Source organism: Streptomyces sp. NPDC030021, assembly GCF_055574035.1.
The window spans coordinates 438,634-552,496 of sequence record NZ_JBVIAH010000002.1 but is presented as its reverse complement, the minus strand read 5'-3'; the positions used below and the strand labels follow the sequence as shown (position 1 = coordinate 552,496).

General features: G+C 71.8%; 100 protein-coding genes, 2 tRNA genes and 2 pseudogenes (1 of these 104 cut by a window edge). 34 read left to right on the top strand and 70 right to left on the bottom strand.

Annotated elements, in window-relative coordinates:
* Both ACZ4YL_RS05600 and ACZ4YL_RS05595 read left to right on the top strand, forming a co-directional pair.
* Positions 1–588, top strand: the 3' portion of a protein-coding gene (locus tag ACZ4YL_RS05600; protein ID WP_468113956.1) for an ABC transporter ATP-binding protein. 1,335 nt of this gene lie to the left of the window's left edge; 588 of the gene's 1,923 nt are visible here — the last part of the coding sequence; its start codon lies beyond the left edge, outside the window; it ends in the stop codon at positions 586–588.
* Positions 589–885: 297 nt separating this feature from the next.
* Positions 886–1,407, top strand: coding sequence for a GNAT family N-acetyltransferase (locus ACZ4YL_RS05595; RefSeq protein ID WP_468113954.1), 522 nt, complete (start codon positions 886–888; stop codon positions 1,405–1,407).
* Between the two features lie 58 nt (positions 1,408–1,465).
* Here ACZ4YL_RS05595 and ACZ4YL_RS05590 read toward each other — a convergent pair whose 3' ends face one another.
* The 6 genes from ACZ4YL_RS05590 to ACZ4YL_RS05565 all read right to left on the bottom strand — a co-directional run bounded on the left by ACZ4YL_RS05590 (position 1,466) and on the right by ACZ4YL_RS05565 (position 6,970).
* The gene (locus ACZ4YL_RS05590) at positions 1,466–2,578 is read right to left on the bottom strand and encodes an RNA polymerase sigma factor (RefSeq protein WP_468113953.1); all 1,113 of its coding nucleotides are present in this window, start codon (positions 2,576–2,578) and stop codon (positions 1,466–1,468) included.
* Positions 2,579–2,634: 56 nt separating this feature from the next.
* Positions 2,635–2,853 (bottom strand): hypothetical protein, encoded by a 219-nt coding sequence (locus tag ACZ4YL_RS05585; RefSeq protein WP_468113951.1) that lies wholly within the window; start codon positions 2,851–2,853, stop codon positions 2,635–2,637.
* 146 nt (positions 2,854–2,999) lie between these two features.
* Positions 3,000–5,093, bottom strand: coding sequence for a molybdopterin oxidoreductase family protein (locus ACZ4YL_RS05580; RefSeq protein ID WP_468113949.1), 2,094 nt, complete (start codon positions 5,091–5,093; stop codon positions 3,000–3,002).
* Positions 5,094–5,139: 46 nt separating this feature from the next.
* On the bottom strand, positions 5,140–5,385 hold the full coding sequence (locus ACZ4YL_RS05575) for a hypothetical protein (protein WP_468113947.1): 246 nt from the start codon (positions 5,383–5,385) through the stop codon (positions 5,140–5,142).
* Positions 5,386–5,424: 39 nt separating this feature from the next.
* Positions 5,425–6,234, bottom strand: coding sequence for a glucose 1-dehydrogenase (locus ACZ4YL_RS05570; protein WP_468113945.1), 810 nt, complete (start codon positions 6,232–6,234; stop codon positions 5,425–5,427).
* A 28-nt stretch (positions 6,235–6,262) separates the two neighbouring features.
* Complete coding sequence (locus ACZ4YL_RS05565; protein ID WP_468114098.1) at positions 6,263–6,970, bottom strand: SanA/YdcF family protein; 708 nt, start codon at positions 6,968–6,970, stop codon at positions 6,263–6,265.
* A gap of 206 nt (positions 6,971–7,176) precedes the next feature.
* Here ACZ4YL_RS05565 and ACZ4YL_RS05560 point away from each other — a divergent pair.
* The 4 genes and pseudogenes from ACZ4YL_RS05560 to dnaG all read left to right on the top strand — a co-directional run bounded on the left by ACZ4YL_RS05560 (position 7,177) and on the right by dnaG (position 12,729).
* Positions 7,177–8,039, top strand: a pseudogene (locus ACZ4YL_RS05560) (sirohydrochlorin chelatase).
* Positions 8,040–8,075: 36 nt separating this feature from the next.
* Positions 8,076–9,401 (top strand): deoxyguanosinetriphosphate triphosphohydrolase, encoded by a 1,326-nt coding sequence (locus ACZ4YL_RS05555; protein ID WP_468113943.1) that lies wholly within the window; start codon positions 8,076–8,078, stop codon positions 9,399–9,401.
* 93 nt (positions 9,402–9,494) lie between these two features.
* On the top strand, positions 9,495–10,769 hold the full coding sequence (locus ACZ4YL_RS05550) for an NAD(P)/FAD-dependent oxidoreductase (RefSeq protein WP_468113942.1): 1,275 nt from the start codon (positions 9,495–9,497) through the stop codon (positions 10,767–10,769).
* A gap of 34 nt (positions 10,770–10,803) precedes the next feature.
* Positions 10,804–12,729, top strand: a complete 1,926-nt coding sequence (dnaG, locus tag ACZ4YL_RS05545) for a DNA primase (protein ID WP_468113940.1) — start codon at positions 10,804–10,806, stop codon at positions 12,727–12,729.
* A gap of 7 nt (positions 12,730–12,736) precedes the next feature.
* On the opposite strand, the gene ACZ4YL_RS05540 is transcribed toward dnaG, so the two are convergent.
* The gene (locus tag ACZ4YL_RS05540) at positions 12,737–13,183 is read right to left on the bottom strand and encodes a gamma-glutamylcyclotransferase family protein (RefSeq protein WP_468113938.1); all 447 of its coding nucleotides are present in this window, start codon (positions 13,181–13,183) and stop codon (positions 12,737–12,739) included.
* Between the two features lie 282 nt (positions 13,184–13,465).
* On the opposite strand from ACZ4YL_RS05540, the gene ACZ4YL_RS05535 reads away from it, so the two are divergent.
* Together ACZ4YL_RS05535 and ACZ4YL_RS05530 are read left to right on the top strand one after the other, a co-directional pair.
* Complete coding sequence (locus ACZ4YL_RS05535) at positions 13,466–14,008, top strand: hypothetical protein (protein WP_468113936.1); 543 nt, start codon at positions 13,466–13,468, stop codon at positions 14,006–14,008.
* A 129-nt stretch (positions 14,009–14,137) separates the two neighbouring features.
* The gene (locus ACZ4YL_RS05530) at positions 14,138–14,866 is read left to right on the top strand and encodes a class F sortase (RefSeq protein ID WP_468113934.1); all 729 of its coding nucleotides are present in this window, start codon (positions 14,138–14,140) and stop codon (positions 14,864–14,866) included.
* A gap of 125 nt (positions 14,867–14,991) precedes the next feature.
* Here the strand turns inward: ACZ4YL_RS05530 and ACZ4YL_RS05525 are convergent, their stop codons facing one another.
* From ACZ4YL_RS05525 to ACZ4YL_RS05515, 3 genes are read right to left on the bottom strand one after another with little or no spacing between them, the layout of a single operon-like run.
* On the bottom strand, positions 14,992–15,768 hold the full coding sequence (locus ACZ4YL_RS05525; protein WP_468113932.1) for a sulfite exporter TauE/SafE family protein: 777 nt from the start codon (positions 15,766–15,768) through the stop codon (positions 14,992–14,994).
* A gap of 36 nt (positions 15,769–15,804) precedes the next feature.
* Positions 15,805–16,089, bottom strand: coding sequence for a hypothetical protein (locus tag ACZ4YL_RS05520; protein ID WP_468113930.1), 285 nt, complete (start codon positions 16,087–16,089; stop codon positions 15,805–15,807).
* A 52-nt stretch (positions 16,090–16,141) separates the two neighbouring features.
* The gene (locus ACZ4YL_RS05515; protein WP_468113928.1) at positions 16,142–17,437 is read right to left on the bottom strand and encodes a ferredoxin reductase family protein; all 1,296 of its coding nucleotides are present in this window, start codon (positions 17,435–17,437) and stop codon (positions 16,142–16,144) included.
* Between the two features lie 157 nt (positions 17,438–17,594).
* On the opposite strand from ACZ4YL_RS05515, the gene ACZ4YL_RS05510 reads away from it, so the two are divergent.
* From ACZ4YL_RS05510 to nirD, 3 genes are read left to right on the top strand one after another with little or no spacing between them, the layout of a single operon-like run.
* On the top strand, positions 17,595–18,986 hold the full coding sequence (locus ACZ4YL_RS05510; RefSeq protein WP_468113926.1) for an NAD(P)/FAD-dependent oxidoreductase: 1,392 nt from the start codon (positions 17,595–17,597) through the stop codon (positions 18,984–18,986).
* Between the two features lies 1 nt (position 18,987).
* Positions 18,988–21,513: a nitrite reductase large subunit NirB gene (gene nirB, locus ACZ4YL_RS05505; protein ID WP_468113924.1), complete on the top strand. Its 2,526-nt coding sequence runs from the start codon at positions 18,988–18,990 to the stop codon at positions 21,511–21,513.
* Positions 21,510–21,842, top strand: coding sequence for a nitrite reductase small subunit NirD (nirD, locus tag ACZ4YL_RS05500; protein WP_351149440.1), 333 nt, complete (start codon positions 21,510–21,512; stop codon positions 21,840–21,842). Before nirB ends, nirD begins: the two co-directional genes overlap by 4 nt.
* An 18-nt stretch (positions 21,843–21,860) precedes the next feature.
* On the opposite strand, the gene ACZ4YL_RS05495 is transcribed toward nirD, so the two are convergent.
* Positions 21,861–22,268 (bottom strand): VOC family protein, encoded by a 408-nt coding sequence (locus ACZ4YL_RS05495; protein ID WP_468113922.1) that lies wholly within the window; start codon positions 22,266–22,268, stop codon positions 21,861–21,863.
* Positions 22,269–22,407: 139 nt separating this feature from the next.
* Positions 22,408–22,872, bottom strand: coding sequence for a group III truncated hemoglobin (locus ACZ4YL_RS05490; RefSeq protein ID WP_468113920.1), 465 nt, complete (start codon positions 22,870–22,872; stop codon positions 22,408–22,410).
* A gap of 211 nt (positions 22,873–23,083) precedes the next feature.
* Here ACZ4YL_RS05490 and ACZ4YL_RS05485 point away from each other — a divergent pair, with 211 nt between their 5' ends.
* On the top strand, positions 23,084–24,244 hold the full coding sequence (locus tag ACZ4YL_RS05485) for an alkaline phosphatase PhoX (protein ID WP_468113919.1): 1,161 nt from the start codon (positions 23,084–23,086) through the stop codon (positions 24,242–24,244).
* 175 nt (positions 24,245–24,419) lie between these two features.
* On the opposite strand, the gene ACZ4YL_RS05480 is transcribed toward ACZ4YL_RS05485, so the two are convergent.
* The 3 genes from ACZ4YL_RS05480 to dusB form a co-directional block, all read right to left on the bottom strand.
* Positions 24,420–25,418 carry an ArsR/SmtB family transcription factor gene (locus tag ACZ4YL_RS05480; RefSeq protein WP_468113917.1) on the bottom strand — a complete coding sequence of 333 codons (999 nt, stop codon included), beginning with the start codon at positions 25,416–25,418 and terminating at the stop codon, positions 24,420–24,422.
* Positions 25,419–25,802: 384 nt separating this feature from the next.
* Positions 25,803–28,511, bottom strand: coding sequence for a pyruvate, phosphate dikinase (gene ppdK / locus ACZ4YL_RS05475; RefSeq protein WP_468113915.1), 2,709 nt, complete (start codon positions 28,509–28,511; stop codon positions 25,803–25,805).
* A gap of 364 nt (positions 28,512–28,875) precedes the next feature.
* Positions 28,876–30,036: a tRNA dihydrouridine synthase DusB gene (gene dusB, locus ACZ4YL_RS05470; RefSeq protein WP_301374717.1), complete on the bottom strand. Its 1,161-nt coding sequence runs from the start codon at positions 30,034–30,036 to the stop codon at positions 28,876–28,878.
* 33 nt (positions 30,037–30,069) lie between these two features.
* On the opposite strand from dusB, the gene ACZ4YL_RS05465 reads away from it, so the two are divergent.
* Entirely contained in the window at positions 30,070–31,521 is a 1,452-nt protein-coding gene (locus tag ACZ4YL_RS05465) for an MFS transporter (RefSeq protein ID WP_468113913.1), read from the top strand.
* 18 nt (positions 31,522–31,539) lie between these two features.
* Here ACZ4YL_RS05465 and ACZ4YL_RS05460 read toward each other — a convergent pair whose 3' ends face one another.
* The gene (locus tag ACZ4YL_RS05460) at positions 31,540–31,995 is read right to left on the bottom strand and encodes a MarR family winged helix-turn-helix transcriptional regulator (protein ID WP_351149453.1); all 456 of its coding nucleotides are present in this window, start codon (positions 31,993–31,995) and stop codon (positions 31,540–31,542) included.
* Positions 31,996–32,086: 91 nt separating this feature from the next.
* On the opposite strand from ACZ4YL_RS05460, the gene ACZ4YL_RS05455 reads away from it, so the two are divergent.
* From ACZ4YL_RS05455 to ACZ4YL_RS05440, 4 genes are all read left to right on the top strand, one after another.
* Positions 32,087–32,431, top strand: coding sequence for a DoxX family protein (locus tag ACZ4YL_RS05455; RefSeq protein WP_468113911.1), 345 nt, complete (start codon positions 32,087–32,089; stop codon positions 32,429–32,431).
* Positions 32,432–32,485: 54 nt separating this feature from the next.
* On the top strand, positions 32,486–33,544 hold the full coding sequence (locus ACZ4YL_RS05450; protein WP_468113909.1) for an aldo/keto reductase: 1,059 nt from the start codon (positions 32,486–32,488) through the stop codon (positions 33,542–33,544).
* Positions 33,545–33,565: 21 nt separating this feature from the next.
* Entirely contained in the window at positions 33,566–34,159 is a 594-nt protein-coding gene (locus tag ACZ4YL_RS05445; RefSeq protein ID WP_030008968.1) for a TetR/AcrR family transcriptional regulator, read from the top strand.
* A gap of 149 nt (positions 34,160–34,308) precedes the next feature.
* Complete coding sequence (locus ACZ4YL_RS05440) at positions 34,309–35,022, top strand: VC0807 family protein (protein ID WP_468113908.1); 714 nt, start codon at positions 34,309–34,311, stop codon at positions 35,020–35,022.
* A 79-nt stretch (positions 35,023–35,101) separates the two neighbouring features.
* Here ACZ4YL_RS05440 and ACZ4YL_RS05435 read toward each other — a convergent pair whose 3' ends face one another.
* Positions 35,102–36,484: a glycine--tRNA ligase gene (locus tag ACZ4YL_RS05435; RefSeq protein WP_314244875.1), complete on the bottom strand. Its 1,383-nt coding sequence runs from the start codon at positions 36,482–36,484 to the stop codon at positions 35,102–35,104.
* Between the two features lie 155 nt (positions 36,485–36,639).
* Here ACZ4YL_RS05435 and ACZ4YL_RS05430 point away from each other — a divergent pair, with 155 nt between their 5' ends.
* The 4 genes from ACZ4YL_RS05430 to ACZ4YL_RS05415 all read left to right on the top strand — a co-directional run bounded on the left by ACZ4YL_RS05430 (position 36,640) and on the right by ACZ4YL_RS05415 (position 39,806).
* The gene (locus ACZ4YL_RS05430) at positions 36,640–37,611 is read left to right on the top strand and encodes a metal ABC transporter substrate-binding protein (RefSeq protein WP_468113906.1); all 972 of its coding nucleotides are present in this window, start codon (positions 36,640–36,642) and stop codon (positions 37,609–37,611) included.
* A gap of 27 nt (positions 37,612–37,638) precedes the next feature.
* Positions 37,639–38,430: a metal ABC transporter ATP-binding protein gene (locus ACZ4YL_RS05425; RefSeq protein WP_468113904.1), complete on the top strand. Its 792-nt coding sequence runs from the start codon at positions 37,639–37,641 to the stop codon at positions 38,428–38,430.
* Positions 38,430–39,293 (top strand): metal ABC transporter permease, encoded by an 864-nt coding sequence (locus tag ACZ4YL_RS05420; protein ID WP_189736833.1) that lies wholly within the window; start codon positions 38,430–38,432, stop codon positions 39,291–39,293. Before ACZ4YL_RS05425 ends, ACZ4YL_RS05420 begins: the two co-directional genes overlap by 1 nt.
* A gap of 78 nt (positions 39,294–39,371) precedes the next feature.
* Positions 39,372–39,806, top strand: a complete 435-nt coding sequence (locus tag ACZ4YL_RS05415; protein WP_373046343.1) for a Fur family transcriptional regulator — start codon at positions 39,372–39,374, stop codon at positions 39,804–39,806.
* A gap of 46 nt (positions 39,807–39,852) precedes the next feature.
* On the opposite strand, the gene ACZ4YL_RS05410 is transcribed toward ACZ4YL_RS05415, so the two are convergent.
* From ACZ4YL_RS05410 to ACZ4YL_RS05390, 5 genes are all read right to left on the bottom strand, one after another.
* On the bottom strand, positions 39,853–40,419 hold the full coding sequence (locus ACZ4YL_RS05410) for a YcxB family protein (RefSeq protein ID WP_468113901.1): 567 nt from the start codon (positions 40,417–40,419) through the stop codon (positions 39,853–39,855).
* A gap of 22 nt (positions 40,420–40,441) precedes the next feature.
* The gene (locus ACZ4YL_RS05405; RefSeq protein ID WP_314244869.1) at positions 40,442–41,260 is read right to left on the bottom strand and encodes an isoprenyl transferase; all 819 of its coding nucleotides are present in this window, start codon (positions 41,258–41,260) and stop codon (positions 40,442–40,444) included.
* An 11-nt stretch (positions 41,261–41,271) separates the two neighbouring features.
* Positions 41,272–42,018, bottom strand: a complete 747-nt coding sequence (gene recO / locus ACZ4YL_RS05400) for a DNA repair protein RecO (RefSeq protein ID WP_030757462.1) — start codon at positions 42,016–42,018, stop codon at positions 41,272–41,274.
* Positions 42,019–42,127: 109 nt separating this feature from the next.
* Complete coding sequence (locus ACZ4YL_RS05395; protein ID WP_468113899.1) at positions 42,128–43,603, bottom strand: nucleobase:cation symporter-2 family protein; 1,476 nt, start codon at positions 43,601–43,603, stop codon at positions 42,128–42,130.
* A 636-nt stretch (positions 43,604–44,239) separates the two neighbouring features.
* Entirely contained in the window at positions 44,240–44,935 is a 696-nt protein-coding gene (locus ACZ4YL_RS05390) for a TerB family tellurite resistance protein (RefSeq protein WP_468113897.1), read from the bottom strand.
* 162 nt (positions 44,936–45,097) lie between these two features.
* Here ACZ4YL_RS05390 and ACZ4YL_RS05385 point away from each other — a divergent pair, with 162 nt between their 5' ends.
* Complete coding sequence (locus ACZ4YL_RS05385; protein ID WP_468113896.1) at positions 45,098–45,856, top strand: SDR family NAD(P)-dependent oxidoreductase; 759 nt, start codon at positions 45,098–45,100, stop codon at positions 45,854–45,856.
* 114 nt (positions 45,857–45,970) lie between these two features.
* Here the strand turns inward: ACZ4YL_RS05385 and leuA are convergent, their stop codons facing one another.
* Positions 45,971–47,740, bottom strand: coding sequence for a 2-isopropylmalate synthase (gene leuA / locus ACZ4YL_RS05380; protein ID WP_468113894.1), 1,770 nt, complete (start codon positions 47,738–47,740; stop codon positions 45,971–45,973).
* 366 nt (positions 47,741–48,106) lie between these two features.
* On the opposite strand from leuA, the gene ACZ4YL_RS05375 reads away from it, so the two are divergent.
* The 4 genes from ACZ4YL_RS05375 to ACZ4YL_RS05360 all read left to right on the top strand — a co-directional run bounded on the left by ACZ4YL_RS05375 (position 48,107) and on the right by ACZ4YL_RS05360 (position 51,124).
* Complete coding sequence (locus ACZ4YL_RS05375) at positions 48,107–49,183, top strand: M4 family metallopeptidase (protein ID WP_468113892.1); 1,077 nt, start codon at positions 48,107–48,109, stop codon at positions 49,181–49,183.
* A gap of 9 nt (positions 49,184–49,192) precedes the next feature.
* On the top strand, positions 49,193–49,462 hold the full coding sequence (locus ACZ4YL_RS05370; RefSeq protein ID WP_468113891.1) for a protealysin inhibitor emfourin: 270 nt from the start codon (positions 49,193–49,195) through the stop codon (positions 49,460–49,462).
* A 52-nt stretch (positions 49,463–49,514) separates the two neighbouring features.
* A complete protein-coding gene (locus ACZ4YL_RS05365) occupies positions 49,515–50,333 on the top strand; it encodes a GNAT family N-acetyltransferase (RefSeq protein ID WP_468113889.1) in 819 nt (272 codons plus the stop codon).
* Positions 50,334–50,452: 119 nt separating this feature from the next.
* Positions 50,453–51,124, top strand: a complete 672-nt coding sequence (locus ACZ4YL_RS05360) for a class I SAM-dependent methyltransferase (RefSeq protein ID WP_468113887.1) — start codon at positions 50,453–50,455, stop codon at positions 51,122–51,124.
* An 89-nt stretch (positions 51,125–51,213) separates the two neighbouring features.
* On the opposite strand, the gene era is transcribed toward ACZ4YL_RS05360, so the two are convergent.
* The 3 genes from era to ACZ4YL_RS05345 form a co-directional block, all read right to left on the bottom strand.
* Positions 51,214–52,164, bottom strand: coding sequence for a GTPase Era (gene era / locus ACZ4YL_RS05355; protein ID WP_030384631.1), 951 nt, complete (start codon positions 52,162–52,164; stop codon positions 51,214–51,216).
* A gap of 1,016 nt (positions 52,165–53,180) precedes the next feature.
* Entirely contained in the window at positions 53,181–54,482 is a 1,302-nt protein-coding gene (locus ACZ4YL_RS05350; RefSeq protein ID WP_468114096.1) for a WxL domain-containing protein, read from the bottom strand.
* A gap of 118 nt (positions 54,483–54,600) precedes the next feature.
* Positions 54,601–55,638, bottom strand: a complete 1,038-nt coding sequence (locus ACZ4YL_RS05345; protein ID WP_468113886.1) for a GlxA family transcriptional regulator — start codon at positions 55,636–55,638, stop codon at positions 54,601–54,603.
* Positions 55,639–55,709: 71 nt separating this feature from the next.
* On the opposite strand from ACZ4YL_RS05345, the gene ACZ4YL_RS05340 reads away from it, so the two are divergent.
* Entirely contained in the window at positions 55,710–57,011 is a 1,302-nt protein-coding gene (locus tag ACZ4YL_RS05340) for an MFS transporter (protein WP_468113884.1), read from the top strand.
* A gap of 443 nt (positions 57,012–57,454) precedes the next feature.
* Here ACZ4YL_RS05340 and ACZ4YL_RS05335 read toward each other — a convergent pair whose 3' ends face one another.
* The 12 genes from ACZ4YL_RS05335 to hrcA form a co-directional block, all read right to left on the bottom strand.
* Entirely contained in the window at positions 57,455–57,811 is a 357-nt protein-coding gene (locus ACZ4YL_RS05335; RefSeq protein ID WP_468113882.1) for a cytidine deaminase, read from the bottom strand.
* A 67-nt stretch (positions 57,812–57,878) separates the two neighbouring features.
* Positions 57,879–58,241: an MmcQ/YjbR family DNA-binding protein gene (locus tag ACZ4YL_RS05330; protein ID WP_402663157.1), complete on the bottom strand. Its 363-nt coding sequence runs from the start codon at positions 58,239–58,241 to the stop codon at positions 57,879–57,881.
* Positions 58,238–59,542 (bottom strand): hemolysin family protein, encoded by a 1,305-nt coding sequence (locus ACZ4YL_RS05325; RefSeq protein ID WP_468113880.1) that lies wholly within the window; start codon positions 59,540–59,542, stop codon positions 58,238–58,240. Before ACZ4YL_RS05325 ends, ACZ4YL_RS05330 begins: the two co-directional genes overlap by 4 nt.
* On the bottom strand, positions 59,539–60,036 hold the full coding sequence (gene ybeY, locus ACZ4YL_RS05320; protein ID WP_468113878.1) for an rRNA maturation RNase YbeY: 498 nt from the start codon (positions 60,034–60,036) through the stop codon (positions 59,539–59,541). The genes ACZ4YL_RS05325 and ybeY overlap by 4 nt, the downstream gene beginning before the upstream one ends.
* Positions 60,037–60,049: 13 nt before the next feature.
* Positions 60,050–62,182, bottom strand: coding sequence for a PhoH family protein (locus ACZ4YL_RS05315; RefSeq protein ID WP_468113876.1), 2,133 nt, complete (start codon positions 62,180–62,182; stop codon positions 60,050–60,052).
* Between the two features lie 161 nt (positions 62,183–62,343).
* Entirely contained in the window at positions 62,344–63,438 is a 1,095-nt protein-coding gene (locus tag ACZ4YL_RS05310; RefSeq protein ID WP_468113874.1) for a carbohydrate kinase family protein, read from the bottom strand.
* 194 nt (positions 63,439–63,632) lie between these two features.
* Positions 63,633–64,538, bottom strand: a complete 906-nt coding sequence (locus tag ACZ4YL_RS05305) for a ribonuclease Z (protein WP_468113872.1) — start codon at positions 64,536–64,538, stop codon at positions 63,633–63,635.
* Positions 64,539–64,541: 3 nt separating this feature from the next.
* Positions 64,542–64,901, bottom strand: a complete 360-nt coding sequence (locus ACZ4YL_RS05300; protein WP_030010177.1) for a histidine triad nucleotide-binding protein — start codon at positions 64,899–64,901, stop codon at positions 64,542–64,544.
* A 74-nt stretch (positions 64,902–64,975) separates the two neighbouring features.
* Positions 64,976–65,722: a 16S rRNA (uracil(1498)-N(3))-methyltransferase gene (locus ACZ4YL_RS05295; RefSeq protein WP_468113870.1), complete on the bottom strand. Its 747-nt coding sequence runs from the start codon at positions 65,720–65,722 to the stop codon at positions 64,976–64,978.
* Entirely contained in the window at positions 65,719–66,810 is a 1,092-nt protein-coding gene (locus tag ACZ4YL_RS05290) for a nitronate monooxygenase (RefSeq protein WP_389113969.1), read from the bottom strand. The genes ACZ4YL_RS05295 and ACZ4YL_RS05290 overlap by 4 nt, the downstream gene beginning before the upstream one ends.
* Positions 66,811–66,966: 156 nt before the next feature.
* On the bottom strand, positions 66,967–68,106 hold the full coding sequence (gene dnaJ, locus ACZ4YL_RS05285) for a molecular chaperone DnaJ (protein WP_030010180.1): 1,140 nt from the start codon (positions 68,104–68,106) through the stop codon (positions 66,967–66,969).
* Positions 68,107–69,123, bottom strand: a complete 1,017-nt coding sequence (gene hrcA, locus ACZ4YL_RS05280; RefSeq protein ID WP_030715666.1) for a heat-inducible transcriptional repressor HrcA — start codon at positions 69,121–69,123, stop codon at positions 68,107–68,109.
* Positions 69,124–69,279: 156 nt separating this feature from the next.
* Between hrcA and ACZ4YL_RS05275 the strand changes: the two genes are divergently transcribed.
* On the top strand, positions 69,280–70,005 hold the full coding sequence (locus tag ACZ4YL_RS05275; RefSeq protein WP_468113868.1) for an MBL fold metallo-hydrolase: 726 nt from the start codon (positions 69,280–69,282) through the stop codon (positions 70,003–70,005).
* Positions 70,006–70,033: 28 nt separating this feature from the next.
* Positions 70,034–70,831 carry a DUF3097 domain-containing protein gene (locus ACZ4YL_RS05270; protein ID WP_468113866.1) on the top strand — a complete coding sequence of 266 codons (798 nt, stop codon included), beginning with the start codon at positions 70,034–70,036 and terminating at the stop codon, positions 70,829–70,831.
* A 168-nt stretch (positions 70,832–70,999) separates the two neighbouring features.
* On the opposite strand, the gene hemW is transcribed toward ACZ4YL_RS05270, so the two are convergent.
* The 3 genes from hemW to lepA all read right to left on the bottom strand — a co-directional run bounded on the left by hemW (position 71,000) and on the right by lepA (position 76,418).
* On the bottom strand, positions 71,000–72,232 hold the full coding sequence (gene hemW / locus ACZ4YL_RS05265; RefSeq protein WP_468113864.1) for a radical SAM family heme chaperone HemW: 1,233 nt from the start codon (positions 72,230–72,232) through the stop codon (positions 71,000–71,002).
* Positions 72,233–72,424: 192 nt separating this feature from the next.
* Positions 72,425–74,317, bottom strand: a complete 1,893-nt coding sequence (locus ACZ4YL_RS05260) for an AMP-dependent synthetase/ligase (RefSeq protein ID WP_468113862.1) — start codon at positions 74,315–74,317, stop codon at positions 72,425–72,427.
* A 235-nt stretch (positions 74,318–74,552) separates the two neighbouring features.
* On the bottom strand, positions 74,553–76,418 hold the full coding sequence (gene lepA / locus ACZ4YL_RS05255) for a translation elongation factor 4 (RefSeq protein WP_382543731.1): 1,866 nt from the start codon (positions 76,416–76,418) through the stop codon (positions 74,553–74,555).
* A gap of 255 nt (positions 76,419–76,673) precedes the next feature.
* Between lepA and rpsT the strand changes: the two genes are divergently transcribed.
* On the top strand, positions 76,674–76,940 hold the full coding sequence (gene rpsT, locus ACZ4YL_RS05250) for a 30S ribosomal protein S20 (protein ID WP_030384651.1): 267 nt from the start codon (positions 76,674–76,676) through the stop codon (positions 76,938–76,940).
* A gap of 197 nt (positions 76,941–77,137) precedes the next feature.
* Here rpsT and ACZ4YL_RS05245 read toward each other — a convergent pair whose 3' ends face one another.
* Together ACZ4YL_RS05245 and holA are read right to left on the bottom strand one after the other, a co-directional pair.
* On the bottom strand, positions 77,138–77,530 hold the full coding sequence (locus ACZ4YL_RS05245; protein ID WP_468114106.1) for a hypothetical protein: 393 nt from the start codon (positions 77,528–77,530) through the stop codon (positions 77,138–77,140).
* Between the two features lie 11 nt (positions 77,531–77,541).
* Positions 77,542–78,534 carry a DNA polymerase III subunit delta gene (gene holA / locus ACZ4YL_RS05240; RefSeq protein WP_314244843.1) on the bottom strand — a complete coding sequence of 331 codons (993 nt, stop codon included), beginning with the start codon at positions 78,532–78,534 and terminating at the stop codon, positions 77,542–77,544.
* Between the two features lie 61 nt (positions 78,535–78,595).
* Here holA and ACZ4YL_RS05235 point away from each other — a divergent pair, with 61 nt between their 5' ends.
* Entirely contained in the window at positions 78,596–78,838 is a 243-nt protein-coding gene (locus ACZ4YL_RS05235; protein WP_468113859.1) for a hypothetical protein, read from the top strand.
* A gap of 11 nt (positions 78,839–78,849) precedes the next feature.
* Here the strand turns inward: ACZ4YL_RS05235 and ACZ4YL_RS05230 are convergent, their stop codons facing one another.
* From ACZ4YL_RS05230 to ACZ4YL_RS05165, 14 genes and pseudogenes are all read right to left on the bottom strand, one after another.
* Positions 78,850–79,731 carry a YceI family protein gene (locus ACZ4YL_RS05230; RefSeq protein WP_468113857.1) on the bottom strand — a complete coding sequence of 294 codons (882 nt, stop codon included), beginning with the start codon at positions 79,729–79,731 and terminating at the stop codon, positions 78,850–78,852.
* 136 nt (positions 79,732–79,867) lie between these two features.
* Positions 79,868–82,093 (bottom strand): annotated as a pseudogene (locus ACZ4YL_RS05225) (ComEC/Rec2 family competence protein); the annotation flags it as partial.
* A gap of 146 nt (positions 82,094–82,239) precedes the next feature.
* Entirely contained in the window at positions 82,240–83,256 is a 1,017-nt protein-coding gene (locus tag ACZ4YL_RS05220) for a ComEA family DNA-binding protein (RefSeq protein ID WP_468113856.1), read from the bottom strand.
* A gap of 98 nt (positions 83,257–83,354) precedes the next feature.
* A complete protein-coding gene (locus tag ACZ4YL_RS05215) occupies positions 83,355–84,200 on the bottom strand; it encodes a DegV family protein (protein ID WP_468113854.1) in 846 nt (281 codons plus the stop codon).
* A 137-nt stretch (positions 84,201–84,337) separates the two neighbouring features.
* On the bottom strand, positions 84,338–85,105 hold the full coding sequence (locus ACZ4YL_RS05210; RefSeq protein ID WP_468113852.1) for a hypothetical protein: 768 nt from the start codon (positions 85,103–85,105) through the stop codon (positions 84,338–84,340).
* Positions 85,106–85,235: 130 nt separating this feature from the next.
* Positions 85,236–88,106: a leucine--tRNA ligase gene (gene leuS / locus ACZ4YL_RS05205; protein WP_468113850.1), complete on the bottom strand. Its 2,871-nt coding sequence runs from the start codon at positions 88,104–88,106 to the stop codon at positions 85,236–85,238.
* A gap of 308 nt (positions 88,107–88,414) precedes the next feature.
* Positions 88,415–88,487 (bottom strand) — tRNA-Ala (locus ACZ4YL_RS05200).
* A 131-nt stretch (positions 88,488–88,618) separates the two neighbouring features.
* Positions 88,619–88,852: a hypothetical protein gene (locus tag ACZ4YL_RS05195; RefSeq protein ID WP_008738908.1), complete on the bottom strand. Its 234-nt coding sequence runs from the start codon at positions 88,850–88,852 to the stop codon at positions 88,619–88,621.
* Between the two features lie 144 nt (positions 88,853–88,996).
* Positions 88,997–89,069, bottom strand: a tRNA-Ala gene (locus tag ACZ4YL_RS05190).
* 123 nt (positions 89,070–89,192) lie between these two features.
* Complete coding sequence (locus ACZ4YL_RS05185) at positions 89,193–89,849, bottom strand: histidine phosphatase family protein (protein WP_468114094.1); 657 nt, start codon at positions 89,847–89,849, stop codon at positions 89,193–89,195.
* Positions 89,846–90,292, bottom strand: coding sequence for a ribosome silencing factor (gene rsfS, locus ACZ4YL_RS05180; RefSeq protein ID WP_030008628.1), 447 nt, complete (start codon positions 90,290–90,292; stop codon positions 89,846–89,848). Before rsfS ends, ACZ4YL_RS05185 begins: the two co-directional genes overlap by 4 nt.
* A 119-nt stretch (positions 90,293–90,411) precedes the next feature.
* Positions 90,412–92,142, bottom strand: coding sequence for an LCP family protein (locus tag ACZ4YL_RS05175; RefSeq protein ID WP_468113847.1), 1,731 nt, complete (start codon positions 92,140–92,142; stop codon positions 90,412–90,414).
* 24 nt (positions 92,143–92,166) lie between these two features.
* On the bottom strand, positions 92,167–92,784 hold the full coding sequence (gene nadD, locus ACZ4YL_RS05170; RefSeq protein WP_328790472.1) for a nicotinate-nucleotide adenylyltransferase: 618 nt from the start codon (positions 92,782–92,784) through the stop codon (positions 92,167–92,169).
* A gap of 46 nt (positions 92,785–92,830) precedes the next feature.
* On the bottom strand, positions 92,831–92,998 hold the full coding sequence (locus tag ACZ4YL_RS05165; RefSeq protein WP_202201594.1) for a hypothetical protein: 168 nt from the start codon (positions 92,996–92,998) through the stop codon (positions 92,831–92,833).
* Between the two features lie 140 nt (positions 92,999–93,138).
* Here ACZ4YL_RS05165 and ACZ4YL_RS05160 point away from each other — a divergent pair, with 140 nt between their 5' ends.
* Positions 93,139–94,209, top strand: a complete 1,071-nt coding sequence (locus ACZ4YL_RS05160; RefSeq protein WP_468113845.1) for a M48 family metallopeptidase — start codon at positions 93,139–93,141, stop codon at positions 94,207–94,209.
* Here the strand turns inward: ACZ4YL_RS05160 and ACZ4YL_RS05155 are convergent.
* The 7 genes from ACZ4YL_RS05155 to ACZ4YL_RS05125 form a co-directional block, all read right to left on the bottom strand.
* Positions 94,193–95,428: an SCO2583 family membrane protein gene (locus ACZ4YL_RS05155; protein WP_468113843.1), complete on the bottom strand. Its 1,236-nt coding sequence runs from the start codon at positions 95,426–95,428 to the stop codon at positions 94,193–94,195. The two genes, ACZ4YL_RS05160 and ACZ4YL_RS05155, sit on opposite strands and share 17 nt — an antisense overlap.
* Before the next feature lie 68 nt (positions 95,429–95,496).
* A complete protein-coding gene (locus ACZ4YL_RS05150; RefSeq protein ID WP_314244815.1) occupies positions 95,497–96,048 on the bottom strand; it encodes an SCO2584 family spore wall biosynthesis protein in 552 nt (183 codons plus the stop codon).
* Positions 96,049–96,125: 77 nt separating this feature from the next.
* Positions 96,126–97,421 carry a glutamate-5-semialdehyde dehydrogenase gene (locus tag ACZ4YL_RS05145; protein WP_468113841.1) on the bottom strand — a complete coding sequence of 432 codons (1,296 nt, stop codon included), beginning with the start codon at positions 97,419–97,421 and terminating at the stop codon, positions 96,126–96,128.
* 317 nt (positions 97,422–97,738) lie between these two features.
* Complete coding sequence (locus tag ACZ4YL_RS05140) at positions 97,739–98,206, bottom strand: hypothetical protein (RefSeq protein WP_030715718.1); 468 nt, start codon at positions 98,204–98,206, stop codon at positions 97,739–97,741.
* A 34-nt stretch (positions 98,207–98,240) separates the two neighbouring features.
* Entirely contained in the window at positions 98,241–99,368 is a 1,128-nt protein-coding gene (gene proB, locus ACZ4YL_RS05135) for a glutamate 5-kinase (RefSeq protein ID WP_468113839.1), read from the bottom strand.
* 91 nt (positions 99,369–99,459) lie between these two features.
* Complete coding sequence (locus ACZ4YL_RS05130) at positions 99,460–99,891, bottom strand: GtrA family protein (RefSeq protein WP_301371200.1); 432 nt, start codon at positions 99,889–99,891, stop codon at positions 99,460–99,462.
* The gene (locus ACZ4YL_RS05125) at positions 99,888–100,889 is read right to left on the bottom strand and encodes a glycosyltransferase family 2 protein (protein WP_468113836.1); all 1,002 of its coding nucleotides are present in this window, start codon (positions 100,887–100,889) and stop codon (positions 99,888–99,890) included. The genes ACZ4YL_RS05130 and ACZ4YL_RS05125 overlap by 4 nt, the downstream gene beginning before the upstream one ends.
* 183 nt (positions 100,890–101,072) lie before the next feature.
* Between ACZ4YL_RS05125 and ACZ4YL_RS05120 the strand changes: the two genes are divergently transcribed.
* Positions 101,073–103,952 (top strand): bifunctional glycosyltransferase/CDP-glycerol:glycerophosphate glycerophosphotransferase, encoded by a 2,880-nt coding sequence (locus ACZ4YL_RS05120; protein ID WP_468113835.1) that lies wholly within the window; start codon positions 101,073–101,075, stop codon positions 103,950–103,952.
* Entirely contained in the window at positions 103,949–105,121 is a 1,173-nt protein-coding gene (locus ACZ4YL_RS05115; RefSeq protein ID WP_468113834.1) for a glycosyltransferase, read from the top strand. The genes ACZ4YL_RS05120 and ACZ4YL_RS05115 overlap by 4 nt, the downstream gene beginning before the upstream one ends.
* A gap of 96 nt (positions 105,122–105,217) precedes the next feature.
* On the opposite strand, the gene galE is transcribed toward ACZ4YL_RS05115, so the two are convergent.
* The 6 genes from galE to ACZ4YL_RS05085 all read right to left on the bottom strand — a co-directional run.
* Positions 105,218–106,231: a UDP-glucose 4-epimerase GalE gene (galE, locus tag ACZ4YL_RS05110; RefSeq protein ID WP_468113832.1), complete on the bottom strand. Its 1,014-nt coding sequence runs from the start codon at positions 106,229–106,231 to the stop codon at positions 105,218–105,220.
* 83 nt (positions 106,232–106,314) lie between these two features.
* Entirely contained in the window at positions 106,315–107,931 is a 1,617-nt protein-coding gene (locus tag ACZ4YL_RS05105) for a glycosyltransferase family 2 protein (protein WP_468113831.1), read from the bottom strand.
* A 70-nt stretch (positions 107,932–108,001) separates the two neighbouring features.
* Positions 108,002–109,447, bottom strand: a complete 1,446-nt coding sequence (gene obgE / locus ACZ4YL_RS05100) for a GTPase ObgE (RefSeq protein ID WP_468113829.1) — start codon at positions 109,445–109,447, stop codon at positions 108,002–108,004.
* A gap of 169 nt (positions 109,448–109,616) precedes the next feature.
* A complete protein-coding gene (rpmA, locus tag ACZ4YL_RS05095) occupies positions 109,617–109,871 on the bottom strand; it encodes a 50S ribosomal protein L27 (RefSeq protein ID WP_112446573.1) in 255 nt (84 codons plus the stop codon).
* Between the two features lie 13 nt (positions 109,872–109,884).
* Positions 109,885–110,205, bottom strand: coding sequence for a 50S ribosomal protein L21 (rplU, locus tag ACZ4YL_RS05090; protein ID WP_030013082.1), 321 nt, complete (start codon positions 110,203–110,205; stop codon positions 109,885–109,887).
* A 283-nt stretch (positions 110,206–110,488) separates the two neighbouring features.
* Positions 110,489–113,863 (bottom strand): Rne/Rng family ribonuclease (locus tag ACZ4YL_RS05085; protein WP_468113827.1); only part of this gene is annotated, 3,375 nt, incomplete at its 5' end.

Here is a 113,863-nt window from a genome sequence, read left to right as displayed (position 1 = left end):
GAGGTCACGGGCGGGGAGATCGCCCTCGACGGGGTGGACATCGCGAAGATGACCCGCGAGGAACTGCGCGGCGGCATCGGCATGGTGCTCCAGGACACCTGGCTGTTCGGCGGCACCATCGCGGAGAACATCGCCTACGGTGCTTCGCGCGAGGTCACCCGCGCCGAGATAGAGGAGGCGGCGCGGGCCGCCCACGCGGACCGGTTCATCCGCACCCTGCCGGACGGCTACGACACCGTGCTGGACGACGAGGGCGCGGGGGTCAGCGCGGGCGAGAAGCAGCTGATCACGATCGCCCGGGCGTTCCTGTCGGAGCCGGTGATCCTGGTGCTCGACGAGGCGACGAGCTCGGTGGACACCCGTACCGAGGTGCTGATCCAGAAGGCGATGGCGCGCCTCGCGCGCGGCCGTACGTCCTTCGTGATCGCGCACCGGCTCTCCACGATCCGCGACGCGGACGTGATCCTGGTGATGGAGAGCGGATCGATCGTGGAGCAGGGCACGCACGAGGAGCTGCTGGCCTCGGGCGGCGCGTACGCGCGGCTGTACGCGGCGCAGTTCGCGCAGGCGGTGGCCGAGGTCGACTAGGCCGTCTCCTTCGCGGGCCGCACGGCGGAGGGGCACCCGGGGACGGGACGTACCCGGGTGCCCCTAGTGCTGTGACCGGCAAGGTTCACCGGGTTACGACGCCCGGCACGGCACCTCATCCCCCAGACTCCGTCCGGGGGGACCCCCAGGTTGTCGGACCGCGCACGTACGTCCAGTACGAGCCGCGGCCCTCCGTCTTGCGATGCTTCCCCTAGGCCCTGCGGGCCTGGGGAGACCCCATGCACCGGACGCCGCAACCCGGCAAACCTTTCCGGCCACAGCACTAGCATGACGGGCATGGCATTGGACGTGGTGATTCGCCCTGCTCGGGCGGAGGACGAACGCGAGATACTGGAGCTGTTCCGCTCGACATGGTCGCGCGTGAGCAAACCCGGGCCCGAACGCCCGGCCGACGCAGCCGTCTTCGACGAGCGGCACCCCGTGGAGAACTACCTCGTCGCGGAACGCGGGCAGAGGATCGTCGGGTACATCGCCCACGCCCCGGCCAGCCCCCTCGAAACCAATCGGCACGTGCGGCACATCCAGGGACTGGCAGTCCTCGAATCCGCCCGTGGCAGCGGGGTCGGGCAGGCCCTCGTCGAGGCTGTCTGCGCCGCCGCGCGGGCCGGTGGTGCCCGCCGCATGAACCTGCGCGTGCTCGGCCACAACGAGCCGGCGCAGCAGCTCTACAGGCGGTGCGGCTTCGCGGTGGTCGGCGTCCTGCCCGAGGAGTTCCTGCTGGACGGGGCCTATGTCGACGACGTCTGGATGAGCCGGAGCCTGTCCGACCCGCACGATCCCGCGCAGCGGCAGCCGTAGCCGTAGGCGAGCGACGGGTGGGGGCGCCTGGCGGGGCGCCCCCTATTCCGTCGGTCCGTCAGTCCAGGTAGCCGCGGAGCTGGTCGGCGAAGGCGTGGTCGCGAAGCTTGTTGAGGGTCTTGGACTCGATCTGGCGGATCCGCTCGCGCGTCACGCCGAAGATCCGCCCGATCTCCTCCAGGGTGCGGGGCCGCCCGTCGGCGAGGCCGTACCGCAGCTGCACGACCTTGCGTTCGCGCTCGCCGAGGGTCGACAGGACGGCTTCGAGGTGTTCCCGCAGCAGGAAGAAGGCGGCCGACTCCACGGGCGAGGCGGCGTCCCCGTCCTCGATGAGGTCGCCGAGCGCGACGTCGTCCTCCTCGCCCACGGGGGCGTGCAGGGAGACCGGCTCCTGGGCGAGGCGGAGCACCTCCAGGACCCGCTCGGGGGTCAACTCCAGGTGGACGGCCACCTCTTCGGCCGTGGGCTCGTACCCGCGCTCCTGGAGCATCCGGCGCTGCACGCGGACGACCCGGTTGATCAGTTCGACGACGTGGACGGGCACGCGGATGGTCCGGGCCTGGTCGGCGAGGGCCCGGGACATCGCCTGCCGGATCCACCAGGTGGCGTAGGTGGAGAACTTGTACCCGCGGGCGTAGTCGAACTTCTCGACGGCCCGGATCAGCCCGAGGTTCCCCTCCTGCACGAGGTCGAGCATGGTGAGTCCGCGGCCCACGTACCGCTTGGCGACGGAGACGACGAGCCGCAGGTTCGACTCGATGAGCCGGCGTTTGGCCATCCGCCCCATGACGACGAGCTTGTCGAGGTCGAGGGCGAGCTGGGAGTCGAGGTCGGGGGTGCTGCCGAGCTTCTCCTCGGCGAACAGGCCGGCTTCGACGCGTCGCGCGAGGTCCACCTCCTCGGCGGCGGTGAGCAGCGGGATCCTGCCTATCTCGCGGAGGTACTGCCGGAACAGGTCGGCGGACGGTCCCGCTCCGCCTCCGTTGTCGGTGCTGCTGCGCCTGCGCTGCACGGGCACCGGCTCGATCAGCTCCGGTACCTCGGGCTCTTCGTCCACGGCCTTGGCCTCCGAGGACTCGCTCACGTTCACGGTCAGGGTCCGGGTCTGCACGGGGGCGACCTCCAGGGCTCCGAGGACGGGGGCACCGCACCTCAGTGTGGGGTACGACACATCGCGGCCACGAGGGGCGTGCGAGCACTTTCTGAGTCCGGTGCGTGACCGGATGGTTACCCGCCGGCGGGAACCCCGATGCGGATCGGACACATGTCCGAGATGATCGACTCCATGTCGGAGTACGAGACCCACGTGACGTTGCGCTGCGCGGACGCGGCCGAGCCGGCGCGCCTCGACGCCTGGGCCGGGGCACGGGAGTTGAAGGTCACGCACATCCTGCTGGCCCGCGGCCGGATGGTGTCCCAGCCGATGCCGACCCTGCCGGACCGCACGGGCCACGAGCTCCTGGTGAAATCCGTTCGCAGGAGCGGGAGTTCGCGCTGTACGGCAGCGGCCTGTCGGCGGACGACGGGTGGATCGAGGACTAGGTCCTGTCGTCAAAGTAGCGTCGGGCCCGCGGCTACTTTGACGACAGGACCTAGGCCGGCTCGACGCGGACCGCGCAGACTTTGAACTCCGGCATGCGGGACGTGGGGTCCAGGGCCGGGTTGGTCAGGGTGTTGGCGCGGCCCTCGCCCGGCCAGTGGAAGGGCATGAAGACCGTGTCCGCCCGGATGGTGTCGGTGATGCGGGCCGGGGCGACGGCCCGGCCGCGACGGGAGGTCACGGCGAGGGGGCTGCCGTCGACCGCGCCGATCCGGGCGGCCAGCCGGGGGTGGAGTTCCACGAAGGGGCCGGGGGCGGCCGCGTTGAGCTCGTCCACCCGGCGGGTCTGGGCCCCGGACTGGTACTGGGCGACCACCCGGCCGGTGGTGAGCAGCAGCGGGTAGTCCGCGTCGGGCACCTCGGCGGCGTCGCGGTGGGAGACGGGGGCGAAGCGGGCCCGGCCGTCGTCGGTGGCGAAGCGGTCCAGGAAGAGCCGCTCGGTGCCCGGGGGGTCTTCGGTGCCTTCAGGGCCTGCCGGGCAGGGCCAGAAGACGCCCTGTTCGGCCTCGATCCGGGCGTAGGTGATGCCCGAGTAGTCCGCGGGGCCGCCGGCCGAGGCGCGGCGCAGTTCCTCGAAGACCTCCTCCGGCTCGGTGGGGAAGCCCTTCTCGACGCCCAGGCGGGCGGCGAGTCCGTGCAGGACGTCCAGGTCGCTGCGGACCCCCGGCGGCGGGGTCAGCGCCCGGCGGCGCAGCAGGACGCGGCCCTCCAGGTTGGTGGTGGTGCCGCTCTCCTCCGCCCACTGGGTGACCGGGAGGACCACGTCCGCGAGGGCCGCGGTCTCGGAGAGGACGACGTCGGCCACGGCGAGGAAGTCCAGGGAGCGGATGCGGTCCTCGACGTGTCCGGCGCGGGGGGCGGACACCACCGGGTTGGAGCCCATCAGTAGCAGTGCCTTCACGTCCGTACCGAGGGCGTCGAGGAGTTCGTAGGCGCTGCGGCCCGGGCCGGGGAGGCTGTCGGGGTCGACGCCCCAGACCCCGGCGACGTGGGCGCGGGCCGCCGGGTCGGTGAGCTTGCGGTAGCCGGGGAGCTGGTCGGCCTTCTGGCCGTGCTCGCGGCCGCCCTGGCCGTTGCCCTGCCCGGTGAGGCAGCCGTAGCCGGACAGCGGGCGGCCGGCCCGGCCGGTGGCCAGGCACAGGTTGATCCAGGCGCCGACGGTGTCGGTGCCCTTGGACTGCTGCTCGGGGCCCCGGGCGGTGAGGATCATGGCGGATTCCGGGGCGCAGAACATCGCCACGGCCTCGCGGAGCCTGGGGACCGGTATCCCGGTGATGCGCTCCACCAGCTCCGGCCAGTGGGCCATCGCGGCGGCCCGGGTCTCCTCCCAGCCGGTGGTGCGGGCGGCGATGAACTCCTCGTCGGTCCGGCCTTCCGCGACGATCAGGTGCAGCAGGCCGAGCGCGAGGGCCAGGTCGGTGCCGGGGCGCGGGGCGAGGTGCAGGTCGGCCTGTTCGGCGGTGCGGGTGCGGCGCGGGTCGATGACGATCAGGGTGCCGCCGTTGGCCCGCAGCTCCGTGAGGTAGCGCAGGGCGGGCGGCATGGTCTCGGCCAGGTTCGAGCCGACGAGGATCACGCAGCCGGTGCGCGGGATGTCCGCCAGCGGGAAGGGCAGCCCGCGGTCGAGCCCGAAGGCCCGCTGGTGGGCGGCGGCGGCGGAGGACATGCAGAAGCGGCCGTTGTAGTCGATCTGCGAGGTGCGCAGGGCGACGCGGGCGAACTTGCCGAGCGCGTAGGCCTTCTCGTTGGTGAGCCCGCCGCCGCCGAAGACCCCGACGGCGTCGGGGCCGTACGTGCGGCCGGTGCGGGCGAGCCCCTCGGCGACGGCGTCGAGGGCCTCCTCCCAGGTGGCCGGCTCCAGCAGCCCGGCGTGGGTGCGGACGAGCGGCCGGGTCAGGCGCACCCGGGAGGAGAGCACGGCGGGGGCGGTGCGGCCCTTGCCGCACAGCGCGCCCCGGTTGACGGGGAAGTCGGCCCGCTCCTCCACCGCCACGGTGGCGCCGCCCGGTTCGGGGCGCAGCCTCATCCCGCACTGCAGGGCGCAGTAGGGGCAGTGCGTGTCGGTGACGGAGTCGGAGGTGTGCATACGGTCCAGCGTGGGTCGGCGGTGTTACGCCGGCCGCCGCTGCGCGTTACAAGTCCGGGTGCTCCGCCTCAGCGCCGCCGGACGGCTGCGGTGAGGCCCGGCGCAGCGGCGGGCGGTCGACGGGTTCGACGTACACGATCCGGCCGTCGACGACGTCGAGGTTCAGGAACCCGTTGCCCGGGTCGAGGGCGACCATGCGGTGACCGGGACCGTACGGCGTGCCGGGCGGATGCCGGTGGGTGTGGAAGCTCTGGCAGAAGTCGTCGCGGCAGTCGCACGCCGCCGGCGGCACGCGAATGTGCAGCCGTCCCGCCGGGGGCGCAGGGGTGGGTCACTGTCCGGTCAGGTACTTCACCGTCAGGCCGGCGGTCCAGCCGCCGTCGACGGCGAGTTCGGCGCCCGTCATGTAGCCGGCGGCGTCGGAGAGCAGGAAGGCGATCGCCGCGGCGATCTCCTCGGGGACGCCGACGCGGCCGAGCGGGGCGCCGGGGTAGTTGCCCTCGCCCGCCCGGATGCCGATCGGGGCGGTCATCGGGGTCAGGGTCATGCCGGGGTGGACGGAGTTGACGCGGATCCCCGCCTCGGCGAGTTCCACCGCGCCGATCTTCGACAGGCCGCGCACGCCCCACTTGGAGGCCCCGTACCCGGCGGTGAGCGCGAGGCCGGTCAGGCCGGCGGCGGAGGAGATGTTGACGACGGACCCGCCGCCGTTCGCGCGCAGCAGCGGGATCGCGGTCTTGATGCCGATGAACACGCCGACCAGGTTGATCTCGATGACCTGGCGGAAGTGCTCGACGCTCTCGTGCTCCAGGAACTGGCCGGTGGAGATGCCCGCGTTGTTCACCAGGCCGTCGATGCGGCCGAACTCGGCGACCGCGTGGTCCAGTGCCGCCTGCCAGTCCGCCTCGCTGGTCACGTCGTGCCGCAGGAATCGCGCCGCGCCGCCGAGCTTCGCGGCCGTCTCGGCGCCCTCCGCCTCCAGCACGTCGGTGATCAGCACCCGGCCGCCGCCGTCCACGACGGCCTGCGCGGCCGCGGCGCCGAGGCCCCGGGCTCCACCGGTGATGACGACGACCTTGCCGCTCAGATCCACAACAGCCACGGTTCCACACCCCTGACGCTCGTACGGACTGACCGGCATATGACTAATCGGCATAACCGGCGCCGCGTCAGTCTGCCAGAGCGGCCAGGGCCTGCGACACCCCTTCCTCCTTCGGCCCCAGGAAGCGCGGGGCGGGCTTGAAGGCCGCGTCCAGCGCCGCCTTGCCCGCCGCGAAGACCTCGCGGGTCTCGCCGTAGTACCAGGTGGCGTCGTGCACGTCGGCGACCCCGACGCCGTACGACTCCAGGCCCGCCGCCTGGCACAGGGCGACGGCCCGGCGGATGTGGAAGCCCTGGGTGACCAGCACGGCCCGCTCCACGCCGAAGATCTCCTTGGCCCGCACGCAGGAGTCCCAGGTGTCGAAGCCCGCGTAGTCGCTGACGATCCGCCCGTCCGGCACCCCGTGCGCGGTGAGGTACGTGCGCATCGCGTCGGGTTCGTCGTACTCGGTGCGGCTGTTGTCCCCGGTGACCAGCACGACCTTGACCTTGCCGGTGCGGTACAGCTCGGCGGCGGCGTCGAGCCGGTCGGCGAGGTACGGGGTCGGCCGGCTCCCCAACAGGCCCGCGCCGAACACCACGGCCACCTCGGCGGCGGGCGCGTCGGCCGTGGTCCGCAGCCGGTCGGCGGCCACCGCGTGCATCCATGCCGAGGGCAGCAGCGCCAGCACGCAGCCCGCCATGACGGCCTGCACCGCCCGCCGCCGGGTCCGTACGCTGCGCAGCGCCGCCACCGCCCGGCTCCACTCGACTCTCGGCAGGCGCGGTCGGCGCATCATCCATCCCCTGGTGTCTCGGCTGCTCGTCCGCTGGTCAGGACGCGTACCGGGGCCGCGCGGTTCGCCCGGCCCCCGATCTCCGGCAGGTACGCCGCCGGCCGCGCCGGCTCCGAACAGCCGCGCCGGGCGCCCTGTGAGCACACGGCAAAGACCCGTCATCCCCGCGCAACGCGGCGGCAACCTCCGGCGCGGAGGATCGGTTCATGACGGAGCCGGTGCACCCTCCCGAGTTTCCCGCCCTCCCCTTCGACAGCACGGCCGAGCTGCTCGGCCGCATCACCCTCCAGCTGGGCACCCAGCTCAGCGGCCTGCGCCGACCCGGAGTCCGCCCATGCAGCCCACCCTCGTCGCAGTGGCCCACGGCAGCCGTGACCCGCGCGCCCTGCACACCGCCCTCGCCCTCCTCGAACGGGTCCGCGAACTCCGCCCCCGGCTCGACGTCCGGCTCGGCCACGTCGAGCTGAACGAGCCGCTGCTCGACGACACCCTGGACGGGCTGTCCGGCTCGGCCGTGCTCGTCCCGCTGCTGCTCGGCCGCGGATACCACGTCAAGCGTGATCTCCCGGCGGCCGCCGCCCGGGCCGGCCACCTTCTCACCCGTGTCGCCGCCCCGCTGGGCCCGCACCCGCTGCTCGTCGAGGCCCTGTACGAGCGGCTCCTGGAGACCGGCTGGACCCCGGCCCCCGGTTCGGCCGTCGTGCTGGCCGCCGCCGGTTCCCGCGACCCCGACTCGGCGGCCGACACCCGCCGCACCGCCGCCCAGCTCTCCGAACGCCTCGGCGGCGTCCCGGTGACCCCCGCCTACGCCTCCGCCGCCGCGCCGAGCGCGCCCGAGGCGGTCCGGGCCCTCGCCGCCCGCGGTCACCACCGGATCGCCGTGGCCTCGTACTTCGCCGCTCCCGGCCGGTTCGCCACCCAGACCGCCGCGGCGGCACCCGGCCCCGCCGCCGCACCGCTGGGCGATCACCCGGCCCTGGCCCGGCTGCTGCTGCACCGCTACGACGAGGCCCGCGCGCTGCCCGTAGGGGGTGTCCTGCCGATCGGGCCGGAACTCGTCTCCGCCTGATCCCGGTTTGTCAGTTGTTCCGGTTACCGTCTCTGCATGGAAGGCACCACGCACGCCCTCACCGACGACCACCGCGACCTCTACGGCGCGGCCGACACCGAGCGCTGGGCCGCCGAGCCCGACAAACGGCCCGGCCGGACCGCCTTCCAGCGCGACCGCGCCCGTGTGCTGCACTCGGCCGCGCTGCGCCGCCTCGCCGGGAAGACCCAGGTCGTCACCCCCGGCAGCCGTTCCTACGACTGGGACGCGAGTCCCCGTACCCGCCTCACCCACTCGCTGGAGTGCGCCCAGGTCGGGCGGGAGCTCGGTGCCGCGCTCGGCTGCGACCCCGACCTCGTCGAAGCCGCCTGCCTCTCCCACGACATGGGCCACCCGCCTTTCGGCCACAACGGCGAGGAGGCGCTCAACGAGTTCGCCAAGGACTGCGGCGGCTTCGAGGGCAACGCCCAGTCGCTGCGCCTGCTGACCCGCCTGGAGCCCAAGCGGTTCGTGCCCGATCCGGCGAGCGGGGAGCTCGTCAGCGTCGGCCTCAACCTCACCCGGGCCTGCCTGGACGCCGCCACCAAGTACCCGTGGGCCCGCGGGGACCACCCCACCGACCCCGGCTCGGTGAAGTTCGGCGCGTACGAGGACGACCTGCCGGTGTTCGCCTGGCTGCGCCGCGGCGCGCCCGCGGACCGCAAGTGCTTCGAGGCCCAGGTCATGGACTGGGCGGACGACGTCGCGTACTCCGTCCACGACTTCGAGGACGGCCTGCACGCCGGCCACCTCGACCCCAACATGCTCTACGCCGAACCCGAGCGCACGGCGATCTGGCAGGTGGCCATCGGCCGGTACGTCCCCGCCGACACCGCGCCGGAGGAGCTGCGGGCCGCCCTCGACCGTTTGATGGAGCAGGAGTGGTGGCCGCACGGGTACGACGGTTCGGCCGTCGCCCAGTCCCGGCTGAAGGACGCCACGAGCCAGCTGATCGGCCGGTTCTGCCTGGCCGCCGAGGGGGCCACCCGGGAGGCGTACGGCTCCGGCCGCCTCACCCGGTACGGTGCCGAACTGGTGATCCCGCGCGAGGCGCGCAACGAGTGCGCGGTGCTCAAGGCGGTCGCCGACCTGTACGTGATGCAGCGCGACGAGCAGGAACGGATCCGTGCCGACCAGCGCATCGTCCTGGCCGAACTCGCGGAGGCGCTGAGCGCCCGCGCGCCCGAGGGACTGGACCCGCAGTTCCGGGCGATCTTCGACGCGGCCCAGGACGACAAGGCGAGGAAAAGGGCGGTCATCGACCAGATCGCGTGCCTCACCGACGCATCCGCCCGTTCCCTTCACGCACGCCTCACCCGGCGCGGCCGACGCGCCGAAAGGTGAGCTGATCGAGCCACTCCCCCTTCACGCGGCAGGCTCGGTGCGGGACGCTCGCATGTGCTCGCATGTGGCGGAGAGGTTATGAGGAGGCATCAGGTGGTCGACGCACACCGGACATTCGTCATCGTCGGCGCAGGGCTCGCCGGGGCAAAGGCGGCCGAAACGCTGAGGTCCGAGGGGTTCACGGGGCGGGTGATCCTGATCGGCGACGAGCGCGACCATCCCTACGAACGCCCCCCGCTGTCCAAGGGCTACCTGACCGGCAAGGACGACCGGGAGAGCGTCTTCGTCCACGAGCCGTCCTGGTACGCGGCCGCCGACGTCGAGCTGCACCTCGGCCAGCCCGCCGTCCACCTCGACCGGGACGCCAAGAAGGTGGTCCTGGGCGACGGCACCGTCCTGTACTACGACAAGCTGCTGCTGGCCACGGGCGCCGAGCCGCGCCGCCTGGACATCCCCGGCACCGGCCTGGCCGGGGTGCACCACCTGCGGCGCCTGGCGCACGCCGAACGGCTGAAGGGCGTACTGGCCGGGCTCGGCCGGGACAACGGGCACCTGCTCATCGCGGGCGCCGGGTGGATCGGGCTGGAGGTGGCCGCCGCGGCCCGCGGCTACGGTGCCGAGGTCACCGTCGTCGAGCCGGAGGCCACGCCGCTGCACGCGGTCCTCGGCCCGGAGATCGGCCGGCTCTTCGCGGACCTGCACGCCGATCACGGGGTGCGGTTCCACTTCGGGGCGCGGCTGACCGAGATCGTGGGCCACGACGGCATGGTGCTGGCCGCCCGTACCGACGACGGGGAGGAGCACCCGGCGCACGCGGTGCTCTCCGCGATCGGGGCCGCCCCGCGGACCGCGCTCGCCGAGACCGCCGGGCTGGCGCTGGTCGACCGGGAGCACGGCGGCGGGATCGCGGTGGACTCCTCCCTGCGCACCAACGACCCGGACGTCTACGCGGTCGGGGACGTGGCCGCCGCCCACCACCCGGTGCTCGGGGCCCGGCTGCGGGTCGAGCACTGGGCCAACGCGCTGAACGGCGGCCCGGCCGCCGCGCGGGCCATGCTGGGCCAGGAGGTCCGCTACGACCGGGTGCCGTACTTCTTCTCGGACCAGTACGACGTGGGCCTGGAGTACGCGGGGTACGCGCCGGCGGGCGGCTACGACCAGGTGCTGATCCGCGGGGACGCGGGCAAGCGGGAGTTCATCGCTTTCTGGCTGTCGGAGGGGCGGGTCCTGGCCGGGATGAACGTGAATGTGTGGGATGTCACCGAGCACATCCAGGCCCTGATCAGGTCGAAGTCCCCGGTCAACCGCGAGGCGCTCGCGGACCCATCCGTTCCGCTTGACTCCCTGGTGCGGGCCGAGGGGGCCTGACCGGATTGCCGGCGCCCGGCCGTAGACTTCACGGGTGGCAGGACGGATCAACGACGACGACGTGAAGGCGGTACGGGACGCGGTCCCGATCGACGCCGTGGTCTCCGAGTACCTCCAGCTGCGCAACGCGGGCGGCGGCAACCTCAAGGGCCTGTGCCCCTTCCACGACGAGAAGTCCCCTTCCTTCCAGGTCAGCCCCAGCAAGGGGCTCTACCACTGCTTCGGCTGCCAGGCGGGCGGGGACACCCTCGACTTCGTCATGAAGATCGACCACCTCTCCTTCTCGGAGGCGGTCGAGCGCCTGGCCGGCCTGGCCGGCATCACCCTGCGGTACGAGGAGGGCGGCTACACCGCCGGCACCAGCGGCCGCGGTGACCGCATCCGCCTGGTCGAGGCGCACAAGGCCGCCGCCCAGTTCTACGTCGACCAGCTGGGCAGCCCCGAGGCGGAGATCGGCCGCAAGTTCCTGGCGGAGCGCGGCTTCGACCAGGCCGCGGCCGCCCACTTCAGCGTGGGCTACAGCCCGGCCGGGTGGGACCACCTGACCCGCTTCCTGCGCGGCAAGGGCTTCAGCGACAAGGAGCTGATCACCTCCGGGCTCGCCCAGGACAGCCGCAGCGGCAAGCCGATCGACCGCTTCCGCGGCCGGCTGATGTGGCCGATCCGCGACATCAGCGGCGAGGTGGTCGGCTTCGGCGCGCGCAAGCTGCGCGACGACGACAACGGCCCGAAGTACCTGAACACCCCCGAGACCGCGATCTACAAGAAGTCCCAGGTGCTGTACGGCATCGACCTGGCGAAGAAGGAGATCGCGAAGACCTCCCGGGCCGTGGTCGTCGAGGGCTACACGGACGTGATGGCCTGCCACATGGCCGGGGTCACCACCGCGATCGCGACCTGCGGCACCGCCTTCGGCGGGGACCACATCAAGATCCTGCGCCGACTGCTGATGGACAACGCCACCGCCGAGGTGATCTTCACCTTCGACGGCGACGCGGCGGGCCAGAAGGCCGCCCTGCGGGCCTTCGAGGACGACCAGAAGTTCGCCGCGGAGACCTCGATCACCATCGCCCCTGGCGGCATGGACCCCTGCGACCTGCGCCTGGCCCAGGGCGACGCGGCCGTGTCCGGCCTGGTGGAGGCCCGCACGCCGCTGTTCGAGTTCGCGCTGCGGCACATCGTCGCCCGGCACAACCTGGAGAACCCGGCGGGCCGGGCGGCCGCCCTGGACGAGGCCGCGCCCGTCGTCGCCAACATCAAGAACATCGCGATCCAGCACGAGTCGGCGGTCCAGCTGGCGGGCATGCTGGGCATCCGCGACGAGCAGTTCGTGGTCAAGCGGGTCGCGCAGCTGGCGCGCTGGGCCCGCGAGCGCGGCCAGGGCGAAGGCCCGCAGGGCGGCCGGCCCGGCGGAAAGCCGCAGCGGGGCCGCCCGTCCTACGACGACGTCCCCGCGCCCGCCGCGCAGCCGGCCGGGGGCCCCGCGCTGAACCTGCGCAGCCCGGCCCACCGCACCGAGCGCGAGCTGCTGAAGCTCGCCCTCCAGCGGCCCGCCCTGGTCTCCCCGGCCTTCGACGCGTACGGGATGGACGAGTTCACCGCCCCGCCCTACGCGGCGGTGCGCCAGGCGATCCTGGACGCGGGCGGTGCCTCGCTCGGCACGGAGGACTATCTGGCCCGCGTCCGCGAGGCCGCCCCGAACGACACCGTGCGCGCGCTCGTCACGGAGCTGGCGGTCGAGGCCATCCACGCGAAGACGGTGGACGAGATCTACGCGGGGGTCCAGCTGGTCCAGGTGCGGCTGCGCGCCGTCGACCGCCGGGTCCACGAGATCCAGGGCACGCTGTCGCGGCTGGGCCCGCAGGCTCCGCCGGAGCAACTGGCGGCCGTCCAGGAGGAGCTGTGGGTGCTCCAGCAGTACGGCCAGCGGCTGCGCAACCGCGGCGCCGAGGGTCTCTAGCCGCGGTTCAGCGGCGGGCGAACCAGTCGCCGCCGGGTATTTCGGTGCCCGATTCGCGTAGGTCGCGGGCGATCAGCGGGGCCGCCAGATAGACCCAGGCGCGGACCGTGGTGCCGTCGGGGCGCAGGGCCGGCCGGGCGATCCGGTCGTAGATGTTCCCCGGGCGGCCCGGGCCCTGGTACTCCTCCAGCTGGTCCAGCGCGGCGAGCAGCTTCCCGTACTCACCCGGCGCCGCCGTGATCAGCTCGCCGACGACCGCGGTGCCGGGGCGGTGGACCGCGTACGGATATCCGGGCCCGTCGTAGAGCGCCGCGTCCGGGAGGACGGCCGGTTCCTCCGAGGCCGTGCGGCCGCGCAGGAAGAGGTCGTGGTTGACCTCGCCCGGGCGCAGGGTCCCGTAGACGAAGAACGGGAGCGGATCGCTCGGGTCCGGTAGCCGTTCGACCGATGTCACGGGGCCCTCCCTCGGGTATGGCGCGGCGGTGCGCGGGCCGGGCCGAAAGTCCCGGCTTTCCCGCGCCACACCACCGTACGCACCGCTGTTACACAACCTCCCGGCAGCCGGAGTCACCCGGACGGCGCGGGGCGCTCCGATGGCCGCAGCACCCGCATTGACCTGCAAAGATGACCCTTAGGTGGGCCAGGGGAAGGCATACCTGACGGGACATCAGCAGGCGCGCGGCGGGCGGGCCGGGTTTCCTCGGAAACACGACCCCGTGTCTCCAGGAGAGTCCCCATGCGCCGACGTACCGCACACCTGCTGACCGCGACCGCGCTGACCGCCGCCGCGTTCACCGGGCCGGTCGCCGGGGCGGTGGCCGCCGCGGACCTCGGCGTGGTGGGCTTCGCACCCGGGGACTTCGCGCCGCTGGAGGTATGGCCTAAGTCCGCCGCCCCCGGCGCCACCGTCACCGTGAACACCACGGCCTGCGGCAGCGGCAGCCACGCGGACGGCGATGCGACCACGGTGGGCGGCGGCCGGTTCAAGCTGGTCCCGGGCACCCACAAGGAGGTGGTCGTGGGGCAGTTCCAAGTCGCCCACGGCACCCGCGGCGGCACCTACGGCATCGGCGCGACCTGCGCGAACGGCAAGTTCGCCACCGGCAACCTGATCGTCACCGAGCGCGGCCCTCAGGGCCACGTCAACACCGGGGTGGGCGGTGGCACGACCACCACCACCGACCCCGCCAAGAGCGCGGCGGGGGCGGCCGTACTGGCCGCTGCCGCCGTCGGCGGTACCTGGCTCCTGCGTCGCCGGGCGAGCGGCACGCGGAGCTGACGGACGCCCACCGCGGCTCCGGCCGCGGTCCGACCGGTACCGTCCCCCGTCGCCCGCCCCGCGAGGTCCCCCCGTTCGCGGGGCCGGGCGACGGCCAGTCACCCCGAAACGGAAGCCGAGGGGGTACGCATGGGTGGCGATTTCGGTGGCGCGCGGGGCCGCGGCCACCAGCCCCGGCCCACCGACGGCGACCGCCCCGGATCCGGAGCGCCCCCCGGGACAACGCCGGGCCGGGCCGTCCGCACCCCCACCGCCCGCCACGGCGGACTGGTCGCGCTCGCCGCCTGCGTCGGCATCTGGCTCGTGACCAGCGGTTCGCGTGAGCCCGTCGGACCGCCGCTGCCCTCCTCCGCCGAGTCACTGACCGCCGCCGGCGTGGTGGGTCCCGGGATCGCCCCGCTCCCCGGTTCCCCGCCGGCCCGGATCCGGATTCCCTCCATCCGGGTCGACGCCCCGCTGACCGGGCTCGGGCTGGATCCGCGCGGCAGCCTCGAAGTGCCGCCGCCGGACCGGCGCGACCTGGCCGGCTGGTACCGCGACGGCACCACCCCGGGCGCCACCGGCACCGCCGTCATCGCCGGGCACGTGGACGACGCGGCCGGGCCGGGGGTCTTCTACCACCTGGGCGCGCTGCGCCGCGGGGCCTCCATCGAGATCCCGCGCGCGGACGGCCGTACGGCGGTGTTCACGGTGCACGCGGTCGAGGTGTACGACGCCAAGGCCTTCCCCGACGCCCGCGTGTACGGGCCTTCGGCGCGCGCCGAGCTGCGGGTGATCACCTGCGGCGGCGGCTTCTCCCCGCGCACGGGCTACCGCGGCAACGTGGTGGTCTTCGCGCACCTCACCGGGACGTACTAGTTGCGGTGGACCTTGCCGGTCACAGCACTAGTAGGTCCTGTCGTCAAAGTCCCTCCCCCAGCCACCGCCGGGAGGTGCCCCCAGACGACGCTACTTTGACGACAGGACCCAGGTGCCGGTCCGCACTATCCCCACTGCTCGAAGCCGAGCTTGAGCACCAGCGCGCCCACCACCGTCAGCAGCACGCCGCGGACGAAGCCGCTGCCCTTCTTGAGCGCCATACCGGCTCCGATCATGCCGCCGGCCAGGTTGAACACCGCCATCAGTGCGGCCAGCTGCCACAGCACCATGCCCTGGTAGGCGAACATCGCGAGCGCTCCGGCATTGGTGCAGCAGTTCACGATCTTGGCGGTGGCGGAGGCGGTGACCAGGTCGAGGTGGAGCAGTGCCGTGAGCGCGAGCACCAGGAAGGTGCCGGTGCCGGGCCCGATGAGGCCGTCGTAGAAGCCGATGCCCAGGCCCGCGAGCCCGATGGCGAGCAGCACCCGCTGCCGGCTGACGGGTGCGGTCGACGGGGCGGTGCCGAAGCCCGGCTTGAAGATCACGACGCCCGCGACGATCACGAGTACCCCCATGATCAGCGGGCGGAGCGCGTCCTTGCTGATGCCGCCCGCGAGCGCCGCACCGCCCATCGAACCGGCGAGCGCGGCCAGGCCGATGCGGACGGCCAGCTTCACGTTCACCGGGGCCTTGCGGGCGTACGTCACGGCCGCCCCGGCGGTGCCGACGATGGCCACGGCCTTGTTGGTGCCGAGGACGGTGGCGGGGTGGGCGTTCGGCAGGCCGAGGAGGAGCGCGGGCAGGAGCAGCAGGCCGCCGCCGCCCACCACCGCGTCGATCCAGCCGGCCGCAGCCGCGGCCACGCACAGGACGATGATCATGGTCGTTGATATGTCAGGCACGGCTCGACCCTATGGAGGAGTTGGGTGCAGTGACCATCAATCCCCGGAAACTTGCGCAAAGGTTGAGCTTTGGCGGGCCGGCGCGCGGTCCGGGGCCACCGGAGCCGCCGGGTCCACGGCCGCCGTCAGCACGGTCGCGGCCAGCACACTGGCCGCCCCCAGCCCCGCCGCCAGCCGCCGTGCGGGCGGTACGCAGGCCAGCGCGGCCAGCGCGGCCCGTACCGGCGAGGGGCGGCGCGGCTTGCGGTGCCGGGCCACGGCCGCCGCAGGAGCCTCGGCGCCGACGGGTACGGAGAGGGCGACGTGCAGCGGGTGACGCATGGGGCGGTGACTCCTCGGGGAACGCGGGAAACGCGGGCAGGGGGTGCGCGGCTCAGAAGCTGAAGCACTCCGAATGGATACGGCCGGCCGGCACCCCGGCCCGCAGCAGCGCGCCCCGGGTCGCCTCGGCCATCCCCGGCGGCCCGCACAGGTACACGTCGTGCTCGGCCAGGTCCGGCACCAGCGCGGCCAGCGCCTGCGGGGCCAGCGGGTCGTAGGCCGCTCCGGACGGCCCGAGCAGATAGTGCAGACCGGCCTGCCGCTCGGCGGCGATGGCCTCCAGCTCGGCCCGCAGCACGAGGTGCTCCTCGGCCCCGGCCCGGTAGAGCAGGGTGAGGTCCCCGGGGCCCCCGGGCAGCGTCTCGAACAGGGCCCGCATCGGGGTGATCCCGACCCCGCCCGCGATCAGCAGCACCTTGGGCCGGGTCCGCCGGGCGGCGGTGAGCGCGCCGAACGGCCCGGTGGCCAGCACCCGCGTCCCGGGGCGCAGCCGGCGGATCCGGCGGGAGTGGCCGCCGAGCCCCTTCACGGTGATCCGCAGGGCGTTCCCGCGGACGGGCGCGGACAGCGAGAACGGCAGGGCGGTGTGCCACAGCCGCCGCTGGAGGAACCGCCAGCGCAGGAACTGGCCCGGCTCCGCATGCAGTTCCGCGAGGTGCTGTCCGCAGACGACGACGGAGACCACCCCGGGCCCCTCGACCCGGACGTCCGCCACCCGCAACGCGTGCCGCAGGGCCTGCCGTATGGGAACCACGCCGCGGTACCAGACCAGCAGGACGGCGACCACGGTGTGGGCGAGCGCCCAGAACCAGGCAGCCGCGGCCAGATCGGGCCCGGCGGGCTGGTGCCCGAAGGCGAGGGCGGCGGCGAGGTAGACCAGCAGGTGCACCCCGCGCCAGGTTTCGTGCGGCACCCGTCGGCGTACCGCCCGGGCGGAGGTCACGCCGACCGCGGCCAGGAGGACGGTCCCGGCCGCGGCGGCGGCGAGCGCGGGGTAACCGAGCAGCTGCCGGACGGCGGAGACCACGTCGATTCCCTCGTGCACGGCGTATCCGAGCAGGGCGAAGAGCCCGTGCCCGAAGACGAGCAGCAGGACGTACCGGCCGCCGAACGCGTGCCAGCGGGCGAGCCGGTCGGCGCCGACCCCGTGCTCGACGGCGGGTACCCGGGCCATCAGGAACAGCAGCACCAGCACCCCGTACCCGGCGAGCAGGCCGGACAGGTGCGCGGCGGTGGCGAACAGCGCGTCGGGCCGGGCCGAGGGCCGCACCTGCGCCGCCCAGAGCAGGGTCACCACCCCCGCACCGGCCAGCATCCCGCCCCTCACCCGCACCACCGCATTCCGCATACGGATCACGCTAAGGCCGCAGGTGGCGGGCCTGATGACCCTTAAGGCGGCCTTGAGGAAGGCCTCACCGGCCCTTAACCCGGGCGCTGAGGTCGGCGTTCCGTCCGGGTAACAGAGGCGATGCCGCGGGGAAACAGCGGCCGCGCACGCTCGTGGCATGACCTCGGAACAGCGTGTGGTGGTGATCGGCGGCGGCCTCGCGGGCCTGCGGCTCGCGCAGCGGCTCGGCCCGGCCGCGGCGGTGACCGTCCTCGGCGAGGAAACCCACGTGCCGTACAACCGGGTCCTGCTCGCCGAGGTCCTCGCGGGCCGGTACGCCCCGGAGGTGACGGCCCTCCCGGCGCCCGGCCCGGTGCTGCGGCGAGGGGTCCGGGCGGTGCGCGTGGACCGCGCGGAGCGGGCCGTGCGCTGCGACGACGGCACGGTGGCCCGGTACGACACGCTGGTACTGGCCACGGGTTCGAACGCGGTGCTCCCGCCGCTGCGCGGGCTGTTCGAACCCGAGGGGCGGGACCTCCCGGACGGGGTGCACGCCTTCCGCACGATGGACGACTGCCTGGCGCTCTCGGCGGCCGTGCGGCCCGGGGTCCGCGTGGTGGTGATCGGCGGGGGCCTGCTGGGCGTCTCGGCGGCCCGTGCGCTGGCCGCGCGGGGGGCGCAGGTCGTCCTGGCCCAGCAGGGCGAGCGGCTGATGGAGCGCCAGCTGGACGCGGACGCCTCCGCCCTGCTGCACGCGCACCTGACCTCACTCGGCGTGGAGATCCACACGGAATGCCGCGTCCGTGGCCTGATCACATCTGCGGCGCCGCTGCCGGGGGCTCTGCGCCCTGACCCCCGCGTCTCAAACGCCGGCGAGGCTGAAGTTGCCCTACCGGCAATCCAGCCGCGCCAGGCAGGCGAGGCCGCGCAAAATCCAGCCCCTGCGGCGTTTGAGGAGCGGGGTCTGGGGCGGAGCCCCAGCAGCGGCGCCGCGCAGGGTCATCGCAAGGTCACCGGGGTCGAGCTCGCCGACGGCTACCGGCTCGACGCCGATGCCGTCGTGCTCGCCTGCGGCGTACGCCCCCGCACGGGCCTCGCCCTGGCCGCCGGACTGGAGGTCCGCAAGGGCATCGTCGTCGACGACCACCTCCGCACCGGCGACCCCCGCATCCACGCCATCGGCGACTGCGCCGAGCACGCCGGCCAGGTGTACGGCCTCGCGGGCGCCGCCCTGGAGCAGGCCGACGCCCTGGCCGCGCTCCTCACCGGCGAGCCCACGCAGTACACCGGCACCCGCGCCCTCACCCGGCTCACCCTCACCACCGACGGGGACCGCTCCCTCGATCTCGCCGCCTTCGGCGAGACCACCCCCCTCCCCGGCGACGACGTGGTCCGCCTCGCCGACGCCACCCGCCGCACCTACCGCAAGGTCGTCCTGCGGGGCGACCGCCTCGTCGGCGGCGTGCTGCTCGGCGAGCTCTCCACCGTGGGGGCCCTCGCCCGCACCTGGGAGGGCGAGGAATCACCGCACGACCTGTTCCACCTGCTCACCGACGACGGAGGCCACTGAGATGACCGAGCCCCTGCCCACGATCGTGCTCATCGGGCACGGCATGGTCGGCCAGCGCTACCTCGAAGCACTCGCCGAGCGCGGGGTCACCGCCACGCACCGGATCACCGTGCTCTGCGAGGAGCCCCGGCCCGCCTACGACCGCGTGCACCTGACCTCGTACTTCTCCGGCAGCACCGCCGAGGACCTGTCCATGACGCCCGCCGGGTTCATGGAGGAGCACGGCATCGCCCTCCACCTCGACGACCCCGCCGAGCACATCGACCGGGCCGCCCGCACCGTCACCTCCCGGTCCGGGCAGGTGTTCCCGTACGACGTCCTGGTGCTGGCCACCGGCAGCTATCCCTTCGTGCCGCCGGTCCCGGGCAAGGACGCCCCCGGCTGCTTCGTCTACCGCACGATCGAGGACCTGCTCGCGATCGAGGAGTACGCGAAGAGCCGCGGCTCCGGCGCGGTCGTCGGCGGCGGTCTCCTCGGGCTGGAGGCCGCCGGCGCCCTCCAGGGGCTGGGCCTGGCCACCCGTATCGTCGAGTTCGCCCCGCGCCTGATGCCCGTACAGGTCGACGAGGGCGGCGGCGCGGCCCTGCTGCGCACCATCGAGTCCATGGGGCTGACCGTCCACACCGGCGTCGGCACCCAGGAGGTGGTGACCGGCGAGGACGGCCACGTCAGCGGAATGCGGCTCTCCGACGGCTCCGTCGTCGACACCGACCTCGTCGTCTTCTCCGCCGGCGTCCGCCCCCGCGACCAGCTGGCCCGCGACGCCGGACTGGACGTCGGCGAGCGCGGCGGTATCGCGGTCGACGCCCGCTGCCGCACCTCCGACGCGCACGTCTACGCCATCGGCGAGTGCGCCCTCGCCGTCGACGGCCGGGTCTACGGACTGGTCGCCCCCGGCTACGAGATGGCCGAGACGGCCGCCGACGATCTGCTGGGCCGCGAGAAGGAGTTCACCGGAGCCGACCTCTCCACCAAGCTCAAGCTCCTCGGCGTGGACGTCGCCTCCTTCGGCGACGCCCACGGCGCCACCCCGGACAGCCTCGACGTCGTCTGGTCCGACTCCCGCTCCGGGGTCTACAAGAAGCTGGTCGTCTCCCCCGACGGGGTCCTCCTCGGCGGCGTGCTGGTCGGCGACGCGGACTCCTACGGGCTGCTGCGCCCGCTCACCGGCAGCGTCCCGCCCGTGGCCCCCGAGCAGCTGGTACTGCCCGCCGGGGTCGGCGCCCCGGTCGCGCTCGGCCCGTCCGCGCTCCCCGACCACGCCGTGATCTGCTCCTGCCACAACGTCACCAAGAAGGCCATCGCCGCCTGCGCCACCCTCGCCGAGGTCAAGAAGTGCACCAAGGCGGGCACCGGCTGCGGCAGCTGCGTCAAGGTGATCGGCCAGCTGCTGCCCGCCGCCACCGACAAGGGGCTGTGCGGCTGCTTCCCCTTCACCCGGGCCGAGCTCTACGAGATCGTCCGCACCCGCCGGCTGACCTCGTACGAGGAGATCCTCGACGGCCACGGCCGCCCGGAGGCCCGCGGCGGCGACGGCTGCGAGGTCTGCAAGCCGACCGTCGGCTCGATCATCGCCTCGCTCGCCCCGACCCTCGGGGCGAGCGGCTACGTCCTGGACGGGGAGCAGGCCGCCCTCCAGGACACCAACGACCACTTCCTCGCGAACATGCAGCGCAACGGCTCCTACTCGGTCGTCCCGCGCATCCCCGGCGGTGAGATCACCCCCGACAAGCTGATCGTGATCGGCGAGGTGGCCCGCGACTTCGGCCTCTACACGAAGATCACCGGCGGCCAGCGGATCGACCTCTTCGGGGCGAGCGTGGACCAGCTCCCGCGGATCTGGGCACGGCTCGTCGACGCCGGGTTCGAGTCCGGGCACGCGTACGGGAAGGCCCTGCGCACGGTGAAGTCCTGCGTGGGGCAGACCTGGTGCCGCTACGGGGTCCAGGACAGCGTCCGGATGGCCATCGACCTGGAGCTTCGCTACCGGGGGCTGCGCGCCCCGCACAAGCTGAAGTCGGCGGTCTCCGGATGCGCCCGCGAGTGCGCGGAGGCGCAGAGCAAGGACTTCGGCGTCATCGCGACGGCGAGTGGCTGGAACCTGTACGTGGGCGGCAACGGCGGGGCCACCCCGCGCCACGCCGACCTGCTGGCGCAGGACCTGTCGGACGCGGAACTGGTCCGGCTGATCGACCGGTTCCTGATGTTCTACATCCGCACCGCCGACCGGCTGGAGCGGACCTCCACCTGGCTGGAGCGGCTGGAGGGGGGCCTGGCCCACCTGCGGGACGTGGTCGTGCACGACTCGCTCGGGCTGTGCGCGGAGCTGGAGGCCCTGATGGCCGACCACGTGGCGCACTACCGGGACGAATGGGCCGAGACGCTCCAGGATCCGGAGCGGCTGGGCCGGTTCGTGTCCTTCGTCAACGCGCCCGGCGCCCCCGACCCGACCGTGAAGTTCGTCCCCGAGCGCGACCAGGTCAAGCCCGACCTGGCCGTCCTGACCATAGGAGGAGCCGTCCGATGACCGTGGAACTGCAGGTTGCGCAGGGCTGGCTGACGGTGTGCGAGCTGTCCTCGCTCATCCCCGGGCGCGGGGTGGCGGCGCTGCTGCCCGACGGGAGCCAGGCCGCGGTGTTCGTCGACCGCGCGGGGCGCCCGTACGCCATCGGCAACCAGGACCCCTTCACCGGGGCGCACGTGCTCTCGCGCGGGCTGGTGGGGACGGCGGGGGGCCGGCCCTTCGTGGCTTCCCCGCTGCTGAAGCAGCGCTTCGACCTGGAGTCGGGGCGCTGCCTGGACGACGAGGAGACGGTGGTCCGGACCTACCCGGTGCGGACCGCCGCGACCTCGTGACCGCAGGCGGTGATGTCGTCAGCTCTGGACCATCGACGGGTCCATCCACATGATCTCCCAGGTGTGGCCGTCGAGGTCGTCGAAGGCACGGCCGTACATGACGCCGTGGTCCTGGGCGGGGCGGGGTTCGGTGGCGCCGGCCGCCAGGGCCCCGTCCACCAGCTCGTCGACCGCGGTGCGGCTCCCGGCGCTCAGACAGAGCAGCACCTCGGACGTCTTCGTGGCGTCCGCGATCTCCTTGTGGGTGAAGTCCTTGTAGCGGGCCTCGGTCAGGAGCATCGCGACGATGGTGTCGCTGATGACCATCGAAGCGCAGTTCTCGTCGGTGAACTGGGCGTTGAAGGAGTAGCCCAGCTTGCTCCAGAAGGCCTTGCTGGCGTCCAGGTCCTTGACCGGCAGGTTGACGAAGATCATGGTGGCGGACATCGAGGTCTCTCTTCTCTCGTGTGCGGTGCTCGGTGCGTGGTGCCCGGTGCTTTCGAGAGGTAGACCGCAGGTCCCCGGGAAACTCATCGCTCCCCGCGAAGTTTCTTCGAATTTTTTGCCTGACCTACGAAGCCGCAGGTCAGGCCATGGATACGAGGCTCAGCTCCAGCACCGCCAGCGGGATGAAGCCGGCCGCGTCCTCGCCCTGGAGCGAGGCCCCGGGCCCGGCGAGGCGCTGGTGGAGGGCCAGCGCGATCCGCTCCCCCTGCCCCTTGGCCCGCTCGGCGTTCGGCCCGCGGTGCAGTCCGTCGATCGCGGCCCTCCACAGCTGGACCCAGCGGCCGAAGTCGGCTGCGGTCAGCTCCCGCACCGCGTGCAGAGCGGCGTGCGGGGCGAAGGCGTCGCGCCGGTAGCCGGCGGTGCGGAAGAGGGCCCGCTCCCAGAAATCGGTGATCCGGGGCAGGTGGGACTCCAGGTCCGTGCCCGCGAGTTCGGTGAAGAAGGGCCCGATCCGCGGGTCGGCGAAGGCGGCCGTGTAGAAGCGGCGCAGCACGGCGTCGAGGTCGGCACGGCCTGAGATGTCGGCGGCGGCGAAGTGGTCCATTGCTGCACCATCCTCCCCCACCGGGAGCCTCCCCCGGGCGGAAAGTCCCGCGGTGCGCCCCGCCGGGGCGCGGTCCGGCGTATTGCACGTCGAGCGGTCGCTCGTGCGTCATGGGGAGTTGGCGCCACGGCAACTGGCGCCTCCTAGGTTCCTCGACGCGTGCGATCCCGCGTCCGACCGGCCGCGGGGCCTTCCTCCCACAGGAGTGACCGTGGAACGTCGTACCTTCCTGCGCGGCGCAGTGATCGGTTCGTCGGCCGCCGCCTTCGGCGGCACGTTGATGCACGGGGCCGCCTACGCCGCCCCCGCCCAGCCGGGTGCCGGACCCTACGGGGCGCTCGGCGCGGCCGACGCCAACGGCATCATGCTGCCCAGCGGCTTCACCAGCCGGGTCATCGCCCGCTCGGGCCAGACCGTCAGCGGCACCTCGTACAGCTGGCACAGCGCCCCCGACGGCGGTGCCTGTTTCGCGGACGGCTCGGGCTGGATCTACGTGTCGAACTCGGAGATCAACCCCTCCGGCGGCGCGAGCGCCGTCAAGTTCAACTCCTCCGGCACCATCACCGGCGCCTACCGCATCCTGTCCAGCACCCGGCAGAACTGCGCGGGCGGCAAGACCCCCTGGAACACCTGGCTGTCCTGCGAGGAGGTCGACCGCGGCTTCGTCTACGAGACCGACCCGTACGGGGTGAACGCGGCGGTGCAGCGCCCTGCGATGGGCCGGTTCAAGCACGAGGCGGCGGCCGCCGACCCGGTGCGCCAGGTGATCTACCTGACCGAGGACGAGACCAACGGCTGCTTCTACCGCTTCATCCCGGCCACCTGGGGCAACCTCTCCTCCGGCACCCTCCAGGTCCTGAAGGCCGGCACCGCCACCTCCGGCTCCTTCACCTGGCAGAACGTCCCGGACCCGGACGGCTCGCCGACCGTGACCCGCAGCCAGGTCTCGGGCTCGAAGAAGTTCAACGGCGGCGAGGGCTGCCACTACGCCAACGACACCGTCTGGTTCACCACCAAGGGCGACAACCGGGTCTGGCAGCTGAACCTCACGAACAGCACGTACGAGCTGGCCTACGACGACTCGCTCGTGCCCGGCGGCGCGGCCCCGCTGACCGGTGTCGACAACGTCACCGGGTCCTCGTACGGCGACCTGTACGTCGCCGAGGACGGCGGCAACATGGAGATCTGCGTGATCACCCCGGACGACGTGGTGGCGCCCTTCCTGCGGATCACCGGCCAGTCCTCCTCCGAGATCACCGGCCCGGCCTTCTCGCCCGCCGGCAACCGCCTCTACTTCTCCAGCCAGCGCGGTACGAGCGGCAGCTCGTCCGGCGGCATCACCTACGAGGTGACGGGCCCCTTCCGCGTCTAGCTCCACCGGCGCTCCCCTCCAGCCCCGCTCTTCCAGCCCCGCCAGGGGGCACCTCCCAGCGGTAGCTGGGGGAGTTTGAGGCGCGGGGGCCCGGGGGCAGCGCCCCCGCAACGGCGCCGCGCCCGCACGACCGGCCGCACCCCGACGGGTTCATCCCGCCGAGGTGCGGCCACCGTCATGAGGCCACGGCCCCACCCTTCAGCAGCGCAGCCCCCAGCGGGGTCACGGTGTGCAGCACCGCGTTCCCCCGCCGCAGCGTGGTCACCAGCCCCGCCTCCCGCATCACGCACGCGTGCTGGCTCGCGGAGGCCAGCGAGACCCCGGCCCGGCGGGCCAGCTCGCTGGTGGTCGCCCCGTCCCCTATGGCCCGCAGCACGACCGAGCGGGTGTGCCCGACCAGCTTGCCCAGGGTGCGCTGGCGCTGCTCCTCCACGGGCCGCGCCGCCTCACCCCCGGTCGGCGCCGAGGCCAGCTGCGCCGCGGCCGGGTAGACCAGCACGGGCGGCAGCTCCGGATCGTGCAGGGTCACCGCAGTGCGCCGGCAGAAGAAGGACGGCTGGAGCAGCAGCCCGCGCCCCCGCAGCCGTACGTCACGGTCCACGGGGTAGTCGCACTCCAGCACCGGGGCCCGCCAGCGCAGCATGGGCGGCAGGGAGTCCAGCAGCTCGTCCGCGCCGCCGTCCAGCAGGGCCCGGCCGCGCGCGGCGCGCTCGGCCTCGATCTGGGCCTGGATATGCGTCCAGTACGGCTCCACGGCGGCCCGGTGGTACGCGCGGAGCTCGCCCATGAGCCGCGGCAGCTGCTTGTCACCGCCGTCCATGAACTCCCGCAGCCGCGGCGTCATCGGCGCACCGGCGGCCAGCAGCTGCAGCTCGCGCCGCATGCGCTCGGGACGGATCCCGCGCAGCGCGTCGAGGCCCACGTCCCACCCGTACTGCCCCTCCACAGGGGTCAAAAAATCGGGGAAATAACCGCGACTCGGTATGAGCATACCGAGCGTGCGTGTTTCACTATTCAACCTGCTCCGGGTTTCCGTACGCCATTCACCGAACAACCGGGCATCACGCCGGTCTCTTAAGCGGTGAAAGCTCAGAATCGTTTCCCACAACGCATCGGGACGCCCTGCCATCCGTACGCGTGCCAGGTCCACTCCAGTGAAATGGATACGCAGCACCGAACCCCCACCTGTGCAACCGCAATCCCCCCGCTCCATGAGTATGCATGCCGTCACACGTTGTCACCACGCCCTTTCGGCCACAGTTGAAACCCCTTTCGGCGGGGGCGTGACAACCGAAATCCTGTACTCCGCCGGGCACACTCCGGTGCGACCGAAACGCTCCGCGAAGGCCGTGGGGGGCTTTGCGGGGCCTGGCGGTCGGTCGCACCGGGAAGCGCCGACGTGCCCGGCAGAATGACAGCGGCGGTGGACGGGTGGGGATCCGTCCACCGCCTGCTGGCGTAAAGACTTGTTGAACAACAAAAATAGGCGCGCCCGCCCCCGGGCAGTCAGGGAACCCGGGGACAGGCGCGGTCTATGGGGCCCTTGGCGGGCCAGGGGTCAGCGGCTGTCGCTGCCCTTCGCCTCGGCGGCGGCACGGCCGGCCTCCAGGCGCGCCACCGGAATCCGGAAGGGCGAGCAGGAGACGTAGTCGAGGCCGACCTCGTGGAAGAAGTGGACCGACTCGGGGTCGCCACCGTGCTCGCCGCAGACGCCGAGCTTGAGGTCGGGGCGGGTGGCCCGGCCCTGCTTGACCGCGTGGCGCACGAGGGAGCCGACGCCGTCCTTGTCGATGGTCTCGAAGGGCGAGACCCCGAAGATGCCCTTCTCCAGGTAGGCGGTGAAGAAGCTGGCCTCGACGTCGTCGCGGGAGAAGCCCCACACCGTCTGGGTCAGGTCGTTCGTGCCGAAGGAGAAGAACTGCGCGGCCTCGGCGATCTGGGCGGCCGTCAGGGCGGCGCGAGGCAGCTCGATCATCGTGCCGATGCTCAGCTTGAGGTTGGTGCCGGTGGCGGCCTCGACCTCGGCGATGACCTGGACGGCCTCGTCGCGGACGATCTCCAGCTCCTGGACGGTGCCGACGAGCGGGACCATGATCTCGGCACGCGGGTCGCCCTTGGCGTTCTTGCGCTCGGCGGCGGCCTCGGCGATCGCCCGGACCTGCATCTTGAACAGGCCGGGGATGACCAGGCCGAGACGGACACCGCGCAGACCCAGCATCGGGTTCTGCTCGTGCAGCTTGTGCACGGCCTGGAGCAGGCGCAGGTCGTTCTCGTTGGCGTCCTTGCGGGACTCGGCGAGGGCGACGCGGACCGACAGCTCGGTGATGTCGGGCAGGAACTCGTGCAGCGGCGGGTCCAGGAGGCGGACGGTGACGGGCAGGCCGTCCATCGCCTCGAACAGCTCGACGAAGTCCTTCTTCTGCAGCGGCAGGAGGGCACTGAGTGCCGCCTCGCGCTCTTCGTCGGTGTCCGCGAGGATCAGTCGCTCCACGAGTTCACGGCGCTCGCCGAGGAACATGTGCTCGGTGCGGCACAGGCCGATGCCCTGGGCGCCGAAGCGGCGGGCACGCAGCGCGTCCTCGGCGTTGTCGGCGTTGGCGCGCACCCGCAGGCGGCGGACGCGGTCCGCGTAGGCCATGATCCGGTGCACGGCGGCGACGAGCTCGTCGGCGTCGTCGGCGCCGGCGTGCATGCGGCCCTCGAAGTACTCGACGACCGGGGACGGTACGACGGGTACCTCACCGAGGTAGACCTTGCCGGTGGAGCCGTCGATGGAGACGACGTCGCCCTCTTCGATGACCGTGTCGCCGACCGTCATGCGGCGGCGCTTGGTGTCGACGTCGAGCTCCTCGGCGCCGCAGACACAGGTCTTGCCCATGCCGCGGGCGACGACGGCGGCATGCGAGGTCTTGCCGCCGCGCGAGGTCAGGATGCCCTCGGAGGCGATCATGCCGTCCAGGTCGTCCGGGTTGGTCTCGCGGCGGATCAGGATGACCTTCTCGCCAGAGCGGGACCACTTGACGGCCGTGTACGAGTCGAAGACGGCCTTGCCGACCGCCGCGCCCGGGGAGGCGGCGATGCCGCGGCCGAGCAGGGTGGTCTTGGCGCCCTCGTCGAAGCGCGGGAACATCAGCTGGGCCAGCTGGTGGCCGCTGACGCGCTGGAGGGCCTCGGCCTCGTCGATCAGGCCCTGGTCGACGAGCTGGGTGGCGATGCGGAAGGCGGCACCGGCGGTGCGCTTGCCGACGCGGGTCTGGAGCATCCACAGCTGGCCGCGCTCGATGGTGAACTCGATGTCGCAGAGATCCTTGTAGTGGGTCTCCAGCGTCGTCATGATCGTCATGAGCTGGTCGTACGAGGCCTTGTCGATGGCCTCCAGGTCCGCGAGGGGCACGGTGTTGCGGATACCCGCGACGACATCCTCGCCCTGGGCGTTCTGCAGGTAGTCGCCGTAGACGCCCGCGTGGCCGCTGGCGGGGTCGCGGGTGAAGGCGACGCCGGTGCCGGAGTCGGGGCCGAGGTTGCCGAAGACCATGGAGCAGATGTTGACCGCGGTGCCCAGGTCGCTCGGGATGCGCTCCTGGCGGCGGTAGAGCTTGGCGCGGTCGGTGTTCCACGAGTTGAAGACGGCCTCGACGGCGAGGTCGAGCTGCTCGCGGGCGTCCTGCGGGAACTCGCGGCCGGCCTGCTTGGCGACGATCTTCTTGAAGCGGGTGACCAGCTTCTTCAGGTCGGCGGCGTCGAGGTCGGTGTCGACGGTGACCTTCTTGGCGGCCTTGGCCTCGTCGAGGGCTTCCTCGAAGAGCTCGCCGTCGACGTCCAGCACAGTCTTGCCGAACATCTGGATGAGGCGGCGGTACGAGTCCCACGCGAAGCGCTCGTTACCGGCCTGGGAGGCAAGGCCGGTCACGGACTCGTCGGAGAGGCCGATGTTCAGGACGGTGTCCATCATGCCGGGCATCGAGAACTTCGCACCGGAGCGCACGGAGACCAGCAGCGGGTCGTCCGACTGTCCGAGCTTCTTGCCCATCTTCGCCTCGAGGGCGGCAAGGTGGGCGCTGACCTCTTCGCGCAGCGCGGCCGGGGCCGTACCGCTCTCGAGGTAGACCTTGCAGGCCTCGGTGGTGATGGTGAAGCCGGGAGGGACCGGCAGACCCAGGTTGGTCATCTCGGCGAGGTTGGCTCCCTTGCCGCCGAGAAGGTCCTTGAGGTCGCGGTTGCCCTCGGTGAAGTCGTAGACGAACTTCTGATCTTTGTTTTCCGACACGGGTCTCGACTCCTCGAGGCTCGGTGGCTGCCCTGACGGCCAGGAACATACCCAGATCGAAGGCTTCTGGGTACGTCCACTTGGTCGTCATACGGCTGTAACCACCCGTGCGCCAGCAGATCGAAAGTAACTCATGGGTAATCAGAAAGTACGAAGAGCCTTCACATCCCGAAGGGTGAGGGGGCTCCTGAGGCCTGATCACGCTCGGATGAGCGATCATCGATACATTTGCATTCAAGTCTTGAACGCACAAACGGTGGCACCCAGTGCCACCCTTTGAAAGTCTTACCCGTGACTTCTGTGCTCATCTGAGCGAAACCCTTCCCATGCGTGGCGTATATCACGCACCACGGAGGGCGATTTGTCAGCCTCCCGAGGTGTCCAGTTCAGCGTCCTCGCTCACACCCGCGCAGTCGTACGGGTCCTTCAGCCAGCCGTCCGGCAGGACAACTCGGTTGTTTCCGGACGTCCGACCGCGAGGTCCGTCCGCGCTCTCCGGCCATGCTTGATCCAGATCGAGCTCGCTCAGATGAGCGTCCAGCTCGGCCAGGGAAGAGGTGACCGCGAGCTTCTTGCGCATCTCGGAACCCACCGAGAAGCCCTTGAGGTACCAGGCCACGTGCTTACGGAAGTCGATCACCCCGCGCGCCTCGTCGCCGATCCACTCCCCCAGCAGCTGCGCGTGGCGGTGCATGGTGGTCGCCACCTCGCGCAGGGTGGGCTTGTGGAAGTCCTCGGGGCGCCCCTCGAAGGCCGCCACCAGGTCGTTGAACAGCCACGGCCGCCCCAGGCAGCCGCGTCCCACGACCACGCCGTCGCAGCCGGTCTCGCGGACCATGCGCAGCGCGTCCTCGGCGCACCAGATGTCGCCGTTGCCGAGCACCGGGATCTCCGGCACGTGCTCCTTGAGCCGCGCGATGGCGTCCCAGTCGGCGGTGCCGCCGTAGTGCTGGGCGGTGGTCCGGCCGTGCAGGGCTATCGCGGTGACCCCCTCCTCGACGGCGATCCGGCCGGCGTCGAGGTAGGTGAGGTGGTCGTCGTTGATGCCCTTGCGCATCTTCATGGTGACCGGCAGGTCGCCGGCGCCCGCGACGGCCTCGCGCAGGATCGCGCGCAGCAGGTTCCGCTTGTAGGGGAGGGCCGAGCCGCCGCCCTTGCGGGTCACCTTGGGGACCGGGCAGCCGAAATTGAGGTCGATGTGGTCGGCGCGGTCCTCTTCGACGATCATGCGGACCGCCTTGCCGACCGTGGCCGGGTCCACCCCGTACAGCTGAATCGAGCGAGGCTTCTCGGTCTCGTCGAAGTGGATCAGCTGCATGGTCTTCTCGTTGCGCTCGACCAGGGCGCGGGTCGTGATCATCTCGCTCACGAACAGCCCCTTGCCGCCCGAGAACTCCCGGCAGAGGGTACGGAACGGGGCATTGGTGATGCCGGCCATGGGTGCGAGCACCACCGGGGGCTGCACGGTGTGCGGGCCGATCGCGAGGGGCGGAGGGAGCGTGGTCATCCGCCCATTGTCCCGCATGCCGAGGGGGTGCGGGGGACGTAGCATCGGCGCATGATCGAGCCGAGTCCCCGGCAGCGCATGCTCGTCCTCGCGATCTGCTGCATGAGCCTGCTGATCGTCAGCCTCGACAACACCGTGCTCAACGTCGCCCTGCCCTCGATGCGCCGTGACCTGGACGCCTCGGTCGCGGGGCTGCAGTGGAGCATCGACGCCTACACCCTCGTGCTGGCCTCGCTGCTGATGCTCGCGGGCTCCACGGCCGACCGGATCGGGCGCCGGAAGGTGTTCGTGGCCGGTCTGGTGGCCTTCACCGGCGGCTCCCTGCTCTGCTCGCTCGCCCCCAGCCTCAACTGGCTCATCGTCTTCCGGATGGTGCAGGCGGTGGGCGGCGCGATGCTCAACCCGGTGGCGATGTCGATCATCACCAACACCTTCACCGATCCCGCCGAGCGGGCCCGGGCCATCGGTGTGTGGGGGGCGGTCGGGGGCATCTCCATGGCGGCGGGGCCCCTGATCGGCGGGGTGCTGGTGGACTCCGTGGGCTGGCGCTCGATCTTCCTGATCAACCTGCCGATCGGGCTGGCGGCGTTCGCGCTGACCCTGCGGCACATCCCCGAGTCCCGCGCGGCCCGGCCGCGCCGCGCGGACCCGCTGGGGCAGGTGCTGGTCATCGCCCTGCTGGGCAGTCTGACGTACGGGATCATCGAGGCGCCGGCCGCCGGCTGGCGCTCGCCGCTGATCGTGGGGTGCGCGGTGGTGGCCGTCGCCTCGTTCCTGGGGCTGCTGATCCACGAGCCCCGCTGCAAGGAGCCGCTGATCGATCTCCGGTTCTTCCGGAGCGCGCCCTTCAGCGGCTCGACCGTGATCGCGATCAGCGCCTTCGCCGGGCTCGCCGGCTTCCTCTTCCTGAACACGCTGTACCTCCAGGACGTGCGGGGGCTCAGCGCCCTGCACGCCGGGCTCTACATGCTGCCGATGGCCGGTCTCACCGTCCTGTTCGCCCCGCTGGCCGGGCGGCTGGTGGGCAGCCGCGGGCCGCGGATCTGCCTGCTGATCGCGGGGGCGTCGATGGTGGCGAGCGGGCTGCTGTTCGCCCTGTTCGAGGCCGAGACGTCCAACCCGCTGCTGTTCACCGGGTACATGCTGTTCGGGCTCGGCTTCGGCATGGTGAACGCGCCGATCACCAATACGGCGGTGTCCGGGATGCCGCGTTCCCAGGCCGGGGTCGCGGCCGCCATCGCCTCCACCAGCCGGCAGACCGGCGGCACCCTGGGCGTCGCGGTGATCGGCTCGGTGCTGGCGGCCGGGCTGGCGAACGGCGCGGACTTCTCGGCGGCGGCCCAGCCGGCCTGGTGGATCATCACGGTCTGCGGGCTGCTCGTCCTGGTCGTGGGCGCGGCGACCAGCGGCACCTGGGCCCGCGCGACGGCGGAACGGACCGCCCGCACCCTGGAGGACGCGGTCGGCACCACGGCGACGACGACGGGTTCGCCGCGCCGCTGAGGCGTCTCTTCCGGGCGGCTACTCGCCGCAGTTGAAGTCCTCGGCCGAGGTGTTGACCCGGTCGAGGAGGCCGCGCAGGAGGTCGCGCTCCGCGGCCGACAGGCCCGCGAAGATGCCGCTCTCGACCTCGTCGAGGGCGGTGTTCGTCTTGTGGAGGGCCGCTTCCCCGGCGTCGGTGATGGCCACGTTGTGGCGGCGGCGGTCTGCCGGGTCCCGGCGGCGTTCGGCCAGGCCCTCGCCCTCCAGGTCGTTCAGGATCCCGACGAGCACGCTCGGGTCCACCTCCAGCCGCTCGGCGAGCGCCCGCTGGCTCATGGGGCCGCCCTCCAGGTGCATCAGCGTCATCGCGTGCCGCGGGGTGAGCCCGGCCGCGCCGAGTGCCCGCTTCATCCGCGTCTGGGTGACCGATCCGTGCCAGGCCAGCAGCAGGCCCAGCCGCTGGGGAGGGTGCGGTCCGTCCTGATCTGCCGTCATGGTCCACATCGTAGCAACCGAGAAATGGTTGCATTGGAGATATCGTTGATGCTATTCAATGGTTTTACATCACCGACCGTTGGAGATCTTCATGTTCATCGCCTACGCCGTCGTCGGCGTCCTGCTCGCCCTCGCCCTCACCGCCTCGGCCACCTTCACCCTCCAGCGCAACGACCAGATCGTGGCGAGCATGCAGAAGGTCCAGGTCCCGGACTCGTGGCTGCCGCGCCTGGCCACGCTCAAGGCCGCGGGCGCGATCGGCCTGGTGGCCGGCCTGTGGGTGACTCCGCTCGGCGTGGCCGCGGCCGTCGGCGTGACCCTCTACTTCATCGGCGCGGTCATCAGCCACCTCCGGGTCAAGGACTACGAGCTGGCGCCGGCGGCCGTACTGACCCTGGTCTCGGCGGCCGCCCTGGCGCTGCGGATCCTCGCCTGACCCTGACGAGTGACAGATATTGAAATCTGTCACTCGTCATGTCATTCTCGTTCCATGACGAAGAACGAGAGCACCTACGTGACCGCCGACCGCCGCACTCTCGGCAGCACCGGCCCCACCGTCTTCCCGCTGGGGCTGGGCTGCATGGGGATGTCGGCCCTCTACGGGGAGGCGGACCGCGCCGAGTCCATCGCGACCATCCACGCCTATCTGGACGACACACCCGGCGGCACGCACACACTGCTGGACACCGGCGACTTCTACGGCATGGGGCACAACGAACTGCTGATCAACGAGGCCCTGCGCACGGCGCCCGCCGAGGCCCGCGAGCGGGCGCTGACCAGCGTCAAGTTCGGCGCGCTGCGCACGGTCGAGGGCGGCTTCACCGGCTACGACGGCCGGCCGGAGGCCGTCAAGAACTTCCTGGCCTACTCGCTCCAGCGGCTCGGCCGGGACCACATCGACATCTACCGGATCGCGCGCGTGGACCCGGACGTGCCGATCGAGGAGACCGTCGGGGCCATCGCCGAGGCGGTCGAGGCCGGGCACGTGCGCCACATCGGCCTCTCGGAGGTCGGCGCGGACACCCTGCGCCGGGCCGCCGCCGTGGCCCCGATCTCCGACCTCCAGATCGAGTACTCGCTGATCTCCCGCGGCATCGAGGCCGAGATCCTGCCGACCGCCCGCGAGCTCGGCATAGGAATCACGGCGTACGGGGTGCTGTCCCGCGGCCTGATCAGCGGCCACTTCACCCGCGACCGCGCACTGGCCCCGGGCGACTTCCGCGGCATGAGCCCCCGCTTCCAGGGCGACAACCTCAACCGGAACCTCGACCTGGTGGAGGCGCTGCGCAAGGTGGCCGAGGGCAACGGTGTGAGCGTCGCCCAGACCGCGATCGCCTGGGTGCTCGCGCAGGGGCCGCGGCACGGGGTCGACATCGTGCCGCTGGTGGGCGCCCGGCGCCGGGACCGGCTCGCCGAGGCACTGGGTGCCATGAACGTCTCCCTCGACGCCGCCGACCTGGCCGCCGTCGAAGAGGCCGTCCCTGCGGGCGCCGCGGCCGGCGAGCGGTACCCGGCGGCCCAGATGGCCCACCTCGACAGTGAGCACTGAGCTGACGGTACGGTCGTACCCATGCCTCCCGCTGCTGCCGAGCCCCTGACTCCCGAGCGCATCCTCGCGACCACCGAGGAGGTGCTGCGCCGCTTCGGTCCCACCAAGGCGACCGTGGTGGACGTGGCCCGCGCCCTGGGCGTCAGCCACGGCAGCGTGTACCGGCACTTCCCGTCGAAGGCGGCGCTGCGCGAGGCCGTCACGGACCGCTGGCTCGCCAGGAGCGTGGTCATGCTGGAGGAGATCGCCTCGGCCCCCACCGGGAGCGCCCCCTCCAAGCTGGAGGCATGGCTGGAGGCCCTCTTCGAGGCCAAGCGCCACAAGGCGGGCGACGACCCGGAACTGTTCGCCACCTACACCGTGCTGCTCGCCGAGAACAGCGGTGTGGTGGACGCGCACCTGACCGAGCTGATCGACCAGCTGGGCCGGATCATCGCCGAGGGCGTCGCAGCGGGCTCGCTCGCCGCCGACGATGTGCCGGCGGCGGCCCGCGCGGTGTTCGACGCCACCGGCCGCTTCCACGACCCGCAGTACGCGGCCGACTGGCTCTCACCGACGATCATCACCGAGTTCGAGGCGGTCACCGCCCTCGTGATCCGGGGCCTGCGCGCCTGACGCGGGGCCGCCACCAGCCGGAATCCGTCCGGAATCAGTCAGTCCGGACAACCTGATGATCCTTTTGGCCGCGTTTTGGTTGTTCGCGTCCCGTCAATGTCCTTACGGTCCTCCTACCGCACTTCATCAGGCACGCTCCAGGGGGAACCTTGTCCACTCCGGCAACTCACGACGCGCGACCGGCTCCTCCGAAGCGCTCGGGCGGCGCCGCCGCCCTCGGCTGGATCCTGACCATCGGGCTCAACGTGGTCGCGCCGATCATCACGTACAACGCGCTCACCAAGGACCACGGCTGGAGCGAGTTCTCCGCGCTGATGCTCAGCAGTGCCTGGCCGGTGCTCGAAAGCGTCATCAGCCTGGCCTGGCGGCGCAAGCTCGACGAGTTCGCCGTCGTCACCCTGGTGTTCCTGGTGATCACGGCTGTCGTCTCGCTCGTCGGCGCGCACTCGGCCCGCGCCCTGCTCATCAAGGACTCGGGGGTCACCGGGCTCTTCGGGCTGCTCTGTCTGGGGACGCTGCTCGCGCCGCGCCCGCTGATGTTCTACTTCAGCCGCAAGTTCGCCACCGACGGCACCCCGGAGAGCACCGCCTGGTGGAACGGCCTGTGGCAGTACGAGGGCTTCCGCACCACCCTGAACCGGATGACGCTGGTGTGGGGCGTCACGTACGTCGCCGAGGCGCTCGTCCGCGTCTTCCTCGCCTACACGCTGGACACCAAGACCATGGTGGTGCTCAGCCCGATCATGATCTACGCAGTGCTGGCCGCACTCGGCGTATGGACGGCCCTGTACGGGAAACGGTCCCAGGCCGAGGGCGAGCGCCGCGCGGCCGAAGCGGCGGCCCAGGCGGCAGCGGCCTCCTGATCCGGGCCCGCCCCGCGAAAAGACCGGTGGCCCGGTGCGCTGCGAGCGCACCGGGCCACCGGTCTTCGTGCGGCAGGACCTAGCAGCCGAGCAGGCGGCTGCCGAGGTAGGTCTGGATCTGGTCCAGGGAGACGCGCTCCTGCTTCATGGTGTCGCGCTCGCGCACGGTCACCGCGTTGTCGTCCAGGGTGTCGAAGTCGACGGTGACGCAGAACGGCGTACCGATCTCGTCCTGGCGGCGGTAGCGGCGGCCGATGGCGCCCGCGTCGTCGAACTCGATGTTCCAGAACTTGCGCAGGTCGGCGGCGAGGCCCTTGGCCTTCGGCGACAGCTGCGCGTTACGGGACAGCGGCAGGACGGCGACCTTGACCGGGGCCAGGCGCGGGTCGAAGCGCATCACGGTGCGCTTCTCCATGACGCCCTTGGCGTTGGGGGCCTCGTCCTCGTTGAACGCGTCGAGCATGAAGGCGAGCATCGCGCGGTTCACACCGGCCGCCGGCTCGATGACGTACGGGGTGTACTTCTCCTTCGTCTCCTGGTCGAAGTAGACGAGCTCCTGGCCGGAGGCCGCGGAGTGCGCCTTCAGGTCGAAGTCGGTGCGGTTGGCGACGCCCTCCAGCTCGGAGAACTCGTTGCCGCCGAAGTTGAAGCGGTACTCGATGTCGGCGGTGCGCTTCGAGTAGTGGGACAGCTTCTCCTTCGGGTGGTCGTACCAGCGGATGTTCTCCTCGCGGATGCCGAGGTCGCGGTACCAGTTCCACCGCTCCTGCATCCAGTACTCCTGCCACTGCTCGTCCTCGCCCGGCTTGACGAAGAACTCCATCTCCATCTGCTCGAACTCGCGCGTGCGGAAGATGAAGTTGCCCGGAGTGATCTCGTTGCGGAAGGACTTGCCCATCTGCGCGATGCCGAACGGGGGCTTCTTGCGCGAGGTGGTCTGCACGTGGGCGAAGTTGGTGAAGATGCCCTGGGCGGTCTCGGGGCGCAGGTACGCCTTCGAGCCGGTGTCCTGGGTCGGACCGAGGTGGGTCTCCAGCATGCCGGAGAACTGCTTCGGCTCGGTGAACTGGCCCTTCACACCACAGTTGGGGCAGTTGATGTCGGCGAGACCATTGGCGGGCAGACGGCCGTGCTTGGCCTCGTACGCCTCTTCAAGGTGGTCCGCGCGGTGGCGCTTGTGGCAGGAGGTGCACTCGGTCAGCGGGTCCGAGAAAGTGGCGACGTGGCCGGAGGCCACCCAGACCTCGGGGGCCAGGATCACGGAAGAGTCGAGGCCGACGATGTCCTCGCGCCCGGTGACCATGGCCTTCCACCACTGGCGCTTGATGTTCTCCTTGAGCTCGACACCGAGCGGACCGTAGTCCCAGGCGGCCTTGGAGCCGCCGTAGATGTCACTGCACGGGAAAACGAAGCCACGGCGCTTGCTCAGGCTGACGATGGTTTCGATCTTGTCGGCGGCCACGGTGCTCTCTTCATTACGAGGACGAACGGCGAAGTCTTTAGATTACCGGCGCCCGCACCCCCCCTTTCAAATCGGTTCCCCTTCCACGCCCGCCCGCCCAGGCCTCCCACCTGGGTTTTTGACAATCGTTTCCATCTTTGATGAAAATGGATGTCATGAACGTACGACGCCTCATACCCACCGCCGCCCTCGCCGGCGCCGTCGCCCTCGGCGCCACGGCCCTGACCGCCTGCTCCGGAGCCGGCGCCACCGGCAGCAAGGACGGCAAGGTCGGCGTGACGGCTTCGTTCTACCCGCTGCAGTTCCTGGCCGAGCAGATCGGCAAGGACCACGTGAAGGTCGACGGCCTGACCAAGCCCGGCGTCGAACCGCACGACCTGGAGATCACCCCCAAGCAGACCGCGCAGCTCGGCGAGGCCGACGTGGTCCTCTACCTCAAGAGCCTGCAGCCCGCCGTCGACAAGGCCGTGGCCCAGTCCGGCGTGAAGAACATCGTCGACGCCGCGACCCTCACCGAGCTGGAGGTCCACGGCTCCGGCCACGACCACGGCGCCGAAGAGGCCCACGCCGAGGGCGAGGGCCACGACCACAGCCACGGAGAGGGCGGCAAGGACCCGCACGTCTGGCTCGACCCCGTCAAGTACGCGGAGATCGCCAAGGGCGTCGGCGCCGCCCTGGAGAAGGCCGACCCCGGCCACGCTGCGGACTACAAGCAGAACACCGACGAGCTCGTCGGCAAACTGACCGCGCTGGACACGGAGTTCAAGGACGGCCTGAAGAACACCGCCTCCAGGACCTTCATCACCACCCACTCCGCCTTCGGCTACCTCGCCGAGCGCTACGGCCTCGACCAGGAGGGCATCTCCGGCGTCGACCCCGAGTCCGAGCCGAGCCCGGCCCGGATGAAGGATCTTCAGACCGTCGCGAAGAAGGACAATGTCTCCACCGTGTTCTTCGAGACCCTGGCCAGCGACAAGACGGCCAAGACCCTCGCGACGGACACCGGCCTGACGACCGATGTCCTGGACCCGCTCGAAGGAATCACCGGCACGTCCCAGGGCGCTGACTACTTCGAGGTCATGCGGTCCAACCTGAAGAACCTCCAGAAGGCGCTCGGAGCCAAGTAGATGACAGCAGCAACGGAGGCGCGAGCCATGCAGTCGACGCCGGCACAGGCAGCGGACCAGCCCGTCATATCCCTGCGCGGGGCCACGGCCTCGCTCGGCTCGCGCCCCGTGCTGCGCGGGATCGACCTCACCGTCCACCGCGGTGAGGTCGTCGCGCTGCTCGGTGCCAACGGCTCCGGCAAGTCCACGGCCGTGCGCGCCGTGGTCGGGCAGGTCCCGCTGACCGACGGAACCCTCAGCCTCTTCGGCACGGACTTCAAGCGCTTCCGCGACTGGTCGCGCATCGGGTACGTCCCCCAGCGCACCACCGCCGCCGGCGGCGTGCCGGCCACCGTCCGCGAGGTCGTCTCCTCCGGCCGGCTCGCCCGCTCCCGCTTCGGCCTCCTGCGCAAGGCCGACCGGGCCGCCATAGAGCACGCCCTGGCCCTGGTCGACATGGACTCGTACGCCGACGCCTCGGTGGACGCCCTCTCCGGCGGCCAGCACCAGCGCGTGCTCATAGCCCGGGCGCTCGCCGTCGAACCCGAGCTGCTGATCATGGACGAGCCGATGGCGGGCGTGGACCTCGCCAACCAGGAGGTCCTGGCGAGCGCCCTGCGCGCGCAGGTCGCCGCCGGCTCCACCGTCCTGCTCGTCCTGCACGAGCTGGGCCCGCTGGAGCCCCTGATCGACCGCGCCGTCGTCCTGCGCGACGGCTGCGTCGTCCACGACGGCCCGCCCCCGGAGGCCGTGGGGCAGCACGCCCTGCCCGGCCACGACCACGTACACCCCCACGCGGCGCACGACGCCGGGCCCCTGCGGACGGGACTGCTGAGCTGATGGACATCCTCGACTACGCCTTCATGCAGCGCGCACTGATCGCGGCGGCCCTGGTCGGCATCACGGCGCCCGCCATCGGCACGTACCTCGTCCAGCGCCGCCAGGCGCTCATGGGCGACGGCCTCGGCCACGTCGCCATGACCGGTGTCGCGCTCGGCTTCGTGCTCCAGACCAGCCCGGTCTGGATGGCGACGCTCGTCGCCGTCGTCGGCGCCGTCGGCATGGAACTGATCCGGGCCCGCGGCAGGACCAGCGGGGACGTCGCCCTCGCCATGCTCTTCTACGGCGGCCTCGCGGGCGGCGTCATGATCATCAACCTCGGGGGCGGGCAGACGGCCAGCCTCCTCGGCTCCATGTTCGGCTCGATCACCACGGTCGCCGCCGAGGACGTGACCGCGATGGCGATCCTCGCCGCCTTCGTCCTCGCCGTGGCCATCGGCCTGCGCAGGCAGCTCTTCGCCGTCTGCCAGGACGAGGAGTTCGCCAGGGTCACCGGCCTGCCCGTGCGCGCCCTGAACCTGCTGATCGCGGTCACCGCCGCCGTCACCGTCACCGTCGCGATGCGCATCGTCGGCCTGCTGCTGGTCAGCGCGATGCTGGTGATCCCGGTCGCGGCCGCCCAGCGCCTCACCCGCAGCTTCGCGGCCACGCTGGGCCTGGCCATGGCCATCAGCGTGACCGTCTCGCTGACCGGCACGGCGGCCACCTACTACATCAACGTGCCCTCGGGCGCGACGATCGTGCTGCTCGCGATCGGCGTCTTCATGGTGATGACCGCCCTCTCCGCCCCCCTGGCCCGGCGCCGGGCCAGGGCCGCACTCGCGGCCGAAGAGGTCTGCACGCGCGACGATGTGAAGGTCTAGGCCGGGGCCCGGCGAGATCCGGAAGAGACGGCCTGGCGGGCTGGCACAATGGCCGCAGGCCTATACGAGGAGGAACCGGTGGCGACTGCGCCTGGCGAGATGAATACCGCGCCAGTACGAGGACGATCCACCCGGCAGCGGGCCGCGGTCGCGGCGGCGCTGGACGAGGTGGACGAGTTCCGCAGCGCCCAGGAACTCCACGACATGCTCAAGCACCGTGGCGACTCCGTGGGCCTGACCACCGTCTACCGCACCCTCCAGTCCCTCGCGGACGCCGGCGAGGTCGACGTGCTGCGCACCAGCGACGGCGAGTCCGTCTACCGCCGGTGCTCCACCGGGGACCACCACCATCACCTGGTCTGCCGCAAGTGCGGCAAGGCCGTCGAGGTCGAGGGTCCGGCCGTGGAGAAGTGGGCGGAGTCCATCGCGGCCGAGCACGGCTACGTGAACGTGGCGCACACGGTGGAGATCTTCGGCACCTGCGCCGACTGCGCGGCGACCGCCCAGCCGTAGCGGGGGCCGCCTGCGGCCGGCTCCGGCCCGACCGGCAAGACAGCCCCTAGATCCGCTCCAGCTTCCCGTCCAGCAGCGCCCTCAACGCGTCCTGCTCCCCCGGGTCCGCGAGGCCCCGCTTAGGGAGCAGGACCCCGCCGAGTATCAGCTTGCCGCCGGAGAAGACCATGAAGGTCGCGGGGGTCTCCGCGTAGCCCGACAGCGCGCTCCAGCGCAGGTGGGTGGAGCCCTGCGCGCTGTCGACGGTGACGCCCTCCCCGTCGACGACCGCCCGGCACTCCCCCGCCGCCGCCAGCAGTCCCCGGGTCGACCGGGCCATGAACCGGTGGCCGAACAGCGCGAAGACCCAGCCGAAGAGGCCCACCACGGCCAGCGCCACGGCGGACCCGGCCGACCCGCCGTCCTGCGCGACGAGGACCGCGGCGTACCCGGGCCCCACCAGGCCGATGAGGAAGAACGGCAGGCGCTGGCGACGGCCCGCCTTCGACCGGCCGTGGGCCCGCAGGCCCTCCGCCATGTCGGCGACGGTCGGCGTGTAGCGGAGCTCGACCGCCTGCCCTCCCGACGCCGCCTCGTGTATCCGGTACAGCTGATCCCCGCCCATGTCGTCCATGAGCGGGGATCTTAGTGCCGGGTCAGGCCGAGCCCTCGGCCTGGTTCGGGACGGCGCCGCCGAAGCGGCGGTCGCGCTGGGCGTACTCCAGGCAGGCCGCCCAGAGGTTGCGGCGGTCGAAGTCCGGCCACAGCACGTCCTGGAAGACCATCTCGGCGTACGCGCTCTGCCAGAGCAGGTAGTTGGAGGTGCGCTGCTCGCCGCTGGGGCGCAGGAAGAGGTCCACGTCCGGCATGTCCGGGTAGTACATGTACTTCGCGAAGGTCTTCTCATTCACCTTCGACGGGTCCAGCCTGCCGGCCGCCACGTCACGGGCGATGGCCTGCGCCGCGTCCGCGATCTCCGCGCGGCCGCCGTAGTTGACGCAGAAGTACAGGGTCATGGCGTCGTTGTCGACGGTCTGCTCCTGCGCGACCTGGAGCTCCTGGACGACGGACTTCCACATCTTCGGCATGCGGCCGACCCAGCGGATGCGGATGCCCAGCTCGTTCATCTCGTCGCGGCGGCGCCGGATGACATCGCGGTTGAAGTTCATCAGGAAGCGGACCTCGTCGGGCGAGCGCTTCCAGTTCTCCGTCGAGAAGGCGTACAGGGAGAGGTTCTTGACGCCCATCTCCAGGCAGCCCTTGAGCACGTCGAGCACGACGCCCTCGCCGACCTTGTGGCCCTCGGTACGCGGCAGACCGCGCTCCTTGGCCCAGCGGCCGTTGCCGTCCATGACGACCGCGACGTGGTTCGGGACCAGCTCGCCGGGGATCTTCGGCGGGACCGCGCCGGACGGGTGCGGCTCGGGAACCTTGTACTCGCGGCGAGAGCGCCCCAGAATCCCGCGTCGTGCCATGTGTCCAGCTCCTATTTCTCGACGTATCGCAGGGAGCGTAGCCCGCGCTCCAGATGCCAGTGCAAATAGGCGGAGACCAGCCCGCTGCCCTCCCGCACGTGACGCGCCTCGCACGCGTCGGCATGCCCCCAGTCGCCCGTCAGCAGGGCGCTGAGCAGGGCGATGGCCTCCGATGAGGGTACGACGCTGCCGGGCACCCGGCAGTCCCCGCATATGACTCCGCCCGCGGCGACGGAGAAGTGCCGGTTGGGTCCGTGGATGCCGCACTTCGCGCAGTCCTCGAAGCTGGGCGCGTAGCCGTTGACGGCGAGGGAGCGCAGCAGGAAGGCGTCGAGGATGAGGTGGGGCTCGTGCTCGCCGCGCGAGAGGGTGCGCAGGGCTCCGACGAGCAGCAGGTACTGCTGCACGGCGGGCTCGCCCTCGTTCTCGGTGAACCGCTCGGCGGTCTCCAGCATGGCGGTGCCGGCGGTGTAGCGGGCGTAGTCGGTGACGATGCCGTTGCCGTACGGCGCGATGATCTCGGTCTGGGTGCAGAGCGGGAGGCTGCGGCCGATCAGTTCGCTGCCCCGGGCGAAGAACTGCACGTCGGCGTGGGAGAAAGGTTCCAGCCGGGCGCCGAATTTGGACTTCGTACGCCGGACCCCGCGGGCGACGGCCCGCACCCGGCCGTGGCCGCGGGTCAGCAGCGTGATGATGCGGTCCGCCTCACCCAGCTTCTGGGTGCGCAGCACGATGCCGTCGTCGCGGAACAGACTCATGCGCCCATTGTCCCGTACGGCGACGGAACCACGGGCAGCGTGTCCCCGCCGTGGACGGCAGCGGCCCCGGCCGGGCGCGGGGCCCGGCCGGGGTCACCCCTTGGGAGGGTCAGGAGGCCGGCGTCCGGGCTTCTTCGCCCTCACCCGACGGGACCGGTTCGGCTGCTGCGGACTCCTCGGCCGCCGTCGGCTGGGCGGGCAGTTCGACCTTGGGGGCGTCGTGGGCGCCTTCCTTGCCCAGGCCGTTGAAGACCAGGTTGAGGACGATGGCGGCCGTGGCACCGAGCGTCACACCGCTGTTGAGCAGCGAGGACAGGTCCGGGTCCATGTGCTTGCTGAAGAGGACCGGGACGGTGGCGGGGAGCAGTGCGAAGGCGAGGGAGACGCCGACGATCAGCGCGTTCTTCTCCTCCTTCAGGTCCACCTTGGCCAGGGTCTGGATACCGGCCAGGGCGACCATGGCGAACATGACGGTCGCGGCGCCGCCGAGGACTCCGTGCGGGACTGCGGCGACGATCGCGGCGGCCTTGGGCAGCAGACCCAGGACGATCATGAAGACACCCGCGGCGACCACCACGAACCGGCTCTTCACCTTCGTCATCCGCACCAGGCCGACGTTCTCGGCGAAGGCCACGTACGGGAAGGAGTTGAGGACACCGCCGAGTGCGGTCGCGGCGCCGTCCGCACGCAGGGCGCGGGCCACGGTCTCGCTGTCGACCTCCTTGCCGACGATGTCACCGACGGCGTAGGTGTCACCGGTCGTCTCGACCATGGTGATCAGCATGACGATGAGCATCAGGACGATCGGGAACCACTCGAACTTCGGGGCGCCGAAGTGGAAGGGGGTGGTGATCCCGATCCACTCGGAGTTGCTCACGTCGCCGAACTTCGCGTCGCCGAGCAGGAAGGCGACGGTGGTGCCGACGACCAGGCCGAGGAGGATCGAGATGCTGGAGAGGAACGGCTTGCCGATCTTCATCAGGATGAGGATGAAGAGCATCGTGCCGCCGGCGTAGGCGAAGTTCTTCGGGTCTCCGAAGTCGGGGCTGCCGAGGCCGCCGGCCGCGTCGTTGAGACCGACCGGGATCAGGACGATGCCCAGCACGGTGATCACCGTGCCGGTGACGACCGGCGGGAACAGCCGCATCACCGTCCGGAACGCCTTGGCCGGGAGCCAGGCGAAGGCGAAGGTGGCGATACCGGCGGTGATCACCGCGCCGTAGATGACCAGCAGGGCGGCGGTACCGCCGCCGGCGCCGAGACCGATGGCGATCATCGGGGAGACCGCGGTGAAGGTCACGCCCTGGATCAGCGGCAGGCGCGCACCGATCCGGCCGATGCCCCAGGCCTGGATGATCGAGGCGATACCGCAGGTGAAGAGGTCCGCGTTGATCAGGTAGACCAGCTGTTCAGGGCTCAGCTTCAGCGCGTTGCCGACGATGATCGGAACGATCACCGCGCCGGCGTAGAAGGCGAGTACGTGCTGGAAGCCGTACAGCGCGAGCTTGGGGAGCGGGAGCACCTCGTCGACCGGGTGCGTGCTCTGCTCTCCGTCGGTGGAAAGCCGGGCGGCGACACGTGCCATCTCAGCCTTGCCCTTCAAGGTAGGTAAGTGAGAGGAGATCTGGTTATCCCTGGGCGTAGTGGGTCGCTAACCCGTTGGTACGCCAGGGTTGTCAGTGCATTCACGTTGAAGTGAATCGAAGCCGCGCTGTGTTAACGGCGCCGTCTTGTCGTGTGACCGGAATTGAACGCCTGTGGGTGGCCTCACACATATCGTCGACTTCGACAAACTGTTGACGCTCAGGGCTGCCCGATCTGTAGGTTTCTCCAGTGGTGCGGAGTCCTCGGCAGGGGTATGCACACAGCGGCGCGGAGCCGGACGTTCCCGCCGCGCACCCGTGCAGCACCTGCCCCATGACGTGCGGATATGGAGTTCGCAGCCCTGAGGAGGGGCAAACTCGAAGGCATTGCTCCGGCCGTCCGACTGGTGGACACATCGGGCTCGGAACGCGCGCCCGCCCTCTTCATGCGGCGTTCACACGTCCCGAAATGGGCCCTGCGAGGCCGGATCGTTACGTCGCGGAAGGCCGTTTCGGACGGAACGGGCCCGTCCGGAGTCCACGGATCGGACACGAGCGGCCCTGCGCGATGAAATCGCACAGGGCCGCTCGGGGTCGGATCCGTTTTCGGATCGGCGCCGGATCCGTGGAACACCCCGTCAGGGAGCGCGTACCGCCGACAGCAGTCGGGTCACCTCGTCCGTGTCGATCCGCAGCGCCGCGCCGACCGTCGCGAGCACCTCGCGCTCGGCCGGGGTGTACGGGCCGTCCGCGAGTGCGATGCGGGCCCCCTGGAGCAGGATCGATTCACGGCCCGGGCCGGCCAGGTGCGGGGCCAGCGGTTCCAGGGCCTCGTGGAGCTCTATCGACAGCGCGGCCCCGCAGCACTCCGGAACGTCGTACAGGCCCAGCCGGCCCTCGTCCGTGGACAGCGCCTCCACGAGGGACTCCAGCTGCTCCTCGGTGCAGTCCCGGAAGCCCGCGGCCCGTACGGCGCCCACCGCGGCCTCCAGCGCGCTGCGCGAGGCCGTTCCGCCCGCGGTGAGCACGGCCAGCGCCACGGTGTGCACGGCGTCGCGCAGGAGGGCCGTGAAGCGGGTCGTGGTGAGGTGGTCCAGGACGTCGGTGGCGAAGCGCGCGCGGCAGCCCTGGCACTCGATGACGGGCCCGGCCTGCCCGCGGGGCAGCAGCGGCACCCCGAGGACGGTGAACCGGCGCCGTCCGGTCCTCCTGCGGTAATTGCGGTCCCCACCGCAGGCGGGGCAGAAGAACTCCCCGTCCCCCACGGTGCTCCAGGTGGTACGGGTGCCCCAGACCGTCAGCTTCCGGCCGTCCCCACCCCGAACTGGCAGCACGTCGCACCTCCGTAACCTTCCGGCAACATCGCCGGGTGGGCGTGATGTTAGCCACATCGGTGAGGATGCGTCAGTCGTGTGACAAGACAACATGTCCCGGGCCCCGGACTTGGCCGGTCTGCGTCCCCGGCGTCCCCCCGCCCACCCCCTAGGGTTCGCCGCATGAACGAGAAGTCCTGTCTGGTCACCGGTGCCGCGAGCGGGATCGGCCGGGCCAGCGCCGTGCTGCTGGCCCGCTCCGGGGCCCGGGTGACCGCGGCCGACATCAACGGCCCCGGGGTCGAGGCCCTGCGTACGGAACTGGCCGACGAAGGGTACGCGATCACCGCGGTCGCCGGTGACGTCGCCGATCCGGAGGCCAATCGCGCGATGGTCGCGGCCGCCGTCGGGGCCTACGGGCGCCTGGACGTCGCCGTGGCGAACGCCGGGCTGCTCCCCCTCTCCGACGTACGGGAGACCAGTCCCGAGGACTGGGACCGCGTCATGGCGGTCGACGGCCGCGGAATGTTCCTGACCTGCAAGTACGCCATCGAGGCGATGACCGCGCAGCAGCGCCCCGGCGGGGCTCTGGTCTGCGTGTCCTCGATCTCGGGAGTGGCCGGGCAGGCCCGCCAGGCCGCGTACGGACCCGCGAAGTTCGTGGCGTCGGGGCTGACCAAGCACCTCGCGGTGGAGTGGGCCGCGCACGGGATCCGGGTCAACGCGGTGGCACCGGGAACCATCCGTACGGAGCGGGTGATCGCGCTGCAGGACGAGCCGGGCGGGCCGGAGTACCTGTCGGAGATCACGGGGGCGCACCCGATGGGCCGGCTCGGGGAGCCCGAGGAGGTGGCCCGTGTCATCGCCTTCCTGGCCTCGGACGCGGCCTCGTTCGTGACGGGCGTGATCCTGCCAGTGGACGGCGGCTACCTGGCCCGCTGAGCCCGCCCGGCGGCGCGGCCGACGGGCCGGCCGACCGGCCGCCGGGCCGACGTGGGAACGACGGAACCCCGCCCCCTCCGGAATGAGGAGGGGGCGGGGTTCACGTACGAGGGATCAGCGGCCCGCGCGGTTGACGGCGGAGATGACCGCCTTCAGGGAGGCGCGGGTGGTGTTCGCGTCGATGCCGATGCCCCACAGGACACGGCCGTCGATCGCGCACTCGATGTACGAGGCGGCCACGGCGGAGGCGCCCTCGCTCATGGTGTGCTCGGTGTAGTCCAGCAGGCGGGCGTCGATCCCGATGCCGGCCAGTGCGTCGAAGAAGGCCGAGATCGGGCCGTTGCCGGTGCCGTCCAGGACCGTCTCCACACCGTCCACGACCGCCTCGACGGTCAGCGTGTCCGTGCCGTCCTTGTCGGTGGCCGTCGAACCGGAGCGCAGCTGGATGCGGCCCCACGGGTTCTCGGGGTTGGGCAGGTACTCGTCCTCGAAGACCGACCAGATCGCCTTCGGCGTGACCTCTCCGCCCTCGGAGTCGGTCTTGGCCTGGATGATCCGGGAGAACTCGATCTGCATGCGGCGCGGCAGGTCCAGCTTGTGGTCGTTCTTCAGGACGTACGCGATGCCGCCCTTGCCGGACTGCGAGTTGACCCGGATGACCGCCTCGTAGGAGCGGCCGACGTCCTTCGGGTCGATCGGCAGGTACGGAACGGCCCACTCGATGTCGTCGACGGTGACGCCAGGCCCCTGGGCGGCCGCGTCGGCCTCCATCGCGTCGAAGCCCTTCTTGATGGCGTCCTGGTGGGAGCCGGAGAAGGCGGTGTAGACCAGGTCGCCCGCGTAGGGGTGGCGCGGGTGGACCTCCATCTGGTTGCAGTACTCGCTGGTGCGACGGATCTCGTCGATCTGCGAGAAGTCGATCTGCGGGTCGATGCCCTGGGAGAACAGGTTCATGCCCAGGGTGATCAGGTCGACGTTGCCGGTGCGCTCGCCCTGCCCGAACAGGCAGCCCTCGATGCGGTCGGCGCCGGCCATCAGGGCCAGCTCGGCGGCGGCGACGGCGGTGCCGCGGTCGTTGTGCGGGTGCACGGAGATGCAGATGTGCTCGCGGCGGGTCAGGTTGCGGGCCATCCACTCGAAGCGGTCCGCGTGCGTGGACGGCGTCGAGCGCTCCACGGTGGCGGGCAGGTTCAGGATGATCTCGCGGCCCTCGGCCGGCTGCCAGACGTCACAGACGGCCTCGCAGACCTCCAGGGCGAAGTCCAGCTCGGTGTCGGTGAAGATCTCCGGGCTGTACTGGTAGCCGAAGGTGGTCTCGGGACCCAGCAGCTTGTCGGCGTACTCCATGACCAGGCGGGTGCCGTCGACGGCGATCTGCTTGATCTGTTCCTTGGAGCCGCGGAAGACGACCCGGCGGAAGGTCGGGGCGGTCGCGTTGTACAGGTGGACGGTGGCGCGCTTGGCGCCGACCAGGGACTCCACGGTCCGCTCGATCAGGTCCTCGCGGGCCTGGGTCAGTACGGAGATGGTGACGTCGTCCGGGACCGCGCCCTCTTCGATGATGGAGCGCACGAAGGCGAAGTCGGTCTCGCCGGAGGAGGGGAAGCCGACCTCGATCTCCTTGTAGCCCATGCGCACCAGCAGGTCGAACATCTCGCGCTTGCGGGCGGGGGTCATCGGGTCGATCAGCGACTGGTTGCCGTCGCGCAGGTCGGTGGAGAGCCAGCGGGGGGCCTTGGTGACGCGGGCGTCCGGCCAGGTGCGGTCGGGGATGTCCACCTGCTCGTACGAGCCGTACTTGTGGATCGGCATCCCGGAGGTCTTCTGGGTGTGGGTCGCGTTCGTGATGGGCGTGGGGCGACCGACAAAAGGCTGCTGGCTCATGGCGTTGGGCTCCTCGCGTGTCCGCGTGTAGTTCGCTGGGACGGCCGACGGCGGTAGTGAAAACCGCAACACCAAACTCCGCGGGGAGGGGGTCGGCCTACGACTACAGACCCTCGCCGCGGCAGCTAAGGAGAAGCAGCCCGAAACGCATGATGGGCCGAGCCTAGCCGAGCCGCGCCGTGACGCGAGGACCTGTTTCAGTATGCAAGACCCGAGGGTCCGATTTGCACCAAATGTGAGCCAAGCCTCCTTTGCTCCGGCCGGGTCCGGCTGTTCCGTCAATCCAGCGCCACCACTTTCAGACAAGTGAATGAATCATGGTCGCAGGTAGTGACACCGCCATGACCCACTGCCACATTGCCGGGCATGAATGCCTCCCACGCGCGCCACCATCACCCCGTCTTCTGCACGGTCGTACCGCCGCACCTCCTCGACAAGGCCGCCCTGTCCGAGGACTCCCGCCGCGCCGACCTCGCCCAGCGCACCCTGGAGCGAGACTCCCTGCTGCGCACCCGGCGCAGGGTCACCGCCGTCCGGGGAATCGTCCCCACCCTCGCCGCGCCTGCCTCCGACGACCCGGAGCGGACGATCTACGACGCCCAGCACCGCACCCGGCTGCCCGGGACGAAGGTCCGGGGGGAGGGCGACCCGCTGAGCAAGGACGCCACCGTCAACCGCGCCTACGCGGGACTCGGGGCGACGTACGAACTCTTCCTGAAGGGCTTCGGCCGGCGCTCGATCGACGACTCCGGACTCCCTCTGGACGCGACCGTCCACTACGGCGAGGACTACAACAACGCCTTCTGGGACGGCCAGCAGATGGTCTTCGGCGACGGCGACGGGGACCTCTTCCTCGACTTCACCGTGTCGGTGGACGTCATCGGCCACGAGCTGACCCACGGGGTCACCCAGTACACGGCGAACCTGACCTACCGCGGCCAGTCGGGCGCCCTGAACGAGTCGATGTCGGACGTCTTCGGCTCGCTGATCAAGCAGTACTCGCTGGAGCAGACGGCCGAGGAGGCCGACTGGCTGATCGGGGCCGGGCTGCTCGGCCCGAACGTCACCGGGGTCGCGCTGCGCTCGATGAAGGCCCCGGGCACCGCGTACGACGACGACGAGCTCGGCAAGGACCCGCAGCCGGCCACGATGGACGGTTACGTGAACACCCACAGCGACAACGGCGGCGTCCACATCAACTCCGGCATCCCCAACCACGCCTTCTACATCGTGGCGACCGAGCTGGGCGGCAAGGCCTGGGAGCGGGCCGGGCAGATCTGGTACGACACCCTGACCGGCGGCGACCTCACCCCCAGGGCGGACTTCGCGGACTTCGCCCGGCTCTCGACCGCGGCGGCCGTGACCCGGTACGGGGACGGCGGCGCGGAGCACCAGGCGCTCCAGAAGGCGTGGTCCGCGGTGGGTGTCCCGCTCGCGGGGTAGAGGGCTCCCATGCGCATTCAGGTGATACGGACGGGCGGCTTCGCGGGCATCGAGCGCCGGGCCGAGGTGGACACCGCGGGCCGGCCGGACGAGAACGAGTGGAAGGCCCTGGCCCAGCTCGCGCTGCGGCCCGGTCCGCCGGGCGACCCGGCGGACCGGGTACGGGACGGCTTCGCGTACCGGATCACGGTGGACGGGCGGACGGTGGCCTGCGCGGAGCCCAACCTGTCGGACGCCCAGCGGGCGCTGATCTCGCGCGTGCTGAAGGAGGGCGCCTGAGCGGGTCCGGAAAGGAGGTGACCGCGCGGCGCCGCTTTGTTTGGATGGCCGGATGACCGACCACATGATCGATTCGACGCTGTCCGAGCTGGAGCTGTACTACGACACGGTGCCGCGGGTGGGCGGGGCCCGCGCCGAGGACTTCGGCCCGCTGACCCTGTTCGTCCAGGAGGGCGCGGGCTGGCCGTACTACGCGCGGCCCGCGCTCGGCGGCTCCGGAGCGACCCGGGCCGACGTGGAACGGGTCTGGGAGCGCCAGCGGGAGCTGAAGGTTCCCGAGGCCTTCGAGTGGGTGGCCGAAACCAGCCCCTCGCTACGCGCCGCGGTGGAGGCGGCGGGACTCCATGTCCACGCGCACCCGCTGATGGTCCTGGACCCCTCGGCCGAAGCCCTTCCCCCGCACCCGGAAGTCCGTCTGTTCGACGCCGACGACCCGCTGCTCGCCGCCGCGGTGACGGTCCCGGCGCTGGCCTTCGCGGCCCCGGGAACGGCGGTCGGCGAGGCGGGCCCCGCCGAACTGGCGGCGGCGCTGACGGATCCGGCGGCCGAGGCGGGCCGGTCCCGGGTGTCCGGGAAGCTGGCGGCTGGCAGCACGGTCCTGGCCGCGGCCGTACGGGACGGCGTGGTGCTCTGCGCGGGCCAGTACAACCCGGTCGGGGACGTCGTGGAGGTGGTGGGCGTGGGTACCCTGCCGTCGGCCCGCCGCCAGGGCCTGGCCCTCGGGGTCACGGCCGCCCTGGTCGCAGAGGCACGGGCCCGCGGGGCCCGCACCGTCTTCCTGTCGGCGGGCGACGAGGACGTGGCCCGCGTCTACGCCCGCATCGGCTTCCGCCGGGTGGCCACGGCCCTGATCGCAGAGCCGCGGGTGTGACGCGCCCGCTCGGGCAGCGGGCCGCATTCCTCTTTGCCGGGTCGGCAACAAAGTTTGCCGTAGGTCCTCGGGCGGGCGGAGCATCGGCCCTACCGGCACCCGTACTGGAAGAGGAAGCCATGACCGAGCACGCGCACACCCACACGCACACCCACCACCACCCCGAGTCCGGGACGGCGGCGGGCGAGGAGTTCTGGGACGGCCGGTACGGGGAGAACCACCGCATCTGGAGCGGCGAGGCCAACGCCATGCTGGTGCACGAGGTGTCCGCCCTCGCCCCGGGCCGGGCCCTGGACCTGGGGTGCGGGGAGGGCGCCGACGCCGTATGGCTGGCCCGCCGCGGGTGGACGGTCACCGGGACCGACATCTCCGGGGTCGCCCTCGGCCGGGCGGCCGAGCACGCGGCGGAGGCCGGGGTCACAGACCGCGTCTCCTTCGCACGGCACGATCTGACGGAGTCCTTCCCGCAGGGGGAGTTCGATCTCGTCGCCGCGTGCTTCCTGCACAACTACGGGGACTTCCCCCGTGACGCGGTCCTGCGCACGGCCGCCGCGGCCGTGGCCCCCGGCGGCACCCTGCTGGTGGTCGGCCACGCGGGCTGGGCGCCGTGGCAGGAGGAGCGGGAGGAGTCGCACTTCCCCACGCCCGAGGAGGTCCTCGCGCAGCTGGAGCCCGTCACGGCGGGCTGGGAGGTGCTGCGGGCCGAGGAGACCGAGCGGGTCCAGAACCAGCCCGACGGAACGCCCGGGACCCGCACGGACAACGTGGTCCGAGTGCGCCGGCCCGCGTAGCCGGACCGAACGACGAACGGACGCCGGCCCCCGCACGGGGGCCGGCGTCCGTTCGTCGTCGTGTCGTCGCTCGGTGCGCGGTTCGCGCCTCAGAAGCCGAGCTTGCGCAGCTGCTTGGGGTCCCGCTGCCAGTCCTTGGCGACCTTCACGTGCAGGTCGAGGAAGACCGGGGTGCCGAGCAGCGCCTCGATGTGCTTGCGCGACTTCATCCCGACCTCCTTCAGGCGGGAGCCCTTCGGGCCGATGATGATGCCCTTCTGGCTCGGCCGCTCGATGTAGACGTTGGCGTGGATGTCGAGCAGCGGGCGGTCCGCCGGACGGTTCTCGCGCGGGATCATCTCCTCGACGACCACGGCGATGGAGTGCGGGAGCTCGTCCCGTACGCCCTCCAGCGCGGCCTCGCGGATCAGCTCCGCGACCATGACCATCTCGGGCTCGTCGGTGAGGTCGCCCTCGGGGTACAGCGGCGGGCTCTCCGGCAGCAGCGGCGCGATCAGGTCGGCCAGCAGCTGGACCTGGGTGTCGCCGACGGCCGAGACGGGGACGATCTCGGCCCACTCGAAGCCGAGCTCGGCGCCGAGCTGGTGCACGGCGAGGAGCTGCTCGGCCAGCTGCTTGGACTCGACCAGGTCGGTCTTGGTGATGATGGCGATCTTGGGGGTCTTCTTGATCCCCGCCAGCTCCTTGGCGATGAACTTGTCGCCGGGGCCGAGCTTCTGGTCGGCCGGCAGGCAGAAGCCGATGACATCGACCTCGGCCCAGGTGGTCCGTACGACGTCGTTGAGGCGCTCGCCGAGCAGGGTGCGCGGCTTGTGCAGGCCGGGCGTGTCCACGAGGACGAGCTGGGCGTCGGGGCGGTGCACGATGCCGCGAACGGTGTGGCGGGTGGTCTGCGGCCGGTTGGAGGTGATCGCGACCTTGGTGCCCACGAGTGCGTTGGTGAGGGTCGACTTCCCCGCATTGGGGCGGCCGACGAAACAGGCGAACCCCGCACGGTGCGGGGCGGTGGACTCGGGGGAACGATCGCTCATACGGGCCATTCTCCCCGATGCGGCTCCCAGCGCCGACCAGATCACGGCGGCAAGGGCCGGTACGGCCGTGAGCGAGGGGTACTCGGCGAGGTCCGCACGGCCCTGAGCTGTGGTTCCGTCGGCCCGGGCGTGCACCGTGACCTCGGCCCATTCCGCTCTGGGCGCGCCCTCCCAACGGGCGCCGAGCCGTACTTCCTGACCCGGCAGCAGTTCGGCGGGCCGCCCGCCGAGCTCGCGGGCGAGGAGCGGGCGGCCGAGGACGCCGGTGGCGGTGAGGGTGGCCCGCGGGCGGAGGGTGACATTGCCGATGTTGTGGAGCGTGTACGAGATGTCCGCGCCGGAGCCGCGCCGGTTCACGGTGACCCCCCGGACGGTGAGCGCGGGGGCGGTGGGGCCGGTCACCCGCAGGTACAGCCGGGCGGCGACGGCCTGCTGTACGCCGATCCCCCGGCCGGTGTCGGCCCCGGCGGCCGGCCGTTCCTCCAGGGCCACGACGGCGCCGGGGTGGTCCCCCGGTTCCGCCCGGTCGGGGACGGTGAGGGTGAAGCGGACGGAGACCGACGAGCGGGCCGCCACGGTGACCCGCTCCCGGTCGAGCTTCGCCCACGCGGCGGTGGCCAGCCGCGGCTCGTCGGGTCCGCGCAGGGCGAAGCCGCCGTCGCGGGCGGTGTTGTAGGCGTCGGCGGCGTACAGCCGGAAGGTGCGGGGCCGGTCGGTGCGGTTGGTGAGGGTGACGGCGTCGGCGACGGACTGGCCGGGCGCGGCGGCGAGGTAGAAGCAGGGCCGTTGCCCGACGGTGTTCGCGACGGGCAGCACGGACCACTGCCCGTTGTCCGCGGACTCGGCCGGCGCGGCGGGGACGAGGGCGAGCAGGACGGCGGCAAGAACAGCCCCGCCAGGGGGCACCGCCCAGCGGTAGCTGGGGGAGATTGAGGCGCGGGGTCCGGGGCGGAGCCCCGGGAAACGGAGAAAGGGCGGGGCGGGGAGAGCCCCGCGCAGCGGCAGCCGCAGCCGCAGGCGCCCGGTCACGACAGGGTCAGCGTCAGGACCGCCGTGTACGCACCCGGCGGGGTGTACGGCGGCACCCGCAGGGTGACCGTGGCGTCGATCGTGAAGGTGCCGCCGACCAGCGGGGCGTCGGGGGTGGAGGCCAGGAGGGCCCCCTCCGGGCCGACCGCGCCCGCGCTGCCCGGCGTACAGGTGCTGCGGCTGCCCGCGGCCGCCACGCACCTCGGGGTCCAGGACAGGGAGGCACCCGGGATGCGGATTCCGCCGGGACCGGTGAAGTCGGTGACCTTGCCGATCAGGGACCAGCCGGCCGGGCCGCCGCGGGCGTCGGTGACGGTCACCGTCCCGATCCGGCCGGGGGCGGCGCCGCCGTCGCCGTACGGGACGGCGCCCAAGGTGATGTCCTCGCCGGTCTGGGTCATGCCCAGGACCCCCGGCTCGACGGTGGCCGTGGCCGTGACCTTCCGGGTGGCGGAGGACGGCGGCGGAGCCGCGTCGATGACCGTGTACGCGGCCGGGCCCGAGCCCTGGCGCGCCGACCAGGCGCCGCCCTCGTAGGCGATCACCGCGGTGGTGGCCTTGTCCGTGACCGGCAGCTCGACCAGGGCCGTGCCCAGTTCGTCGGCGGTGGCGCTCACCCGGTCGGCGGTCTCGGCGGCGCCGGCCCGGCCGGCCACCGTGACGGCCGCGCCCGGCGGGAAGCCCGCGGCGGTGACCTTGACCTTGGCGCCCGGCCGGCCCTGGGCCGCGCCGAGGAAGACGCTGCGCAGGTTCGCCGTCGGCAGCTCGGTCGCGGTCAGGCGGGCGGAGACGGGGGCGGCGGACGCGGCATCAGCGGTGCAGGTGGTGTCGAGGTCCAGCAGGTGGCTGGTGTGCAGGGTGTAGCCGCCCGGGGCGAGCGTGGTCTCGCCGGGCGCGGTGACCGTGAACGTGCCGGTCATCGTGACGGCGGGGAGGGCCGCGCCCGCCGGGACGGGGTCGTTGCGCTTGGCCCCGACCACGGTGACCTCGCCGCTCTGGGCGCCCGCCAGCAGGATCCGGCCGGCCGGGGTCAGCACGTCGGCGGGGAGTTCGCCGCCGACCGGGTTGAGGGCGGGGGTCCGGACCACCTGGTAGGTCACGGTGACGGTGTCGCCGACCTGCGGGGCCGGGTTGTCGACGGTGATCCGCGCGGTGGTCGGCCCGTCCGCGGGCGGGAGTCCGGCCTCCTGGGGTGCCGGGCAGTGGGTCGGGAAGTCCACCTGGCCCGGGGGTGTCTCCCCCTCGGCCGCGGCGGGTGCGCTCAGCGCGCCCCCGGTCGTGGCCGCCAGCACGGCCATGCCCACGGCCGCCGGCCATCTCCGCTTCCGCGCCCCTGTTCGCACTGCCCGCCCCCGTAAGTTCCCGCGCGCCCGAGCCCGGCGCAGGGGGCCATTCACGAGCGGGGGGCGGGAGAAGTCAATGCGCGGGTCCGGCAATAACTGATGGCCCATCAGGAGATGGCAGGTTGCCCGTCTCACCTGCCGCACGGAACGTGCGCCGGTAGGCCGTCGGGCTCACCCCCAGCGCCGCCTGTACGTGCTTGCGCAGCGACTGGGCCGTACCGAAGCCGCTGTCCCGCGCCACCTGCTCCATCGGCAGCTCCGTCTGCTCCAGCAGCTGCCGGGCCCGCTCCACCCGCCGGCCGACGATCCACTGGCCGGGGCTGACCCCCGACTCCTCGCGGAACCGGCGCGTGAACGTCCGTACCGACATGGCCTCCTGCCGGGCCAGGTCGGTCAGCCGGAGCGGTTCGTGCAGCCGGTCCAGCACCCACGCGCGGGCCGCCGTGGTGGTGGCGAGCTGCGGCTCCGGCATCGGGCGCGCGATGAACTGCGCCTGCCCGCCCTCCCGGTGGGGCGGTACGACGGTCCGCCGGGCCACCTCGTTGGCGACGGCCGCGCCGTGGTCGCGGCGCACGATGTGCAGGCACAGGTCGACACCGGCGGCGACTCCGGCCGAGGTCAGCACGTCCCCGTCGTCGGTGTAGAGGACGTCCGGGTCGACCCGGACGGCCGGGAAGAGCCGCTGGAAGTGTTCGGCGGAGGCCCAGTGGGTGGTGGCGGGGCGCCCGTCCAGGTAGCCGGCCGCGGCGAGTACGTAGCCGCCCGTGCAGATGGAGACGAGCCGGGTGCCGGGCCGGATGTGGGCGAGGGCCGCCGCGAGCTCGCCGGTCAGCCGGCCCTCCTCGTGCACCGGGCCCAGCTCGTACGAGGCCGGCACCACCACCGTGTCGGCGGTGGCCAGCAGCTCCGGGCCGTGCTCGACGTGGATCGCGAAGTCGGCGTCCGTGCGCACCGGCCCCGGGGCGAGCCCGCACGTGAGGATCTCGTACAGCGGCCGCCCGGCCGGGTTCTTGGCCCGCCCGAAGATCCGGTGCGGGATACCGAGCTCGAAGGGCAGCAGCCCGGTGAGGGCGAGGACGACGACCCGGTGTGCCTTCTTCTCCGACTCCATGGCCCGATCGTAGCGAAGCATGACAGTCAAGCCACTTTCGTACGGTCCCCAGATGGCCGGAAGCTGTCGGCGTGCCCCAGACAGCCCCCGCCTCCGCTCCCGTGGACCGCCGCTCCCCGCACCGGCCCGCCCGCGTCCACCGCGCCTGGTTCGTCGCCGTCGTCGCCTTCGTGACGATCATCGGCGCGGCCGGCTTCGCCTCCCTGCCCGGACTGCTCATCGAGCCGCTGCACGCGGAGTTCGACTGGTCGCGCGGGACCATCGGCCTCGCCGTCTCCGTCAACCTCGCGCTGTACGGGCTCACCGCCCCCTTCGCCGCGGCCCTGATGGACCGCTTCGGCATCCGCCGGGTCGTGGCCCTGGCCCTGCTCGTCATCGCCTCGGGCTCGCTGGCCACGGTGTGGATGACCACGCCCTGGCAGCTCGTGCTGTTCTGGGGCGTCCTCGTGGGGCTGGGCAGCGGCTCCATGGCCCTGGCCTTCGCGGCGACGGTGACGGGCCGCTGGTTCACCGCCCGGCGCGGCCTGGTCACCGGCATCCTGACCGCGGCCGGGGCCTCCGGCCAGCTGGTCTTCCTGCCGCTGCTGGCCTGGCTGGTCGACCAGCACGGCTGGCGCCCGGCGACGGTGACGGTCTCCCTGTCGGCCCTGGCCGTCGCCCCCTTCGTGTGGCTGCTGCTGCGCGACCACCCGGCGGACGTGGGGCTCGCGCCGTACGGCGGCACATACGCGCCGAAGCCCGCCCCGGTCCCGGGCGCGGCCCGGCGCGCCCTGCGGGTGCTCCTCAACGCGGCCCGGACCGGCCCGTTCTGGCTGCTGGCGGGCACCTTCGCGATCTGCGGGGCCTCGACCAACGGCCTGGTCAAGACCCACTTCGTGCCCGCCGCCCACGACCACGGCATGCCGGTGACGGCGGCCGCGGGGCTGCTGGCGGTGGTCGGCGTGTTCGACGTGATCGGCACGGTGGCCTCGGGCTGGTTCACGGACCGTTTCGACTCGCGGCGGCTGCTGGCCGTCTACTACGCCCTGCGCGGGGTCTCGCTGCTCTTCCTGCCGATGCTGCTGGCGCCGACGGTGCGGCCGCCGCTGCTCTTCTTCATCGTCTTCTACGGCCTGGACTGGGTCGCGACCGTCCCGCCGACGATCGCCCTGTGCCGCGAGCACTACGGCGACGACGGCGCGATCGTCTTCGGCTGGGTCCTGGCCTCGCACCAGATCGGCGCGGCGGCGGTGGCCTTCCTGGGCGGCCTGACCCGCGACCTCACGGGCTCGTACGACACGGTCTGGTACGCCTCGGGCGCGCTGTGCGCGATGGCCGCGCTGATGGCGATGACCCTCCGCCACCGTAGCCCCCGGCGGCCCCTCCACCCTTGACCCCGCAGGCCCCTTCAGCCTCGCCACTTGCAGCCTCGCCGGCGTTTGAGGCGCGGGGTCTGGGGCCGAGCCCCAGGAAACCCGGCTCCGCCGGGCACCGGGCTCCGCCCGGCCCCTCCCCCCGCTACCGCTGGGAGGTGCCCCCTGCTCAAACGCCGACGAGGCTGAAATGGCCGAGGTGGCGCCCCGGCCGGGGCTGGAAGTGTCTGGTCCCGCCGGGAGGCTAGTGCTGTGGCCGGAAAGGTTTGCCGGGTTGCGGTGTCCGGTGCATGGGGTCTCCCCAGGCCCGCAGGGCCTAGGGGAAGCATCGCAAGACGGAGGGCCGCGGCTCGTACTGGACGTACTTGCGCGGTCCGACAACCTGGGGGTCCCCCCGGACGGAGTCTGGGGGATGAGGTGCCGTGCCGGGCGTCGCAACCCGGTGAACCTTGCCGGTCACAGCACTAGACGCCGGCCGGGGTCGTGGACTTCAGGGTGCCGTCCGGGGCCGCCAGGAGGACCGGAGTGTCCGGGCCGCCGAGGTCACGGACGGCCGCGCGGTCGGCCTCGGCCGGGGCGTCGGCCGTGCTGACGACGGCCGCCGCCTCCAGCGACCGCGCACCGCTCGCCACCGCCATCGCGACCGCGGTCTGCAGCGCGCTCAGCTTCAGGGAGTCGAGAGCCACCGTCCCGGCGACGTACGTGCGGCCCGTCTCGTCCCGCACCGCCGCCCCCTCGGGCACCGCGTTGCGGGCCCGGGCGCTGCGCGCCAGCGTGATGATCTTGCTGTCCTCGGGGTCGATCCCGGTGCTGTCGGTCATGGTCGAAAGCATAGGGAGCCGCCCTGCGCCCCCGCACGACCACCCCGCCGCCAAGGCGAGCGCACCGTCACGGCCGGTCCAGCCGCAGCCGCTCCGCCCTCGGCAGACCCGCGACCACCAGGTCGTACGAGTCCTCCACCAGCTCCCGCACCAGCCGCTCCGGCAGGCCGTCCGGCCCACCCACCGTCACCGTGTTCCAGTGCCGCTTGTTCATGTGGTAGCCCGGCACGATCGCCTCGTGCTCCTCGCGCAGCCGCACCGCCAGCTCCGGGTCGCACTTCAGGTTGACCTTGAGCGGTTCCGCGTCCAGCGCCGACAGCGCGAACACCTTGCCCAGCACCTTGAACACCGAGGTCTCCGGCGTGAAGGGGAACTCCTCCACCGCCGCGTTGAAACCCAGGCAGAACGCGCGCAGTTGCTCCGGGGTCATTCCCCCTCCTCCCCCGCGGCCTCCGCTGCGGCCACCGGCTCCACCAGGACCGTCACGATCTTGTTCCGCCGGCCGGCCGGGGATTCGGCGGTCAGCCGCAGCGGACGCCCGTCCGGCAGTTCCACCACCGAGGAGGCGCCCGCGATCGGCACCCGTCCCAGCGCCTTCGCCAGCAGTCCGCCGACCGTCTCCACGTCCTCGTCGTCGAAGGCCTCGACCTTGAACAGTTCACCGAGGTCGGTGATGTCCAGCCGCGCGGTGACCCGGTAGCGGTCCTCGCCGAGGTCCTCGACCGGCGGGAGTTCCCGGTCGTACTCGTCCGTGATCTCGCCGACGATCTCTTCGAGGATGTCCTCGATGGTGACGATGCCGGCCGTGCCGCCGTACTCGTCGATGACGACGGCCACGTGGTTGCGCACCAGCTGCATCTCGCGCAGCAGATCGCCCGCGTTCTTGGTGTCCGGCACGAAGACGGCCGGCCGCATGGCGGTCGAGACCAGGTCGGCCTCGGCCTCCCGGCTGATGTGCGTCTTGCGGACCAGGTCCTTCAGGTAGACGATCCCGACTATGTCGTCCTCGTTCTCCCCGGTCACCGGGATGCGGGAGAAACCGGAGCGCAGCGCGAGCGTGGTCGCCTGACGGACCGTCTTGTACCGCTCGATGCAGACGAGGTCGGTGCGCGGCACCATCACCTCGCGCACCAGCGTGTCGCCGAGCTCGAAGACCTGGTGCACCATCCGGCGCTCGTCGTCCTCGATCAGCGATTCCTTCTCCGCGAGGTCCACCATCGCGCGCAGCTCGGCCTCGGAGGCGAAGGGCCCCTTGCGGAAGCCCTTCCCGGGCGTGAGCGCGTTGCCGATGAGGATCAGCAGCTGCGGGATCGGCCCCATGATCCGGGCCAGCGGTACGAGGACGTACGCGGCCGCGGTGGCCGTGTTCAGCGGGTGCTGGCGGCCGATCGTGCGCGGGGAGACGCCCACGGCGACGAAGGAGACGAGCACCATGACGGCGATGGCCACGAGCAGCGCGGTCCAGTTCTCGCCGAACTCGTCGAGGCAGACGTAGGTGACGAGCACCCCGGCGGCCATCTCGCAGGTGACCCGGACGAGCAGGGCCACATTGAGGTAGCGGGTGGGGTCGCCGGTGACCTGGGCGAGCTTCTCGCTGCCGCGCCGGCCCTCCCGTACGGCCTGCTCGGCCCGGAAGCTGGAGATGCGGGCGATGCCGGACTCGGCGCAGGCCGCGAACCAGGCCACCACCACCAGCAGCACCGCCCCGGTGATCAGCTGGGGGGCGTTCACGAGACGGTCGGAGCCGGGGACGGACCGGTCATGCCGCGCTCACCGCGCCAGCCGTCGACGATGGCCGCCTGGAGGCCGAACATCTCTGCCTTCTCGTCCGGCTCCTCGTGGTCGTAGCCGAGCAGGTGGAGCACTCCGTGGACGGTCAGGAGCTGGAGCTCCTCGTCCATGGAGTGCTCCGTCGGGGCTTCCTCGCCCTGCCGCTTGGCGACCTCGGGGCAGAGCACGATGTCGCCGAGGAGCCCCTGCGGGGGCTCCTCGTCGTCCTTGGCCGGCGGACGGAGCTCGTCCATCGGGAAGGACATGACGTCGGTCGGACCGGGCAGATCCATCCACTGGATGTGGAGCTGCTCCATGGCGTCCTCGTCGATGACGATGACGGACAGTTCGGAGAGCGGGTGGATCCGCATCCGGGTGAGCGCGTAGCGGGCGATGTCGAGGATCGCATGCTCGTCGACCTCGGTTCCGGACTCGTTGTTGACGTCGATCGACATGGTGCGCTGAGTTCTACTTCCCGTGTTGGCCGTTCCGGCCGTTACGACCGTCCTGGGCCTGCTGACTCTCGTCGTACTTCTCGTACGCGTCGACGATACGGCCGACCAGCTTGTGCCGGACGACATCCTCGGACGTGAGCCGCGAGAAGTGGATGTCCGGGAGCCCTTCGAGGATCTCCTGGACCTGACGCAGACCACTCTTGGCGCCACCCGGCAGGTCGATCTGCGTGACGTCGCCGGTGACGACGATCTTCGAGTCGAACCCGAGCCGGGTCAGAAACATCTTCATCTGCTCGGCGGTCGTGTTCTGCGCCTCGTCGAGGACGACGAACGCGTCATTGAGGGTGTTGTGCGTCAGCAGGTAGTCCTGCGTCACGTACAGCGAGTCCTCGGCTGCCACCTGGATGCACACCGCCTCCTCGCGGCCCGCGGGCTCGATGGAGTCGATGAAGCGCATCGGGCGCCCGCCTCCGCCGGCCGCGTGGTAAGCGTCCCGCTTGCGAGCGAGGCGGAAGGGCTCGATGTCCTCGGGGAGCCGGATGTCGACGACGTGCGCGTCATGCCGGTGGGCGGCGATGGCAGTGCCTTGCACCCGGTCCTCCGCCCTGCGCCGTCGGGTGTACGCAACACCTCCGAGCGACTGGACGAGAGCGATCACGTCGTCCCGCAGGACGATCGAGGCAGTGGAGTACTGGATCCGGCAGGTACGGTCCCGCTGGGTGACCGGGCCTCCGTCGGAGTCGAGCAGGCCTTGGAGTACCGCGAGGCGGACCCCTGCTGTGTTGAACAGGTAGTCGTCCGGCACGAACTTGGAGTGCGAACGGCTGCCGAGCAGATCGAGCTCGCGCATCACCCGGGTGACGGGGTTCTCCAGAGTGACCACGTCACCGGGCGACTTCACCCTGTTCAGGACGTAGTCGGGCCCGCCCTTGTGTCGTGCGGCGACTCCAGGAAGCGCTGATTCCAGGGCGTGGACGAGCTCCTCGTCCTCTGTGGCGAAGGACGGCGTGGTGGAGCCGGTGAGGCACCCGTCGCCGAGCAGCAGACCCAGCGCGTACGGGTCCATCGGGACCTCGCGCTCCGGGAAGGCGACCGGAGCGGTGAGCATCGGCAGCTCGTAGCGGCGGGCATGGGCCGCACGGAGGTTGCCGATCATGTCCTTGGTCTCCAGGACCCGCCACGGCTTGTCGCGGCGCTTGTCGTCGCGCGTCCTGACAGTCCACAGGTGCTCGCCGCAGCACAGGGTCCAGGACCCGTCCTGGGCCGTGAGACGGTAGATGTCCTTCTCACCCTGCGGGTACACACCGAGGACCGGGGTCGGCTCGCCGTTCGATCCGACGACTAGGTCACCCACCTGGAGGTCCCCGATGGGGCGCCAGCCGTCCGGCGTCAGAACCTTCGTGAAGACGGGCATCGCGCGCCCCCTCATGTACGCCAGGGGTGCCACCTCGATCGTGCCCGCCGCCATCAGCCGCGGGATCGAGTCGGGGTCGAGCATGTCGTGCAGCGCGTCGTAGAGCGGGCGCAGGTACGGGTCGATCTTGTCGAACAGGGTGCCCGGCAGGAAGCCGAGCCGCTCCCCCGCCTCGACGGCGGGCCGGGTCAGGATGATCCGGCTGACCTGCTTGGACTGGAGTGCCTGGACGGCCTTGGCCATGGCGAGGTAGGTCTTGCCGGTACCGGCGGGGCCGATGCCGAAGACGATCGTGTTCTTGTCGATCGCGTCGACGTACCGCTTCTGGTTCAGGGTCTTGGGGCGGATGGTGCGGCCGCGGCTGGAGAGGATGTTCTGGGTGAGCACCTCGGCCGGTGTCTCGGCGGGCTCGTTGCCGTTGCCGTTGCCGCTCGCCCTGAGCATGGCGATCGAGCGTTCCACTGCGTCCTCCGTCATCGGCTGCCCGGTGCGGAGCACCAGCATCATCTCGTCGAAAAGTCGCTGGATCAGGGCGACTTCCGCCGCTTCGCCGATCGCGCTGACCTGATTGCCTCGAACATGGATGTCGGCCTTCGGGAAGGCCTTCTCGATCACGCGCAACAGGGCGTCACCCGAGCCGAGCACGGTCACCATCGGGTGCGTGGCCGGAACGGTGAAGTGGGCTCGCGCCTGCCCCGGCGCAGGGATGTGGGCTGTCGGTGTCTGAGTCATGGGCCGGCACTGTGGCCTGCGCATACCTCCCGCTGAGGGGCCGCGCCGAATCGACGACCTCCGGAGTACCAAGCGTACGTCTCCGCCGCTGCTTCCCCGAGGGGTTTTACCGCCCGCGCGCCCGCCCGCCCGCGCTGCTGCCCGCGCTCCCGCCCGCGCTGCTACGCGGTGTGCCGGAAGCCGATCGTCGGTACGGCCCTGCGCCGGGCCGCCGGGGCCCCGCCCGACGGGATCAGGTCGTCGAGGAAGCCGTACCGGCCGCGCAGCTCCTGCGGGGCCGCCTGCCACCAGTGGGCCACCTCCGGCCAGCCCGGGGCGGACAGGGAGCCGCCGAACTCCTGGACCGACAGGGCCGCCGTCAGGCCGGCGAAGGCCAGCCGGTCCGCGAGCGGCCAGCCCGCCAGGGTGCCGGTCACGAAGCCCGCGACGTAGACGTCGCCCGCGCCCGTCGGGTCCAGCTCCTCCACCGTGATCCCGGGGACGTGCGCGGTCTCGCCGGTGCGCCCGTCCACCGCGTACGAGCCCTCCGCGCCCATCGTCACCACGGCGATCGGCACCTTCTCGGCCAGCGCCCGGGCCGCGGCTCTGGGACAGTCGGTCCGGGTGTAGCGCATCGCCTCGCCCGCGTTCGGCAGGAAGGCCTCGCAGTGCTCCAGGTCGGCCAGGGCTCCCAGGTCCCAGCGGCCGCTCTCGTCCCATCCCACGTCCGCGAAGATCCGCGAGCCGCGCCGGGCGGCTTCGCCGATCCACTCCTCGCCGCGGCCGGGTCCCAGCGCGGCCACGGCCGCGCGGGCCCGGGGCGGGCACTGCGGGAAGGGCCCGGGGCCCGCCGGCGGAGGAGCCTCGTGGCCGTGCGAGACCATCGTGCGCTCGCCCTCGTAGGCCATCGAGACGGTGACGGGGCTGTGCCAGCCGGGGATGGTGTGCGACATGGACAGGTCGATGCCCTCGCCCTGTTCGAGGGCGTCCCAGCAGTACTCGCCGTAGTGGTCGTCCCCGAAGGCGGCCGCCAGCGAGGTGCGCAGGCCGAGCCGGGCCAGGGCGGTCGCCATGTTGGCGACGCCGCCGGGGCTGGAGCCCATGCCGCGCGCCCAGGATTCCGTACCGCGCACCGGGGCCGAGTCGAGGCCGGTGAAGATGATGTCGAGGAAGACCGTTCCGGTCAGGAAGACGTCACAGCCGGGTTCCTGGGGGTCACGCAGCGGACCGAGCGGGTCCACTGCTGCTGCGCGGATTTCGTAGTCCCGACCGGTCACGGCGATCTCCCCGTTGTTTCTCGAAGGCCCGTTTCTGCATGACGTTTTCCAGTGGAAAGCTGCCAGCCCTGCCCATCCCGGGCGGAACCAAAACCCAGTGTGGCGCAGATCACCCTCGGAAGGCCCTTCGTCACTCGGACCACTCGGACCGCTCGGCGACGACGGCCCGGGCAGGGCCCGGGCCGTGTCCGCCGTCAGCCCCGCTTGGGCAGGGGCACCCGCATCAGGTCCGCGGCCACCGTGAGCTCGCCCTCGAAGCCGGCCGCGCGGGCCTGGCGCTCGAACTCGGCCGGGTCGGTGTAGCGCTGCGAGAAGTGCGTCAGCACGAGGTGCCGTACGCCCGCGTCCCGCGCCACCCGCGCCGCCTGGCCGGCGGTCAGGTGCCCGTGGTCGGTCGCCAGCCGTTCGTCCTCGTCGAGGAAGGTCGACTCGATCACCAGCATGTCGCAGCCCTCGGCCAGCGCGTCCACGCCGGGGCAGAGCCGGGTGTCCATGACGAAGGCGAACCGCTGCCCGGGCCTGGGTTCGCTGACCTCGTCCAGGGTGACCGCCCCGAGCCGCCCCTCACGCTGGATCCGGCCCACGTCCGGGCCCTTGATCCCGTGCCGTGCGAGCAGCTCGGGCACCATGCGGCGCCCGTCGGGTTCGGTGATCCGGTAGCCGAAGGACTCGACCGGGTGCGACAGCAGCCGGGCCTCCAGGACGTACGAGGACCCCTGGGCCAGCGTGCCGTCCCCGGCCACCGGCTCCTCGCGGAGTGCGACGGTCTCCCGGTAGGCCGTGGCGTAGCGCAGCCGGTCGAAGAACTTCTGCCCCGAGGCCGGGTAGTGCGCGGTGACGGGGTGCGGGACCTGGTCGAGGTTGATCCGCTGGATCACCCCGGCGAGGCCGAGGCTGTGGTCACCGTGGAAGTGGGTGACGCAGATCCGGTTGATGTCGTGCGCGGCCACCCCGGCGCGCAGCATCTGGCGCTGGGTGCCCTCGCCCGGGTCGAAGAGGATGCCCTCGCCGTCCCAGCGCAGCAGGTAGCCGTTGTGGTTGCGGTGGCGGGTGGGCACCTGGCTGGCCGTGCCCAGCACCACGAACTCTCGTACGGACACGTGCTATCCGGGGGGCCACTGGAGGCCGCGGCCGCCGAGGACGTGCGCGTGGGCGTGGAAGACGGTCTGCCCGGCGCCGGAGCCGGTGTTGAACACGACCCGGTAGCCGTGTTCGACGATCTTCTCGTCGAGGGCGACCTGGCCGGCCTCGCGCAGTATGTCGGCGGCGACGGCCGGCTCGGCCTCCACGAGGGAGGCCGCGTCGGCGTAGTGCACCTTGGGGATGACGAGCACGTGCGTGGGCGCCTGCGGGTTGATGTCCCGGAAGGCGACCGTGGTCTCGGTCTCCCGTACCACGGTCGCGGGGATCTGCCCCGCGACGATCTTGCAGAACAGGCAGTCGGCCTGCGGTTCCCCGGCCATTGCTGAGCCTCCCGTGACGGTGATCGGTCCGGGCATCGTATCCAGCCGGACGCCTGCCGCGAGCCCCGGTCGTGTCAGGACCAGCGGCCCGTACGGGCCAGCAGCACGGCCGTGGCCGCCGTCCCGGCCGTGGAGGTCCGCAGGACGGACCGGCCCAGGCGGTAGGGGTGCGCACCCGCGGCGGCGAAGACGGCCAGCTCCTCCGGGGAGACGCCGCCCTCCGGGCCGACCACCAGCACGACGGAACCGGCCTTCGGGAGCTCGGCCGTGGCCAGCGCCCCGGACGGGGTGTCGCGGTCCTCGTGGAGCACCATCGCCAGGTCGGCGCCGGCCAGCAGCGCCGCCACCTGCTTGGTGGACATGGCCTCGGCCACCTCCGGGAAGCGCACCCGGCGGGACTGCTTGCCCGCCTCCCGGGCCGTGGCCCGCCACTTGGCCAGGGACTTGGCCCCGCGGTCGCCGCGCCACTGCGTGATGCAGCGCGAGGCCTGCCAGGGCACGATCGCGTCCACGCCGGTCTCGGTCATCGTCTCGACGGCCAGCTCGCCCCGGTCCCCCTTGGGCAGGGCCTGGACCACAGTGATCCGGACCTCCGGCTCCGGCTCCTCCGCGACGGTGTGCAGGTCCATGACGACCAGCCGGTCCTTGCCCTCGGCGGCCTTGACCACGCCCTCCGCCCAGTGGCCGCGCCCGTCCGTGAGGATCACGTCCTCGCCCGGGTTCAGGCGTTTCACGGACACCGCGTGCCGGCCCTCCGGGCCGTCCAGGACGAACTCCGGCCCCGCGGGGACCTCTTCCACCACGAACACCGGGGCGGTCATGACGCACTCCTCATCTGCATTGCCTTCAACGTGCTCTGTGCCTGGGCCAGTTCGGCCGCCAGCACCTCCACCAGCTCCCCCGCCGGCAGCGGTCGCGCCATCCGGTGCCCCTGGCCCGCCCACAGGGCCATGCCCTGCGGGTCCCCGGCCGCGGCGGCGGCCTTGCGCAGCCCCGAGGTCAGGTGGTGGACCTGCGGGTACGCGGCCGGGGCGTACGGCCCGTGCTCGCGCATGAAGCGGTTGACCAGACCCCGTGCCGGCCGCCCGGAGAAGGCCCGGGTCAGCTCGGTGCGGACGAACAGCGGGTCCGTCAGCGCCTTCTTGTGGACCGGGTCCGCCCCCGATTCCGGGCAGGCCAGGAAGGCCGTCCCGAGCTGTGCCGACTCCGCGCCCGCCGCCAGCAGGGCCGCGATCTGCGAGCCCCGCATGATCCCGCCCGCCGCGATGATCGGGAGCGCCACGGCCTCCCGTACCTGCGCCACCAGCGCGAGGAGGCCCACGGTCGCCGTGCCGTCGATCTGCGGGTCGTCCCGGTGGGTGCCCTGGTGGCCGCCGGCCTCGGCGCCCTGGACGCAGACCGCGTCCGCACCCGCGTGCTGGGCGCTGCGGGCCTCCTCGGCGGAGGTCACCGTGACGACGGTGTACGTACCGGCCTTGCGCAGGGCCGCGAGGGCCGCGAAGGCGGGACAGCCGAAGGTGAACGAGACCACCGGGACCGGGTCTTCGAGGAGGATGGCGAGCTTGGCGTCGTAGCCGTCGTCGCTGGTGCCGATGATGTCCTCCTCGGCGAGCGAGATCTCGTACCAGCTCGCCTCACCGGCCAGCTGCCCGCGGTAGGCCTCCACGGCGGCCGGATCGACGTAACCGGTCTGCGGCATGAAGAGGTTGACACCGAAACGGCGCCGGGTCAGCGCGCGCACCTGCTTGATCTCCTGGTACATCCCGTCGGCGGTCTTGTAGCCGCCGGCCAGGAAGCCCAGCCCGCCCGCCTCGCACACGGCGGCGGCGAGCACGGGACAGGATGCGCCGCCCGCCATGGGAGCCTGCACGATCGGGTACGGGGAGAGACCGTTCGGTGCCGAGGACATGGACTGCATCGTGCCACGTCCCGCGCATGGGGCCGAATCATGGCATTCGCCTGGCATAGTCCGCTTCCCGACCGGCCTCCGGCCGCCGCCGGGCCCATGTGACGAGCCCGGCCGGGGAATCCCCAGGCCGGGCTCGTGACGGTGGATCGCGGTCGGTCAGCGACCGTTGAAAGCGTCCTTCAGTCGGCTGAACAGACCCTGCTGACCCGGCGCGAACTGACCCATCGGCCGCTCCTCGCCGCGCAGCTTCGCCAGCTGGCGGAGCAGGTCCTCCTGCTGGGCGTCCAGCTTGCCCGGGGTGGTGACCTCGACGTGCACGATCAGGTCGCCGCGTCCGCCACCGCGCAGGTGGGTGACACCGCGCCCGTGCAGCGGGATCGCCTGGCCGGACCCGGTGCCGGGCCGGATGTCGATCTCCTCCAGCCCGTCCAGCGTCTCCAGCGGGCACTTGGTGCCCAGCGCGGCCGCCGTCATCGGGATGGTGACCGTGCAGTGCAGGTCGTCCCCGCGCCGCTGGAAGGTCGGGTGCGCCAGCTCGTGGATCTCCACGTACAGGTCGCCGGCGGGGCCGCCGCCGGGGCCGACCTCACCCTCGCCCGCGAGCTGGATCCGGGTGCCGTTCTCGACACCCGCCGGGATCTTGACCGTGAGGCTGCGGCGGGAGCGGACCCGGCCGTCGCCCGCGCACTCGTGGCACGGGGTCGGGACCACGGTGCCGAAGCCCTGGCACTGCGGGCAGGGGCGCGAGGTCATGACCTGGCCCAGGAAGGACCGGGTGACCTGCGAGACCTCGCCGCGGCCGCGGCACATGTCACATGTCTGCGCCGAGGTGCCGGGAGCGGCGCCCTCACCGGAGCAGGTGTTGCAGACCACGGCCGTGTCGACCTGGATGTCCTTGGTGGTCCCGAAGGCCGCCTCGTCCAGCTCCAGGTCGAGACGGATCATCGCGTCCTGGCCGCGCCGGGTCCGCGAGCGCGGGCCTCGCTGCGAGGCCTGGCCGAAGAAGGCGTCCATGATGTCGGAGAAGTTGCCGAAGCCACCCGCTCCGAAGCCGCCCGCCCCGCCGCCACCGCCCGAGGAGGACAGCGGGTCGCCGCCGAGGTCGTAGACCTGCTTCTTCTGCGGGTCCGAGAGCACCTCGTAGGCCGCGTTGATCTCCTTGAAGCGCTCCTGCGTCTTCGGGTCCGGATTCACATCCGGGTGGAGTTCACGCGCGAGGCGCCGGAAGGCCTTCTTGATCTCGTCCTGCGATGCGTCGCGGCGCACGCCGAGAACGGCGTAGTAGTCCGTGGCCACTTACGACTCCGCCAGGATCTGTCCGACGTAACGTGCCACTGCGCGTACCGCTCCCATCGTTCCGGGGTAGTCCATGCGGGTCGGTCCGACCACGCCGAGTTTGGCGACTGCTTCGCCGCCCGAACCGTAACCGACCGAGACGACCGACGTGGAGTTCAGTCCCTCGTAGGCGTTCTCATGCCCGATCCGTACGGCCATTCCCGACTCGTTGGCCTCGCCCAGCAGCTTGAGGAGCACGACCTGCTCCTCCAGCGCTTCGAGCACCGGCCTGATCGTCAGGGGAAAATCGTGTCCGAAGCGGGTGAGATTGGCGGTACCGCCGATCATCAGCCGCTCTTCTGCTTCCTCGACCAGGGTTTCGAGGAGGGTCGCGAGCACGGTGGAGACCGTGCCGCGGTCCTCGGCCTCGAAGGATTCGGGGAGGTCCTGGACGAGCGGGGGCACATCGGTGAAGCGGCGCCCGACGACCCGGCTGTTCAGCCGGGCCCGCAGGTCCGCCAGCGAGGTCTCCCCGAAGGGGCTCGGGCAGTCGATGAGCCGCTGCTCGACCCGCCCGGTGTCCGTGATCAGTACGAGCATCAGGCGCGCGGGAGCGAGCGAGAGCAGCTCCACGTGCCGGACGGTCGACCGGGTCAGGCTCGGGTACTGGACGACGGCGACCTGCCGGGTGAGCTGCGCGAGCAGCCGCACCGTGCGGCCGACCACGTCGTCGAGGTCGACGGCGCCGTCGAGGAAGTTCTGGATGGCCCGGCGCTCGGGCGACGACAGCGGTTTGACCCCCGCCAGCTTGTCGACGAAGAGCCGGTAGCCCTTGTCGGTGGGGATCCGGCCGGCGCTGGTGTGGGGCTGGGCGATGTAGCCCTCCTCCTCCAGCACGGCCATGTCGTTGCGCACGGTGGCGGGCGAGACGCCGAGCCGGTGCCGCTCCGTGAGCGCCTTGGAGCCGACCGGCTCCTCCGTCCCGACGTAGTCCTGGACGATGGCGCGCAGCACTTCGAGTCTGCGTTCGCTGAGCATCGCGCACACCTCCAGCTGTGGTCCGTTGCCGTGTTCTGCCGTGTTCTGCCGTGTTCGTTGGCACTCTGATCGTTCGAGTGCCAGAGAGCCCCCGCTCAGTGTACGGCCGGGCGGTAAGCCCCTGGCAAGGGAGGCCCGCCAGGGTAGCGTCGCCGCATGGACGTGCGTTGGGAAGAGTCCGGCTGGGAACGGCTGACGGGACGGGCCGGCCGGCGGCGGCTGCCGGTGTGGGACTGCACCGTGGGGCTGGTGGTGGGCGAGGATTCGGTCCTTCTCATCGACCCCGGTTCGTGTGTACGCGAGGGCGCGCAGGTACGGGCCGAGGCGGAGCGGCTGACGGGCCGGCGCGTGACCCATATCGCATTCACGCACGGTCATTTCGATCACGTCCTCGGCGGGGCGGCCTTCGCCGAGGCCGAGGTCTTCGGGGCGGTCGGGCTGGCCGCACTGCTGTCGACGGGACGCGAGGAGCTGCGCGGGGACGCGGTACGGCACGGGCTCGCGGCGGCGGAGGCGGCGGAGGCGGTGGACCTGCTGGTGCCGCCCGGGCACGCGGTGTCGGGCGAGTGGACGCTGGAACTGGGCGGCGTGCAGGTGCTGCTGGCCAACGTGGGGCCCGGGCACACCGGGCACGACCTGGCCGTCTTCGTGCCGGGCGAGCGCGAGGTGGTCTTCTGCGGGGACCTGGTCGAGGAGTCGGGCGAGCCCTCGGTGGGGCCGGACGCCAGGCCGGGGCAGTGGCCCGCGGCCCTGGACCGGCTGCTGTCGCTGGGCGGTGACGACGCACTGTACGTGCCGGGTCACGGAGCGGTGGTCGGGGCGGACTTCGTCCGTGCCCAACGCGCCACACTGGCGGCCCGTTTCGGCGTGTCGCAGGCGTGACGCGCGCGGCTCTCCTACTGTCGGCCGGATGCGCGAGTACTCCCCCGACCTGACCCCGCAGTGGAAGCGACCCAAGGCCGTGCCGGAGGTGGCGGCGGACGCGGACCTCGTGGTCGAGGTGGCCGGTACGGACTTCTGCGGCGCGGTGGTGGCCTGCGAGGCGGGCACGGTGACCCTGGAGGACCGCTTCGGCAAGCGGCGGGTGTTCCCGATGGAGCCGCGCGGGTTCCTGCTGGACGGCGCCGTGGTCACCCTGGTCCGCCCCGCACGCAGGCCCTCCGGGCCGCTCCTGACGGCCTCGGGCTCGCTGGCCGTGCCCGGGGCGCGGGCGCGGGTGGCGCGGGCCGGCCGGATCTACGTCGAGGGCCGGCACGACGCGGAGCTGGTGGAGCGGGTCTGGGGTGACGACCTGCGGATCGAGGGCGTGGTGGTGGAGTACCTGGAGGGCATCGACGACCTCCCGGCCGTCGTCGCCGACTTCGCCCCGGCCCCGGACGCCCGCCTCGGCGTCCTGGTCGACCACCTCGTCCCGGGTTCGAAGGAGTCCCGTATCGCGGCGTCGGTGACCTCGCCGGACGTCCTGATCGTGGGCCACCCGTACGTGGACGTCTGGCAGGCGGTGAAGCCGTCCGCGCTGGGCATCCCCGCGTGGCCGGTGATCCCGCCCGGCCAGGACTGGAAGACGGGCGTCTGCCGGGCCCTGGGCTGGCCGGAGAACACGGGCGCCGCCTGGCAGCACATCCTGTCCCGGGTCACCTCGTACCGCGACCTGGAACCCACCCTCCTGGGCTCGGTGGAACACCTCATCGACCACGTCACGGCCTGACCGACCCCGCCGGCTCCTCTTTCAGCCCCGTCGGCACCCTCCCAGCCCCGCCGGCGCTTGAGGCGATCCTTCAGCCCCGCCGGCGCTTGAGGCGATCCTTCAGCCCCGCTGGCGCTTGAGGCGCGGGGGTCCGGGGGCAGCGCACCCGGCAACGGCGCCGCAGGCCGGTCAGTCCACCAGGTCCCGCACCACCGCGTCGGCCAGCAGCCGCCCCCGCAGGGTCAGGACGGCCCGCCCCGCCTCGTACGGGCCAGGGTCCAGCAGGCCGTCCGCGAGGGCCTTGCGGGACGCCGCCAGCCCGGCCGGGGCCAGCAGGGTCAGCGGGACCCCGTCCACCAGCCGGAGCTCCAGCAGGATCCGCTCCACCCGCCGGTCCTCCTCCGCCAGGAGCTCCCGTCCCGCGCCCGGGGAACGGCCCTCCGCCAGCGCCGCGGCGTACGCGCCCGGGTGCTTCACGTTCCACCACCGGACCCCGCCCACGTGCGAGTGCGCGCCCGGTCCCGCGCCCCACCAGTCGGCGCCGCGCCAGTACAGCTCGTTGTGCAGGCAGCGGCCGGCCTCCGAGGTGGCCCAGTTGGAGACCTCGTACCAGGAGTACCCGGCCTCGGCCATGACCGAGTCCGCGATCAGGTACCGGTCGGCGTGGACGTCGTCGTCCGTCATCGGGACCTCGCCGCGGCGGATCCGCCGCGCCAGCTGCGTGCCCTCCTCGACGATCAGCGCATAGGCGCTGATGTGGTCCGGCCCGGCGCCCAGCGCCGCCGAGAGGGTCGCCCGCCAGTCCTCGTCCGACTCCCCGGGCGTGCCGTAGATCAGGTCGAGGTTGACGTGCTCGAAGCCCGCCGCCCGCGCCTCCGCGACGCATGCCTCGGGGCGCCCCGGCGTGTGGGTGCGGTCGAGCACCTTCAGGACGTGCTGCTTGGCGCTCTGCATGCCGAAGGAGACCCGGTTGAAGCCCCCGGCGCGCAGCTCGGCCAGGTACTTGGGGTCCACCGACTCCGGATTGGCCTCCGTGGTGATCTCGGCGTCCTCGGCCAGGCCGAATTCGTCCCGGATCGCCGCGAGCATGCGTACGAGGTCGGCGGCGGGCAGCAGCGTGGGCGTGCCGCCGCCGACGAAGACGGTCCGGACTTCGCGCGGGTCGTCCCCGAGCACCTTCCGCGCCAGCCTGACCTCGTCGATCAGGGTGTCGGCGTAGTTCTCCCGGGAGGCGAGCACACCGCCGGTGCCCCGCAGCTCGGTGGCCGTGTAGGTGTTGAAGTCGCAGTAGCCGCAGCGCGTGGCGCAGTAGGGGACGTGCAGGTAGAAACCGAGCGGCCGCTCCCCCGCGCCCGCCAGGGCATGCGACGGCAGCGCGCCGTCTTCGGGCATGGGTTCACCGTCGGGGAGTGCGGAAGGCATACCCCCATCATCCCGCACCCACCACACCGCCCGGCCCCACGCACGTCCAGCCCCGGCGGCGTCACGTCCGGCCCCGCCGTCGTCACGTCCGGCCCCGCCGGCGTTTGAGGCGCGGGATCCGGGGCGGAGCCCCGGGGAACGGGGCCCGGCGGGGCGGTCCGCCGCCCCGCCCTGCCAAGCCCGCGGCAGGCGCTACGCCTCGCGGGACCCCTCGTACATCTCCTCGATCAGGTGCTTGAACTCACGCTCGACCACCGGCCGCTTCAGCTTCAGGCTGGGCGTGAGGTCGCCGTGCTCGACGTCGAGGTCGCGCGGCAGCAGCCGGAACTTCTTGACCGTCTGCCAGCGCTGCAGGCCCTCGTTCAGGGTCTGTACGTACGTCTCGATCAGGCGGTTGGTCTCCGGCGCCGCCAGGACCTCTCCGTACGTCTTGCCCTCCAGCCCGTTCTCCGCCGCCCAGGTCAGGATCGACGGCTCGTCGAGGGCGATCAGCGCCGAGCAGAAGTTACGGTCGGCGCCGTGCACGACGATCGTCGACACGTACGGGCAGATCGCCTTGAACTGGCCCTCGATCTCCGCCGGGGCGACGTACTTGCCGCCCGAGGTCTTGATCAGGTCCTTCTTGCGGTCGGTGATGCGCAGGTAGCCGTCGGCCGACAGCTCGCCGATGTCGCCCGTGTGCAGCCAGCCGTCGGACTCCAGGACCTCGGCGGTCTTGTCCGGCTGCCGGTGGTAGCCCTGCATGATGCCGGGGCCGCGCAGCAGGACCTCGCCGTCGTCTGCGATGCGGACCTCGGTGCCGGGGAGCGGCTTGCCGACCGTGCCGGTGCGGTAGGCCTCGCCCGGGTTGACGAAGGAGGCCGCGCTGGACTCGGTCAGGCCGTAGCCCTCCAGAATGTGGACGCCCGCGCCGGAGAAGAAGAAGCCGATCTCGGGGGCCAGGGCGGACGCGCCGGAGACGGCGGCGCGCAGCTTCCCGCCGAAGGCCTCGCGGAGCTTGGAGTAGACGAGCGCGTCGGCGATCTTGTGCTTGGTGGTGAGGCCGAAGGGGGCGGTCGCCTGGCCGGTGCGGCGGAAGTTGTCCTGCGTGACCTTCGCGTACTCGCGGGCGACGCCGGCCGACCACTTGAAGATCTTGTACTTGGCTCCGCCGGCGGCGCGGGCCTTGGCCGCCACGCCGTTGTAGACCTTCTCGAAGATGCGCGGAACGGCGGCCATGTACGTCGGCTGCACGATCGGCAGGTTCTCGATGATCTTGTCGATCCGGCCGTCGACGGCGGTCACGTGCCCGGCCTCGATCTGCCCGGAGGTCAGCACCTTGCCGAAGACGTGGGCCAGCGGCAGCCAGAGGTACTGGACGTCCTCCTTGCCGATCAGCCCGGTGGCGACCATGGCCTTGGCCAGGTACGACCAGTTGTCGTGCAGCAGCCGGACGCCCTTGGGGCGGCCGGTGGTGCCGGAGGTGTAGATGAGGGTGGCGAGCTGGTCGGAGGTGATGGCCCCCACCCGCTCCTTGACCGCCTCGGGGTGCTTGGCGAGGTACTCCTTGCCGCGCGCCTCCAGCTCGGCGAGCGAGAGCACCCAGCCCTCGGGGTCTCCTTCGGCGGCGACCGCGTCCTCGGCGTCCAGGACCACGACGTGGGCGAGGTTCGGCAGGTCGGCGCGGCGCTCGCGCGCCTTCGCCAGCTGCTTCGCGTCCTCGGCGATGAGCACCCGGCTCTCGGAGTCCGAGAGGATGAACGCCGACTCGTCCGCATTGGTGCTGGGGTAGATGGTGGTGACCGCACCGCCGGCGCACATCACGCCGAGGTCGGAGAGGATCCACTCGACCCGGGTGTTGGAGGCGAGCGCGACGCGCTCCTCCGTCTGGACGCCGAGAGCGATCAGCCCGGCGGCGATGGCGAACACCCGCTCGGCCGCCTGCCCCCAGCTGAGTGATTTCCAGTCGTCGGCGCCGCCCTGGCCGCCGGCCGCCGGCACCGGGTACCGGTAGGCCTCGTCGTCGGGCGTCGCTGCGACGCGCTCAAGGAAGAGCACCGCCACGGTGGGCGGGCGGTTCTCGAGATAGGTCTGTGTGTCGCTCACGACATCCTCCGGACCGATCCACGCGGTAGTGCGTGGGCGTGGGGCGCTGGGGGGCGCTGGGGACTGGCGGGTATGCAGCCGTTGACTTTTTAAACTGGCGAGTAACCATCGAGCAGTGATCAGACTAGAGCGCGACCGGCGCGTGCGTAAGGGCCCGCAAGCAGCCGCTTCATAACGAAACAGGCCCCCGCACCTGAGTGCGGGGGCCTGTTTGCGTCGGGTGACGGCGGGGCAGCTACTTCTTCTTGCCGCCGGACTCGTCACTGGAGAGGACGGCGATGAAGGCCTCCTGCGGGACCTCCACGGAGCCGACCATCTTCATCCGCTTCTTGCCTTCCTTCTGCTTCTCCAGCAGCTTCCGCTTACGGGAGATGTCACCGCCGTAGCACTTGGCGAGAACGTCCTTGCGGATGGCGCGGATGGTCTCGCGGGCGATGACGCGGGAGCCGATCGCGGCCTGGATCGGCACCTCGAAGGCCTGCCGCGGGATGAGCTCGCGCAGCTTGGCGACGAGGCGCACGCCGTAGGCGTAGGCAGCGTCCTTGTGCGTGACGGCGGAGAAGGCGTCGACCTTGTCGCCGTGCAGCAGGATGTCGACCTTGACCAGGCTGCCGGACTGCTCGCCCGTGGGTTCGTAGTCCAGGGAGGCGTAGCCGCGCGTCTTGGACTTCAGCTGGTCGAAGAAGTCGAAGACGATCTCCGCGAGCGGGAGGGTGTAGCGGATCTCGACCCGGTCCTCGGAGAGGTAGTCCATGCCGAGGAGGGTGCCGCGGCGCTGCTGGCACAGCTCCATGATCGCGCCGATGAACTCGGTGGGCGCGAGCACGGTGGCCCGGACGACCGGCTCGAACACGTCCGAGATCTTGCCCTCGGGGAACTCGCTCGGGTTGGTGACGGTGACTTCCTTGCCGTCCTCCATGACCACCCGGTAGACCACGTTGGGCGCGGTGGCGATCAGGTCGAGGCCGAACTCGCGCTCCAGGCGCTCACGGACCACGTCCAGGTGGAGCAGGCCGAGGAAGCCGACGCGGAAGCCGAAGCCCAGCGCCGCCGAGGTCTCCGGCTCGTAGACGAGCGCGGCGTCGTTGAGCTGCAGCTTGTCCAGGGCCTCGCGCAGGTCCGGGTAGTCCGAGCCGTCGAGCGGGTAGAGGCCCGAGAAGACCATCGGCCGCGGGTCCTTGTAGCCGCCGAGGGCCTCGGTGGCGCCGTTGTGCAGGCTGGTGATGGTGTCACCGACCTTGGACTGACGGACGTCCTTCACGCCGGTGATGATGTAGCCCACCTCGCCGACGCCGATGCCGTCGGACGGGGTCATCTCCGGGGAGGAGACACCGATCTCCAGCAGCTCGTGGGTGGCACCGGTGGACATCATCCGGATGCGCTCGCGCTTGCTCAGCTGCCCGTCGACCACACGGACGTACGTGACGACGCCACGGTACGAGTCGTAGACGGAGTCGAAGATCATGGCGCGGGCCGGGGCGTCCTTGACGCCGACCGGGGCCGGGACCGTGGCGACGACCTTGTCGAGCAGCGCCTCGACACCGAGACCGGTCTTCGCCGAGACGCGCAGCACGTCCTCGGGCTGGCAGCCGATGAGGTTCGCGAGCTCCTCGGCGAACTTCTCCGGCTGGGCGGCCGGCAGGTCGATCTTGTTCAGGACCGGGACGATCGCGAGGTCGTTCTCCATCGCCAGGTACAGGTTGGCGAGGGTCTGCGCCTCGATGCCCTGGGCGGCGTCCACCAGGAGGACGGTGCCCTCGCACGCGGCGAGGGAGCGCGAGACCTCGTAGGTGAAGTCGACGTGCCCGGGGGTGTCGATCATGTTGAGGATGTGGGTGTTGCCCTGACCCTCGCCCGTGGTGGGCGCCCAGGGCAGTCGGACCGCCTGCGACTTGATCGTGATGCCGCGCTCACGCTCGATGTCCATGCGGTCGAGGTACTGGGCGCGCATCTGCCGCTGGTCGACCACACCGGTGATCTGGAGCATCCGGTCGGCAAGGGTCGACTTGCCGTGGTCGATGTGCGCGATGATGCAGAAGTTGCGGATCAGCGCCGAGTCGGTACGGCTCGGCTCGGGCACGTGGCTGGGGATCGCGGGCACGCAGTGTCCTGGTTCTCGGTCGCAGTCGGAAGCATTTGCGGAGCGTCGGTCGGAGCGAAAGTCCGGCTCCCGTCGCTGTCGGCGGCGCGATGTCGGATCTATACGCAGACTCCCATGGTCCCATGGACGGGGCAGTGCGCTCGGTTTGGGCCGCCCGTAGCGCGCCTGGTAGCCTGGGCAGCTGTGTCTTGTATGCCCTCTCAGCTGTCAAGACACAATCCGAAGATCAAACTCTGAACCTGAAAAGGCTCTTTCGTGGCGAACATCAAGTCCCAGATCAAGCGGAACAAGACGAACGAGAAGGCGCGCCTGCGCAACAAGGCCGTCAAGTCCTCGCTCAAGACCGCGATCCGCAAGGCCCGCGAGGCCGTCGTCGCCGGTGACGTCGAGAAGGCCACCGTGGCTTCTCGCGCTGCCGCGCGTGCGCTCGACAAGGCTGTCTCGAAGGGTGTCATCCACAAGAACGCCGCCGCCAACAAGAAGTCGGCGCTGGCCACCAAGGTTGCCTCCCTGCAGGGCTGAGCTCCCTGATGTGAACGCCGGAAGGGACCCAGTGGGCCCTCTCTCCCGCTCCTGACCGGCACCCCGCTCCGCACACGAAGCGTTCGCCACGCGGGTGCGGCGCAACCAGAAGTAACCGAAGGCCCCGGCCTCCACCCTTCCCCAGGGCGGTGGCCGGGGCCTTCGTGCTGCTCCGGCGAGGGCTGCACCGGGCGGGCTCAGTCGTAGATGTCCTGCGGCAGCACGCGGTGCGGCAGCGGCCGGCGCCAGTCGCCGTCGCGGGCGACGAGGATCCGGCGGGCCAGGGCGCGCACCTCGCTCCAGGCCGGCTCGGCCGTCAGCGAGTCGGCCCACAGGCCTGCGCGGCCGAGGACGTCCGCCTCGCCGAGGATCCGGCCGATGGCCCGGAGGTCCCGCAGGGCCTCCGGTTCGAGGGTCCCCCGCTCCGCCATCCCCTCGGCCAGGTGCAGGACGAAGCCGACGTCCTCGGCGACAGGACCGCTCTTCACCCCGTGCTCACCGGCCCAGGCCAGCTGATCCGGGGCGTCGGCGGCGAGGACGGCCAGCAGCCTCGCGAAATACCGCGCCCAGTAGTCGGCATCGCCGCCCATGTACGACGTCGCTACCGGCGCTGGGGGCGGGCCGCGCGGGCCACCGCGACGACGGCCTTCTCCAGGGCGTACTCGGGGTCGTCGCCGCCGCCCTTGACCCCGGCATCTGCTGCAGCCACGGCGCGCAGGGCGTCCGAGACCCCGTCCGCCGACCAGCCGCGCATCTGCTGGCGGACCCGGTCGATCTTCCACGGGGGCATACCCAGGTCCCGGGCGAGGTCGCCGGGGCGGGCTCCGCGCGGGGCGGAGGCGAGCTTGCCGATCGCGCGGACCGCCTGGGCCAGGGCACTGGTGATCAGGACCGGCGCCACCCCGGTGGACAGGGACCAGCGCAGGGCCTCCAGGGCCTCGGCCGCACGCCCCTCGACCGCCCGGTCGGCGACCGTGAAGCTGGATGCCTCGGCCCGGCCCGTGTAGTAGCGGGCTACGACGGCCTCGTCGATGGTGCCCTCGACGTCGGCGCACAGCTGCGCGGCGGCGCTCGCCAGCTCCCGCAGGTCGCTGCCGATCGCGTCCACCAGGCTCTGGCAGGCCTCCGGGGTCGCCGACCGGCCGAGCGTGCGGAATTCGCCCCGCACGAAGGACAGCCGGTCCGCGGCCTTCGTCATCTTCGGGCAGGCGATCTCCCGCGCGCCCGCCTTGCGCGCGGCGTCCAGCAGGCCCTTGCCCTTGACCCCGCCCGCGTGGAGGAGGACCAGGATGATCTCCTCGTAGGGCGCGGCGAGGTAGGCCTTGACCTCCTTGACCGAGTCCGCGGACAGGTCCTGCGCGTTGCGCACGACCAGCACCTTGCGCTCGGAGAAGAGCGAGGGGCTCGTCAGCTCGGCGAGCGTGCCGGGCTGCAGCTGCTCGGAGGCGAGGTCGCGGACGTCCGTGTCGGCGTCGGCGGCGCGGGCGGCCGTCACCACCTCGCGCACGGCACGGTCGAGCAGCAGCTCCTCCTGCCCCACCGCGAGGGTGAGCGGGGCAAGGGGATCGTCGGTGGAGTTCTTCCTGGTGGCCATCGGCTCCAGCATCCCACGCCGCACTGACAGCCCCCCGCCCCGCGTGCCCGAGAATGGTCGCGTGAATGTGCGACATGTACTCGTCCTGCCCGACCGCGACGCCGCCGAGGAGGTGGCCCAGGAGGCTGCCGACCGCTTCGGCCTCCCGGAGGAGCCGCAGTTGTTCCGCGACGCGCTGGCCGGCGAGGACGACGCCGAGGACGCCCAGTGGCTGGTGATCGTCGAGGATCCGCAGGAACGGCTCGACACCACCTCGCTGGACGGCCTCGCCGCCGAGTACGAGGGCTGGCTGGAAGCCCCTTAGGGGACCGCGCGTCAGGCCTTGCGCACGGCCTGGACGTCCAGCGTCACTTCCACGCTCGAACCGATGGCCGCGATCCCGTGCGCCAGCATCGACTGCCAGTTCAGGGTGAAGTCCTCGCGGTGCAGCTCGGTGGTGGCCTGGCAGGCCGCCCGGAGCTCGCCCTCCAGGCCCGTGCCCAGACCCAGGTACTGGGTGTCCAGGGTCACGGACCGGCTCACCCCGTGGAGGGTCAGCGCCCCGGCGACGGCCCAGCTGCTGCCGCTGCGGTGGATGAAACGCTCGCTGTAGAACTCCACCGTGGGATGGCGGACCGCGTCCAGGAAGTCCCCCGACCTCAGGTGGTCGTCGCGCAGCCGCACCCCGGTGTCGATGCTCGCCGCATCGATGATCACGTGCATGGAGGAGTCCTCCATGCGCTCGGCTATCCGCACCGCCCCGGCGAACGTGGTGAACCGGCCGCGGATCCGGGCCAGGCCGATGTGGCGGGCCGTGAAGCCGATGGACGAGTGCGTCGGGTCGAGCTCCCAGTGGCCGGGCTGCGGCAGCAGCGGCGGCTCCACCGTGTCCAGGATGATCTCCGCGGTGCCGGGCTGCCCCGGGTCCCCCACGATCGTCACCCCGTGGAAGGGCGCGTACCCCTCCGCGGTCACGGAGAGCCGGTACTCCCCCTCCGGTACGGCCACGGCGAAGCCGCCGAACGGGTCGGTCTCGCCGCTGACGATGCGGCGGCCGATCGGGTCGGTCACCTCGAACGTGGCCTGCCGGACCGGTCGGTGGACCGTGTCGAGAACCCGGCAGCTGAGCAGACGCGCCGTCGGCGGGAGCGTCAGTGTCGCGGATGTGGACGGGCTGGAACTTCCGGCCGTCTCCATCCCCCGTCGGCGACTGAACATGGCTGATGCACCCCCGTGCTGTGTGGACTTGGACCGTTCTGGCGAAGAGGCATTCGATCATGCTGTCGGGTTGTGGGCAAACAGAGTGGTCGCGCCCGGTATGACCGCGCCGGTTCCGCCGCCACCTGGCCGGAAATGAACGTAGCCGAACTCCGCTTCCGGTGACGGCGATCGAGCCGTCGGTGTCGGTACGCAGCACGGTCGCCCCCAGCTCCCGCAGCCGGGCGAGCGTACTCGGCGCGGGGTGTCCGTAGCGGTTGCCCACGCCGACGGGAACGAGCGCGAGCCGTGGCCGGATCCGGGCGTACAGCTCCGGGTCCTGGTGCGCGGAACCGTGATGGGCGACCTTGAGGACGTCCACCGGGCCGAGGCCCGGATGGGCCCTCAGGAGGGCCTGCTGCGCGGGAGGTTCGAGGTCGCCGAGCAGGAGCAGGGTCAGCCCCGCGCCGCGCACCAGCAGGGCGACGCTCGCGTCGTTGGGCCCCTCGGGCGGAGGTCCGGCCGGCGGCGGCCAGAGCACCTGCCACTCGAACGCCCCGGCCCGGCGCCGCTCCCCCTGCACCGCCTTCACGATCGGCACACCGGCGGCAGCCGCGGTCCGCCGTACGAACTCGGCCTGCCCCGGCGGGTCTTCGAGCGTGGTGGCCTGGATCACAGCCACGGATCGGCCCCGCAGCACCCCCGACAGGCCTCCCACATGGTCGGCGTGAAAATGCGTCAGCAGGAGCAGCGGCACGCGGTGCACGTCCAGGGCGCGCAGGCAGTCGTCCACCGGTCCGGGTTCCGGGCCGGCGTCCACCACCAGGGCCTCCCCCGGGCCGACGGAGAGCACGGCGGCGTCCCCCTGCCCCACGGCGCACTGGACGTAGCTCCAGTCGGGCGGCGGCCAGCCGGAGAGCGTACGGGCGAGCTGCGGCGGCCGCAGTACGGCCAGGAGCAGCAGCACCGCCAGGGCGGAGCAGAGCCACCCGCGCCCGCGGAACCGGGCACCGGCGACCACGACGACGGCCAGGGTGGCGGCGGCCAGCAGCACGCCCCCGGTGAGACCGCCCGGCCACGGCACCTCCGCGCCCGGGAACCGGGCCCCGGCCCGGGCCACCCCCGCGATCCACCCCGCCGGCACCGCCGCGCACCGGGCGAGCAGCTCCGCGGCGGGCATCCACACCGGAGCCACCGCGAGCGCGGCGAAGCCGAGGACCGTCGCGGGACCGGCCGCCAGCTCGGCCAGCAGGTTGCACGGCACCGCCACCAGGCTGACCCGGGCGGCGAGCACGACCACCACGGGCGCGCACACCGCCTGCGCGGCCGCTGCGGCCCCCAGCGCCTCGGAGAGCCGCGGTCCCGCCCCGCGGCGCCGCAGGGCGTCGCTCCACCGGGGAGCGAGGGTGAGCAGCGCCCCGGTGGCCAGTACGGAGAGCAGGAAGCCGTGGCTGCGCGCCAGCCACGGGTCGTAGAGCACCAGCAGCAGCACCGCGGCGCCCAGGGCCGGGATCAACGACCTGCGCCGTCCGGTGGTGATGGCCAGCAGGGTGACCGCCCCGCAGGCAGCGGCCCGCAGCACGCTCGGCTCCGGCCGGCACACCACCACGAAGGCGAGCGTCAGGGCCGCCCCGCACAGGGCGGTCACTCGCAGCGAGAGGCCGAGCCGGGGTGCCAGCCCGCGCCGTTCGGCCTGCTGCGCGCGGGCCGGGGGCCCGATGAGCAGGAACAGCACCACGGTCAGATTGGACCCGGAGACGGCCAGCAGGTGCAGCAGGTCGGTGGCTCGGAAGGCCTCGTGCAGGTCGGACGCAACCCTGGACGTGTCCCCGACGACCAGCCCCGGCAGCAGGGCCCTGGCATCCGGTGCGAGCCCCTCGGTGGCTTCGCGCAGCCCGGCTCGCAGCCGCCCCGCGAGCCGCTGGACGGTGTCCGGGCCGCCGGTCACCCCGGGCGGGGTGTCACCGGCCGGCCGGAGCAGCGCCACGGCCCGCTCCCCGCCCTGCGCCGGAGCCAGCCGGGCGACGGCCACCACCCGGGTGGAAGGCTGCAGCCGGGCCCATCCCGGATGCCCGGCCAGCACCCGCACCGGGGTCTCGACCCGGGTACTCGTCCCGTCGGGCCCGGTCACCCGGGTCACCACCGCGTCCAGCACCACCACCGGCGGCCCGCTCGCGCTCCGGGCGGCCCTCGGGTCGGAGCCGACGGTGAGCTCCGCGAGGACGCGGGCGTGCTCCTGTGCCAGCCCGGCCACCGGCCCGGCCCGCGCCTCGGCCCGCTGGAGCCCCGCCACCCCGGCCCCGGCCGACGCGCACAGCAGGGCCGCCGCCGCGGCCGGGGCGAGCCGCCACCGCGGCCCCGGACGCCGGCACGCGCCCAGCATCAACAGGCCCGCGCAGACCATCCCCAGGGCCACCCCGAGGGCGGTCCGGTGGACGGGCATGTCCAGGGCGAGGGCGGCCGCCGCCCAGGCGGCCCCGGCGGGCACCGCGAGGCGGAGGTCCGGCGGGCCCGGACCCTCCGGGCGGTTCACGGCCGCACCAGCGTGCGCAGGTCGGCGAAGCGCCGCTCACCGATGCCGTCGACCTGGCGGAGCTCCTCCACGGAGCGGAAGCCGCCGCGGGCGGTACGGAAGTCGACGATGTGCTGCGCCAGTACCGGCCCGACCCCCGGCAGCCCGTCGAGCTGGGCGACCGTGGCCGAACCCAGACTCAGCGGGCCAGGACCAGGCCCGGAGCCGGCACCGCCGCCCGGCCCGGCGGCCGGTGGCGGCTGCGCCGGGGCGCCGACGACCACCTGCTCGCCGTCCACCAGCACCCGGGCCCGGTTCAGCCCGGTCGTGTCGGTGCCGGGACGCACTCCCCCGGCGGCGGCCAACGCGTCCTCCACCCGCGAACCCGCGGGCAGCCGCCGCACCCCGGGGTCCCGGACCTTGCCGCTGACGTCGACGACGATCCGCGCGGCCGCACCGGCCCCGCCGGCCCCCGCTCCCGAGGCCGGAGCCGCCGGTGCCGTGGCCGCCGCCGGGACGGCCCCCGGCACGGCCCCCGGGGCGACCACCGCGGGCACGGTCACCGCCCGCGGCCGCGCCGACCAGTACTGCTGCCCGGCGAAACCGACGGCGGCGAGCAGCACCACCCCGACGGCAGCCACCGCACGCGGCCGCACCTCGCAGCGGTCCTGCAGCCACAGCGGCAGCCGCTCCCGCACGGCCAGCCTCCGCGCAGCCCCTGAGGGCAGCCCGGAGGCCCCGCCGGACGGTGCCTGGGCATCGGCCCCGTCCGGGGCCGCGGGCGGCGCCTGGAGTGCCCGGGGCGGCGGGGCCGGGGCATGCGGCGGGCTGCTGCCGCCCAGCAAGGCCTCGGCCCGCCGGCGCACCGCGCCCGGCTCCGGATGAGGAACCCGCCGGCCACGACGCGCCGTACGGCGATGCCGGAGACGGCTGTCGGAGAGCCGGTTCTCGGAGAGCCGGCCGTCGGAGAGACGGGGGCGGCCCGGGCCACTGGTGGCGCCCGACGGATACGAAGCACGCGTTCGAAGAGTCATGCCACGACCGTAGAGGCCGAGCCCGCCCCCGGTTCGGATCACTCAATTCCGGTGGAAAAAAGGCCCGTTGTGGATAACCGCGCCACCCGTTCCGGTGATCAGCGGGGCGAGACGACCGCCGCCAGCAGCCCCGGGCCGGTGTGCGCCCCGATCACCGCACCGACCTCGCTGACGTGCAGCTCGACCAGTCCGGGGATGCGCTCGCGGAGCCGCTCGGCGAGCTTCTCCGCCCGCTCCGGAGCCGCCAGGTGGTGCACCGCCACGTCGACGGCGGCGGACCCGGCGCGCTCGACGGCCAGCTCTTCCAGGCGGGCGATGGCCTTGGACGACGTACGGACCTTCTCCAGCATCTCGATCCGCCCTCCGTCCAGCGTCAGCAGGGGCTTCACCGCCAGGGCGGAGCCGAGGAGGGCCTGCGCGGCCCCGATCCGGCCGCCGCGGCGGAGGTAGTCGAGGGTGTCGACGTAGAAGTACGCGGCCATGTCCGCCGCACGCTTCTCGGCGGCCGCCACGGCCTCGTCCACGGACCCGCCCGCCTCGGCCACCTCGGCGGCGGCGAGCGCACAGAAGCCCAGGGCCATCGCGATCATGCCGGTGTCCACGACACGCACCGGTACGGGTGCGGTCTTGGCGGCGAGCGCGGCGGCGTCGTAGGTGCCGGACAGCTCGGCGGACAGGTGCAGGCTGACGATGCCGGTCGCCCCGGCGTCCGCAGCCGCCCGGTAGGCCCGGGCGAACTCCTCCGGGCTGGGGCGCGAGGTGGTGACCGAGCGGCGCTTCTGCAGGGCCAGGGCCAGGCTGCGCGCCGAGATCTCGGTGCCTTCCTCAAGTGCCTCACCACCGAGCACCACGGTGAGCGGGACGGCGGTGATTCCGTGCCGCGCCATGGCCGGTCGGGGCAGGTAGGCCGTGGAATCGGTGACGATGGCGACATGGCGGGACATGAGCCGGAGATTACCGCCAGTGGGGGCATGACGGCAGCCTGGCCCCACGACGCGACCGTCGGCCGGGGTCCCCGGGGCGGCGAGAGCCTACGGTACGAGCCCGGTACGAGCCTCTACGAGACCCGCGCGCCCCGCCTTCAGGTGGTGCTTTCCGGTCGACGCGCCTTCTGCCAGGGGTACTGCGGTGCCGGGGCGGCCGGGTTCAGGGCCTGCGGCTGATCCGCGCCCCACGCCGGGCTCGCCGCCGCCGCAGGCTGCCCCGGAGCGTTCCCCGGAGCCTGTGCCGGACCCGCCGCGGCCCCGTTCGCCTGCGCCGCGTCCCACGCCGCGGCCGCCGCCGCGAGGTCGTCCACCGGCTCCCGCTGCCAGTCCCGCAGCGCGTCGGACTCGACCTCGATCTGCGCCGACAGCGTGGACAGGTCGTCCTGCGCGAACCGCTGGGCCCGGTCCCGCGCGGCCCAGCGCAGCGAGTCCGCGGCCTGCTTGATCTTGGCCGTCCGCTCCCGCAGGTCCGGCAGGCGCTCCGCGATCCGCCCGCGGTCCGGGTCCTGCTCCAGCCGCTTCAGCTCGTCGTCGAGCTCGCGCCCGTGCGCGCTCAGCCGCTCGAACAGCGCGATCGACTCGTGCAGCGAGGCGTCCACCCGGACGCCGTCCTGCAGCGCCTGCTCCGTGGCCCGCATCGAGGTCCGCAGGTCCAGCCGCAGCTGCGCCAGCGCCCCCGTGACCCCGACCTGGCCGAAGCTCTTGGCGCGCAGCGTGGTGTCCTCCACGGTCCGCCGCGCCTGCGTGATGGTCCGGTCCACACCGCGCTTGGTCGCCTGCACCACCTTGACGGTCGCGTACACACCCAACCCCAGGAAGGTGAAAAGCACCATCAGCGCGAAGATGATCAACGCGGCCTCCATGAGCATCCCTTCCCCAGTACACGACGGCTCTTTTCCGTCCCCTCCACGGTAAACGCCACGGGCAGGCCAGGGGTTCCAATCGAACCCCCAACCTGCCCGTACGGGATCCCCCCTATGCGGGGGTGCGCCCTCAGATGACGATGTTCACCAGCTTCGGCGCGCGCACGATCACCTTGCGGATCTCCGCGCCGCCCAGCGCCGCCACGACACCCTCATCGGTCACGGCCAGCTGCTCCAGCTCCGCCTCGGAGATCGTCGGCGGCACCTCCAGGCGTGCCTTGACCTTGCCCTTGACCTGCACCACGCACGTCACGCTCTCGTCCACGACGTACGCCGGGTCCGCGACCGGGAAGTCCTGGTGGACCACCGACTCGCTGTGACCCAGGCGGTGCCACAGCTCCTCCGCGATGTGCGGGGCCAGCGGGGCGACCAGCAGCACCAGGGCCTCGGCGACCGAGCGCTCCAGCGGGCGGCCGGCCTTCGTCAGCGCGTTGTTCAGCTCGGTGATCTTCGCGATGGCGGTGTTGAAGCGCAGCCCGGTCAGGTCCGAGCCGGCCCCGTCGATCGCCTTGTGCAGCGCGCGCAGGGTGTCCTCGGCGGGCTCGGCGTCGACGACCGTCACCGCGCCCGTCTCCTCGTCCACGATGTTGCGCCACAGGCGCTGCAGCAGCCGGTACTGGCCCACCACGGCCCGGGTGTCCCACGGACGGGAGACGTCCAGCGGACCCATCGCCATCTCGTACAGGCGCAGCGTGTCCGCACCGTACTCCTCGCAGATCTCGTCCGGCGTGACGGCGTTCTTCAGGGACTTGCCCATCTTGCCGTGCTCACGCTTGACCGGCTGGTCCTGGTAGAAGTAGCCGCCGTCGCGCTCCTCGACCTCGGCCGCGGGCACGTAGACACCGCGCGCGTCGGTGTACGCGTACGCCTGGATCATGCCCTGGTTGAAGAGCTTGTGGAACGGCTCCGCCGAGGAGACGTGACCCAGGTCGAACAGCACCTTCGACCAGAAGCGGGCGTACAGCAGGTGCAGCACCGCGTGCTCGGCGCCGCCCACGTACAGGTCCACACCACCGTGCGGTGCGCCCTCGCGCGGGCCCATCCAGTACTGCTCGATCTCCGGGTCCACCAGGGCCGAGGAGTTGTTCGGGTCCAGGTAGCGCAGCTCGTACCAGCAGGAACCGGCCCAGTTGGGCATGGTGTTGGTCTCGCGGCGGAAGGAGCGCACGCCCCGGCCGTCGCCCAGGTCCAGCTCCACGTTCACCCACTCGCCGTTGCGCGACAGCGGGGTCTCCGGCTTGGAGGTGGCGTCGTCCGGCTCGAAGGTGCGCGGGGAGTAGTCCTCGACCTCCGGCAGCTCCAGGGGCAGCATCGACTCGGGCAGCGGGTGCGCGACGCCGTCCTCGTCGTAGACGATCGGGAAGGGCTCGCCCCAGTAGCGCTGACGGCTGAACAGCCAGTCGCGCAGCCGGAAGTTGACCGTCCCCTCGCCGATGCCGCGCTCGGCCAGCCAGTCGGTGATCGCGGCCTTCGCCTCGACGACGCCCAGGCCGTCCAGGGCGATGCCCTCGCCCGTCGAGTTGACCAGCTTCGCGTCGTAGGAGACGAAGGCGTCGTCCCACTCTGCCGGGTCGGTGCCGCGCCCGTCCGACGGCTCCACGACGCAGCGCATCGGCAGCTCGAAGGCGCGCGCGAACTCGAAGTCGCGGCTGTCGTGCGCCGGGACGGCCATGATCGCGCCGGTGCCGTAGCCCATCAGCACGTAGTCGGCGATGAAGACCGGGACCTTGTCACCGCTGACCGGGTTGATCGCGTACTCACCGGTGAAGACACCGGTCTTGTCCTTGGCCTCGGCCTGCCGCTCGACGTCCGACTTCGAGGCGGCCTGCTTGCGGTAGGCGCTGACGGCCTCGGCCGGCGTGGCGTGCCCGCCGGTCCACACCTCGTGCGTGCCCTCGGGCCAGGCGGCCGGGATGAACTTCTCCACCAGCGGGTGCTCGGGCGCCAGCACCATGTAGGTGGCGCCGAACAGGGTGTCCGGACGGGTGGTGAAGACGGTGATGGCCTCGTCGCCCAGCGCGAAGTCGACGCGCGCGCCCTCGCTGCGGCCGATCCAGTTCCGCTGCTGCAGCTTGATGGCTTCGGGCCAGTCCAGCGCGTCCAGGTCGTCGATCAGCCGGTCCGCGTAGGCGGTGATCCGCATGTTCCACTGGCTCAGCCGGGACTTGAAGACGGGGAAGTTGCCGCGCTCGGACCGGCCGTCGGCGGTGACCTCCTCGTTGGCCAGCACCGTGCCCAGCCCGGGGCACCAGTTCACCGGCGCGTCCGAGGAGTACGCCAGCCGGTACTCGTTCAGCACGTCGGCCCGCTCGGCCGCGGTCAGAGCGGCCCAGGCACGGCCGCCGGGGACCTCACGGGAGCCGTCCTCGAAGGCGGCGACCAGCTCGGTGATCGGCCGGGCCTTCTTCGCGTCGGCGTCGTACCAGGAGTTGTAGATCTGCAGGAAGATCCACTGGGTCCACTTGTAGTAGTCCGGGTCGATCGTGGCGAACGACCGGCGCTTGTCGTGGCCCAGGCCCAGCCGGCGCAGCTGGACCTTCATGTTCTCGATGTTGGCCTCGGTCGAGACGCGCGGGTGCGTGCCGGTCTGCACGGCGTACTGCTCGGCCGGCAGGCCGAACGCGTCGAAGCCCAGGGTGTGCAGGACGTTGTGGCCGGTCATCCGCTGGTGGCGGGCGAAGACGTCGGTGGCGATGTACCCGAGCGGGTGTCCGACGTGCAGGCCCGCACCGGAGGGGTACGGGAACATGTCCATGATGAACTTCTTGGGCCGTGCGACCACCGCGGGGTCCCCGGCCAGGTCACCGGTCGGGTTCGGGGCCTCGTACGTGCCCTGCGCGTCCCAGACGTCCTGCCAGCGTGCCTCGATGTCGGCGGCCATGGCAGCCGTGTAGCGGTGCGCCTCGGCCGCCTCGGGGGCCGGGGTGTTCGTCTCGCTCATGATTTCTGAAGCTCCATCGATCGTCTCTGCCGTCTCTGCCTGCCCAAACGAAAAAACCCCTCGCACAGGAGGGGACGCCGCGCCGGGTCCGACCATCTCGAAGGGTCGGCACTGATCAGCGCGGCTCGGTAAGCAGAAGGCGTACGGCACGCATGGCGTCAGGGTACCGCAGCGGCCCCTTCCGACGCTCGGCCGTTCCACCCGTCGACACGACACGCGACACGCGACACACAGGGCACGGGGACACGGGGACACGGGGACACAACGAGAAGCGGGCCACCCGATCCGGGTGGCCCGCTTCTTCACTGTGGAGCTAAGGAGAATTGAACTCCTGACCTCCTGCATGCCATGCAGGCGCTCTACCAACTGAGCTATAGCCCCTTGTTGTGCTTGCCGCTTCGGTTTCCCTTGCCGGTTCCCCTTGGCGACGTCCCAAACATTACACGGTCATGGCCCTGGTCCAAAAATCGGTTTCCACCGACCAGAGGCCATGTCCGATTTGAGCCAACTTGTCACGCCCTCGCGAACTGATAGAACCGCTTGAGCGTGCAGTGCTCGTCGAGCAGCCGCCCGTAGATCGGCTCCCCTTCCAGCTCACGGTACGTCTCGATCGGGTCGCCTTTTATGATCAGCGCCCGAGCGCATTCCTCGCACCAGTACTGGTAGTCGGGGTTGACCGGGTCCATGTCCCGCACGATCGGCGTGCCGTTGTTGCACCAGTCGCACCGGCGCCGGTGTGCACCCATCCGTCAGCGACTCCCTCCCGCGTCGGGCCGTCGTCTCCCCCTCCGGCGGTCACGATTCTGCCATGCCGGTGCGGGCCAGGTCAGCAAACGCAAAGGGTACAAAAGCAAGGATCCCGCCCCCTATTGGGGACGGGATCCTGATTGTGGAGCTAAGGAGAATTGAACTCCTGACCTCCTGCATGCCATGCAGGCGCTCTACCAACTGAGCTATAGCCCCGCTCTCCGCTGCGCTCCCCCGTCTCCGGTGTTCTGCGCTGCGAACAAGAAGAACTCTAGCCTGTGACCAGCCGGAAAGTGAAATCCGGATGGCCGCCCCGCCGGGGAGCGACGGAAGGCCGCTCTAGTCGTCGTCGCCGAGCACCGGTTCCGGCAGCGTGCCGGCGTTGTGCTCCAGCAGACGCCAGCCGCGCGCGCCCTCGCCGAGGACGGACCAGCAGCAGTTGGAGAGCCCGCCGAGGCCCTCCCAGTTGTACGAGTCCAGGCCCAGCAGGCGCCCGATCGTCGTACGGATGGTGCCGCCGTGGCTGACCACGACGAGGGTGCCGGACTGCGGCAGCCGGCCGGCGTGTTCCAGCACCACCGGCGCTGCGCGGTCGGCGACCTCGGTCTCCAGCTCACCGCCGCCGCGGCGGACCGGTTCGCCGCGCTTCCACGCCGAATACTGCTCGCCGTACTTCTCGAGGATCTCGTCGTGCGTGAGGCCCTGCCACTCGCCGGCGTACGTCTCGCGCAGTGCCGCGTCGTGCGACACCGCCAGCCCCGTGAGGGCCGCCAGCTCGGCAGCCGTGGCGGAGGCGCGCTGCAGGTCGGAGGCCACGATGGCATCCGGCTTCAGCGAGGCGAGCAACCGCGCGGAGCGGCGCGCCTGCGCCACACCCGCCTCGGTCAGCTCGATGTCAGTGGAGCCCTGGAAGCGGCGCTCCAGGTTCCACGAGGTCTGGCCGTGCCGCCAGAGGACGATCTTCCTGCCGGACTTGCCCGAGGTGGTCGCGCTCAGAACAGATCACCGTCCAGTTCGTCGTCGCCCGCCGCCTCGCGCAGCTTGGCGTGCTCCTCGGCCTTGCCGATGGTGAGCTTGGCGTCTTCGGGAAGCTCGATCTCGGGGCAGTCCTTCCACAGGCGCTCCAGCGCGTAGAAGACACGCTCCTCGCTGTGCTGGACGTGGACGACGATGTCGACGTAGTCGAGCAGGATCCAGCGGGCGTCGCGGTCGCCCTCGCGGCGCACCGGCTTGGCGCCGAGCTCCTTGAGCAGGCGCTCCTCGATCTCGTCGACGATCGACTTGACCTGGCGGTCGTTGGGCGCCGAGGCGAGCAGGAAGGCGTCGGTGATCGACAGCACGTCGCTGACGTCGTACGCGATGATGTCGTGCGCGAGCCGGTCGGCCGCGGCCTGGGCGGCGGCGGTGATGAGCTCGATGGAGCGGTCCGTGGCGGTCACTGGCCATGCTTTCGGGTTGGCGGGCAGATCCTTACAAGGGTCTCATGTACCGCCGACACCGCCCGCGCGCAGCGTCGCGCGCGGGCGGAAGCCTCCTCCGGGGCCGCTCCGGAGCCTGGTCAGGACGCCTTGTAGTCCTTGCCCAGGATCACCACGATCTCCGCGTTCACCGCGTTCTCGGCCTTCTTCACCGCCGTCTCGGGCAGTCCCAGCGTCTTGGCGACCTCGATCGCGCGGTCCCGCTGCGCGTCGTCCTGGTAGGTGATCTGCGAGGTGGCCGCCGTCTTGTCGGCCTTGCCGCCGTCGACGAAGGCGTAGCCGCCGTTCATCAGCGTCGCCTTCGCCGCGACCTGCATCTTCTCGTCGCCGGTAGCGTCCTTGAGGCCGACGCGCGGGGCCGCACCGGGCTGCGCCGCGGCGCCGGAGCCGCCCAGCACCTCCTTGACGACCGACTTGTTCGCGTCGTCCGTGAGCGTGCCGTCCGCCTTCACCGCGAGGACGTCCGTGCGGTACGCGCCCACCTTGGCGTGCGCGCCGAGCCGGGATAGCAGGGCCCCGAGGGTCTGCGCGTTCAGGGCGGGATCGAGGATCTGGCCGATGCTCTCGACGGTCACGGCCGCCGCCTTCGGGTCGCTCGGAACCTTGCGCAGCACCGCCTGGAGCACCTTGCCCACGCGATCCAGCTGCTTGGCCTCCGGTTCGCCCTGCCCGCGGAACGTGGCGTACGCCACGGCCATCGGCCCGCTCAGGCTCTGCTTCTGGCCCTGGGCCACGGCCGGGGTCTTGGCCGCGTCGTCGGCCGGGACCGCGGTGTCGGTGTCGACCTCGATGCCGCCGACCAGCTCGACCAGGTTCTCCAGGAAGGGGGTGTCCAGGCGCCAGGTGCCGCCGATGCGGGTGCCCAGCACGGAGTCGAGGGCCTCGCGGGTGCCGAGACCGCCGTCCTCGACCGACTTGCCGAGCCCCGTCGGCGTCCCGTCCTGGCCGGTGACGGCCAGGGTGTTCGGCAGCAGGACGGTGGCGCCCTTCTTGGCGGTGACGTTGTCGACGAGCAGCGCCGAGGAGGTGCCACCCTTCTTGGTGTTGTGCAGGTGGACGACGATGATGTCCCGCTTCTGCGCTCCGGCGTCGGCGGTCGCGCCCGTCTTCTTCTCGCCGGGGCCGTCGAGGAAGGGCAGCTTGCCCGCATACCAGAGGTAGCCGAGTCCGCCGACGACGAACAGGGCGAGGACGACGATCAGCGCCACCACCCGGTTGCGGCCGCGGCGGCGGGCCTCCTCGCGGCGTTCGGTGCGGCTCTCGGTGAATTTGAGCCAGTCGATGACGTCCTCGGAGTCCTCGTCCGGCTGGTCGATGAAGGCGAACATCTCGGTGCGGTAGTCCCGGTCCGCCTGGGGCTCGCCGTCGCGCTCGCGCTCGTCGCCCCGCGCACCGCCCTCATCGGCGTCCGGCCGGCGCGGCTCGGGGACCTGGGCGGCCGGCCGTTCGGCGGGGGCCTGGGGCTCCGGGGCGGTCTGCTGCGGGATCCACTGCTGGGTCTGCTGCGTGTCGTACCCGTAGGCGGGCGCCTGGGTGTACTCCTGCTGCCCGTACTCCTGGGCGGCCGGCTGCTGCGGGTAGTACTGCTGCTGTTGCTGTTGCTGTTGCGGCTGCTGCTGGCCGTAGCCCTGGTAGTCGTAGCCGTACTGCTGCTGCTCGTACTGCTGCCCGTACTGCTGCGGGGCGGCCGGAGCGGGCTGGGCGGGCTGCGCGGGCACCTGGCCGTACACCGGCCGCCCGTACGCGTCGTAGCCGACGAGCTGCTGCTCCTGGGCGGCATACGGGTCGTACGGATCCTGTCGGTCGTTCACCGCGGGGCCCCTCTCTCCGGAAGCTCAGGCTCCCCGGTACAGCTCACGCTTGTCGATGTAACGCACGACACCGTCCGGCACCAGGTACCAGACAGGGTCCCCCTGAGCCACCCTCGCACGGCAGTCGGTGGACGAGATCGCGAGCGCGGGCACCTCCACCAGGGAGACGCCACCTTTCGGGAGCCCGTCGTCGGTGAGCACGTGGCCCGGCCGGGTGACTCCGATGAAGTGGGAGAGCGAGAAGAGCTCTTCGGCGTTGCGCCAGGTCAGGATCTGTGCGAGCGCGTCGGCACCGGTGATGAAGAACAGGTCGGCATCGTCGTTCTGCGCCTTCAGGTCGCGCAGGGTGTCGATGGTGTACGTCGGCCCGCCGCGGTCGATGTCGATGCGGCTCACCGAGAACTGCGGGTTCGAGGCCGTGGCGATGACCGTCATCAGGTAGCGGTCCTCGGCCGGCGACACGGCCCGCTGCGACTTCTGCCACGGCTCGCCGGTCGGCACGAACATCACCTCGTCGAGGTGGAAAAGGGCGGCCACCTCGCTGGCGGCCACCAGGTGTCCGTGATGGATCGGGTCGAATGTCCCGCCCATCACTCCGAGCCGGCGCTTGACCGGACCGGTAGGCATCTCCTGCTCTCCCATGAGCGCAGAGCCTACTGGCCCGGGGGACGCGGCGTTCTCGGCGGGTTCAGCGGTCGCGGTTCAGGCGCGTGGTGACCCAGAGCATCAGGATCAGGATCAGGAAGGCACCGCCGCCGGTCAGGTACGGGTTCAGGCTGTCGTGGTTGCCGCCGTGCTGCTCGGCCCCCTCCGAGGCGAGGACGACCAGGTTGTGGGCGGTGGTGGAGAGGCTCATCAGGCAGATACCTATCGAGTCGGGGAGCGGGCGGAGACTTCGCTCACATCGTATGCGGGGGCCTGGGGCACGCTCACGCCGACTCAGGCGTTGGAGAGGATAGACGCAGGGTCGAGCAGTTTCATCCAGGGGAGGGCGCTATGACGGAAACAGGGTTCGAGAAAGCACCGGCGCGGGACCGAAGGCGGTTCCCCGGCATCTCGTCGCGGGCGTACGAGCATCCGGCGGACCGCTCCGCACTGGTGGCACTGCGCAAGCTGAGCGGCTTCGACACGGTGTTCAAGGCCCTGAGCGGGCTGCTTCCGGAGCGGAGCCTGAGGCTGCTGTTCCTGTCGGAGTCGGTGCGGGTGGGCGAGGCGCAGTTCCCGCACCTGCACGCGATGCTGCGCGACGCCTGCTACATCCTGGACCTGGAGAAGGTCCCGCAGATGTACGTGCAGCAGGACCCGAACCCCAACGCCATGTGCATCGGGCTGGACGAGCCGATCATCGTGGTGACCACGGGCCTCGTCGAGCTGCTCGACGAGGAGGAGATGCGTGCGGTGGTGGGCCACGAGGTGGGCCACGCGCTGTCGGGGCACGCCGTCTACCGCACGATCCTGCTGTTCCTGACCAACCTGGCCCTGAAGATCGCGTGGATCCCGCTGGGCAATGTGGCGATCATGACGATCGTGACCGCGCTGCGGGAGTGGTTCCGCAAGTCGGAGCTCTCGGCCGACCGGGCCGGGCTGCTGGTGGGACAGGACGTGCAGGCCTCGATGCGGGGGCTGATGAAGATCGCGGGCGGCAACCACCTCCACGAGATGAACGTGGACGCCTTCCTGGCCCAGGCCGAGGAGTACGAGTCGAGCGGCGATCTGCGCGACTCCGTGCTGAAGATCCTGAATCTGCTGCCCCGGACGCACCCCTTCACCACGGTGCGGGCGGCCGAGCTGAAGAAGTGGGCGGAGAGCCGCGACCACCAGCGGATCATGGACGGCCACTACCCGCGGCGGGACGAGGACAAGGACACCTCGGTGACCGACTCCTTCCGGCAGTCCGCCGCGCACTACGCCGACTCGGTGCGCACCAGCAAGGACCCGCTGATGAAGCTGGTGGGCGACATCGCCGGCGGCGCGGGCGACCTGGGCGGCAAGCTCCGCGACAAGTTCACGGGCGCCGGAGCCGGCACTGCGCCGCAGGACAAGGGCGGGGCTACGGAGCAGGGCTGACGGGAGCGGCCGGCGGGGGCGGTGTCGCGGGCGAGGTGACGGCCGGGGTCGTTGGCGAGGCCAGGACCCCGCACAGCCCGGCCGTGCGCCGCGGCTGGCCGCTGGCGTACGGGTCGCTGGCGGCCGGGCCCACCGTGGTCGGGCCGGCTCCGGCCAGGAGCGGGCGGAAGGCCCCGGCCGGGTCGGCGGAGCAGTCCTGCGGCCCGGCCATCACATAGGCCGAGGCCAGCTCCAGCCGCCGGGTCGTCAGGTCCTCCCGGTCGAAGCGCAGCCGCAGCTCGCGCCGGACGGTGAAGAGCGAGGCGCCGTCGGCCGCGGCGGGGGATCCGGTGGCGGGCCGTACGGCGTAGACGAAGGTGTGGTCGGTGGTGACCTCCAGCATGTCGGGGGCCACCTCCTCGAAGGCGAGCGTGCCGCTCACCCGGACCCGGGAGTCGGCCACGACGGCGGTGGCCTGGTCGAAGCGGACCAGCCAGCCGGTGGCCGCGTGGCGGCCGTCACCGGAGGGCGAGGTCATGCTGCGGTCGAACTGCGCCAGCTGGTCGGGGTCGAGCAGGACGCGCACCGGGCGGGAGGCCGCTCCGGCGAGGATGTCGGGGTCCATCGAGGACTGCACCAGGTAGTCCTTGGCGATGGACAGCGCGGCGACGACCTGGGCGTCGGTGAAGTGGTGCGTGCGGCGCACGGCGGGCAGGGTGATGCCGGCCGCTCCGACCCGGTAGTCGGCGGCGGGGCTCTTCGCAAACAGCTCGGCGGGGCGCCCGCCGGGCACGTGCGCGGTCGGCGCGAGCGGGATCACGGTGCTGCCGAGCGCCTGGGCCGGTCCCCCGGACGGGGGCACGTAGGGGTTGCGCAGCCCCATGTAGACGGCGACGGCGAAGGCCGTGGCGATGAGCAGCACGAGCAGCATGCCCTGCCGTGCGCCCCGGCCGGGGGTGCTGGTCCGGGACGCGGAGCCGCCGCCGGACCAGATGGATCGGCTGCGCACCGCGCGGGCGTGTTCGCCCATGCGTTCCTGCGCGGAGTACTCCTGAAGCCGGGCAGCGCGGACGAAGTCCTCGTCGAACACCACCGACCGGTACTCGTCCGACCGGTACTCGTCCGACCGGAAGTCGTCCGACCGGAAGTCGTCCGAGCGGAAGTCGTCCGAGCGGAAGTCGTCGTCGCCCCCGCCCATGCCCTCGGGGGTGCTGTTGGGTGGATCTCCTGGCACGGCCATCGCTTCTCCCCGCTGTCCCCGCTTCAGAGAAGCCCCCAGCTCCGGCGTATGCGAGTGGGGTCGTACCTTCAGGGTTGGCGAACGGAGGGGTACGTAAACGCGCCGACGCCGGTGACTTCGCCCCTGGGGGTACTGGCGGGCGCCGGAGCGGGGTCCGCCTCACCCGAGGCGCTGCGGTACACGGCGCTGAAGGCGAGCGCGACCATGCCGAGGCCCATCACGAAGGCGAGCACCCAGGCGACGGGGCGCAGCCACGGTGCGCGGCCGCGGTAGGGACGCAGGCTGCCGCCGTAGGCCCCGTACGGGCCGTAGGGGTATCCGTGGCCGCCGTCGTGGTCCCAGCCGTGGTCGTCGTCGTACCCGTCGGGGTGGCCGTATCCGTAGCTGTCGTAGTCGTCGTCGCCCGTCCAGCCGCCGGCCACGGCACGGGCGGCTTCGGCCTCCGCGCGTGCTCGGTCGGCCGCCCGCTGGCGCTCGGCGGCGCTCGGTTCACGGATCTCGGCGTTCCGGACGAAGTCCTCGTCGAACACCACGGAGGCGAAGTCGTACTCCGCGCCTCCGCGGTCGTCGTCGGGCTCCCCGTCGTCCGGGAACGGCTTGCCCCCCACGTCGTCCGGCACAGGACCAGCCTAGACCTGGGGGGCCTCCTTGGGCAGGGTGTACGCCGAAATCCGGCCACGCCGCGCTCAGGGCATAACTACCGAACGTGACCGTCGCCGGTGACGATGTACTTGGTGGAGGTCAGTTCGGGAAGCCCCATCGGGCCCCTGGCGTGCAGCTTCTGGGTGGAGATGCCGATCTCCGCGCCGAAGCCGAACTGGCCACCGTCCGTGAACCGAGTGGATGCATTCACGGCGACCGTGGTCGAGTCGACCAGCTGGGTGAAGCGGCGCGCGGCGGCCTGCGAGGTGGTGACGATCGCCTCGGTGTGGCCGGAGGTCCAGCGGCGGATGTGGGTGACGGCGTCGTCGAGGGAGTCCACGACTCCGGCGGCGATGTCGTAGGACAGGTACTCGGCGGCCCAGTCCTCGTCCGTGGCGGGCAGGGCGGTGACCTTGCCGCCCTCGGCGGCGGCGAGGACCCGGGCGTCGCCGTGCACGGTGACGCCGGCGTCGGCGAGCGCGTCGAGGGCACGCGGCAGGAAGGCGTCGGCGATGTCGCGGTGGACGAGGAGGGTCTCGGCGGAGTTGCAGACGGAGGGGCGCTGGGCCTTGGAGTTGATGAGGATGGCCACCGCCATGTCCAGGTCGGCCTGGGCGTCGACGTAGACGTGGCAGTTGCCGGTACCGGTCTCGATGACCGGGACGGTGGATTCCTCGACCACGGTCTTGATGAGGGAGGCGCCGCCCCGCGGGATGAGCACGTCGACGAGGCCGCGGGCGCGCATCAGCTCGCGGACGGAGTCGCGGGACTCGCCGGGGACGAGCTGGATCGCGTCGGCGGGCAGGCCGGCGCTCTCGACGGCGTCCCGCAGGATGGCGACGAGTGCGGTGTTGGAGGAGTAGGCGGAGGAACTGCCGCGCAGGAGGACCGCGTTGCCGGACTTGAGACAGAGGGCGGCGGCGTCGACGGTGACGTTGGGGCGGGCCTCGTAGATGATGCCGACGACGCCGAGCGGGACGCGGATCTGCCGGAGGTCGATGCCGTTGGGAAGGGTGTTGCCGCGGACGACCTCGCCGACGGGGTCCGGGAGGGCGGCGACGTCGCGGACGTCGGAGGCGATGGCGGCGACGCGCTCGGCGGTGAGGGTGAGGCGGTCGATGACGGTCTCGCTGGTGCCGGCGGCGCGGGCCTTGTCCGTGTCCACGGCGTTGGCGGCGATGATCTCGGCCGTACGGGCCTCCAGCGCGTCCGCGATCGCCAGCAGGGCGGTGTCCTTGGCGGACCGCGGGAGTGGGGCGATGGCCGCGGCGGCGGTGCGGGACCGCTGCGCGGTGGCGAGGACGGGCGAGGTGGCGGTGGCGGTCGCGGTGGCGGCATCGAGCGAGGTCATGCCGCCCAGGGTAATCCCCTGCCGGTACCCCGCCGCTGGGGTTCCACCCCACGAGACGGCCTCCGGCCGGGTCGCGGGGTGGGTGCGGGGCCGCTGCGCGGAGCCGTCTCCCCGCCCCGCCCTTTCGCCGTCCCCCAGACTCCGTCCGGGGGGACCCCCAGCCGGGCTCCGCCCGGACCCCGGCCCTCAAGCGCCGGACGGGCTGGAAGACCCGGGGCTCCGCCCCGGACCCCGCTCCTCAAACGCCGGAGGGGGTGGGTGGTCCCGGACGGGCTGGATGGTCCCGGAGGGGCTGGATGTCCCTGGCGGGGCCGGGGCTAGTACGGGTGGACGCCCACCGGGTGGGCCGGGGGCGGGCCGTAGCCCTCCGCCACGCGCTGGTGGTAGGTGGCGCGGTCGATGACCTCCAGGCCGACGATCTCCCAGGGCGGGAGCTTCGCCGAGGAGCGGTGCTCGCCCCACAGGCGCAGGGCGACGGCCGCCGCGTCGTGGAGGTCCCGGGCCTCTTCCCAGTAGCGGATCTCCGCGTGGTCGTCGGCGTACCGGCTGGTCAGCAGGAAGGGATGGTCGTGGGCCAGTTGCTCCAGCCCGCGCCGGACCTCGGACAGCGGGGCCGGCTTGCCGGAGACGCTCAGGGTCACGTGCCACAGGCGCGATGCGTGATCCTGCTCCTCCCCGCCACCGCCGCCGTCACCGTCCCCCGTGCCGACGCTGGTCAGCGCTCGTCTCACCAGCCGCCTCCTGTCTCCGCCACGCGGGTCCGCCCGCCCCTCACAGTTGACCAGTCCACGGGCCGCCGCGCTCCGCTTTTACCGAACCTCAGCTCTCCAGCAGGACCAGATCGTCCCGGTGGACGACCTCCCGCTCGTACGCGGGTCCGAGTTCCCGCGCGAGCTCGCGAGTGGACCGGCCTAGGAGCTGCGGGAGCTCCTTGGCGTCGAAGTTGACCAGGCCCCGGGCCACGGCGCGGCCGTCCGCGGCGCGCAGTTCCACCGGGTCCCCGGCGACGAAGTCGCCCTCGACCGCCGCGATCCCGGCGGGCAGCAGCGAGCTGCCGCGTTCGGTGACCGCGCGGACGGCGCCGTCGTCCAGGACCAGGTGCCCCTGGGGGGTCGACGCGTGCTGGAGCCAGAGCAGCCGGTCCGCCGAGCGGCGCCCGGTGGCGTGGAACAGCGTGCCGGTCCCCCGTCCGGCGAGGGCGTCGGCGGCCTGGCTCGCGGAGGTCAGCACCACGGGGATCCCGGCGGCGGCCGCGATCCGGGCCGCCTCGACCTTGGTGACCATGCCGCCGGTGCCCACGCCCGCCTTGCCGGCGCTGCCGATGGAGACGTGCGCAATGTCCTCGGGCCCGCGGACCTCTTCGATGCGCGTGGTGCCGGGCTGGGACGGGTCGCCGTCGTAGAGGCCGTCCACGTCCGAGAGGAGGACGAGGAGGTCGGCGCGGACGAGGTGGGCGACGAGGGCCGCCAGCCGGTCGTTGTCGCCGAAGCGGATCTCGTCCGTGGCGACGGTGTCGTTCTCGTTGACGACGGGGAGGGCGCCCATGGCGAGCAGCTGGTCGAGGGTGCGGTAGGCGTTGCGGTAGTGGGCGCGGCGGCTGGTGTCGTCGGTGGTGAGGAGCACCTGGCCGACGCGGACGCCGTACCGGGCGAAGGAGGCGGTGTAGCGGGCGACGAGCAGGCCCTGGCCGACGCTCGCGGCGGCCTGCTGCCGGGCCAGGTCCTTGGGCCTGCGGCGCAGGCCCAGCGGGGAGAGTCCGGCGGCGATGGCTCCGCTGGAGACGAGGACGATCTCCTTCTCGCCTCCGCTGCGGGCCTTGGCGAGGACGTCGACGAGCGCGTCCACCCGGTCGGCGTCGAGTCCGCCGGCCGCGGTGGTCAGGGAGGAGGAGCCGACCTTGACCACGATCCTGCGGGCGTCCACGACACCTTGCCTAGCCGCTGACACGTCTGTCCCCTTGCCCCTTGCCGAAATGCCTGTTGCCGAGATGCCTGCCGTCTCAATCTACGGGGTGGGCGCGCGGGGCTGCTCGGGGGTTTCAGACCCTGGACGAGGACCCCGCCTCCACGGGAGCGGCCTCCTCGGCGCGGGCGGCACCGGGGACGAGGATCTTGCGGGAGAGCAGGAAGGTGAACGGGATGGCCACGACCGCCGCGACCAGCGGGGCGATCCGGGTGTCCATCCCGGCCCAGGTCACCAGCGCGTACAGGCCGACCGACTGGATGACGAAGTTGGTGATGTTCGTCAGCGGGAAGAGGAAGAACTTCTTCCAGGTCGGCCGGGTCCGGTAGGTGAAGTAGGTGTTCATGAAGAACGAGCCGACCATCGCCAGGACGAAGGCGAGCGAGTAGGCGGCGAAGTACGGCATCCACGGGTGCAGGAGCAGGTAGATGACGAAGAAGGTGCCGGTGTTGACCCCGCCCACGAGGGCGAATCGGAACACCTGGCCGAGCTGGTCCTTGCGGCTCATCGGGCGCTGCGCTCCACGATCGTAGGCTCTGCGACCGGGGCCGCCGGCCGGTCATCGGTCCGCGGGAGCGGCTCTGCTCCGTGCGATTCCTTCACCAGGAAGTGCGGCCTGCGCTTGGCCTCGTAGTAGATGCGGCCGATGTACTCGCCGATCAGGCCCAGCATGATCAACTGTACGCCGCCGAGGCCGGTGATGATGGCCACGAGGGTGACGTACCCCGGGGACTCGACGCCGTTGGTGATCGCCATGATCGTGATCCACAGGGCGTACAGACCGGTCAGGGCGACCAGCGACACGCCGAACCAGATTCCGATCCGCAGTGGCTTGTTGTTGAAGGAGATCAGGCCGTCCATGCCGTAGTTCAGCAGGGCGCCGAACTTCCACTTCGTCTCGCCGGCCTCGCGCTGCGCGTTGCGGTAGTCGAAGTGGACGGTGTCGAAGCCGATCCAGGAGAACAGTCCCTTGGAGAAGCGGTTGTACTCCGGCAGCGACAGCAATGCGTCCACGGCCGGGCGCGAGAGCATGCGGAAGTCGCCGACGCCGTCGGTGAGCTCCACGTCGACCCAGCGGTTGACGCCCCGGTAGTAGAGGCTGCTGAGGGCGGAGCGGAGCTTCTTGTCGCCCTCGCGCGTGCGGCGGGCGATGATCTGGTCGTGTCCCTGCCGGTAGTGCTCCAGCATGGTCGCGATGAGCTCCGGCGGGTGCTGGAGGTCCGCATCCATGATCACTACGGCGTCGCCCGTGGCCTCGCGCAGGCCGGCGAGCATGCCGGCCTCCTTGCCGAAGTTCCGGCTGAAGGAGACATAGCGGGTCTGCTCGCCGTGTTCGGCTGCGATCTTCCGGAGCTTGTCGAGGGTGCCGTCGCGGCTTCCGTCGTCGACGTAGCAGACCTCGTACTCGACGGGGAGGGCGTCCAGAACCCTTCGGATCTCCACATCGAAGCTGTCGATGACGGCTTCTTCGTTGAAGCAGGGGACAACTACGGACAGCTTCGTCATGAACACTTCCTGCTGGATCCGAACGGGTGATTGTCGGCGGCCGGACCCGCCTCTCACCTCTTCCTTAGAAGTATGCACGGCGAGGGTCGGACGAGAGTCGGGCTGCGGGAGTCGAGGGCGGCACACGGTAGCGTGGACGAGATAAGCGGAATCAGCTGAACGTAACGAAACGAAGGGATCGAGGTGCACGTGCCCGACGTCTCCGTGGTCGTCATCGTCTACAACGACGCAGAGCGTCTGCCGACAGCAGTCCGGTCGGTTCTGGACCAGACCCTGCACAGCGTCGAAGTCGTGATCGTCGACGACTGCAGCAAGGACCGCTCGTACGCGGTCGCCCAGGAACTGGAATCCTCGCATCCGGGAAGGGTGCGCGCGTTCCAGCTGCCGGAGAACAGCGGCGGCTGCGGTGCGCCGCGCAACCACGGCATCCAGCAGGCCACCGGAACGTACGTGATGTTCCTCGACAGCGACGACGTGCTGGAGCGCAACGCCTGCCGGAACATGCTCGACGCCGCCGAGCGGACCGGCTCCGACCTGGTCGCGGGCATGTGCGTACGCGTGCACCTCGACAACCGGTGGGGCAAGACCACCGAGTGGTACCCCTGGATCTACTCGCGCACCCGCACCCTGGAATCGATCACCGAGTACCCCGACCTGCTGGTCTACGACACCCTCTCCACGAACAAGTGCTACCGGCGCGCGTTCCTGCTGGAGCAGGGCCTGGAGTTCCCGGTCGGCATCCACTACGAGGACCTGCTGTTCTCCGCGCAGGCCTACGTGGCCGCCCGCCGCATCACGCTGATCCCGAACCACGTCTACTTCTGGAACGTGGTCGAGAAGGCCGCGGCCCTGTCGATCAGCAACCGGCGCCACGAGATCGCGAACTTCGTCCACCGGATGGAGATCCACCGCCGCGTCGACCGCCTGCTGGCCGAAAAGGGCCACACGGACATCAAGTCCGCGAAGGACGCCAAGTTCCTCAAGCACGACCTCGTGCTGCACCTGCGCGACCTGCCGCTGCTGAGCGACGAGTACCGCCAGGAGTTCGCCCGCCTCGCCAACGGCTACCTCGCGGGGATCGACCCGGCCGCGTACGAGAACGTCACGTACCTCCAGGCGATCTGCGCCTACCTGCTGGGCAAGGAGGACTGGGACAACCTGCTCCCAGCCGCCGACGCCATGACCAACAAGGGCCGGCTCACCTCCCCGCTCGCCGAGCGTGACGGCCGCGTCTACTGGTGTGCGCAGCACATCGACGGTCCCGACGGCGCCGAGGCCCGCCGGATACTGGACGTCACCGAGCAGGCCTTCCACACCACGCCGCTCACCTCCCTCACCCTGGGCAACCGGCTCACCTCCTACGAGGACGACGGCCGCGGCACGGTCACCATGTCCGGCTCCGTCGTGAACCCGCTGGGCCGCATCCCGGCCGACGCGGAGCTGAAGGCCACGCTCGAATTCCGGGCCCGCCGGCAGATCGGCGTGCGCTCCTTCAGCTTCCCGGTGGAAACCGTCCGCCACGCCGGTGACACGATCGAGTGGACCGGCACCGCCGACGTCGCGAGCACGGTCCGCCCGCTCGGCATCATCGACGCCGTCTGGGACGTCCGACTCAAGCTGACCGCGGGCGGCGAACGGATCACCACCCGTGTCGCGATCGGCGGGGTCGACCTGGAGTCGGCGGCCCGGCTGCGCGTGCGCCCGCGCCTGACCCGGCTGGTCTCCGACCGCTTCGGGCCGGAGATGACCAAGAAGGGCAACCTCAGCTACGTGCTGAGCGCCGAGGGCGCCGCCGCCGTCCGCACCCAGTCGCTGATCAACAACGCCATACAGGGCAAGGCGGCCGGCGTGGTCAAGCGGGGCCTGCGCAAGGCACTGCGGGCCCGCCGCAACATCGGCTCCGGCGAGCAGAAGGTGAAGATCTACCACGAGGTCTTCTCGAAGCTGCCGATCAAGAAGGGCACGGTCGTCTTCGAGAGCCACATGGGCAAGCAGTACAGCGACAGCCCGAAGGCGATCTACGAGGAGCTGGTCCGCCAGGGCGCGCCGTTCGAGGCGATCTGGTCGTACGCGGGCGCCAAGCCCACCGGCTTCCCCAAGGAGGCCACCCTGGTCAGGCGCTGGAGCTGGCCGTACCTGCGCGCACTCGCCCAGGCCGAGTACTGGGTCGACAACCAGGGCTTCCCGCTGGCGCTGGCCAAGCGCCCGGGGACCACGTACATCCAGACCTGGCACGGCTCGGCGCTCAAGCGGATGGGCTTCCACGAGCCCCGGACCAAGGCGCAGGGCCGGGCCGGCCAGGCCCGTTTCCAGGCGGCCGTCGACCGCTTCGACCACTTCCTGATCCGCTCCGAGCACGACACCCGCACCCTCGCCAAGGGCTTCCGGCTGCGTGACGAGGTGCTGCTGCGCACGGGCTACCCGCGCAACGACGCCCTCGTCGAGGCGCACCGGACCGAGTCGCACAGCGGTGAGCGGGTACGCGGGCCGCTCGCGGGCGAGCTCGGCATCGACCCGGACAAGAAGGTGCTGCTGTACGCGCCGACCTTCCGGGCGGGCGCGGACGGCGCGGTGGAGGGCTTCACCTTCCCCTTCGACGTGGAGGAGTTCGCGGACCGGCTCGGCGACCGCTTCACGCTGCTGGTGCGGACCCACTACCTCAACAGCGTCTCGCTGCCGCCGTCCGTCGCGGGCCGCGTCGTCGACGTGTCCCGGCACCACGACATCACCCCGCTGCTGGCCCTCGCCGACGGTCTGATCACCGACTACTCGTCCGTGATGTTCGACTACGCGGTCCTGGACCGGCCGATGCTGTTCTTCGCGTACGACTACGAGAAGTACGCGACGGACATCCGCGGCACGTACTTCGACCTGAAGGAGAAGGCCCCGGGCCCGGTGGTGGCCACGGCGGACGAACTGCTGCAGGCGCTCGCCGCCTTCGAGGAGGCGGACGTGAAGTACGCCCAGGCGCGGCAGCGGTTCCTCGCCGAGTTCGGCGAGTACGACCGCGGGGACGCGGCCCGCCAGATCGTAGAGAAGTTCTTCACCAGGAGCGGCAAGTGAGCCAGCAGACCGCCACCCCGGGCGGCCGTGACATCTTCATCGTCTCCAACAACGTGGACGAGATCGGCGGCGTGACCACCTGGTCGCACCAGATGGCCCGGCAGTTCACCGACCGCGGCCACCGGGTGCACATCGTGGGCATCGCCCCGGTCGCCGACGACATCCGGCAGAAGCTGCCGCAGGGCCTGCCGTACGAGATGACCACCCTCTACGACGCGCACCCGCCGTCGGCCCGCCGACTGCGCGGGATCAAGGGCCGGCTGAACGCGCCCGAGCGGCGCCGCCAGGCGGCCCGGCGTGCGCAGATGCGGGTCAAGGCCGAGCAGCTGAGCGAACTGCTGCGGGCAGCCCGTCCGGGCGGTGTCGTCATCGTCACCCAGGTCTGGGCGATGGAGTGGGTGGCGCTCGCCGACACCAAGGGGCTCACCGTCATCGGGATGAGCCACGAGTCGTTCGAGGCCAGCCAGAAGTCCACCCGCGGGGAGCGGGTCCGCCGCTTCTACCCGCAGGTCGACCGGCTGCTGGTGCTGACCGCCGAGGACGCGGACCTGTGGATCCGGGCGGGCATGGAGAACGTGGGGAGCATGCCGAACCCGCTGCCCTTCATGCCCGACTCCCCCGCGCCGCGCACGGAGAAGGTCGTGGCGTGCGTCGGCCGCCTCGCCTTCGAGAAGGGCGTCGACCTGCTGCTCGACACCTGGGCGGACGTCGCCCCGCACCACCCCGACTGGACCCTGCGGATCTACGGGGCGGGCGCGGAGGAGGCAACGCTGAAGGCGCACTGCACCTCGCTGGGCCTGGACGACTCCGTGGAGTGGATGGGAAGCACCGACGACGTGCTGGGCGCCCTGCGCGGAGCTTCGGTCTTCGCCCAGGCCTCACGGGCCGAGGGCTTCCCGATCACGCTGCTGGAGGCGATGGCGGCGGGCGTGCCGCCGGCCGCCTTCGACTGCGCGCCGGGCGTACGGGAGATCGTCGAGCACGGCGAGGACGGGCTGCTGGCCCGGCTGGGCAACACGATGGAGCTGGCCGGGCACCTGCGCGAGCTGATGTCCGACCGTGAGCTGCGCGACCGGCTCGGGGACAACGCCTTCCACGCGGTGCAGCGCTACTCCAGCCCCGAGATCACCGACCGGTGGGAAAAGCTGTTCTCCTTCCTGGAGCGCTGACCGCACCCTCCACGGCACCCATGTGAAGCAGCCCGCCCCGGACACTCCCGGGGCGGGCTGCTTCATTTACGGCACATGCGGTTCGTCTCCGGCCGGTCAGGCCTTGTGGACGTCCCGGTGGGCGTCCTTGCGGGCCACCTTGTTGGCCTCCCAGCCCGCCCAGGCGGAGGTGACCATCTCACGGACGTCGTGCCGGGCCTTCCAGCCCAGCTCCCCGGTGATCTTGTCAGCCGAGGCCACGACCTTCGCCGGGTCGCCGGGGCGGCGCGGGCTGATCACGGGGGCGATGTCGTGCCCGGTGTTCTTGTTCAGGAGCTCGACCATCTCGGCGACGGAGACGCCCTCGCCGCGCCCGATGTTGACGGTGAGGTCCTTGTAGTCGCCGGCCGCGGCCCACTCGGCGAGCTTGCGGGCGGCCGCCACGTGGGCCTCCGCGAGGTCCTCGACGTGGATGTAGTCGCGGATGCAGGTGCCGTCCGGGGTCGGGTAGTCGTCACCGAAGATCTTGGCGCCCTGGCCGGCGTCGTAGCGCTCGAAGACCATCGGGACCAGGTTGAAGACGCCGGTGTCGGCCAGCTCGGGGGTCGCGGCGCCCGCCACGTTGAAGTAGCGCAGGCAGGCGGTGGAGATGCCGTGCGCCCGGCCCGCGGCGCGCACCAGCCACTCTCCGGCCAGCTTGGTCTCGCCGTAGGGGCTCAGCGGCTTGCACGGGGTGTCCTCGGTGACCAGGTCCACGTCGGGCATGCCGTAGACGGAGGCGGAGGAGGAGAAGAGGAAGTTGCGGATGCCCGCGTCGGCCACGGCCTGGAGCAGGACCGACAGGCCCTGCACGTTCTCGTGGTAGTAGTACATCGGCTTCTCGACGGACTCGCCGACCTGCTTCTTGCCCGCCAGGTGCACCACGCCGGTGATCTTGTGCTTGCGGATGACCTCCTCCACGACCAGCCGGTCGAGGACGGAGCCGACCACCAGCGGGACGCCTTCCGGTACGCGGTCCTCGTCACCCGTGGAGAGGTCGTCGAAGACGACGACCTCCTCCCCCGCGAGCCGCATCGCGCGGACGACGTGCGCGCCGATGTATCCGGCGCCACCGGTGATCAGAAACGTCATGTGTGTCTCCTTGGTCCTGTCCGACTTCGGGATGAAGAGCGCGGCGTTGTGCAGGTCTCCGGGCGCGGCCCGGCTACGGGGCCTCAGCCCGCCCCACGGCCCGCCCGGGCCCGGTGGAGGCGGTTGCGTACGAGGTACAGCGCGCCCTCGGCGCCGGGCGCGAGGCGCAGGGCGAGGGCGCCGGCCCCCGTCCGGTAGGGCTGCGCCAGCAGAACACCGTACCGGCTGCTGGGCAGCGCCCGACGGCGAAGCAGTCGGCCCCGGGGGCGCAAGGAGGTGAACACCGAGCTCCCGTCGGCACACCGCACGCCCACCCCGACGTTCCACGCCTGCATCCTGCGCAGCCCCTGGCGGCGGCCCGTGACGGCCAGGTCGGCGAGGCGGAACGGCAGTACGGCGGTCCAGCCGCCGCTGCGGTCGGGCTGCAGCTCGACCGGCTGCGCGAGGACCGCCTCGCCGCCCGCACGGGGCAGGAAACTCAGCTGCGCGGTGACGGGCCCGGCCTCGGCGAGGCGCCCGTACAGGTCGTGCAGGTGGATCCGGACGGCGGCGCGGCCGGCCGGTTCGGCGTCGACGGTGACGGGCAGCTCGCCGACCGGCAGCACGGGCAGACCCGCCAGCTCGACCGGGAGCTCCTCGCTCCACACCGGAACCCCGGTGGGACCGGTCGCGTACGGGGGCAGCAGCCGCGGCGGTTCGGCGGCCAGCCGGGTGAGCCGCTCGACATCCGCGGGCGGGGTCGCGGTGGCCCGCAGCACGGAGACGATCCAGCGGGCGTGGGCCGCCGCGGACTCGATGTCGGCCTCGGGGAAGGTGTCGATGTACTCGCGGGTCAGGGTCCACCAGGCGGCCTGGTACTCGGGGTCCCGGCCGAGCTCGCGCAGGTACATGCGCAGGTCGTACTCCAGGAACTTCACCCGGCAGGCGCTGCCCAGCACCGGGGAGGCCTCGGCGAGGATCCCGGCGGCCGTGCGGTGGGCCTCGATGCGGGAGCGCCAGTTCCCGACGTCCTTGCGGTCCAGGGAGATCGACACCTGGGCGGCGCTGCGGCGCACGTGCCAGACGTAGACGAGGTCGCCGGTGACGGCGATGCGGGGGCCCGCGGCGAGCACGCGGGCGGTGAAGACGAAGTCCTCGTAGATGAACCGGCCGTCGGGGAAGCGCAGGCCGTTTTCCTGGAGGAAGGCGCGCTCGTACAGCTTGTTGACGCAGAGGGTGTCGCGGACGAGCTCGGGCCGGTCCACCGGCCGCTCGATCACCTCGCCCGGTGTGTGCAGGCCGGGCATCCACGGAATGTCGTGGTGCTGGGGCAGCTCGCGCCGTACCGCCGCGCCCACGGTGACCGGGGCGCGGTGCTCCTCGGCGGTGCGCACCAGGGCGTCGGCGGCCCCCGGCGGCAGCACGTCGTCGCTGTCGAGGAAGAGGACGTACCGGCCGGAAGCTGCCGTGATCCCGTCGTTGCGCGGGGTACCGCACCCCCCGCTGTTCTCCGTCCGATGCACGACCTTGAGGCGGGGGTGGACGGCCGCCAGGTCGTCCAGCACCCGCGCGGTGCCGTCGGACGAGGCGTCGTTCACCGCGATGACCTCGGCGACCACCGGGCCCTGGGCGAGGGCCGAGGAAACGGCCTCGCCCACGAGCCCGGCGTCGTTGTACGCGATGACCACGACGGAAACCGTGGGGAGGTTGCTGCTGTTCACCCGGAAGATCCTAGGCGACCGACATAAAGGCGCCTTCAAGCCTTCCGGGCACATGTCCCTCGGGAGGGGGTCAGAACGGCTTGAATTCGTCGTACTCCTGCTGCGCCGAGTCCCCGCGCTTGGCTTCCTTGTCCTTGCGGCGGGTGGTGGCCGGACGCGGGGCGTCCAGACGGTGGTCCTCGCCGCGGCGGCCCAGCATCTCGGCGCCGGCCATCATGGTCGGCTCCCAGTCGAAGACGACCGAGTTCTCGTCGGAGCCGATCGCGACGCCGTCACCGGCGCGGGCGCCCGCCTTCTTCAGCGCCTCCTCGACACCGAGGCGGTTGAGGCGGTCGGCGAGGTAGCCCACGGCCTCGTCGTTGTTGAAGTCGGTCTGGCGGACCCAGCGCTCGGGCTTCTCGCCGCGGACGTTGTAGACGTCCTCGACCTCGTCGTAGGTGATGGTGAAGCCGGAGTCGTCCACGGCCTTCGGGCGGATGACGATGCGGGTCGCCTCCTCCTTCGGCTTGCGGGCGCGGGCCTTGGCGATGACCTCGGCGAGGAAGTAGGACAGCTCCTTGAGGCCCGTACGGGCTACCGCGGAGACCTCGAAGACCTTGTAGCCGCGCGCTTCCAGGTCGGGGCGGACCATCTCGGCGAGCTCCTGGCCGTCCGGGATGTCGACCTTGTTCAGGACGACGAGGCGCGGGCGCTTCTCCAGGCCGCCGCCGTAGAGCTTGAGCTCGTTCTCGATGGCGTCGAGGTCGGCGAGCGGGTCGCGGTCGGACTCCAGCGTGGCGGTGTCCAGCACGTGCACCAGCACCGAGCAGCGCTCGACGTGACGCAGGAACTCCAGGCCGAGGCCCTTGCCCTGGCTAGCGCCCGGGATCAGGCCCGGGACGTCGGCGATCGTGTAGACGGTCGAGCCGGCCGTGACGACGCCCAGGTTCGGGACGAGGGTGGTGAAGGGGTAGTCCGCGATCTTCGGCTTGGCGGCGGACAGCACCGAGATCAGCGAGGACTTGCCGGCGCTCGGGAAGCCGACCAGCGCCACGTCGGCGACGGTCTTGAGCTCCAGGACGATCTCGCCGGTGGTGCCGGGGACGCCGAGGAGCGCGAAGCCGGGCGCCTTGCGGCGGGCGGAGGAGAGCGCGGCGTTGCCGAGGCCCCCGCGGCCGCCCTCGGCGGCGACGTAGGTGGTGCCCTGGCCGACGAGGTCGGCGAGGACGTTGCCCTCCTTGTCGAGGACGACGGTGCCGTCCGGGACGGGCAGGATCAGGTCCGTACCGTCCTTGCCGGAGCGGTTGTCGCCCGCGCCGGGCTGGCCGTTGGTGGCCTTGCGGTGGGGGCTGTGGTGGTAGTCCAGCAGGGTGGTGATCGCCTGCTCCACCACCAGGATGACGTCGCCGCCACGGCCGCCGTTTCCGCCGTCGGGGCCGCCGAGCGGCTTGAACTTCTCCCGGTGAACGGAGGCGCAGCCGTGGCCCCCGTTACCCGCGGCGACGTGCAGCTCGACGCGGTCCACGAAGGTGGTCATGGGTGTTCCTCCAGATACATACGGGAATGTCCCGGGCAGGCCTTGCTGCCCATTAAAACGTGGTCTGTATGACAACGCGCCGAGGGCGGACCTCTCTTCCCGGCTTGCGCCGGAAAGAGCTGAGATCCGCCCTCGGGAAGTTACGAACGCTCGATCAGCCGAAGCTGGATCAGGCGGCCGGAACGATGTTGACGACCTTGCGGCCACGGTGCGTGCCGAACTGGACCGAACCGGCCAGCAGCGCGAACAGCGTGTCGTCGCCACCACGACCGACACCCGAGCCCGGGTGGAAGTGGGTGCCGCGCTGGCGGACGAGGATCTCACCAGCGGAAACGACCTGACCGCCGAAGCGCTTCACGCCGAGCCGCTGGGCATTGGAGTCGCGCCCGTTCCGGGTGGACGATGCGCCCTTCTTGTGTGCCATGTCTCAGTCCCTCTTACTTCGCAGCCGCGGGGATACCGGTGACCTTGATCGCCGTGTACTGCTGGCGGTGACCCTGGCGACGGCGGTAGCCGGTCTTGTTCTTGTAGCGCAGGATGTCGATCTTGGCGCCCTTGTGGTGGTCCACAACCTCGGCCGTGACCTTGATGCCGGCCAGGACCCACGGGTCGCTGGTCACGGCTTCGCCGTCGACAACGAGCAGGGTCGAGAGCTCGACCGTGTCGCCAACCTTGGCAGTGGAAATCTTGTCAACCTCAACGATGTCGCCGACAGCAACCTTGTGCTGGCGACCACCGCTGCGCACGATGGCGTACACGCGGATCTCTCTCTCACTCGGGACGGATGCTCCTGAAGCCAGCCGCTCAGGCAAGCCCCGCCAAGAAGGCGGAACCGCACGGATCCGGATTGGACGAGCGGCCTCTCTCGCACGACGCTTGCGCGTACGGAACGTGAGGAAGGTGCTCAGGAGCGCGGCGTTCTCTAAGACACGCCGACGGTCTAGGTTACGGGGCCGGTTCCGGAGGGTCAAACCGGGCCCCTACGTCCGTGGGCCCCGCCACTCGGCGGGGCCCACGGACGCGGTGTCACTCAGCGGTGGATCAGGCTTCGGTCGGAGCCGAGACGGACGGGAGCGTCTGCTGCTCCGCCGCCGCGGTCTTCTTCGTCGCCCGCTTCACCGCGGTCTTCTTGGTCGTGGCCGCCTTCTTGGCCACGGTCTTCTTGGCGGCCGCCGCCTTCTTGGCCGGGGCCTTCTTCGCCGCGGTCGCCTTCTTGGCCGGAGCCTTCTTGGCGGCCTTCTTGGCCGGTGCGGCCTCCTCGACCACCGGTGCGGCTTCCTCGGCCGGCGCTGCGGTCTCGGTCACCGGGGCGGCCTCGACGACCACCACGGCGGCCGCTGCCGAGCCTGCCGGGGAACCGGCGGGTGCGGTGGCCTTACGGGTGGCACGGCGACGCGGACGGGCCGGAGCGGCCTCCACGACGGGGGCCTCCTCGACCTCGGCGACGACGGCGACCTCGGGCTCGGGCTCGACGACGGGCTCGGGCTCCGGCACGACGACCGGCTCCGGCTCCGGGGCCACCTCGGCCGCGGGGGCCGGGGCACCCGCCGGGGCGGTGGCCTTACGGGTCGCGCGGCGACGGGTCCGGCCCTTCGGCGCGGCCTCCGCGGCTGCCTCCACGACCTCGGCGGTCTCGACGACCGGAGCGGTCTCGGCGACGAACTCCGGAGCCGGCTCCAGCACCGTCTCGGCCGGCTCGGTCACCGGCTCGTCCACGGCCACGGGGGCCGGGGCCTCGACCGGAGCGGCCGCACCGCGCGGGGCGCCCGCCGGAGCGGTGGCCTTACGGGTGGCACGGCGCCGGTTGCGGCGGCTGCTGATGCCCGCGGCGGCCTCGGCCTCGGCCGGGCTGCTGTAGAGCTCCTCGTCCGCGACGAACTCCGGCTCGGGCAGGGCGCGCGGCGCGGCGGCCTCGGCAGCCACCTCCGCCTCGGACTCAAAGCCCTCCGTGTCGACCGTCTCGACCTCGTGGTCGTGCTGGTCGAACTCGGTGCGGCCACCGCGGCGCTTGGAGCGCTTGCCGTTGCCACCGCCGCCGATCACGGTCGGGGTCTCCATGTGGACGATGACACCGCGGCCGTTGCAGTGGACGCAGGTCTCGGAGAAGGACTCCAGCAGACCCTGGCCCACCCGCTTGCGGGTCATCTGGACCAGGCCCAGCGAGGTGACCTCGGCCACCTGGTGCTTCGTACGGTCGCGGCCCAGGCACTCCAGCATGCGCCGCAGGACCAGGTCGCGGTTGGACTCCAGGACCATGTCGATGAAGTCGATGACGACGATGCCGCCCAGGTCGCGCAGCCGCAGCTGGCGCACGATCTCCTCGGCCGCCTCCAGGTTGTTCCTGGTGACGGTCTCTTCGAGGTTGCCGCCCTGACCGGTGAACTTGCCGGTGTTGACGTCGATGACGATCATCGCCTCGGTCTTGTCGATCACAAGCGAGCCGCCCGAAGGCAGCCACACCTTGCGGTCGAGCGCCTTGGCGAGCTGCTCGTCGATCCGGTACGTCGCGAAGACGTCGACCTCGGAGGTCCAGCGGGACAGCCGGTCGGCCAGGTCCGGAGCCACGTGGTTCACGTAGCCGTGGATGGTCTCCCAGGCGCCGTCGCCGCTGACGATGACCTTCGAGAAGTCCTCGTTGAAGATGTCGCGCACGACACGGACGGTCATGTCCGGCTCGCCGTACAGCAGGCTCGGCGAAGAGGTCGAGATCTGCTTCGACTTCTTCTGGATGTCCTCCCACTGGGCCTGCAGACGCTCGACGTCGCGGCGCAGCTCGTCCTCGCTCGCTCCCTCGGCGGCGGTGCGCACGATGACGCCCGCGTCCTCGGGGACGATCTTCTTGAGGATGGTCTTCAGACGCGCGCGCTCGGTGTCGGGCAGCTTGCGGCTGATGCCGGTCATCGAGCCCTCGGGCACGTAGACCAGGTAGCGGCCGGGCAGCGAGACCTGGCTGGTCAGGCGGGCGCCCTTGTGGCCGATCGGGTCCTTGGTGACCTGCACCAGGACCGACTGGCCGGACTTGAGGGCGGACTCGATGCGGCGCGGGCCGTTGGCCATGCCGAGCGCCTCGAAGTTGACCTCACCGGCGTACAGGACGGCGTTGCGGCCCTTGCCGATGTCGATGAAGGCGGCCTCCATCGACGGCAGCACGTTCTGGACCTTGCCCAGGTAGACGTTGCCGACGTACGAGGTGGCCTCTTCCTTGTTGACGTAGTGCTCGACGAGCACGTTGTCCTCAAGGACGCCGATCTGGGTGCGCTCGCCGGCCTGGCGGACGACCATGACGCGCTCGACGGCCTCACGGCGGGCCAGGAACTCGGCCTCGGTGATGATCGGCACGCGGCGGCGGCCCTGCTCGCGGCCTTCGCGGCGGCGCTGCTTCTTCGCCTCCAGGCGGGTCGAGCCCTTGATGGACTGGACCTCGTTGGAGGACTCGGCCTTCTCGCGCGCGGGGCGCGGCTCGCGGACCTTGACGACGGTACGCACTCCGTCCTCGTCGCCCGCTTCGGCTGCCTCGGCAGGGCCCTCGCCACTGCGGCGACGGCGACGGCGGCGACGACGGCTGGAGCTGGAGCCCAGGGCCTCGTCGGCCTCCTCGTCCTCTTCCTCCTCGGCGTCCCGCTCGGCGGTGTCCTGCTCGGCGGCCTCGGCTTCGTCCTCGGCGGACTCGTCGAGGTCGGCGGCCTCACCGCGACGGCGGCGACGGCCACCGCGACGGCGGCGGCGCGACGGGCGCTCGCCCGACTCGTCGCCCTCTTCGAACTCGCCGGACTCCTCGTCGAGCTCGGCGGCCTCGGCCTCCGGCTCCTCCTCCGCGAGCACCTCGGGAAGGGAGACCGGGGCGGACTCGGCGACCGGAGCGGACTCGGCGGCGCCGCGCCCACGGCGACGGCGGCGGCCGGCGGGCTGCGCGACGGGGGCCGCGGTGACCTCGGCCTCGAACTCGGTCTCCTCTTCCTCCTCGACCTCTTCGGCCGGGGCGGCGGCGCGAGCGGCCGCGGCGGCCATGGCAGCGGTCTCGGGGGTCTGGAACATCGGCTCGGCGAAGACCGGGGCCTGGAAGACGGCGACGGCGGGACGCGCGGCGCGGCGGGCGCGGGCCGGGGCGGCGGGCTCGGCGCTCTCGGCGACGGGCTGCGGGGCGGCGGCCGGAGCGGCGGAGCGGGTGGCGCGGCGGCGGCCGCCGCGCTTGGGCGAGTCCACGGCGTCGGCGACGGTCACGGCGCGGGCGGCCTTGGGGGCCTCCTCCACGACGGGCGCGGGCTCGGCGGCGGGGGCCTCGGCAGCGGCCTCGGCGGCCGGAGCCGCGACGGCGCGGGTGGCACGGCGACGGGCACGCGGAGCGGGGGCGGCCGGGGCCTCCTCCTCGGCCACGGCGGCGGGAGCCTCGGCCACGGCGGCCGGAGCCTCGACCAC

Coding starts and splice junctions, on each gene's coding strand:
- ACZ4YL_RS05490 (WP_468113920.1), bottom strand. CDS start 22,872: ATGGACCACTTCGCCGCCGCCGACATCTCAGGCCGTGCCGACCTCGAC.
- leuA (WP_468113894.1), bottom strand. CDS start 47,740: ATGAGCCAGCAGCCTTTTGTCGGTCGCCCCACGCCCATCACGAACGCG.
- ACZ4YL_RS05290 (WP_389113969.1), bottom strand. CDS start 66,810: ATGTCCTCGGCACCGAACGGTCTCTCCCCGTACCCGATCGTGCAGGCT.
- ACZ4YL_RS05580 (WP_468113949.1), bottom strand. CDS start 5,093: ATGCACACCTCCGACTCCGTCACCGACACGCACTGCCCCTACTGCGCC.
- holA (WP_314244843.1), bottom strand. CDS start 78,534: ATGGCCACCAGGAAGAACTCCACCGACGATCCCCTTGCCCCGCTCACC.
- ACZ4YL_RS05220 (WP_468113856.1), bottom strand. CDS start 83,256: ATGACTCTTCGAACGCGTGCTTCGTATCCGTCGGGCGCCACCAGTGGC.
- ACZ4YL_RS05270 (WP_468113866.1), top strand. CDS start 70,034: ATGCGCGAGTACTCCCCCGACCTGACCCCGCAGTGGAAGCGACCCAAG.
- nadD (WP_328790472.1), bottom strand. CDS start 92,784: ATGGGAGAGCAGGAGATGCCTACCGGTCCGGTCAAGCGCCGGCTCGGA.
- ACZ4YL_RS05430 (WP_468113906.1), top strand. CDS start 36,640: ATGAACGTACGACGCCTCATACCCACCGCCGCCCTCGCCGGCGCCGTC.
- ACZ4YL_RS05130 (WP_301371200.1), bottom strand. CDS start 99,891: ATGAGCCGCAAGGACCAGCTCGGCCAGGTGTTCCGATTCGCCCTCGTG.
- ACZ4YL_RS05295 (WP_468113870.1), bottom strand. CDS start 65,722: ATGACCGCCCCGGTGTTCGTGGTGGAAGAGGTCCCCGCGGGGCCGGAG.
- dusB (WP_301374717.1), bottom strand. CDS start 30,036: ATGCGGGACAATGGGCGGATGACCACGCTCCCTCCGCCCCTCGCGATC.
- ACZ4YL_RS05395 (WP_468113899.1), bottom strand. CDS start 43,603: ATGGCACGTGTCGCCGCCCGGCTTTCCACCGACGGAGAGCAGAGCACG.
- ACZ4YL_RS05565 (WP_468114098.1), bottom strand. CDS start 6,970: ATGCGCCGACCGCGCCTGCCGAGAGTCGAGTGGAGCCGGGCGGTGGCG.
- ACZ4YL_RS05245 (WP_468114106.1), bottom strand. CDS start 77,530: ATGGGCGGCGATGCCGACTACTGGGCGCGGTATTTCGCGAGGCTGCTG.
- ACZ4YL_RS05530 (WP_468113934.1), top strand. CDS start 14,138: ATGGGTGGCGATTTCGGTGGCGCGCGGGGCCGCGGCCACCAGCCCCGG.
- ACZ4YL_RS05405 (WP_314244869.1), bottom strand. CDS start 41,260: ATGGCACGACGCGGGATTCTGGGGCGCTCTCGCCGCGAGTACAAGGTT.
- recO (WP_030757462.1), bottom strand. CDS start 42,018: ATGAGTCTGTTCCGCGACGACGGCATCGTGCTGCGCACCCAGAAGCTG.
- ACZ4YL_RS05495 (WP_468113922.1), bottom strand. CDS start 22,268: ATGTCCGCCACCATGATCTTCGTCAACCTGCCGGTCAAGGACCTGGAC.
- era (WP_030384631.1), bottom strand. CDS start 52,164: ATGGCCCGTATGAGCGATCGTTCCCCCGAGTCCACCGCCCCGCACCGT.
- ACZ4YL_RS05370 (WP_468113891.1), top strand. CDS start 49,193: ATGCGCATTCAGGTGATACGGACGGGCGGCTTCGCGGGCATCGAGCGC.
- ACZ4YL_RS05375 (WP_468113892.1), top strand. CDS start 48,107: ATGAATGCCTCCCACGCGCGCCACCATCACCCCGTCTTCTGCACGGTC.
- obgE (WP_468113829.1), bottom strand. CDS start 109,447: ATGACCACCTTCGTGGACCGCGTCGAGCTGCACGTCGCCGCGGGTAAC.
- ACZ4YL_RS05210 (WP_468113852.1), bottom strand. CDS start 85,105: ATGGAGGCCGCGTTGATCATCTTCGCGCTGATGGTGCTTTTCACCTTC.
- ACZ4YL_RS05160 (WP_468113845.1), top strand. CDS start 93,139: ATGACGGAAACAGGGTTCGAGAAAGCACCGGCGCGGGACCGAAGGCGG.
- ACZ4YL_RS05510 (WP_468113926.1), top strand. CDS start 17,595: ATGACCTCGGAACAGCGTGTGGTGGTGATCGGCGGCGGCCTCGCGGGC.
- ACZ4YL_RS05145 (WP_468113841.1), bottom strand. CDS start 97,421: ATGACCTCGCTCGATGCCGCCACCGCGACCGCCACCGCCACCTCGCCC.
- ACZ4YL_RS05335 (WP_468113882.1), bottom strand. CDS start 57,811: ATGACCGACAGCACCGGGATCGACCCCGAGGACAGCAAGATCATCACG.
- hemW (WP_468113864.1), bottom strand. CDS start 72,232: ATGCCTTCCGCACTCCCCGACGGTGAACCCATGCCCGAAGACGGCGCG.
- ACZ4YL_RS05455 (WP_468113911.1), top strand. CDS start 32,087: ATGTTCATCGCCTACGCCGTCGTCGGCGTCCTGCTCGCCCTCGCCCTC.
- ACZ4YL_RS05230 (WP_468113857.1), bottom strand. CDS start 79,731: ATGTTCAGTCGCCGACGGGGGATGGAGACGGCCGGAAGTTCCAGCCCG.
- ACZ4YL_RS05555 (WP_468113943.1), top strand. CDS start 8,076: ATGGAAGGCACCACGCACGCCCTCACCGACGACCACCGCGACCTCTAC.
- ACZ4YL_RS05385 (WP_468113896.1), top strand. CDS start 45,098: ATGAACGAGAAGTCCTGTCTGGTCACCGGTGCCGCGAGCGGGATCGGC.
- ACZ4YL_RS05420 (WP_189736833.1), top strand. CDS start 38,430: ATGGACATCCTCGACTACGCCTTCATGCAGCGCGCACTGATCGCGGCG.
- ACZ4YL_RS05195 (WP_008738908.1), bottom strand. CDS start 88,852: ATGGGTGCACACCGGCGCCGGTGCGACTGGTGCAACAACGGCACGCCG.
- ACZ4YL_RS05330 (WP_402663157.1), bottom strand. CDS start 58,241: ATGACCCCGGAGCAACTGCGCGCGTTCTGCCTGGGTTTCAACGCGGCG.
- galE (WP_468113832.1), bottom strand. CDS start 106,231: ATGACGTTTCTGATCACCGGTGGCGCCGGATACATCGGCGCGCACGTC.
- ACZ4YL_RS05410 (WP_468113901.1), bottom strand. CDS start 40,419: ATGGACGACATGGGCGGGGATCAGCTGTACCGGATACACGAGGCGGCG.
- nirB (WP_468113924.1), top strand. CDS start 18,988: ATGACCGAGCCCCTGCCCACGATCGTGCTCATCGGGCACGGCATGGTC.
- ACZ4YL_RS05155 (WP_468113843.1), bottom strand. CDS start 95,428: ATGGCCGTGCCAGGAGATCCACCCAACAGCACCCCCGAGGGCATGGGC.
- ACZ4YL_RS05215 (WP_468113854.1), bottom strand. CDS start 84,200: ATGTCCCGCCATGTCGCCATCGTCACCGATTCCACGGCCTACCTGCCC.
- ACZ4YL_RS05165 (WP_202201594.1), bottom strand. CDS start 92,998: ATGAGCCTCTCCACCACCGCCCACAACCTGGTCGTCCTCGCCTCGGAG.
- rpmA (WP_112446573.1), bottom strand. CDS start 109,871: ATGGCACACAAGAAGGGCGCATCGTCCACCCGGAACGGGCGCGACTCC.
- ACZ4YL_RS05520 (WP_468113930.1), bottom strand. CDS start 16,089: ATGCGTCACCCGCTGCACGTCGCCCTCTCCGTACCCGTCGGCGCCGAG.
- ACZ4YL_RS05460 (WP_351149453.1), bottom strand. CDS start 31,995: ATGACGGCAGATCAGGACGGACCGCACCCTCCCCAGCGGCTGGGCCTG.
- ACZ4YL_RS05275 (WP_468113868.1), top strand. CDS start 69,280: ATGGACGTGCGTTGGGAAGAGTCCGGCTGGGAACGGCTGACGGGACGG.
- ACZ4YL_RS05445 (WP_030008968.1), top strand. CDS start 33,566: ATGCCTCCCGCTGCTGCCGAGCCCCTGACTCCCGAGCGCATCCTCGCG.
- ACZ4YL_RS05315 (WP_468113876.1), bottom strand. CDS start 62,182: ATGACTCAGACACCGACAGCCCACATCCCTGCGCCGGGGCAGGCGCGA.
- ACZ4YL_RS05300 (WP_030010177.1), bottom strand. CDS start 64,901: ATGGCCGGGGAACCGCAGGCCGACTGCCTGTTCTGCAAGATCGTCGCG.
- ACZ4YL_RS05465 (WP_468113913.1), top strand. CDS start 30,070: ATGATCGAGCCGAGTCCCCGGCAGCGCATGCTCGTCCTCGCGATCTGC.
- ACZ4YL_RS05595 (WP_468113954.1), top strand. CDS start 886: ATGGCATTGGACGTGGTGATTCGCCCTGCTCGGGCGGAGGACGAACGC.
- ACZ4YL_RS05535 (WP_468113936.1), top strand. CDS start 13,466: ATGCGCCGACGTACCGCACACCTGCTGACCGCGACCGCGCTGACCGCC.
- ACZ4YL_RS05450 (WP_468113909.1), top strand. CDS start 32,486: ATGACGAAGAACGAGAGCACCTACGTGACCGCCGACCGCCGCACTCTC.
- ACZ4YL_RS05350 (WP_468114096.1), bottom strand. CDS start 54,482: ATGGCCGTGCTGGCGGCCACGACCGGGGGCGCGCTGAGCGCACCCGCC.
- ybeY (WP_468113878.1), bottom strand. CDS start 60,036: ATGTCGATCGACGTCAACAACGAGTCCGGAACCGAGGTCGACGAGCAT.
- ACZ4YL_RS05425 (WP_468113904.1), top strand. CDS start 37,639: ATGCAGTCGACGCCGGCACAGGCAGCGGACCAGCCCGTCATATCCCTG.
- ACZ4YL_RS05570 (WP_468113945.1), bottom strand. CDS start 6,234: ATGCCGGTCAGTCCGTACGAGCGTCAGGGGTGTGGAACCGTGGCTGTT.
- hrcA (WP_030715666.1), bottom strand. CDS start 69,123: ATGCTCAGCGAACGCAGACTCGAAGTGCTGCGCGCCATCGTCCAGGAC.
- ACZ4YL_RS05515 (WP_468113928.1), bottom strand. CDS start 17,437: ATGCGGAATGCGGTGGTGCGGGTGAGGGGCGGGATGCTGGCCGGTGCG.
- nirD (WP_351149440.1), top strand. CDS start 21,510: ATGACCGTGGAACTGCAGGTTGCGCAGGGCTGGCTGACGGTGTGCGAG.
- ACZ4YL_RS05125 (WP_468113836.1), bottom strand. CDS start 100,889: ATGACGAAGCTGTCCGTAGTTGTCCCCTGCTTCAACGAAGAAGCCGTC.
- ACZ4YL_RS05365 (WP_468113889.1), top strand. CDS start 49,515: ATGACCGACCACATGATCGATTCGACGCTGTCCGAGCTGGAGCTGTAC.
- ACZ4YL_RS05345 (WP_468113886.1), bottom strand. CDS start 55,638: ATGGAGTCGGAGAAGAAGGCACACCGGGTCGTCGTCCTCGCCCTCACC.
- leuS (WP_468113850.1), bottom strand. CDS start 88,106: ATGAGCGAGACGAACACCCCGGCCCCCGAGGCGGCCGAGGCGCACCGC.
- ACZ4YL_RS05360 (WP_468113887.1), top strand. CDS start 50,453: ATGACCGAGCACGCGCACACCCACACGCACACCCACCACCACCCCGAG.